The sequence below is a fragment of the Robertmurraya sp. GLU-23 genome (assembly GCF_052983275.1).
Window position 1 is genome coordinate 115,343 of sequence record NZ_JBRKCV010000006.1, and the last position, 115,343, is coordinate 230,685.

At 37.9% G+C, this 115,343-nt stretch carries 107 protein-coding genes, 4 pseudogenes and 2 riboswitches (2 of these 113 running past the window's edge); of the genes and pseudogenes, 88 read left to right on the forward strand and 23 right to left on the reverse strand.

Annotated elements, in window-relative coordinates:
* The 3 genes in view from ACVBAX_RS12095 to xylF are tightly spaced (at most 25 nt apart) and all read left to right on the forward strand, a layout consistent with a single transcriptional unit that may run on beyond the window.
* Positions 1-53: the final stretch of a sensor histidine kinase gene (locus ACVBAX_RS12095; protein ID WP_447117251.1), read on the forward strand. The gene continues 1,390 nt to the left of window position 1, outside the view; only the last 53 of its 1,443 coding nucleotides appear in the window; the start codon falls outside the window, past its left edge; its stop codon occupies positions 51-53.
* Positions 50-1,585, forward strand: coding sequence for a response regulator (locus tag ACVBAX_RS12100; RefSeq protein ID WP_447117252.1), 1,536 nt, complete (start codon positions 50-52; stop codon positions 1,583-1,585). The genes ACVBAX_RS12095 and ACVBAX_RS12100 overlap by 4 nt, the downstream gene beginning before the upstream one ends.
* A gap of 25 nt (positions 1,586-1,610) precedes the next feature.
* Complete coding sequence (xylF, locus tag ACVBAX_RS12105) at positions 1,611-2,702, forward strand: D-xylose ABC transporter substrate-binding protein (protein WP_447117253.1); 1,092 nt, start codon at positions 1,611-1,613, stop codon at positions 2,700-2,702.
* Positions 2,703-2,760: 58 nt separating this feature from the next.
* Here the strand turns inward: xylF and ACVBAX_RS12110 are convergent, their stop codons facing one another.
* The 4 genes from ACVBAX_RS12110 to ACVBAX_RS12125 all read right to left on the reverse strand — a co-directional run bounded on the left by ACVBAX_RS12110 (position 2,761) and on the right by ACVBAX_RS12125 (position 6,248).
* Positions 2,761-3,621: an RNA polymerase sigma-70 factor gene (locus ACVBAX_RS12110; protein ID WP_447117254.1), complete on the reverse strand. Its 861-nt coding sequence runs from the start codon at positions 3,619-3,621 to the stop codon at positions 2,761-2,763.
* Between the two features lie 4 nt (positions 3,622-3,625).
* Positions 3,626-4,906: a phytoene desaturase family protein gene (locus ACVBAX_RS12115; protein ID WP_447117255.1), complete on the reverse strand. Its 1,281-nt coding sequence runs from the start codon at positions 4,904-4,906 to the stop codon at positions 3,626-3,628.
* Between the two features lie 101 nt (positions 4,907-5,007).
* Positions 5,008-5,526, reverse strand: coding sequence for a hypothetical protein (locus ACVBAX_RS12120; RefSeq protein ID WP_447117256.1), 519 nt, complete (start codon positions 5,524-5,526; stop codon positions 5,008-5,010).
* Between the two features lie 17 nt (positions 5,527-5,543).
* Positions 5,544-6,248 (reverse strand): DUF421 domain-containing protein, encoded by a 705-nt coding sequence (locus tag ACVBAX_RS12125; protein WP_447117360.1) that lies wholly within the window; start codon positions 6,246-6,248, stop codon positions 5,544-5,546.
* A 149-nt stretch (positions 6,249-6,397) separates the two neighbouring features.
* On the opposite strand from ACVBAX_RS12125, the pseudogene ACVBAX_RS12130 reads away from it, so the two are divergent.
* The 12 genes and pseudogenes from ACVBAX_RS12130 to ACVBAX_RS12185 form a co-directional block, all read left to right on the forward strand.
* Positions 6,398-6,763, forward strand: a pseudogene (locus ACVBAX_RS12130) (FprA family A-type flavoprotein); the annotation flags it as partial.
* A 17-nt stretch (positions 6,764-6,780) separates the two neighbouring features.
* Positions 6,781-6,963: an FAD-dependent oxidoreductase gene (locus ACVBAX_RS12135; RefSeq protein ID WP_447117257.1), complete on the forward strand. Its 183-nt coding sequence runs from the start codon at positions 6,781-6,783 to the stop codon at positions 6,961-6,963.
* Positions 6,960-7,574 (forward strand): FAD-dependent oxidoreductase, encoded by a 615-nt coding sequence (locus ACVBAX_RS12140; protein WP_447117258.1) that lies wholly within the window; start codon positions 6,960-6,962, stop codon positions 7,572-7,574. Before ACVBAX_RS12135 ends, ACVBAX_RS12140 begins: the two co-directional genes overlap by 4 nt.
* Positions 7,575-7,593: 19 nt before the next feature.
* Positions 7,594-7,758, forward strand: a complete 165-nt coding sequence (gene rd / locus ACVBAX_RS12145) for a rubredoxin (protein ID WP_447117259.1) — start codon at positions 7,594-7,596, stop codon at positions 7,756-7,758.
* 116 nt (positions 7,759-7,874) lie between these two features.
* On the forward strand, positions 7,875-8,588 hold the full coding sequence (locus tag ACVBAX_RS12150; RefSeq protein ID WP_447117260.1) for a Crp/Fnr family transcriptional regulator: 714 nt from the start codon (positions 7,875-7,877) through the stop codon (positions 8,586-8,588).
* Positions 8,589-8,757: 169 nt separating this feature from the next.
* A complete protein-coding gene (locus ACVBAX_RS12155) occupies positions 8,758-9,705 on the forward strand; it encodes an HD-GYP domain-containing protein (RefSeq protein ID WP_447117261.1) in 948 nt (315 codons plus the stop codon).
* 167 nt (positions 9,706-9,872) lie between these two features.
* Positions 9,873-9,949: riboswitch (glycine riboswitch) on the forward strand.
* Positions 9,950-10,100: 151 nt separating this feature from the next.
* Positions 10,101-11,447 (forward strand): amino acid permease, encoded by a 1,347-nt coding sequence (locus ACVBAX_RS12160; protein ID WP_447117262.1) that lies wholly within the window; start codon positions 10,101-10,103, stop codon positions 11,445-11,447.
* Positions 11,448-11,563: 116 nt separating this feature from the next.
* A complete protein-coding gene (locus ACVBAX_RS12165) occupies positions 11,564-12,694 on the forward strand; it encodes a GerAB/ArcD/ProY family transporter (protein WP_447117264.1) in 1,131 nt (376 codons plus the stop codon).
* Positions 12,657-14,117, forward strand: coding sequence for a spore germination protein (locus ACVBAX_RS12170; RefSeq protein WP_447117265.1), 1,461 nt, complete (start codon positions 12,657-12,659; stop codon positions 14,115-14,117). The genes ACVBAX_RS12165 and ACVBAX_RS12170 overlap by 38 nt, the downstream gene beginning before the upstream one ends.
* Complete coding sequence (locus ACVBAX_RS12175; protein ID WP_447117266.1) at positions 14,114-15,274, forward strand: Ger(x)C family spore germination protein; 1,161 nt, start codon at positions 14,114-14,116, stop codon at positions 15,272-15,274. The genes ACVBAX_RS12170 and ACVBAX_RS12175 overlap by 4 nt, the downstream gene beginning before the upstream one ends.
* A gap of 133 nt (positions 15,275-15,407) precedes the next feature.
* The gene (locus tag ACVBAX_RS12180) at positions 15,408-16,586 is read left to right on the forward strand and encodes an SLC45 family MFS transporter (protein WP_447117267.1); all 1,179 of its coding nucleotides are present in this window, start codon (positions 15,408-15,410) and stop codon (positions 16,584-16,586) included.
* Positions 16,587-16,856: 270 nt separating this feature from the next.
* Positions 16,857-18,083 carry an L-lactate MFS transporter gene (locus tag ACVBAX_RS12185; RefSeq protein WP_447117269.1) on the forward strand — a complete coding sequence of 409 codons (1,227 nt, stop codon included), beginning with the start codon at positions 16,857-16,859 and terminating at the stop codon, positions 18,081-18,083.
* Positions 18,084-18,132: 49 nt separating this feature from the next.
* Here ACVBAX_RS12185 and ACVBAX_RS12190 read toward each other — a convergent pair whose 3' ends face one another.
* Positions 18,133-18,735, reverse strand: a complete 603-nt coding sequence (locus ACVBAX_RS12190; protein WP_447117270.1) for a YesL family protein — start codon at positions 18,733-18,735, stop codon at positions 18,133-18,135.
* Between the two features lie 108 nt (positions 18,736-18,843).
* Here ACVBAX_RS12190 and ACVBAX_RS12195 point away from each other — a divergent pair, with 108 nt between their 5' ends.
* The 3 genes and pseudogenes from ACVBAX_RS12195 to ACVBAX_RS12205 form a co-directional block, all read left to right on the forward strand.
* Positions 18,844-19,536, forward strand: a complete 693-nt coding sequence (locus ACVBAX_RS12195; protein ID WP_447117271.1) for an HAD family hydrolase — start codon at positions 18,844-18,846, stop codon at positions 19,534-19,536.
* Between the two features lie 40 nt (positions 19,537-19,576).
* The gene (locus ACVBAX_RS12200) at positions 19,577-19,705 is read left to right on the forward strand and encodes a hypothetical protein (protein WP_447117272.1); all 129 of its coding nucleotides are present in this window, start codon (positions 19,577-19,579) and stop codon (positions 19,703-19,705) included.
* A gap of 10 nt (positions 19,706-19,715) precedes the next feature.
* A pseudogene (locus ACVBAX_RS12205) lies at positions 19,716-19,862 on the forward strand (alpha-galactosidase); the annotation flags it as partial.
* Between the two features lie 442 nt (positions 19,863-20,304).
* Here ACVBAX_RS12205 and ACVBAX_RS12210 read toward each other — a convergent pair.
* Positions 20,305-21,402, reverse strand: a complete 1,098-nt coding sequence (locus ACVBAX_RS12210) for a substrate-binding domain-containing protein (protein ID WP_447117361.1) — start codon at positions 21,400-21,402, stop codon at positions 20,305-20,307.
* A gap of 515 nt (positions 21,403-21,917) precedes the next feature.
* On the opposite strand from ACVBAX_RS12210, the gene ACVBAX_RS12215 reads away from it, so the two are divergent.
* The 18 genes from ACVBAX_RS12215 (at position 21,918) to ACVBAX_RS12300 (ending at position 45,767) form a co-directional block, all read left to right on the forward strand.
* A complete protein-coding gene (locus tag ACVBAX_RS12215; protein ID WP_447117362.1) occupies positions 21,918-23,240 on the forward strand; it encodes an ABC transporter substrate-binding protein in 1,323 nt (440 codons plus the stop codon).
* Between the two features lie 147 nt (positions 23,241-23,387).
* Positions 23,388-24,278, forward strand: coding sequence for a carbohydrate ABC transporter permease (locus ACVBAX_RS12220; RefSeq protein ID WP_066054332.1), 891 nt, complete (start codon positions 23,388-23,390; stop codon positions 24,276-24,278).
* 85 nt (positions 24,279-24,363) lie between these two features.
* Positions 24,364-25,206, forward strand: coding sequence for a carbohydrate ABC transporter permease (locus ACVBAX_RS12225; RefSeq protein WP_430776441.1), 843 nt, complete (start codon positions 24,364-24,366; stop codon positions 25,204-25,206).
* Between the two features lie 144 nt (positions 25,207-25,350).
* Positions 25,351-26,817 (forward strand): family 43 glycosylhydrolase, encoded by a 1,467-nt coding sequence (locus ACVBAX_RS12230; RefSeq protein WP_447117273.1) that lies wholly within the window; start codon positions 25,351-25,353, stop codon positions 26,815-26,817.
* Between the two features lie 6 nt (positions 26,818-26,823).
* Positions 26,824-28,116 carry a family 43 glycosylhydrolase gene (locus ACVBAX_RS12235; protein ID WP_447117363.1) on the forward strand — a complete coding sequence of 431 codons (1,293 nt, stop codon included), beginning with the start codon at positions 26,824-26,826 and terminating at the stop codon, positions 28,114-28,116.
* Positions 28,117-28,134: 18 nt separating this feature from the next.
* On the forward strand, positions 28,135-30,384 hold the full coding sequence (locus ACVBAX_RS12240) for a beta-L-arabinofuranosidase domain-containing protein (RefSeq protein ID WP_447117274.1): 2,250 nt from the start codon (positions 28,135-28,137) through the stop codon (positions 30,382-30,384).
* Between the two features lie 307 nt (positions 30,385-30,691).
* Positions 30,692-32,386 (forward strand): ribulokinase, encoded by a 1,695-nt coding sequence (gene araB, locus ACVBAX_RS12245; RefSeq protein ID WP_447117275.1) that lies wholly within the window; start codon positions 30,692-30,694, stop codon positions 32,384-32,386.
* Positions 32,380-33,075 (forward strand): L-ribulose-5-phosphate 4-epimerase, encoded by a 696-nt coding sequence (araD, locus tag ACVBAX_RS12250; protein ID WP_447117276.1) that lies wholly within the window; start codon positions 32,380-32,382, stop codon positions 33,073-33,075. Before araB ends, araD begins: the two co-directional genes overlap by 7 nt.
* A gap of 71 nt (positions 33,076-33,146) precedes the next feature.
* The gene (gene araA / locus ACVBAX_RS12255) at positions 33,147-34,625 is read left to right on the forward strand and encodes an L-arabinose isomerase (protein WP_447117277.1); all 1,479 of its coding nucleotides are present in this window, start codon (positions 33,147-33,149) and stop codon (positions 34,623-34,625) included.
* Between the two features lie 78 nt (positions 34,626-34,703).
* Positions 34,704-36,191, forward strand: a complete 1,488-nt coding sequence (locus ACVBAX_RS12260) for an alpha-N-arabinofuranosidase (RefSeq protein WP_447117278.1) — start codon at positions 34,704-34,706, stop codon at positions 36,189-36,191.
* Between the two features lie 13 nt (positions 36,192-36,204).
* On the forward strand, positions 36,205-36,477 hold the full coding sequence (locus ACVBAX_RS12265) for a DUF6171 family protein (protein ID WP_430776362.1): 273 nt from the start codon (positions 36,205-36,207) through the stop codon (positions 36,475-36,477).
* A gap of 61 nt (positions 36,478-36,538) precedes the next feature.
* Positions 36,539-38,053, forward strand: coding sequence for an arabinosylfuranosidase ArfA (arfA, locus tag ACVBAX_RS12270; RefSeq protein ID WP_447117279.1), 1,515 nt, complete (start codon positions 36,539-36,541; stop codon positions 38,051-38,053).
* 70 nt (positions 38,054-38,123) lie between these two features.
* Positions 38,124-39,167, forward strand: a complete 1,044-nt coding sequence (locus tag ACVBAX_RS12275) for an aldose epimerase family protein (protein ID WP_447117280.1) — start codon at positions 38,124-38,126, stop codon at positions 39,165-39,167.
* A gap of 29 nt (positions 39,168-39,196) precedes the next feature.
* Positions 39,197-40,420 (forward strand): sn-glycerol-1-phosphate dehydrogenase, encoded by a 1,224-nt coding sequence (locus ACVBAX_RS12280; RefSeq protein WP_447117281.1) that lies wholly within the window; start codon positions 39,197-39,199, stop codon positions 40,418-40,420.
* A gap of 18 nt (positions 40,421-40,438) precedes the next feature.
* On the forward strand, positions 40,439-41,389 hold the full coding sequence (locus ACVBAX_RS12285) for a glycoside hydrolase family 43 protein (protein ID WP_447117282.1): 951 nt from the start codon (positions 40,439-40,441) through the stop codon (positions 41,387-41,389).
* An 18-nt stretch (positions 41,390-41,407) separates the two neighbouring features.
* A complete protein-coding gene (locus tag ACVBAX_RS12290; RefSeq protein ID WP_447117283.1) occupies positions 41,408-42,358 on the forward strand; it encodes a glycoside hydrolase family 43 protein in 951 nt (316 codons plus the stop codon).
* An 87-nt stretch (positions 42,359-42,445) separates the two neighbouring features.
* Entirely contained in the window at positions 42,446-43,819 is a 1,374-nt protein-coding gene (locus ACVBAX_RS12295; RefSeq protein ID WP_447117284.1) for an MATE family efflux transporter, read from the forward strand.
* 130 nt (positions 43,820-43,949) lie between these two features.
* Positions 43,950-45,767, forward strand: a complete 1,818-nt coding sequence (locus ACVBAX_RS12300; RefSeq protein WP_447117285.1) for a LysM peptidoglycan-binding domain-containing protein — start codon at positions 43,950-43,952, stop codon at positions 45,765-45,767.
* A gap of 59 nt (positions 45,768-45,826) precedes the next feature.
* On the opposite strand, the gene ACVBAX_RS12305 is transcribed toward ACVBAX_RS12300, so the two are convergent.
* Together ACVBAX_RS12305 and ACVBAX_RS12310 are read right to left on the reverse strand one after the other, a co-directional pair.
* On the reverse strand, positions 45,827-46,579 hold the full coding sequence (locus ACVBAX_RS12305) for a LysM peptidoglycan-binding domain-containing protein (protein ID WP_447117286.1): 753 nt from the start codon (positions 46,577-46,579) through the stop codon (positions 45,827-45,829).
* A 258-nt stretch (positions 46,580-46,837) separates the two neighbouring features.
* Positions 46,838-47,827, reverse strand: a complete 990-nt coding sequence (locus ACVBAX_RS12310; protein ID WP_447117287.1) for a DUF3231 family protein — start codon at positions 47,825-47,827, stop codon at positions 46,838-46,840.
* Between the two features lie 491 nt (positions 47,828-48,318).
* On the opposite strand from ACVBAX_RS12310, the pseudogene ACVBAX_RS12315 reads away from it, so the two are divergent.
* From ACVBAX_RS12315 to ACVBAX_RS12335, 5 genes and pseudogenes are all read left to right on the forward strand, one after another.
* Positions 48,319-48,639: pseudogene (locus tag ACVBAX_RS12315) on the forward strand (GNAT family N-acetyltransferase); the annotation flags it as partial.
* 365 nt (positions 48,640-49,004) lie between these two features.
* Positions 49,005-49,559, forward strand: coding sequence for a sigma-70 family RNA polymerase sigma factor (locus tag ACVBAX_RS12320; protein WP_447117288.1), 555 nt, complete (start codon positions 49,005-49,007; stop codon positions 49,557-49,559).
* A gap of 3 nt (positions 49,560-49,562) precedes the next feature.
* Positions 49,563-49,997, forward strand: a complete 435-nt coding sequence (locus ACVBAX_RS12325; protein ID WP_063255096.1) for a PadR family transcriptional regulator — start codon at positions 49,563-49,565, stop codon at positions 49,995-49,997.
* Positions 49,994-51,325, forward strand: coding sequence for an FtsW/RodA/SpoVE family cell cycle protein (locus ACVBAX_RS12330; RefSeq protein WP_447117289.1), 1,332 nt, complete (start codon positions 49,994-49,996; stop codon positions 51,323-51,325). The genes ACVBAX_RS12325 and ACVBAX_RS12330 overlap by 4 nt, the downstream gene beginning before the upstream one ends.
* 207 nt (positions 51,326-51,532) lie before the next feature.
* Positions 51,533-51,823 carry an NUDIX domain-containing protein gene (locus tag ACVBAX_RS12335; protein ID WP_447117290.1) on the forward strand — a complete coding sequence of 97 codons (291 nt, stop codon included), beginning with the start codon at positions 51,533-51,535 and terminating at the stop codon, positions 51,821-51,823.
* A 184-nt stretch (positions 51,824-52,007) separates the two neighbouring features.
* On the opposite strand, the gene ACVBAX_RS12340 is transcribed toward ACVBAX_RS12335, so the two are convergent.
* Positions 52,008-52,502 carry a L,D-transpeptidase family protein gene (locus ACVBAX_RS12340; RefSeq protein ID WP_447117364.1) on the reverse strand — a complete coding sequence of 165 codons (495 nt, stop codon included), beginning with the start codon at positions 52,500-52,502 and terminating at the stop codon, positions 52,008-52,010.
* A 519-nt stretch (positions 52,503-53,021) separates the two neighbouring features.
* On the opposite strand from ACVBAX_RS12340, the gene ACVBAX_RS12345 reads away from it, so the two are divergent.
* The 9 genes from ACVBAX_RS12345 to ACVBAX_RS12385 all read left to right on the forward strand — a co-directional run bounded on the left by ACVBAX_RS12345 (position 53,022) and on the right by ACVBAX_RS12385 (position 63,444).
* Positions 53,022-54,608 (forward strand): acyl CoA:acetate/3-ketoacid CoA transferase, encoded by a 1,587-nt coding sequence (locus ACVBAX_RS12345; RefSeq protein WP_447117291.1) that lies wholly within the window; start codon positions 53,022-53,024, stop codon positions 54,606-54,608.
* Positions 54,609-54,633: 25 nt separating this feature from the next.
* A complete protein-coding gene (locus tag ACVBAX_RS12350; RefSeq protein ID WP_430775875.1) occupies positions 54,634-55,875 on the forward strand; it encodes an L-lactate MFS transporter in 1,242 nt (413 codons plus the stop codon).
* Positions 55,876-55,907: 32 nt separating this feature from the next.
* Positions 55,908-56,867 (forward strand): DUF561 domain-containing protein, encoded by a 960-nt coding sequence (locus ACVBAX_RS12355; protein ID WP_447117292.1) that lies wholly within the window; start codon positions 55,908-55,910, stop codon positions 56,865-56,867.
* A 144-nt stretch (positions 56,868-57,011) separates the two neighbouring features.
* The gene (locus ACVBAX_RS12360) at positions 57,012-58,400 is read left to right on the forward strand and encodes a sigma-54 interaction domain-containing protein (protein ID WP_447117365.1); all 1,389 of its coding nucleotides are present in this window, start codon (positions 57,012-57,014) and stop codon (positions 58,398-58,400) included.
* 169 nt (positions 58,401-58,569) lie between these two features.
* Complete coding sequence (locus ACVBAX_RS12365; protein ID WP_447117293.1) at positions 58,570-59,505, forward strand: phosphodiester glycosidase family protein; 936 nt, start codon at positions 58,570-58,572, stop codon at positions 59,503-59,505.
* A 14-nt stretch (positions 59,506-59,519) separates the two neighbouring features.
* Complete coding sequence (locus tag ACVBAX_RS12370) at positions 59,520-60,530, forward strand: glycosyltransferase (protein ID WP_447117294.1); 1,011 nt, start codon at positions 59,520-59,522, stop codon at positions 60,528-60,530.
* 127 nt (positions 60,531-60,657) lie between these two features.
* Positions 60,658-61,590, forward strand: coding sequence for an exonuclease domain-containing protein (locus ACVBAX_RS12375; RefSeq protein ID WP_447117295.1), 933 nt, complete (start codon positions 60,658-60,660; stop codon positions 61,588-61,590).
* 250 nt (positions 61,591-61,840) lie between these two features.
* Positions 61,841-62,791 (forward strand): TRM11 family SAM-dependent methyltransferase, encoded by a 951-nt coding sequence (locus ACVBAX_RS12380; protein ID WP_447117296.1) that lies wholly within the window; start codon positions 61,841-61,843, stop codon positions 62,789-62,791.
* 170 nt (positions 62,792-62,961) lie between these two features.
* Positions 62,962-63,444: a hypothetical protein gene (locus ACVBAX_RS12385; protein WP_447117297.1), complete on the forward strand. Its 483-nt coding sequence runs from the start codon at positions 62,962-62,964 to the stop codon at positions 63,442-63,444.
* A 47-nt stretch (positions 63,445-63,491) separates the two neighbouring features.
* On the opposite strand, the gene ACVBAX_RS12390 is transcribed toward ACVBAX_RS12385, so the two are convergent.
* Positions 63,492-63,911 carry a hypothetical protein gene (locus ACVBAX_RS12390; RefSeq protein ID WP_447117298.1) on the reverse strand — a complete coding sequence of 140 codons (420 nt, stop codon included), beginning with the start codon at positions 63,909-63,911 and terminating at the stop codon, positions 63,492-63,494.
* Between the two features lie 193 nt (positions 63,912-64,104).
* Between ACVBAX_RS12390 and ACVBAX_RS12395 the strand changes: the two genes are divergently transcribed.
* Together ACVBAX_RS12395 and ACVBAX_RS12400 are read left to right on the forward strand one after the other, a co-directional pair.
* Complete coding sequence (locus ACVBAX_RS12395) at positions 64,105-64,863, forward strand: AAA family ATPase (protein ID WP_447117299.1); 759 nt, start codon at positions 64,105-64,107, stop codon at positions 64,861-64,863.
* 64 nt (positions 64,864-64,927) lie between these two features.
* Entirely contained in the window at positions 64,928-65,143 is a 216-nt protein-coding gene (locus tag ACVBAX_RS12400) for a hypothetical protein (protein ID WP_447117300.1), read from the forward strand.
* A gap of 155 nt (positions 65,144-65,298) precedes the next feature.
* On the opposite strand, the gene ACVBAX_RS12405 is transcribed toward ACVBAX_RS12400, so the two are convergent.
* On the reverse strand, positions 65,299-65,481 hold the full coding sequence (locus ACVBAX_RS12405) for a YolD-like family protein (protein WP_430775885.1): 183 nt from the start codon (positions 65,479-65,481) through the stop codon (positions 65,299-65,301).
* 142 nt (positions 65,482-65,623) lie between these two features.
* On the opposite strand from ACVBAX_RS12405, the gene ACVBAX_RS12410 reads away from it, so the two are divergent.
* From ACVBAX_RS12410 to ACVBAX_RS12425, 4 genes are all read left to right on the forward strand, one after another.
* A complete protein-coding gene (locus ACVBAX_RS12410) occupies positions 65,624-66,175 on the forward strand; it encodes an N-acetyltransferase family protein (protein ID WP_447117301.1) in 552 nt (183 codons plus the stop codon).
* A 29-nt stretch (positions 66,176-66,204) separates the two neighbouring features.
* Complete coding sequence (locus tag ACVBAX_RS12415; RefSeq protein ID WP_447117302.1) at positions 66,205-66,825, forward strand: LysE family translocator; 621 nt, start codon at positions 66,205-66,207, stop codon at positions 66,823-66,825.
* 64 nt (positions 66,826-66,889) lie between these two features.
* Positions 66,890-67,252, forward strand: a complete 363-nt coding sequence (locus ACVBAX_RS12420) for a group I truncated hemoglobin (RefSeq protein ID WP_430775888.1) — start codon at positions 66,890-66,892, stop codon at positions 67,250-67,252.
* A 142-nt stretch (positions 67,253-67,394) separates the two neighbouring features.
* Positions 67,395-67,850 (forward strand): GNAT family N-acetyltransferase, encoded by a 456-nt coding sequence (locus ACVBAX_RS12425; protein WP_447117303.1) that lies wholly within the window; start codon positions 67,395-67,397, stop codon positions 67,848-67,850.
* Positions 67,851-67,929: 79 nt separating this feature from the next.
* Here ACVBAX_RS12425 and ACVBAX_RS12430 read toward each other — a convergent pair whose 3' ends face one another.
* Positions 67,930-68,508, reverse strand: coding sequence for a CBO0543 family protein (locus ACVBAX_RS12430; RefSeq protein WP_447117304.1), 579 nt, complete (start codon positions 68,506-68,508; stop codon positions 67,930-67,932).
* A gap of 196 nt (positions 68,509-68,704) precedes the next feature.
* Between ACVBAX_RS12430 and ACVBAX_RS12435 the strand changes: the two genes are divergently transcribed.
* The 18 genes from ACVBAX_RS12435 (at position 68,705) to ACVBAX_RS12520 (ending at position 87,205) form a co-directional block, all read left to right on the forward strand.
* On the forward strand, positions 68,705-71,356 hold the full coding sequence (locus ACVBAX_RS12435) for a putative bifunctional diguanylate cyclase/phosphodiesterase (RefSeq protein WP_447117305.1): 2,652 nt from the start codon (positions 68,705-68,707) through the stop codon (positions 71,354-71,356).
* Positions 71,357-71,582: 226 nt separating this feature from the next.
* Positions 71,583-72,602 (forward strand): BMP family protein, encoded by a 1,020-nt coding sequence (locus ACVBAX_RS12440; protein WP_447117306.1) that lies wholly within the window; start codon positions 71,583-71,585, stop codon positions 72,600-72,602.
* 62 nt (positions 72,603-72,664) lie between these two features.
* Positions 72,665-74,173, forward strand: coding sequence for an ABC transporter ATP-binding protein (locus ACVBAX_RS12445; protein WP_447117308.1), 1,509 nt, complete (start codon positions 72,665-72,667; stop codon positions 74,171-74,173).
* Positions 74,170-75,246, forward strand: coding sequence for an ABC transporter permease (locus tag ACVBAX_RS12450; RefSeq protein WP_447117309.1), 1,077 nt, complete (start codon positions 74,170-74,172; stop codon positions 75,244-75,246). Before ACVBAX_RS12445 ends, ACVBAX_RS12450 begins: the two co-directional genes overlap by 4 nt.
* The gene (locus ACVBAX_RS12455; RefSeq protein WP_447117310.1) at positions 75,233-76,150 is read left to right on the forward strand and encodes an ABC transporter permease; all 918 of its coding nucleotides are present in this window, start codon (positions 75,233-75,235) and stop codon (positions 76,148-76,150) included. Before ACVBAX_RS12450 ends, ACVBAX_RS12455 begins: the two co-directional genes overlap by 14 nt.
* Positions 76,151-76,167: 17 nt before the next feature.
* The gene (locus tag ACVBAX_RS12460; RefSeq protein WP_447117311.1) at positions 76,168-76,833 is read left to right on the forward strand and encodes a sulfite oxidase-like oxidoreductase; all 666 of its coding nucleotides are present in this window, start codon (positions 76,168-76,170) and stop codon (positions 76,831-76,833) included.
* Positions 76,826-77,554 carry a nucleoside phosphorylase gene (locus ACVBAX_RS12465; RefSeq protein WP_447117312.1) on the forward strand — a complete coding sequence of 243 codons (729 nt, stop codon included), beginning with the start codon at positions 76,826-76,828 and terminating at the stop codon, positions 77,552-77,554. Before ACVBAX_RS12460 ends, ACVBAX_RS12465 begins: the two co-directional genes overlap by 8 nt.
* A 147-nt stretch (positions 77,555-77,701) precedes the next feature.
* Complete coding sequence (locus ACVBAX_RS12470; protein ID WP_447117313.1) at positions 77,702-78,010, forward strand: hypothetical protein; 309 nt, start codon at positions 77,702-77,704, stop codon at positions 78,008-78,010.
* Between the two features lie 119 nt (positions 78,011-78,129).
* Positions 78,130-78,987 (forward strand): glycoside hydrolase domain-containing protein, encoded by an 858-nt coding sequence (locus ACVBAX_RS12475; RefSeq protein ID WP_447117314.1) that lies wholly within the window; start codon positions 78,130-78,132, stop codon positions 78,985-78,987.
* A gap of 195 nt (positions 78,988-79,182) precedes the next feature.
* Complete coding sequence (locus tag ACVBAX_RS12480; protein WP_447117315.1) at positions 79,183-80,355, forward strand: M20 family metallopeptidase; 1,173 nt, start codon at positions 79,183-79,185, stop codon at positions 80,353-80,355.
* A gap of 169 nt (positions 80,356-80,524) precedes the next feature.
* Entirely contained in the window at positions 80,525-81,292 is a 768-nt protein-coding gene (locus ACVBAX_RS12485; RefSeq protein ID WP_430775902.1) for a transporter substrate-binding domain-containing protein, read from the forward strand.
* Between the two features lie 36 nt (positions 81,293-81,328).
* The gene (locus ACVBAX_RS12490; protein WP_119706937.1) at positions 81,329-81,988 is read left to right on the forward strand and encodes an amino acid ABC transporter permease; all 660 of its coding nucleotides are present in this window, start codon (positions 81,329-81,331) and stop codon (positions 81,986-81,988) included.
* Positions 81,981-82,703 carry an amino acid ABC transporter ATP-binding protein gene (locus ACVBAX_RS12495; RefSeq protein WP_447117316.1) on the forward strand — a complete coding sequence of 241 codons (723 nt, stop codon included), beginning with the start codon at positions 81,981-81,983 and terminating at the stop codon, positions 82,701-82,703. Before ACVBAX_RS12490 ends, ACVBAX_RS12495 begins: the two co-directional genes overlap by 8 nt.
* Positions 82,704-82,879: 176 nt before the next feature.
* Positions 82,880-83,710, forward strand: a complete 831-nt coding sequence (gene kduI / locus ACVBAX_RS12500; RefSeq protein ID WP_447117317.1) for a 5-dehydro-4-deoxy-D-glucuronate isomerase — start codon at positions 82,880-82,882, stop codon at positions 83,708-83,710.
* A 39-nt stretch (positions 83,711-83,749) separates the two neighbouring features.
* A complete protein-coding gene (gene kduD / locus ACVBAX_RS12505) occupies positions 83,750-84,526 on the forward strand; it encodes a 2-dehydro-3-deoxy-D-gluconate 5-dehydrogenase KduD (RefSeq protein WP_447117318.1) in 777 nt (258 codons plus the stop codon).
* 25 nt (positions 84,527-84,551) lie between these two features.
* Positions 84,552-84,998, forward strand: a complete 447-nt coding sequence (locus ACVBAX_RS12510; RefSeq protein ID WP_447117319.1) for a YhcH/YjgK/YiaL family protein — start codon at positions 84,552-84,554, stop codon at positions 84,996-84,998.
* A gap of 197 nt (positions 84,999-85,195) precedes the next feature.
* Entirely contained in the window at positions 85,196-86,188 is a 993-nt protein-coding gene (gene kdgT / locus ACVBAX_RS12515) for a 2-keto-3-deoxygluconate transporter (protein ID WP_447117320.1), read from the forward strand.
* A gap of 63 nt (positions 86,189-86,251) precedes the next feature.
* Positions 86,252-87,205 carry a sugar kinase gene (locus ACVBAX_RS12520; RefSeq protein WP_447117321.1) on the forward strand — a complete coding sequence of 318 codons (954 nt, stop codon included), beginning with the start codon at positions 86,252-86,254 and terminating at the stop codon, positions 87,203-87,205.
* 37 nt (positions 87,206-87,242) lie between these two features.
* Here ACVBAX_RS12520 and ACVBAX_RS12525 read toward each other — a convergent pair whose 3' ends face one another.
* Positions 87,243-88,007: an IclR family transcriptional regulator gene (locus ACVBAX_RS12525; RefSeq protein WP_447117322.1), complete on the reverse strand. Its 765-nt coding sequence runs from the start codon at positions 88,005-88,007 to the stop codon at positions 87,243-87,245.
* Positions 88,008-88,166: 159 nt separating this feature from the next.
* Between ACVBAX_RS12525 and ACVBAX_RS12530 the strand changes: the two genes are divergently transcribed.
* Positions 88,167-88,838, forward strand: coding sequence for a bifunctional 4-hydroxy-2-oxoglutarate aldolase/2-dehydro-3-deoxy-phosphogluconate aldolase (locus tag ACVBAX_RS12530; protein WP_447117323.1), 672 nt, complete (start codon positions 88,167-88,169; stop codon positions 88,836-88,838).
* A 149-nt stretch (positions 88,839-88,987) separates the two neighbouring features.
* A complete protein-coding gene (gene mmuM, locus ACVBAX_RS12535; protein ID WP_447117324.1) occupies positions 88,988-89,926 on the forward strand; it encodes a homocysteine S-methyltransferase in 939 nt (312 codons plus the stop codon).
* A gap of 1,388 nt (positions 89,927-91,314) precedes the next feature.
* Here the strand turns inward: mmuM and ACVBAX_RS12540 are convergent.
* The 6 genes from ACVBAX_RS12540 to ACVBAX_RS12565 form a co-directional block, all read right to left on the reverse strand.
* Complete coding sequence (locus tag ACVBAX_RS12540; RefSeq protein WP_447117325.1) at positions 91,315-91,638, reverse strand: FlxA-like family protein; 324 nt, start codon at positions 91,636-91,638, stop codon at positions 91,315-91,317.
* Positions 91,639-91,660: 22 nt separating this feature from the next.
* On the reverse strand, positions 91,661-93,016 hold the full coding sequence (locus ACVBAX_RS12545) for a cadherin-like beta sandwich domain-containing protein (RefSeq protein ID WP_447117326.1): 1,356 nt from the start codon (positions 93,014-93,016) through the stop codon (positions 91,661-91,663).
* 67 nt (positions 93,017-93,083) lie between these two features.
* On the reverse strand, positions 93,084-94,253 hold the full coding sequence (locus ACVBAX_RS12550) for an ABC transporter permease (protein WP_447117327.1): 1,170 nt from the start codon (positions 94,251-94,253) through the stop codon (positions 93,084-93,086).
* Complete coding sequence (locus ACVBAX_RS12555; protein ID WP_447117328.1) at positions 94,201-94,941, reverse strand: ABC transporter ATP-binding protein; 741 nt, start codon at positions 94,939-94,941, stop codon at positions 94,201-94,203. The genes ACVBAX_RS12550 and ACVBAX_RS12555 overlap by 53 nt, the downstream gene beginning before the upstream one ends.
* Position 94,942: 1 nt before the next feature.
* Positions 94,943-95,914: an efflux RND transporter periplasmic adaptor subunit gene (locus ACVBAX_RS12560; RefSeq protein ID WP_447117329.1), complete on the reverse strand. Its 972-nt coding sequence runs from the start codon at positions 95,912-95,914 to the stop codon at positions 94,943-94,945.
* Between the two features lie 112 nt (positions 95,915-96,026).
* A complete protein-coding gene (locus ACVBAX_RS12565) occupies positions 96,027-96,533 on the reverse strand; it encodes a CBO0543 family protein (protein ID WP_447117330.1) in 507 nt (168 codons plus the stop codon).
* 663 nt (positions 96,534-97,196) lie between these two features.
* Here ACVBAX_RS12565 and thrS point away from each other — a divergent pair.
* From thrS to ACVBAX_RS12600, 7 genes are all read left to right on the forward strand, one after another.
* Positions 97,197-99,113 carry a threonine--tRNA ligase gene (thrS, locus tag ACVBAX_RS12570; protein ID WP_447117331.1) on the forward strand — a complete coding sequence of 639 codons (1,917 nt, stop codon included), beginning with the start codon at positions 97,197-97,199 and terminating at the stop codon, positions 99,111-99,113.
* Between the two features lie 256 nt (positions 99,114-99,369).
* Positions 99,370-100,470: an ATP-binding protein gene (locus ACVBAX_RS12575; RefSeq protein WP_447117332.1), complete on the forward strand. Its 1,101-nt coding sequence runs from the start codon at positions 99,370-99,372 to the stop codon at positions 100,468-100,470.
* A gap of 234 nt (positions 100,471-100,704) precedes the next feature.
* Complete coding sequence (locus ACVBAX_RS12580; protein ID WP_447117333.1) at positions 100,705-101,394, forward strand: Na-translocating system protein MpsC family protein; 690 nt, start codon at positions 100,705-100,707, stop codon at positions 101,392-101,394.
* 117 nt (positions 101,395-101,511) lie between these two features.
* A complete protein-coding gene (locus tag ACVBAX_RS12585) occupies positions 101,512-102,231 on the forward strand; it encodes a Na-translocating system protein MpsC family protein (RefSeq protein ID WP_447117334.1) in 720 nt (239 codons plus the stop codon).
* Between the two features lie 66 nt (positions 102,232-102,297).
* On the forward strand, positions 102,298-102,675 hold the full coding sequence (locus ACVBAX_RS12590; protein ID WP_447117335.1) for a hypothetical protein: 378 nt from the start codon (positions 102,298-102,300) through the stop codon (positions 102,673-102,675).
* A 96-nt stretch (positions 102,676-102,771) separates the two neighbouring features.
* Positions 102,772-103,347 carry a TetR/AcrR family transcriptional regulator gene (locus tag ACVBAX_RS12595; RefSeq protein WP_447117336.1) on the forward strand — a complete coding sequence of 192 codons (576 nt, stop codon included), beginning with the start codon at positions 102,772-102,774 and terminating at the stop codon, positions 103,345-103,347.
* A 109-nt stretch (positions 103,348-103,456) separates the two neighbouring features.
* The gene (locus tag ACVBAX_RS12600) at positions 103,457-105,565 is read left to right on the forward strand and encodes an MMPL family transporter (protein ID WP_447117337.1); all 2,109 of its coding nucleotides are present in this window, start codon (positions 103,457-103,459) and stop codon (positions 105,563-105,565) included.
* Between the two features lie 39 nt (positions 105,566-105,604).
* On the opposite strand, the gene ACVBAX_RS12605 is transcribed toward ACVBAX_RS12600, so the two are convergent.
* The 3 genes and pseudogenes from ACVBAX_RS12605 to ACVBAX_RS12615 all read right to left on the reverse strand — a co-directional run bounded on the left by ACVBAX_RS12605 (position 105,605) and on the right by ACVBAX_RS12615 (position 110,802).
* A complete protein-coding gene (locus ACVBAX_RS12605) occupies positions 105,605-108,631 on the reverse strand; it encodes an efflux RND transporter permease subunit (RefSeq protein ID WP_447117338.1) in 3,027 nt (1,008 codons plus the stop codon).
* Positions 108,632-109,197: 566 nt separating this feature from the next.
* Positions 109,198-110,189, reverse strand: a pseudogene (bioB, locus tag ACVBAX_RS12610) (biotin synthase BioB).
* Between the two features lie 22 nt (positions 110,190-110,211).
* Positions 110,212-110,802 carry a biotin transporter BioY gene (locus ACVBAX_RS12615; protein ID WP_447117339.1) on the reverse strand — a complete coding sequence of 197 codons (591 nt, stop codon included), beginning with the start codon at positions 110,800-110,802 and terminating at the stop codon, positions 110,212-110,214.
* Between the two features lie 223 nt (positions 110,803-111,025).
* Between ACVBAX_RS12615 and ACVBAX_RS12620 the strand changes: the two genes are divergently transcribed.
* On the forward strand, positions 111,026-111,301 hold the full coding sequence (locus tag ACVBAX_RS12620) for a hypothetical protein (RefSeq protein WP_447117340.1): 276 nt from the start codon (positions 111,026-111,028) through the stop codon (positions 111,299-111,301).
* Between the two features lie 46 nt (positions 111,302-111,347).
* Here the strand turns inward: ACVBAX_RS12620 and ACVBAX_RS12625 are convergent, their stop codons facing one another.
* On the reverse strand, positions 111,348-112,109 hold the full coding sequence (locus ACVBAX_RS12625; RefSeq protein ID WP_447117341.1) for a class I SAM-dependent methyltransferase: 762 nt from the start codon (positions 112,107-112,109) through the stop codon (positions 111,348-111,350).
* Between the two features lie 167 nt (positions 112,110-112,276).
* Between ACVBAX_RS12625 and lepB the strand changes: the two genes are divergently transcribed.
* The 4 genes from lepB to ACVBAX_RS12645 all read left to right on the forward strand — a co-directional run.
* Positions 112,277-112,822 (forward strand): signal peptidase I, encoded by a 546-nt coding sequence (gene lepB, locus ACVBAX_RS12630; protein ID WP_447117342.1) that lies wholly within the window; start codon positions 112,277-112,279, stop codon positions 112,820-112,822.
* Positions 112,823-113,008: 186 nt separating this feature from the next.
* A riboswitch (guanidine-I (ykkC/yxkD leader) is annotated at positions 113,009-113,118 on the forward strand.
* A gap of 68 nt (positions 113,119-113,186) precedes the next feature.
* Entirely contained in the window at positions 113,187-114,197 is a 1,011-nt protein-coding gene (locus tag ACVBAX_RS12635) for an ABC transporter substrate-binding protein (protein WP_447117343.1), read from the forward strand.
* 23 nt (positions 114,198-114,220) lie between these two features.
* A complete protein-coding gene (locus tag ACVBAX_RS12640; protein WP_447117344.1) occupies positions 114,221-115,036 on the forward strand; it encodes an ABC transporter permease in 816 nt (271 codons plus the stop codon).
* Positions 115,037-115,343, forward strand: the 5' end (the start) of a protein-coding gene (locus tag ACVBAX_RS12645; protein WP_447117345.1) for an ABC transporter ATP-binding protein. The gene runs 488 nt beyond the window's last position; the window shows 307 of its 795 coding nt (coding positions 1-307); the start codon lies at positions 115,037-115,039; its stop codon lies off the right edge, out of view.

A 115,343-nucleotide genomic window follows, 5' to 3' on the forward strand; every position in this document is an offset into this window, starting at 1 on the left:
ATGGGACGAAGGTTGTATTATATATTAAAAAGGAAGGAGTGAATAAAGGATGATCAAGCTCCTAATCGTAGATGACGAACAAATAGAAAGGGAAGGCATGCAGGCAATCTTAGAAAAAACCTACCCTGAACATGTAATCAAACAAGCGAAAAATGGAAAAATGGCTGTTCAAATGGCTTCGGAGTTTCAACCTGATGTGATATTTATGGATATCAAAATGCCCGGAATGAACGGACTTGAGGCAGTCGAACAGATCAGTGCGAATCATCCGCATATCAAATTTATTATGGTGACAGCGTACGATACTTTTGATTATATGCGTCACGCCATTAAACTTGGAGTGAAGGATTATTTGCTAAAGCCGAGCAAAGCAAGTGATATTGTAGTAACAGTAGGCAAGGTTCTCAAACAGATTGATGAAGAACGAAAAACTCTTGCATTAAGTCAGTATCAGCAAAGTGCACTACAAAAAACACTAACTCTCGTTGAAACGGATGTGGTAACACAATTATTGTTTGATCATGTCCATGAAGTTCATGTAGATATGCTCGTGGAGATGCTTGATATTCCATCGACAAATGAAATGTTTGTGATGCTTGTGGTCCTTCCTACAGGGTCAGAGCATGTATATTCCAAAGTGAAAGAGAAAGTTAGACAAACAAAGAGTGGATGGGTAGGAGCGCTCTACGGGAGCCAGCTTCCAATTATTGTTTTCAGGCAGCCAGAGAAATCCTACCGTTCTCAAGCTACATCACTTGCAAGAGAGATACTTTCCCTTTCTCAAGCACAGCAAGGAACAGGATGGTTTATCGGTGTTGGTGAGGTGTGTTACTCACTAGATCACATAAGGCAATCGTATCAAGATGCACTTGTTGCAACGATGGATACAACTTTACCAATTAAGTACCGTTTCTATAAGGATCTATCAGTTTTAGGAGATTCAAGTAATGGACAGCTTGCTCCACACCAGAAAAAAGAATTTTTTGATCAAATTCGCCTTGGTAACTGGGATTATATCCGACTGAACGTGTTGAATATATTACAAGTATACGAGAATGACGGGATAGAGTTGGTAAAAACGCAACAACGGATGTTGGAGGTACTATGGATCGTATCTCGCGTATTGAGTGAAATGGGACTAGAAACGGATAGCCCGCTATATTCTTCTCAAGCTACTGACTACCGTGAACTAAGATTAGAAACGATACAAATGCTAAATCGGATGCGGCAATCATATGTGAATCATTATGAAAAATTAGAATCAGATACGATTCAACAAATCAAACAATACATTATAGATCACTCGCACGAGGATATATCATTAGATACACTAGCAAAGAAAGTAGGGCTCAGCCCCATATATATCAGTAAGATGTTTAAAGAAAAGCTTGGAATTAACTATATCGACTTTTTAACGGAGTGTAGAATTGAGAAAGCAAAGAAATTAATGTGTGATCCTGAGAAGAGTATAAAGGAAATTACCTTTGAAGTTGGTTATCATGACCCCAATTACTTCAGTAAGGTGTTTAAAAAAATGGTTGCGGTTTCACCAAATAAATACCGAAAAACGCTTCTTGGTATTTAGTTTAGTCGGATAGGAGAGAGAGCAAATGGATCGGGGATTTTCAAATGCTAGATTGATTATGTTCACACTCACGCTACTCTTTTTTACATCTGCTTGCGAGAATGCACCTGAAACGAGAGCATCGACAGACTCTTCTGCAGTTGAAAAAAACAATTCTCCTGGTCAATCATCCGAGGAGGAAAAGATTAAAATTGGATTTTCTATGGATACATTAGAAGAAGAACGGTGGTTAAGAGATCGAGAACTTTTTAAAGAAGCAGTTGAAAATTTAGGTGCAGAAGTAGAAATCATGGCTGCGAATGAAGATGATGCCAAGCAAATTTTACAAGCAGAGACATTAATCAGCCAAGGAGTTGACCTTTTAGTTGTTGTGCCTAACAATGCAGAAGCAACCGCAGCTATCGTGAATAAAGCACATCTAGCAGGAATTAAGGTGATTTCCTATGACAGGCTTGTAAAAAATGCGGATATTGACATGTACATTTCCTTTGACAATGAACAAGTGGGGGAGCTTCAAGCAAAGGCAATTATAAAATTGGTGCCAAAAGGGAGATATGTATTAATAGGAGGTGCGAGTACAGATTATAATGCTCATTTGTTGAAAAAAGGGGTGTTTAACGTACTACAGCCGTACATAGACAAAGGAGACATTACAATTGTGTATGATCAATGGACCGAGAATTGGACTCCGACAAATGCTTATAAGAACATGGAAGCAGCTTTAAAAGCTAGTAATAATCAAATTGATGCAGTCATTGCTGCCAATGACGCAACAGCAGGTGGTGCGATTGAAGCTCTCGAAGCCCATGGACTAGCAGGGAAAATACCTGTAAGTGGGCAAGATGCGGAGCTTGCAGCTGCTCAGCGAATTGTGAATGGAACGCAACACTTAACTGTGTACAAACCGTTGAACATGCTAGCAGAGAAGGCCGCTGAACTAGCGGTTAAGCTGGCAAAAGGAGAAAGCATAGTTGCTGATAGAAAGATTAACAATGGGAAGATTGAAGTTCCATCTGTTTTATTAGCTCCTATTGCTGTGAATAAGAATAACCTGGACGAAACAATAATAAAAGATGGTTTTCATTCTAGGGAAGACGTTTATACACAAGATGAGTAAATGATAAATGCCCTGCTTTGAAAAAAGCAGGGCATTGGTTTTTTAACACTCTAACTAATTATTTCAATGGAAGCTTGTCGGGGTTCATAATAATAAATATTTCTTCAATTAAGTCGTCGCATATATAGAAACTGATAATACTATGAATTTGATTTTTACTATAGTTTATGATTGCGGGTTGACCGTTGACATTATTCAATTCAGATGAAAAGTCCTCTGGAACCATTCTAATAATGCCAAATAATAGCGTGAGCACGTTAGATTGTGAAGAGATGGGACGTACTGCAGCTTTGACCTTTCCTCCACCATCGGAATAAAGTGTGACATTCTTTGAAAGTAGCTTTAATAATGTATCCATGTTTTGCATCTGAAACGCTTGAATAAACCGATTGATGATGGACTGGTTTTTCTCGTAATCTAAGCTTTCTCCCTCAACACTTGCAATCTTTTGTTTTGCTCGACTGAAAACTTTTCGGCAGTTTTCTTCTTTCTTATCAATGATGTGGGCAATCTCGCTATACGAGAAATCAAAAACTTCTCTTAATAAAAGAATGGCTCGCTCGTTTGGTGATAAATGTTCCATCATCCGTAAGTAAGCTATGCTCAATCCTTCTTTTTGTAATAATACTTCAGCAGGATCTAGAGCCATTGATTGCAATAACAATGGCTCTGGATTCCATGGTCCGATATATGTTTCTCGTTTGTACTTTGATGACTTTAATACATCAAGGCTGTGATTCGTCATGATTTTACAAAGATAGGCTTTTTTGTTATCGATCTTTTCACCGTCTATTTGATATGCTTTTAAAAAGGTTTCTTGGACGATATCTTCTGCATCAGCTACTGATCCTAACATACGATACCCTATAGAAAATAATAACGGTTTCAATTGTTTATACTCTTCATTACTGATCTGCAAGAAATCACCTCTTCTCTTTTTTGATAATTTCCTCTGCTGCTTGTTTCCCGCTACACGCTGCCCCCTCAGACAAGATATAATGCGGAGAGGCCCAATCTCCTGCTATATATAATCCAGGGATGTCAGTTTCAGAACGTTGGAAATATTTTTCGTGTCCAACTTGGGGAAGACGTTGATTTACAGTGATATTTGGAAGAAAACGACTTGTAACACAATAGTCTTTCCATCCCGGCTGTATCGTTTCTAAAAATTGTTCAAGCTGGTTTCTGACCTTTATCGAATCAATGGAATCATCTGGGTGATAGTACTTAAACACATGAACGATCGAGTGTTTACGATTCACAGAGAGGGAGGCTACATTTGAATGTACGGAATAATAAAGGGAATGATTCATGTCTAAAGCAAATAATTTCTGAGGGTGTGGGAGTTGAGATAAAGAAATATCTAAACTTGCACCTTTAACAGGTATTAGTTGGGATAAAGGATTATTTACTTTTACATACTCGGTTTCACCTAATAGTTTGGTGAGTTGAAGTGGTCCAGTTGAACTAATTACATATTTACAGAAAACTTCCTCGTTATTTGAAAGGATAACTTTGAAATTACGATGCTCGGCTGGTATAACTTTTTTTACAGTAGAATGAGTTTCAATCTGCACACCTGCTATGACTGCTTTATTGTGGAGTTGGTCGATAATTGTTTGCCAACCGTCATGTAAATAGAGTACTCCGCCCAAGGAAGTCTTAATGTGAGTCACGACTACTTTTGCGCTAACTTTTTCAGGACAATGACAGTAAGTTGAAAGCCTACCAATTACATATAGAAGGGATTTGACGTTTATTGATTGAACAGCTTTCTCCACCCATTGTTGATAGGTTTGGTCAGCTAACGCTTGTGTATCGACTTGTTGAATTTTTGATAAAATCAACATCCATTCTATCCGTTCCTTCCAATTAAGTAGACTTGTTGTAAGAAGGCCCCATGGATTAAAAGGAGCTAGATATTCTTTAGAGTTTTGAGTTACTATTCCTCCTAGCTTAGGTGAACCTCCTTCCAGTTTTATATCTAACTCTTCGAGAATGACTGCTGCTTTTCCTTTTTTATAAAGGGCATGAGGTCCCAAATTAAAAAAATCTTGTTTTATTTTCTCTGTTTGGGCTCTCCCCCCAACCTTGTTTCCCTTTTCAAGGATTAAGATAGATAAATCACTTTTTGCTAAATAATTTGCTGCTACATACCCCGCTAATCCTCCACCAATAATAACAACATCCCAAATTTGTGTCATATCAAAAACCTCCTTGTTATCATTTCATCAATCATGACGAGGAGGAGAGAATTTTGTGACATAAATAAATAAGCGTCGTTATTTATAGACGCTTACTCCAGTCAATTAAGATACAAAGTGATTTTTTGTTCAGAAGGGTTCTTTTTCCGCTTTGCAAGTAGCTTTTCTAAATAGTAGATTAGAATGATAAATACGGACATAATGCTGAAATACTGCAAGATGACTTCTAATGCGCTCGTGCTGCCTATTTCTCCTCTTCCCTCGAATCCACCTCTTGCTAACCGATCACCTTGTCCTGAAAATGCACCACCAGAAGCAGTCCCACGTTCAAACTGACTAGCCTCCCCTGATGATCCACCATCTGGAGGAGCAGGTCTACCGCTTTCACCAGAAAAGTCTCCGCTTGGAGGAGTTCCGCGTTCGAATTGACCTTTCTCCATTACTGGCATTTCGGAAGAAGAAGTAAATACACTAGCAACTCCTTTTAGATTCGTGAGAAAGTTTGTTGAGTAGATTTCATAGCTTCCAAACACCAGGAGTGCCACTGTTGCCACCTTTACAACAAGTCCTAAGCCTTTTTTGTAAGATTTAAACTTAACGATTTTTTCTAATACACTCATTACCCATTTCCAGCTTTTTATTTGTATAAGAATATCTTCATATTCTCCTTGTTATCAATGGTTGCAAGTAGAACATCATTTACCCTGGTTTGATAGGCACTTTCTAACTTCGAGGTGATCCATTCTTTACTTTTCCCGATTTCCTTTAATTCTTCAGTTAGTATGGTACCTTCCTTAATGATGGTCCTAGGGTGTTCGTAAGGCTCTGTTTTTATTCCTAACGTTGAAGGGGTAACTGGTTGGTATTTAGGATCCAAGAAATAAGATATTTGACCATCAGCTTCCCAAGTAGCTAGGACTACTTTCTTCACATCATCAACTTGTCCTTCGCGCAATTCTTCAAGTAAAACATCAAGGGATATTCTCGCCTTTTTCAACCCTTCATACAAGATTTCCCCATCTTTTACAATCGTAACGGGAGAGTTATTCACTAGTTTTCTAAACCATGGCCATTTCAGAATCATAAATATACCAGAAATATATAAAACCATTAATACAGCCGTTGTAATCATTGATCCTTTTAGTCCAAGATGTTGATCGGATAACGGATGGGCAATAATATTTCCAACTACTAAAGCCATAACAAAATCAAGTAGCCGTAATTGGGATATGGATCGTTGAGTCAATAATCTAGCTACAATCAATAGAAAAATAAAACCTACAATCGCTCGAAGAATCCACTCCATGCTAGTAAGAGTTTCTTGACTTTGGTAAAAATCCATCATGTAGAACACATCCTTTATTCCGATAACTAAAGGTTAGTTTACCTATGAGGTGATAGAAATAATCTTCAATCGTATGAAATAGTTTCAAATTGTGATTCAAATCCTCATTTTTATTTTTTGAGAGTTGTATGATGAGTTCAGTTGATAAAAGTGACATTCTTGAAAGTATTAAAGAAGCAGATGCTGTATTTATTGGTAGTTCAACAAAGTATGCAGATATGATTGGAAATCTTGAAGAGGTGCTCAAGGACTTAAAGGAAATGAATCTTGAAGGGAAAATCGCCACTGCCTTTGGTTCTTACGGATGGAGTGGAGAAGCGATTGAAGTGATTCAAGACTACTTACATGAAACCAATATGAATGTACAAAGTACATCTCACGTCATAAAAACAACAGGGATGACACATGTGGAGTTTCCTGTAAGAGTAAGATTTTCACCAAATGAGGAACAATTGAAAAAAATCGAACATTCAACAACATTTGTTGCTGATTTGCTCTTAAGCGCGATTTAAGAAAGGTAGGTGAAGAAATGATGAAACATTATTGCATTATTGGAACAGGTGTGGCAGCTGTGAATGCAGCTAAGGCAATAAGAGATATTGATAAAGAGGCCCAAATCTCCTTATTTGGAGCAGAAAAGTCACTTCCATATAACAGAATTAAATTATCAAAAGAATTATTCTCGGACTTAAGGGTGTGGATATTTACTTGAACGCCTCTATTAAAGAGATTGTAGGTGACGATAAAGTAAATGGAATCGTCTTGGATGATCAGTTGATTTCCTGTGACAGTGTCATTTACTCCATCGGTGTCGTTCCTAATCTTGACTTAGTAGAAGATACAGTTATTCAATCCAATAGGGGAATCATCGTAAATGAAAAGATGGAAACAAACATAGAGGATGTGTATGCAGCCGGTGATGTGACCGAGCTGAATGGTGAAGTAGAAGGCCTTTGGGGCCGGGCAATGGATCAAGGAAAAGTGGCGGGGAAAAATATGGCAGCGGTTCATGAAGTGTATGAGAAAACAACGCCATTTACTGTATTTAATGCCTTTAATATGTCTTTGTTTTCCATAGGAATGGTGGATGAGGGTCTATGTGATACAACCATCATGGATGAAGATGAAGATGAAAAATATACGAGGATATTTATTAAAGATGAGAAAATAGTAGGTGTAATTTCTCTTGAGGGTATTGTAGCTTCCACACCTTATAAAATGGCGATTGAAAAGAAGATATCCCTGAATGGAATATCATTAGAAACTGTTTCGGTGAAGGAACTGATGAGTTTTGTAAAAGAAAAGCTGTTACAACCAGCTTAACACCAAGGAGGAAATGAGAATGAAAAAATATATATGCTTACCATGTGGATATATTTACGATCCAGCAATAGGAGATCCTGATGAATATGTCGAACCAGGAACACCGTTTGAAGAGCTGCCAGAAGATTGGGTATGTCCCGTATGTGGGGAAGATACAGATCAATTTGCAGAGGTAGAGGAATAAGAATGGATCGCAGCTAAATTTTAGCTGTGATCTTTTTTCATACTAGTGATTTAAAACACAAATATATCAAATGACGTATGATATATTTTTAGAAATAAAAAAATTAGGTGATGCTTATGAAGGAAGCTAACTGTAGTCATAATAAAATGCTGGTACCTTGTACGAAAAAGGTACCAATCTTTGGGGCTTTATCAGAAGAAGAAATCTTAAAAGTCGCCAAAATGGCCAAGCATACACGGTTCAAAAAGGGACAGTTGCTTTTACAAGAAGGAGAGAAATCTGATCGATTATTTATTGTGAACAAAGGGCAAGTCAAAGTGTCAAAGTTCACCATTGATGGAAAAGAACAGATTTTATATATATTAACAAGCGGCGAGTTTTTTGGAGAGTTACACCTTTTTAATAATGAAGAAGTGAATAATTTTAGCGTTTATGCCATTTCAGACACGGAGATTTGTGTCATTACAAAAGATGATATTGACATAATCATGGAAGCAAATCCGGAAATCTCTATAAAATTATTAAAAGCTTTGACAAAGAGATTAGCACATACAGAAACGCTCGTGCAAAACTTAGCAACCAAGGATCCTGAAGTGAGGATTGCCCATATGATTCTAGAATTTTGTCAAAAGTTTGGAACAAAGAAAAGTGACGGAATTCTTATAGAACTCCCGATAACAAGAGAAGAAGTGGCAAGCTATGTAGGGGTAACACGAGAAACAATTAGTCGTAAATTTAGTAAGTTCGAGAGTCTGGGTTTAATTTCTCAACAAGGAAATAAAAAACTATTAGTAAAAGACAATCTAACCTTCAGAGAATATATACAATAATTACAAAGGCGCAAAAAGGCCATCCCCCATTTCTTTGAAAATATCATACAACTGTTAATCTTTTAAAAAAATGCACCTTAGAGGCATTTTTAATTTTTTTAAGGTTTTCTTAAGGTTTTTCTTTAATAATTACTGAAGTTTGAGTGAAGTAATTAGGAGAAGGTGTATTATGAAATCTAGGTGGTCGGTTTGGTTAGAAAGAACAGATATTTACCGTTGGTTATTTGGTGCAACGGTTATCCTTTATTTTTTTAGTGGTGACTATATAAATAATCGAGATATTTTCATGTTATTTACTTTAATTATACTCTGTCTTTCCTCATTTTCATTTCGAAAAGTGTGGATACAAGTTTTCACTAGTGGGATTATTTCATTTATAGGGGCTTACCATGTACCCGATTTCAATATTCAGTTAACTATTCTTCAATGGATTTGGTACTTTGTCATGGCCACGTTTATCATGATTCTTATTGAAAAATATATCGCTGAAAAGAGAAATATGATTGATCTTATCACTTCTTTAGCCAATACATTAGATTCGAGAGATAAATATACAGCTTTCCATTCGAATAATGTTGCGAATTATTCAAAAGCGATCGCGGAAGAGTTAAAACTTAAGCAAACCGTTTGCAAGAATATTTATATCGGTGGATTGCTTCATGATATAGGGAAAATTGGTATTTCAGAAAATGTACTTAATAAATCTTCAAAATTAACCACGGACGAATTTATACATATTAAAGAGCATCCGTCTATTGGTTATGAACTCGTGAAACATATTAAACCGTTTGAGAAGAGTGGGGTATTAAATATGATTTTATACCATCATGAACGCTATGACGGTAAGGGATATCCAAATGGGTTAAAGGGAGAGGAAATCCCATTAGAAGCCCGTATTATGGCAGTTGCAGATGCATTTGATGCAATGACCTCACATCGTGTGTATCGTGAAGCACGGAGGTTAGAATATACGTTACATGAGCTGCAAAAAGAAAGAGGAAAACAATTTGATCCTGTTGTAGTAGATGCCTTTTTAAAAAGGATTGGGAGAACAAATATGAGTCTATATCCAAGCAAACAATCAGAAGGATCACCTTTTCAAAAAGTAGGTTCATAATGAAGTTTGATCATCATATCACAAAAATATTCTTGACCAACTAAAAGAATACTGATAAAATTACAAATTATTGTACGATAATAGCTTAGGAGTTTGTTGAAAAACAAATCTAGGCTATAAATTAAATATATAAGCAAGCTATGAATGTTATGGGTCAAACTATAACAGGAGCGGCTTCTGGAGAGATCGCGTACTGCGACGCCGAAGGGTTCACAATCTCAGGCAAAAGGACAGAAGAGTATAGATACTATTTGGTATGAATGTAAGTTCTATTTGTCATTTAACCATGTGTATTTGTTATTCTGACGTTTTTAGAGATTGGGGGAACCCCAGTCTCTTTTTTTATGGCTATTATTCTTACAATAATGATTAGAGAGAAAACGGAGGAATTTCAAGTGGCACAGCATGAGTTAAAAAGGGAACTGAAAAATCGTCATGTACAGTTAATCGCAATTGGCGGAACGATTGGTACTGGCTTATTTTTAGGTTCAGGAAAAGCAATTTCATTAGCAGGTCCCTCTATCATCTTAGCTTATTTAATTGTGGGGATAGCAACCTTTTTTGTTATGAGAGCATTAGGGGAGCTGTTGTTATCAAATGCAGGTTATCAATCGTTTACTGATTTTGCGGTAGATTATATCGGACCGTGGGCAGGCTTTGTAACAGGGTGGACGTACTGGTTCTGCTGGATAATGACGGCTATGGCCGATGTTATTGCAGTTGGAATGTATGTGCAGTATTGGTTTGATATCCCACAATGGGTACCAGCATTCATCTGTTTAATTATTTTATTAGGGTTGAATCTATTAACAGTAAAGCTTTTTGGAGAATTAGAATTTTGGTTTGCCATTATTAAAGTTGTAACCATTCTGGCTTTAATAGTTATTGGGGTTGTTTTACTAGTTATTGGATTTAAAACAGAGGCAGGAACGGTTTCTGTACAAAATTTATGGCAACACGGAGGATTTTTCCCGAATGGAATTAGCGGCTTTTTGTTTTCTTTCCAAATGGTCGTATTTGCTTTTGTTGGAGTAGAGTTGGTTGGTGTATCAGCTGCAGAAACAGCTGATCCAAAGAAAAATATTCCTTCAGCCATTAACAAAATTCCTTTAAGAATTCTGTTCTTTTATGTGGGTGCATTAATTGTTCTGCTTAGTATAAATCCATGGAATCAGTTGAATGCAGATACAAGTCCCTTTGTTAAGACCTTTACTTTAGTAGGTATTCCCGTTGCGGCCGGAATTATTAACTTTGTTGTATTAACTTCTGCTGCATCTGCGAGTAATAGTGGATTATTCTCTACAAGCCGTATTATGTATAACTTAGGGCGTCAAAACGGTGGAACGGGTATGCTTGCAAAATTAAACAAAAATGCAGTTCCAAGTAATGCATTACTTATTTCAACGGTCATTGTTTCTATAGGAACTTTACTTAGTAAATTGATCCCCGAGCAAGCCTTTGGAATTGTGACGACCATTAGTGCGATTTGTTTCATTTGGGTGTGGAGCATTATATTAATCTCTCATATTAGATATAAAAAAACTCGTCCAGATTTACACCAAAAATCAATATTCAAAGCTCCTCTAACACCATTTATTAACTATGTCGTACTAACTCTTTTTGCGTTTATTTTACTAGTGATGCTTATTTCAGAATCTACTCGTTCAGCATTAATGTTGACCCCATTATGGTTTGTTCTATTATTTGTTTTGTATTTCTTTAAAAGTAAGAGATCGGTGTAATAGTAAGACACTTTGTCGATAGACAAGGTGTTTTTTATTTTTATTCAACTGTTTACAACATAAAAAACTGAAGCTTAGGTGATTTTAATAATAAAACTGCCAAATAGGAGAAATACATGCAAAGCCTAGTGAAGATATTACTACCAAGACAATTATTTCTATTACTAATCCTATCAACTGGTTTGCTTAACCATGTCTTACTCATTCCGAATTTATTGACAGCTGCCGGGAGGGATAGTTGGTTAAGTGTGATTGTTGCGTACCCGATAGCCATGAGTTTCCTTTGGTTAATTTACTACATCGTAAAAAATAGCCCAAATGAGGGGTTTTTTCATATGGTCCGACACCGATTTGGACCCATTTTTTATTATTTATTACTAGCTCCTGTTTTTTTATTTTTACTTATTAGCTCGTATGTAACCTTTAGAGACTTGATGATCTGGTTAAGTGCCTATTTTCTAGCTGAAGCACCTATCATGATGATCAATATCGTACTAATTATTGTATGCTGCATCGTTACACTATCTGGTATAAAAACCATGGCTATAGCAAGTGGATTATTGTTACCTATTGTGGTAATGCTAGGATTCTTTATTGCATTTACCAATACGAGCTTTAAGGACCCAACCCTTCTATTCCCTGTATTAACAGATGGATATATTCCTTTGTTTAGAGGAACAATCTATGTTCTTGCGGGACTATTAGAACTATATATTGTGGTTTTGTTACAACCTTTCTCACAAGAACCCATTACATTTAAACAACTACTGATATTAATGACCGTATTAACGGGATTGATTTTTGGTCCACTCTCAGCCTCTATTATGGAATTTGGTGTAGTTGAGTCAGTGAACTTTCGCTATCCAGCCTATGAACAGTGGAGAGTATTGAATATTGGTGAATATATAGCAAATCTGGACTTCTTTGCTCTGTACCAATGGTTAAGTGGTGCACTTATAAGAATTGGATTATTTATGTACCTCTTAGGGCATTCTTTATCACGAAAAAGGCGTGAGTATCGACTGAATCCCAAGCTTGTAGGTATGATGTATCTCTTCTTATTAGGAGTTACTTTGATAAAGGTTGAATCATTCACTTTCTATCAAATCATTTATGAATATGTCCTACCAATAACCCTAGCTTTTTTTCTACTACAGATTTTACTGTCAGCTTTTATTATTTTTGTCTTAAAGAAGAGGGATAAACGACATGAGAAGGAAAATGAACTCGGATCCAGTTCTTCATAAACCATCAAAGGATAAAACTAGCCTCATCACAGAGAAGTTGAAAAAAAGTGAAGATCTATTATGTAAGGAACATGGTCAAGACGCTGAGAAGTTTAAGTTTATCTTTTTTGAATCGTTAGTTGATAATCAATATTTAGATCAATATATATTACCAAGAATAAGCGGTCACGAGAAAGGCGTAGTGAAAGCAAAATTAATTTCCTTGTTTCAGGCGGAAAATGTGACTGATAAATCAACTGATGATTTGTTACAACTTCTATTTGAAGGATATGTGCTATTTGATTTTCAAAGTGAGTTATTAAGTATTCAAGCGGGCGATTTTCCAAAAAGACAGCCTGAGGAATCGGCGCTTGAAACCTCCATTAGAGGACCAAAGGATGGTTTTGTTGAGGATTTAAAGACAAACATTTCACTAGTTCGTCGGAGACTTAATACGTCTTCTTTATGTGTCGAAAAATATACAATGGGTACAAGAAGCAATACCAAAGTAGTTCTAATGTATATAGAAGATATTATAGACAAAAGGGTACTTGAAGAAGTTCATACCCGACTAGATAAGATAGAGATTGATGTATTGACGAGTATTTACGATTTGGAGTCATTGATTCGTGATCGACCGTATTCGGTTCTCCCAAGTATGGACTATACAGGCCGGCCAGACTTTATCGTTCAGGCTTTGATCCAAGGTCGATTTGCTCTTTTAGTAGAAGGAAATCCAACTGTCTCCATTGCTCCAACCAACCTATTATTACAAACGAAATCCCCTGAAGACCATTATATTAGCTATACGTTTGTAACGATGGAAAGAATCATGAGAATGTTAGGAGTAACGGTGTCAGGGTTTTTACCAGGAGTTTGGATTGCTTTTTCAGCTTTTAATATTGAGCAGATTCCGTATTTACTTGTTGCAACGATTTCTGTTTCACGTTTTGGATTGCCTTTGTCAGCACCAATTGAAATGTTTGTTATTTTATTTTTGTTTGAGTTATTTAATGAAGCAGGAGTAAGGTTGCCGCGAGCAATCGGACAAACGGTAGCAGTCCTTGGGGGCTTAATTGTTGGAGATGCAGCCATCAGAGCAGGCTTAACTTCTCCCACGATGCTGGTTGTTGCTGCGATTACATATATTTCGTCTTTTACCTTAGTGAATCAATCGTTAAGTTCAGCCATTACGATCATAAGGTTTGGGGTACTTATTTTAAGTACTTTTTTTGGATTATTTGGTGTCATTTCTGGCTATATATTAACCGTTATTTATTTATCAACCATTTCTTCATTTGGTACTCCTTATCTAGGAGCGTTAGCACCTATATCATTCAGTGAGGTGATTAAGTCCTTTTTAAAAGCACCTACTCAGTATTACAAAACAAGAACTTCCTCCACGAGTCCTAATGACAGAACAAGAGGTGGAGATCAATCATGAGGAGAGCTTGGTCTATCTGCATAATAAGCTGTCTAGTGCTAACAGGCTGTACTGGCTTAAAAAATATTCAAGACTTAACCTATATTGTAGCCATTGGACTTGATTATAACGAGGAAACAAAGGAGTATACGGCCTATTTACAAGGGTTGAATTTTGCAAGTGTGGCAAAGCAGGAAGGGGGAAAACCTATTGAACCGATCCCTATTTTTGTGGCATCGGCTAAAGGTGAAACCCTCAACTTGGCAGTGAGCAATCTTTATAAAATGTCTGAACCTCCCTTGTTTTTTGGGCATGTAAAGTCACTCATACTTTCTCAAGCAATTGTTGAAAACAAATTTAATGAGGTAATTGAAGAAATTGGTCGAAATCGATCCTTGAGGCCAACACTTCGGATTATTACTACATCAGAGGATATGCTAGATCTTCTAAATATAAAGGCCTTGTTTAATTATCCTGCTGTGTACACTGTACTTTATAAGAAAAATCAATACGAATTAGCACAAAATGAGATTAGACCGACGATGTTAATGTTTTTCTTAAGAGAGTTTCATGAGCCTATGGGAATGGCCAAAATTCCTACTGTGAGTATTGATAAAGAAAGTTGGAAGGCGGATGAACCTTATCCTATCTTATACTTTGATGGGTATTCAGTATTTCAACAACAAAAGTACATTCAAACCATTCCCTTTAAAGATGCTGTTTATATTAATTGGTTAAGAGAAAAGCACGTGGCAATGAATCAAAAAGTAGAATTGGATGGAAGTTTAATTGCTGTAGTAAAGTTATCTACTCCTAAGGTTCAGGTTAATTATGAAGATAATCTTAGTGCGCCGGTGTTCTCTTTGAACATCTCAGTAGAAGCGGATCTATTAGAAAAATTAAAAGAGGTTCCTATTAAGAAGGTAAAAGAAATTATTCAGAAAGATATCGAAACGAAAGTAAGAGAGCTTTATGTTAATGGAATTGAAAAGAGGATAGATGTTCTTAATCTAGGAGAAAAATGGTACAGAGCAAACCCAAAGAAATATAAAGAACTAGAAACAACAAACCGCTTTTATTTAGAAAAAAACTCGTTAAAAAATGTAAAAGTTTCTGTTAAGATTCTTCATTATAATGGTTATAAATATGAAAAACGAGTCCATGAGGATTTTGAGTAATGTGAGGCACTTTGTCAAAGAGACAAGGTGTTTTCTTTTTTAATATATAAATGTTGAACAAGCAATTGTTCATAAAACTCAACATAGGATAATAGCATTATGTTCTCTAAAAAGAAATGGTTGGTGGAACACGATGAAAAAGACATGGCTGTTAGGCTTTGGATTTTTTAGTATCAGCATCGGATGGTCACTGTATAACGGATTTGTACCATTTTTCCTTGACAATTATTTATCGAGCACCGCACTGATTGGTTTTTTAATGACCATTGATAACTATATTGCTCTATTTTTACAGCCTTATATTGGGCAACGTAGTGATCGAACGAATACAACCTATGGCAGACGAATGCCTTACTTGCTTGTGGGAATACCTCTAGCTGCTTTATTTTTTGCACTTATCCCTTTTCACAATAGCCTTATGACATTAATAATTTGCATGTTGTGCATGAACTTGTCTATGGCTCTCTTTAGATCCCCGACCATTGCACTTATGCCGGATATCACACCAGAATCCCAGCGTACCAAAGCAAATGGAATTATTAATTTTATGGGTGGAGTCGGTGCGATATTGGCGTTTAGTCTGGGCTCCTATTTGTTTAGTTTAAATGAATCAACTCCTTTTTTAGCTGTTTCCGTGATTTTTTTGGTGGCTTTATGGGTTTTGTACAAAAATATTATAGAAAAACGGGATGCCCTATTCTATTCAGTTACATCCGCACCGAAGCTAAGTTATAAAGATGAGTTAAATCGGCCAACGGTCATTTTATCAGCTGCAATCTTTTTCTGGTTTATTGCGATACAAGGAATGGAGGCCTTATTTACTTTATACGGAGTAAATGAACTAGGATTAACTAAAAGCGCTTCTGCCTTTTCATTAGCTTTCTTTTCATTAAGCTTTGTCTTGTCGGCCATTCCTTCGGGGTTGCTAGGTGCTAGGTATGGAAAGAAAAGGATCATTATATTAGGGATCATCGGTTTAATTTTTGTGTTTCTTTTGTTAACTACTGTTCAAACCGTTCTATTTCTTCGTATCCTTTTATTAGCTGGTGGAGTTTTTTGGGCATGTATTAATATTAATGCCTATCCATATATTGTCTCGACAGGTAGCGAACATAGTTATGGAACTAGAACTGGTTTGTACTATTTAATTTCTTCACTGTCGGCCATTATTTCACCACCAACATTGGGGGTCTTTATTGATCTCTTTGGTTTTGGAATATTGTTTTATGCTGCTGCGGGAAGTATGTTTGTTGCGTTTGTTTGTATGTTGAAGGTGAAGAAGCCGGATGAAGAGATAAATTTTGAAGAATAAGAGCTTTTGGAAAGGTCGAGTGTCTTAAAATAATTTTTCTTGACCGATCATAAACAGACACTTATAATTAGTAAAAATCATGATAGCTCTTTTTAATGTCAATGAGACAAGGGGAAGGGAAATCATTTCAACTGTAATTATTAAATTTGTTTGGTTGCTTATGTAAACACAGTGTTTGTGAGTATAGAAGAGACCAGCGAGGATGGGTTCCCATCACCGCTGGTCTCTTTTTTTAATGGGTAGTTTTCTAAACTTAAGGAGGTTTTCTATTTGAATCGTTGGTTAGTGGTGTTGGGGGCTGTTCTTATTCAAATTAATTTAGGGGCGGTGTATGCTTGGAGTCTTTTTAATCAGCCGCTGATTGATAAATTTGGTTGGGCTAGGGAAGATGTAGTTGTTACTTTTTCAATAACGATAGCTGTTTTTGCATTTGCAACGATTTTTGCTGGTAGGCTACAAGACCAAATTGGACCTAGGTGGGTCGCGACGATTGGAGGTTTGCTGCTCGGAATTGGATTGATGCTATCGAGCCAAGCAACTTCACTTTTACAGCTCTATTTCTTCTATGGAGTTATTGGTGGAATTGGGATTGGAATGACCTACGTTTGTCCACTATCCGCATGTGTAAAGTGGTTTCCTGATAAAAGAGGATTTATAAGCGGTGTAGCTGTCGCAGGATTTGGACTAGGTGGACTTATATACAAACCGTTGATTGGGTATCTCATTGAATTATCAGGAGTTTCTTCAACCTTTTTGTATTTAGGAATCATTTATTTATTGTTAGTTATGGTTGGGGCACAGTTATTGAAAAATCCAACGGAAGAGCAAGTATTAAAGTATCAACCTAAACAACTAACATCTAATAGCAAGGTAAAAACAATTGTAGATACGAGCAATCAATTTACACCAAAACAAATGCTTCGTACTCAACAGTTTTATTTATTATGGTTCATGTTTTTATTTGGTAGTGTTTCCGGTTTAATGGTGATTAGTTTTGCGGTCGACATCGGCGTGGATATGGCAAATCTAGAACTTGAACAAGCAGGAAATGCAGTTATGGTGATTGCTCTGTTTAATGCTGCTGGGCGCATTGTATGGGGGAAACTATCCGATCGCTTTGGGCGGAAACCTACATTAATCACCATCTATGCCTTAACAGCCGTGATGATGTTTTATATGAGTACAGGAATGATGAACTATCCTCTGTTTTTAATGGCTGTTTCTTTAGTAGGGTTTTGCTTCGGTGGTTTTCTTGCTCTGTTCCCATCCGTTACCGCAGACTATTTTGGTGTACGAAACATGGGGAGTAACTATGGCTTTATGTATCAAGCCTATGGGTTATCTGCGTTTGTTGGACCGATTGTGGTGAAGTCCCTTCCATTTACCTCTGCCTTTTTACTAGCTGGTTGTATCTGCATTGTGGCAATCATTTTGGCTAGGGTGGTTGAAGTACCAAAGCTAAATACTGGGGAAAGGCTACGTGAAAGAGAAGCATAATATAAAAAACCGAGTACATTCGTAAAAGTACTCGGTTATTTTTTTTACATCATAAGGTCTTGACCTGTTCTTCCACTTTTTGAAATACACGATGACAAAGATAGCTGATACAAAAAGCACACACACAATAGATGAATAAAAAGGTAATTTGCCAAAAATAAAGGATCATCCCTGTAGCTACAATACATAGCAAGGACAAAAACGTGGTAAAGAAGAATCGTAGTGAAAAGAAAAATGAGTTTTTTACGATATTGATTGTTTTCATTCGGTAGTGAGACATCATTGGAAATATATAAATAGTTGTTAGTAAAAATATAAATCCAATCAATAAAAAGATAGAATAGAAGATAGGTTGTAAAGACCCGAGGCTATTCATCAAGGTAAAGTCTAAAAATAATAGACCGGAGAGCACTAACCAAATCAACCCAAGCACAAAGCTTTGTTTGAAGTTTTCTTTGAAAAATTTCATATACGAACGAAAGACACTGTAGTCCTTATGGATAATCCATTGTCGAGTAACACAGTACATCGCAACGGTCGCAGGGAAAATGGTGATAACAGGAAGACAAAATAAAAGCCATAAAATATTAAGTTGAAAAAAAGCGGTTACAATTTCTAGCAATCTAAAAAAAGCATTGTTTTCGTATTTCATTTTTTTCACCAAGTTTCTTATTTTCTAGGATTATCATAAAAATAGCATATTCTTACCGATAAAAAAAGCTGGAATTTCTGTCTTGTATGACGAGAGGAGAAGATTTTGATGATTAAAGCTCTATTTTTTGATTTGGACGATACCTTACACGACGCGCAATATCCTTTTGAAAAAACGGTAGAAGAACTGCTTCCGGAAGTAGCTTCAAAATTGAATATGAATGCATTATATATAAAGTTTAGAGAGGCTAGTGATTGGTTGTGGAAGGACTATGTGACAGGGAACATGTCTCTAGTCGAGCTGCGAACAAAGAGGATGATCTTGGCTTTAAAAAGTATGGATATAACGATTGATTCTGAAACAGCTCGGCTGTTTCAAAACCAATACGAGAATAATCAGAGTCAGCTTAAGATGTTCCCGGAGGTACCGAATCTGTTGGAAGAAATTAAAAAGAAAGGGATCACCGTAGGAATGATCACAAATGGTCCAGTTGAGCATCAGCACAGTAAAATTTCTTCTTTAGGGCTGAAAAGTCATATTCCAATTGATCTCATTTTTGTATCTGATGGAGTAGGGGTAGCTAAGCCTAATCCAGATATCTTTCATCATGTGAGAAAGCATGTAAATCTATTGCCTCATGAATTATTATACGTAGGGGATTCATGGGAGAATGATATTGTTGGCTCATCGAAAGCGGGCTGGCAATCTTTTTGGTTTAACCATCGGAAAAGAGAGCCGGAAACCAACCATAAGCCTTTAGCAGTTATCCACAATCTAGCAAACATTTTGGATTATGTTTAAAGGGTTATAAACAAAAAACTTGTGGGTAAGGTGTTTATAGATGAGTAATGAAGTGTATGGATTTCGTTTTCTGGATACTTTCCAAAGTTCGTTTTATCAGTTATTTGCTGTTGGCCACCAAAAGGTATATGAGAAAAGTTATGATTGGGATGGGTTAAGACGTAAGTAATGAAACGGCAACTGTGAAGACAACTCTTGACCTAGTAGGAGTTACTGGGGTGAAGCAGGCACGTGAACTGTGGACTGGTCAGGACCTAGGAGAGATAACGGATCGTATGGAACAGGTGCTTCCGCCACATGGAGCGGTGTTGGTGAAGTTATATTAACAGGATGAATTCTTTTGCGGAAAAACGAAATGAAAAACGTCAGGATGAAGTGAATTTTATCGGATTTAGGGTTTTTCTTAGTTGTTTGGACTAGATATTTGGATTTTTCAATCGGAATATAGCGGTTGGGTAGGAGTTAGGTAGGCTTTATTTGCAATTGTAGAGATTTATTTGCGATTCTAGAAATATATTTGCGATTCTCGAGATTTATTTGCTATTTGAAAATTATATTTGCGATTCCTGAGATTTATTTGCTATTTGAAAATTATATTTGCGATTCCTGAGATTTATTTGCTATTTGAAAATTATATTTGCGATTCCCGAGATTTATTTGCGATTCCCAAGTCATTCTTGCGATTCCCCAATCACACAATTCTAATAACACACCAACCCAATAACAAAAAAAACGAACCCTGCCAATCACGCAGGGTTCGTATCTCATCTAAATCAGACTAGTCTTTTTCAACTCCATGGTCGAACTTCGCACGACAAGTTCAGGTTCATACACCTTCGATTGAGGTACTTCTTTCTTTTCCACTGCTGATACAATCCATTTTGCTGCTTCAATCCCCATGTCCATTTTCGGATGGGTGACGGTGGTTAATTTTACTTCTGTTGCTTCTGCTAGGAATGAGTCATCGTATCCTACAATAGATACATCTTCTGGTACTTTTAAATCGAGTTTACGGAGAACATCTAACACACTTACCGCCAGCTGGTCATTGTAGCACACAATGGCGGTTGGTTTTTCGTCCTTTGAGAAAAACTCTTCAATTTGTTTCAACGTTTTGCTATTCACATCTTCTGTCGAATAGGTAATGACCATTTCAGGGAAAAACGTAACACCGTGCTCTCGAAATGCTCGAATAAATCCTTGCATCCGATGAACCCCTTGTAGGTCATCTGTTTTGAACAAACCGATAATCTTTTCATGTCCCAATTTTATTAAGTGTTCTGTCGCGATAAAACCTCCATGCTCGTCATTCATGATGATATGAGGAGGCATCAGCTGAGAATAAAATTGGTTGATCATTAAATAAGGAATATTGTTTTGTTCGAGTTCAAGATAGTAGTTAATGTTTGGATTATAGTTACTACTCTTTGTTGGTTCAACAATAAGTCCATCAACATTTCTGCCTAACATGGTTTGTAAACATTGTCTTTCTTTTTCCACATCATTATTCGTACAAGATAAAGTTAACGTATATCCTTGTGTTGTCAGATAGGATTCAATTCCTCTAATAATAGATGGGAAGATATAATCAGAAATATAGGTAGTTATAACCCCAATATTTTTTCCTTTTATTACAGAAGAGGAAGATTGACTCTGTTGTTTCGATTGCTTAGGATTATGCGAACAAAAGGTACCAGCACCTTGTTCTCTGTAAAGTAATCCTTCATGAACCAGATCACCCACCGCTTGTCGCACCGTATGTCTACTAACCCCAAATATCTGCACAAGTTCATTTTCGGAGTAAATTTTTTCGCCAGGATTTACCTTCCCTGTTTCGATCCACTCCACGATCTTTTCCTTAACCATGTTGTATTTAGTTTTTTGTTGTGCCACTGAGGTATCACCGCTTTCTATTCGATGTACATAATTTGAAATAACTTATACGTACAACATATATCTAATAATACCATAGTATCAAATAAAATGGAAAAAAACTATTCCGTACAAGTATATTTTATAAATAAATACGAACACGTACGGACATACTAAATATTTTTTGAAAAATCACATTGACATGTACGAACAGGTATATTACTATTTTAATTGTAGAGAATACGCTTTCAAAGAAAAATTTTCTTAAGGGTCAATTGTTTTTACTTGGAAACTACTAAATTATTAGGAGGAATTTATATGTGATTCCCTAACATGTACGTACATATAAAAAAGACTATTATTAAATCAGAGAATAAGCTATTATTTTTTTAAAAGTAAAGTGATTACGCTTTCAATTAGTTTTTCTAGATTTCATTCTTTTATAACTACAATAGGTTGAAGATGGAGGGATTAACTTGTTTAAATCATCTAAAAAATTTGGTGTAATAATGCTTCTAGCAATAATGGTGATTGGTGCAATCCTTAGTGGGTGCTCAGGTGGTGAAAAAGCTAGCAGTGATGGCAAGGTTGAGCTTACTTTTATGTTTAGGGGGAATCCTCAAGAACTAGAAGCTTATAAAGCTACTGTAAAGAGATATGAAGAAGCAAACAAAGATGTAAAAGTTACAATGGTTCAAACAGCTCCTGATCAGTATGATACAAAGCTAAAATCAGCAATCGCAGGACGTAAGATTCCAGATGTTTTCTTCTATAACCCAGCTCAAGTAAAAGCGTATGTAAACTCTGGAGTACTATTAGATATTACGGAACAAGTTGAAGGGTCAACTGACGTGAAAATTGATGACATTTGGGAAGCTGGGATTAATAAGTACCGTTTTGATGGTGAAACGTTAGGGCAAGGTGCAATCTATGGATTACCAAAAGATTTAGGACCTTTCGCTCTTGGTTACAACAAGACGATGTTTGAAGAAGCGGGAATTCCACTTCCTGATAAAGACAAGCCATACACTTGGGATGAATTCATTGATGTTGCTAAGCAGTTAACAAAAGATAATGATGGCGACGGCAAAATGGATCAGTATGGAACTGGATTTAACGTAAACTGGGCATTACAACCATTTGTTTGGAGTAACGGTGCAGATTGGATTAACGAAGATGGAACAAAGGTTACAATCGACGATCCTAAGTTTATCGAAGCATTACAATTCTTTGTAGACCAACAAAACAAACACCAAATTACTCCTTCTATTGGTGATGCACAAACATTAGATACGTACCAAAGATGGTTAAAGGGTCAATTAGCATTTTTCCCAGTTGGACCATGGGATATGGCTGCTTTTAAAGAGCAATTAAAGTTTGAGTATGATTTACTTCCTTGGCCTGCAGGTTCTACGGGTGAATCTTCTGCTTGGGTTGGATCTTTAGGAATTGGTGTTGGTGCAACAACGAAGCATGCAAAAGAAGCAGCTGAACTAGCGATGTACTTATCTGCTGACCAAGAAGGACAACAAGCATTAGTTGATGCACAAGTTCAATTACCGAATAGTGTAGAAGTTGCTGATGCATGGGCTGCTGACACATCGATTAAACCTGACAATAAGCAAGAGTTCTTAGATATCATTAATGACTACGGTCGTGGATTCCCAGCTGAAAAAACTTACACAGCTGAATGGTATGATGAGTTCTTCAAAAATATTCAACCAGTGTTAGATGGTAAGACAACTGTTGAAGACTACGTAAAAGAAGCACAACCGAAAATGCAAAAACTATTAGATGCAGCAATTGAACAAGAAAAACAAGCAAGTAAGTAATAACACTTCGTTGAAAGATTAACCATGTGTAAATGATGCTAGATTCTTAGAATCATAAGATAGCATCATTTGCATCTTTTAATAAAATGTTACTTGTACCAAAAGAAGGCGTGTGTATTCATGCTTTTGTTGAAAGGGTGAGGAAATATGAAAGCGACATCCAAGCTGTATCGCACAGAACAAAGATATGCCTATTTGTTTATTGCAGCACCAGTTTTAGGATTCCTCATTTTTGCAATGGTTCCTCTTATTTATTCAATGTACGGAGCCTTTACGAATTGGAATGGTCTAGGACAAATGGAGTTTATCGGCTTTGAAAACTTCATTAATTTATTTAAAGACGAGTATTTTTACAAGTCGATGTATAACACCTTCTTTATGATGCTAGGTATTCCAATTGGAATCGTGTTAGCTCTTTTACTGGCTCTAGCTCTAAATAGAGGAATCTTTGGTACAAATACCTTCCGCGTACTTTACTATATTCCGGTCATTTCCTCCATTGCAGCCGTTTCTATTCTTTGGCAATGGGCGTATAACGGAGATTATGGTTTAGTTAACCAATTTTTAGATCTTATTGGGATTGAGGGTCCGAACTGGTTGCAAAATACAGCTACTGTGAAACCAGCGTTAATAATAATGGCTGTGTGGAAAGGATTAGGATATACGATGTTGCTTTACTTAGCAGCACTACAAAGTGTACCTAAAACCTTCTATGAAGCTGCGAAATTGGATGGAGCAAATGCTTTTCAAGCCTTTTGGCATATCACGCTTCCGATGGTAAAACCAGTAACATTCTTTATTATCGTTACAAATATTATTGGTGGAGCGCAAATCTTCACTGAGATTAACGTTATGACACCTACTGGTGGTCCTGAGTATAGTTCAGCATCAGTTGTTTTCTACATTTGGCAAAAAGCATTTGGTAACTTCCAATTAGGTTATGCATCTGCAATGGCCTTGGTATTAGGACTCTTCATCTTTATTATTACCCTAATCCAATTTAAGATGAACGAAAAATCTTCCTTCGATTTGGATTAACGCTAGGATAATAAAAAAGACTAATAGAAAGGGGCTTTTAACAATGGAAGTTGCAGTTGTAAAAAAAGAAGTGCAAGCTGAACCAATGTCTGAAAAAAAGAAAGATAAAATTACCAATATATTTGTTTTTGTCTTCCTGAGTTTTGGAGCGATTTTCATGGTGGCTCCACTCTTATGGATGTTCTCCACATCACTAAAGTCAAAAGAAGACGTGTTTGCTTTACCGCCTGTATGGATTCCGAAAGATATCTCTTTTACTAAGTATCTTGAAATTTGGGATATGGGGCCACTTTTATCGGGGATTGGTAACAGTTTAATTGTGGCTTTGTCAGTAACAATTATTGGTACCTTTACTTCGAGTTTAGCCGCTTTTGCATTTGCAAAGCTGAAGTTTAATGGGAAAAATAAGATCTTTATTATGCTTTTTGCATCGGTTATGATTCCTTATCCGGTGCTCATGATTCCACAGTTTATTATGTTTTCAAGTATCGGTTGGGTAGATAGTTTATTACCGTTGATCGTACCTGGTCTTTTTGGGAATTTATTCATGATTTTCTTCTTACGACAATACTTGAATAGCGTTCCCAATTCCATTATTGAAGCAGCGAAAATTGATGGATGCTCGTATTTCCAAATCTTTTATAAGATTATCTTTCCATTAATTAAACCAGCGGTTGCTGCTCAATTAATTCTATGGTTTATGGGGATCTGGAATGACTATTTAGGTCCGATTCTTTACTTGAATTCACCAGAGAAACAAACCTTGCAGTTAGTAATTGCAAACTTTAACGCATCATATGCGATCCAAAGTGATTATCCATTAATCATGGCAGCATCAGTGGTTGCTTTGTTACCGATGTTAATCGTATTTATTATCTTCCAGAAGCAGATTATCGAATCGATTGCTATTTCTGGTGTAAAAGGTTGATACATTGATTCAAAAAATGCAAATCAAAATACCGGGAATATTTTGATTGAAAAATTAAATACAAAAAAATGGGAAGGCACTTATCGAGGGATACAACGGATAAGTGCATTTTTTTACATATTTTATTTGTTGGGAGCCACAACAGTGAACAAACAAAAGAGAATTTATCTAGCAATAGGTATAGCTATGTTACTAATGTTTGCCCTATTGATTACGCCTAGAATCATGAAACCAAATACAAATGATCTATCGGGGCTAAGTCTTCCCTCTCCACCTTCAGAAAAGGTTATTCCTAAAGTAATGAATGACATCATTTACAAAGAAGAGGAGTGGACGACAAATTTCACCCACGACGGGGCCATTATCAAAAATGGGGATTGGTATTATGTGTACTCGACGGATTACATGGTCGGTGGACCACCGACACCAGGTATTCAAATACGTAAGTCGAAGGATCTGATTCACTGGGAGTTTGTCGGCCGAGTGTTTGATCAAGTTTCAAGTGATGCGTGGGAATGGACTGGCGGGACGACGTATTGGGCGCCAAATGTGGTTGAAATGAATGATAAGTTCTACTTGTACTATTCCGTCTCCTCAGTTGGAAAGCGAACCTCGTATATCGGTTTAGCGACAAGTGACTCTTTAGAGGGGCCTTGGAAGGATGAAGGAGCTGTATTTAAAACGCAGGAAGGTGATGAGTACACGGTAAATGCCATTGATCCGGATATCACGTTTGATACAGAAGGGCAGTCTTGGATGGTTTATGGGTCATATTTTGGGGGCATTTTTATCACAAAAATTGATTCGCAAACAGGGAGATTAGTAGATCCAACAGAAGAAGGAACATTAATTGCCCAACGGAAAAGTATGAGCTATGGAATTGAAGCTCCGGAAATCATCTATAACCCAGACACAGAATATTACTATTTAACCGTCTCGTATGAATGGTTGGAGGATACGTATAACGTAAGAACCGCCCGCTCAAAGAATATTACAGGACCTTATCTAGATTTCAATGAAAACGATATGGTTGATCCGTCAGATGATTCCTTTAATACCGGTAATAAAATCGTTAGCTCGTATGCTTTTGAAAAAGATAGCGGCTGGCTTGGGACCGGTCATAATGGCTTGCTTGAGGATAATGGAGATTACTACTTAATCCACCAAGCGAGAGCAGGTGAGGAAATATACTGGTCTCATTTACATGTGAGAAAAATCGTATGGACTGAGGATGGTTGGCCGGTTGTATCTCCAGAGAGATATGCGGGTGAAAAGGAACAGAAAATAGAAGAAAAACACATTATTGGGGATTGGGAGGAAATTCTTCTCCCGCGGTATGACGACACCGTGCAAACTTCCCAGAAATTAACCCTCCTTGCAAATGGAAAGATAGACGATGAAAGCGGAAAAAGTAGTTGGAAGCTATCTAGTGACAACACACTTAAACTAGTTATCTATGATCCTGGGGTTGCTCCTACTGACTATTGGGAGTATAGCTTAAAAGTACTTCCTGGTTGGGACTGGGAAAATTGGAATGAAACTCTTGTGTTTACTGGGATGAATGAAGAAGGAACGGCCATTTGGGGGAAAAAACAAATTAAAGGAGAGTAAAATGTGATGAAATTTCCTAAAGAACCAATCAATTATAAGTTATATGATGAATCGATTATCCACCAGGAAAGTAAGTGGAATATCAACAATGCTCATGATCCAGCCAGCTTTATGGATGGAGATACCTATTATGTATTTTCTACGGATGCGAAGTATGGTGGACCTCCAACTGGTGGGATCCAAATACGGAAATCAAAGGACTTAATTGAGTGGGAATTTGTTGGTCATGCATTTGATGAGATTCCGAGTGACGCATCCGATTGGACAGGAGCGAAAGGGCTCTGGGCACCGGAAGTAGCCAAGTTCGGTGACACCTACTATCTGTACTATGCCGCTTCACAATTCGGAAAAACACAGTCGTTTATTGGTGTTGCAACAAGTCATAGTATTGAAGGTCCATGGCAGGACCAAGGGGAGGTAGTGAAATCGCAGCAGGATGTACCCGGACCAAATGCGATTGATCCGAATATTACTTTTGACCGTGACGGAAATCCATGGTTAGTCTATGGAAGCTTCTTTGGAGGGTTATATGTTTTCCCTATTGACCCGGCAACAGGAAAAAAACGCGTTGGAAGTGAAGAAATCCTAGTTGCTAAAAGGCATACCAGTGTAGAGGCTGCAATTGAAGGACCTTATATTGTGTATCATCCTGAATTTGATCAATATTACTTATTCGTTTCCTATGATTCCTTATTTAAGAATTATCATATTCGCGTGGGGAGGTCTCATTCCATAGAGGGTCCTTATCTTGACTATGATGGGAATGAAATGACCAATTTAGAACTTCCACCAAACGAAGTGGGAATGAAGATATTAGGTGGATATAAATTTGGCGATAAGGAAGGCTGGATAGCACCGGGACATAATTCGGTTTTGCAAGATGGCAATGATTATTATATCGTTCATCACGCAAGAGGAGAGAAGGATCCTCATTGGCATTACTTACATGTAAGAAAGATCGTATGGACTGAGGATGGTTGGCCACTCGTTTCTCCTGAAAGATATGCGGGTGAAGAGGAACAGCCAGTTGATCCAAGTCTGATGAATGGGAAATGGGAATATATTTGGATGGATAAAAATGAACATGAACTGATTCCTTCACGTTCTATTACTCTTCCTGCTAATTGTGAAGGGGGATGGGAGTATAAAAAAGACAATACTTTTAAAGTTCATTTGGATGAAAAGCATTGTGAGATTATCGTATTACCAGCTTGGGATTGGGAGAATTGGAATCCAACACTGGTCTTTACAGGTAAAGACCAACACGGAAATGTTGTCATTGGAAAAAAAGTAGAGTAGTAGATGGGAGTGGAGGTAATGGAAGTAAATGCATTTAAGTTAAATTGTGTCAAAGTGACTGGTGGACCTCTTAAAGCCGCAATGGATTTAAATAAGGAGTACTTACTGCAACTTGAACCTGACCGGTTATTATCCCGTTTTAGAGAGTATGCTGGCTTAGAGCCAAAGGCTAAGAATTACGAGGGCTGGGAAGCGCAAGGGATATCAGGGCATACTCTTGGACACTATTTGTCTGGTTGTGCCATGATGTTTGCTTCTACAGAAGATAAGAGATTTTTAGAGCGTGTGAATTATATAGTAGAAGAGTTAGAGGAATGTCAAATGTCGAATGGCAATGGCTATGTGGGAGGTGTGCCGCGTGGAAGAGAGCTATTTGAGGAAATAAAATCAGGTGATATTCGCTCACAAGGTTTTGATTTAAACGGTGGCTGGGTTCCTTTATATTCGATTCATAAAGTATTTGCAGGATTAAAAGATGCCTATCACTTAGCGAATAATCAAAAGGCACTACAAGTGGAAGAGAAGTTAGGCTTGTGGTTAGTAGACGTTTTTTCTGATTTAACACATGAGCAAATACAAGCCGTTTTACATTGTGAATTTGGTGGGATGTCAGAGGTGTTAGCGGACTTAGCTGTTGATACAGGAGATGATCGTTTTTGGAGCTTGTCTGAGCAATTTCATCATGAAGAAGTACTTAATCCTCTCGCGAATGGCTTGGATCAGTTAGCTGGTAGGCATGCTAATACACAAATTCCTAAAATAGTAGGGGCTGCTAGGCAGTACGAGGTCTCACAAAATGAATCGTATCGCAAAATTGCAGAGTTTTTCTGGGAGCAAGTGACCAACCACCATTCCTATGTGATCGGTGGAAATAGTATGAACGAACATTTTGGAGAGCCAGGCAAGTTAAATGATCGACTTGGTGCTTTTACGTGTGAAACTTGTAATTCCTATAACATGCTTAAACTTACGAAACATCTTTTTCAATGGAATCCTTTGGCGATTCAGGGGGATTTTTATGAGCGGGTTTTATACAATCATATACTAGCTTCACAGCATCCGACAGAAGGAACGGTTACGTATTTTGTCTCTCTCGATATGGGCGGTCACAAAGTGTATAATTCGAAATTTAATGATTTCACTTGTTGTGTTGGGTCAGGGATGGAAAATCACTCAAGTTACGGGAACAATATTTATTTTTATAGAGAAAATTCATTATTCATTAATCAGTACGTTCCATCGAAACTTGATTGGAAGGAGATGGGGGTCACTCTTCAGCAGTCGACTGATTATCCTGAAAATGGGAAGGTGACTATAACAATCGATAGTGAGGATTCGAAGGATTTCGCTCTTTCCGTTCGTTATCCGTATTGGGCAGAACAAGGACTGTGTGTCTATGTTAACGGGGAAATATACCTTCATAACAATGAGCCATCAAGTTTTGTTACCATTACACGAACTTGGCAACAAGGAGACACCATTGATTTAGTTATGCCCATGACCTTGCGAGTAGAAAAAATGAACGATAACCCGAATCGAATTGCCTTTATGAGTGGTCCTCTTGTGTTGGCAGGGGATCTAGGTCCGATTAATGAGGAAGGACAATCGAAAGATTTGCTGTTTACACCTGTGCTTGTGACCGATCATCCTACAATCACGAATTATTTACATCCAGACACTGAAAAAAATCATCAGTATGGTATGAAAGAAATTGGTTATCCACGAAATGTAGAACTGTATCCTTTTTATTTAATGCATGACCGTAGTACAACCGTATATTGGGATGTTTTTTCGTTGAAGGAGTGGGAGAAGACGGAACACGCTTATAAAACCTCTCTTGAAAAAGAACGTGAGCTTCAGCAAAAAACCGTTGATTTTTTTCAGCCAGGTGAGATGCAGCCAGAACGAGACCATGATTTCGAGGGCGAACATGTTGGATTAGGAGTAGAGTCGAATCGTAAGTACAGAGATACATGGCCAAGTGGTTATTTTTCCTTCTCATTAATGGTAGATTCCGAATCAACACAAGCATTAGTTGTTATGTATACAAAAGAAATAGAAACCAAGAAATCTTTTGATTTAAGTATAGATGGGCATCTGTTGAAAGATGGATTATTAGAATTAGAGGAAATGAACAAGTTTGTACTTGTACGGTATGAAATTCCTCTTTCGATAACAGAGAACAAGACAAGTGTGCGTATACAATTTAAGGCACATGAGGGCTGTAAAGTACCGAAAGTATTTGCTGTGCGTATGATAAAGAACTGATTTTTAAACAATTATGTCGAAGAAACTTAAATATTTTTTTATAAATACCATTGAAAAAATAAGGATAGGTGGTACAATCAAGTTAAAGGTTATGCGTACAAGTTGGAGAAAAAAGAATAAAAATAGTCAACTTGTAAGGTTGATTGTAAAGGATTACATATTTGGTCTCTGATTTCTTGTACGCACAACGTTATATTATAAAAGAAAAAATTACATTTTAATCCGATGATGGATATGTAAAAACAAATCTCGGATCATCTTTTTATCTTAATGTAAACGCATTCTTTCTAAGGGCAGGGTGATGTAAATGGGTAAGTATTCAATCGGTGTTGATTATGGAACACAGTCGGGAAGAGCGGTACTTGTCGAGATTGGAACAGGTAAGGAAGTAGCAACAGCTGTCAAACCTTATACGCATGGTGTGATGGATGAATTTTTACCAGATGGAACCACGAAGTTAGAGCACGATTGGGCACTTCAGCATCCAACAGATTATTTAGAAGTGTTACAGATTACGATTCCAGAAGTATTAGAGAAAGCTCAAGTTTCACCTGAAGATGTAGTTGGTTTGGGAATAGACTTTACCGCTTGTACGGTATTACCAATTGATGAATTTGGAACACCGTTATGCTTAAAGCCAGAATATCGTGCAAACCCACATAGTTATGTGAAGCTATGGAAACATCATGCGGCACAGGATGAAGCAAATCGTTTGAATGAAATGGCGGAACAACGTGGTGAGGCGTTCCTAAAGCGTTATGGTGGAAAGATTTCCTCTGAATGGATGATTCCAAAGGTATGGCAAATTTTAAATGAAGCACCAGATATATATGAAGCGGCCGATCAAATTCTAGAAGCAACAGACTGGGTCATTTACCAGTTAACAGGTGAAATTAACCGTAATAGTTGTACGGCTGGATATAAAGCGATCTGGCATAAGCAAGAAGGGTATCCGTCGAAGGATTTCTTTAAAGCACTAGATCCTCGGTTAGAAAATGTAGTGGAAGAAAAGTTATCTACTAAAATAGTTCCAATTGGAGCTAAGGCGGGAGAAATTACGGAAGCTGCAGCAAAGCTTACAGGATTAAAGCCTGGCACGGCTGTAGCAGTTGCAAACGTAGATGCACACGTGGCCGTGCCAGCTGTAGGAATCACGGAAGCTGGCAAACTATTAATGATCATGGGAACGTCAACTTGTCATATTTTACTAGGAGAAGAAGAAAAAATTGTCCCAGGTATGTGTGGGGTAGTTGAGGATGGTGTTTTGCCTGGGTTTATGGGATATGAAGCTGGTCAATCTTGTGTGGGTGACCATTTTGAGTGGTTTACAGAAAACTGTGTACCTGAAAGCTATCAGGATGAGGCAAAAGCAAAAGGAGTAAATATCCACCAGCTGCTAACAGAAAAGGCTAGCCAGCTGAAAGTGGGTCAAAGTGGACTACTTGCTCTAGATTGGTGGAATGGAAATCGTTCAACTCTTGTTGATGCTGACTTAACAGGTGTTCTATTAGGAGCAACCCTTCTAACAAAGCCTGAAGAAATCTACCGTGCGTTAATTGAAGCAACAGCGTATGGAACTAGAATGATCGTGGAGACATTTAGAGAAAATGGTGTACCAGTGAATGAAGTATATGCTGCTGGTGGAATTGCTGAGAAAAACTCATTGATGATGCAAATTTATTCTGATGTGTTAAATATGGATATTAAAATCTCTGCATCCTCTCAGACACCTGCACTTGGTTCAGCGATGTTTGGAGCTGTTGCAGCTGGAAATGAGCGTGGCGGTTACGACACCATTACTGATGCTGCGAAGGAAATGGGAAGTGTGAAGGATGAGTATTACCAACCAAAGCTTGAGAATGCAGCTGTTTATAATATGTTATACAGCGAGTATGCTCGCCTTTATGACTACTTTGGCCGTGGCGAGAATAATGTCATGAAGACATTAAAAAAACTTAAGAATGCTAGTTCCTCAGAAATGAAGGAGGAAACCGTATGCTAGAACAACTGAAGCAAGAGGTGTTACAGGCCAATCTAGATCTTCCTAAGCACGACTTAGTGACATTTACATGGGGAAATGTGAGTGGAATTGATCGAGATGAAAATCTAGTGGTCATTAAACCAAGTGGTATACCGTACGAGGAGTTAAAAGTAGAAGATCTTGTAGTCGTTGATCTAGAAGGAACTATCGTGGAAGGAAATTTACGACCTTCTTCAGATACTCCAACTCATCTTGCACTGTATCGCGCGTTTCCTTCCATTGGGGGAATTGTTCATACTCACTCCCCTTGGGCAACAAGTTGGGCTCAAGCAGGACGTTCTATCCCGGCATTAGGAACAACACATGCAGATTACTTTTACGGAGAAATTCCATGTACAAGAGAGATGACAAAAGAAGAAATTGATCGTGCTTACGAGTTGGAAACTGGAAATGTGATCATCGAGACCTTCGCAGTCGGAGGAATCGATCCAGTAGCCATTCCAGGGGTACTCGTAGCAAACCATGCACCGTTTAGCTGGGGGAAGGATGCACACCAAGCGGTACATAATGCAGTGGTTCTTGAGGAAGTGGCAAAAATGGCACTGCAAGCGTATCAATTAAATCCAGGTGTTCGTCCAATTGCCCAAGCGATACTCGATAAACACTATTTACGAAAGCATGGTGCAAAGGCATATTACGGACAAAAATAACATTACTTGTACGTATAACTTGTTTGTTTCTATGATTCTACCAATACATTTTCTATTTAGGGGGATTTACCTTGTTAACGACAAAAGCTTATGAATTTTGGTTTATAACAGGAAGCCAATTATTGTACGGAGAAGAAGTATTAAAAGCAGTGGAGAGTAACTCACGTGCAATTGTAGAAGGATTGGATGCAGATGCTCCTTACAAACTAGTATTTAAATCCGTTGTTAAAGATGCAGATGCTATCCGTAAAGTAATGCTAGAAGCAAATGCGGACGATAATTGTGCAGGGATTATCACTTGGATGCACACATTCTCTCCCTCAAAAATGTGGATTGCAGGGTTGTCAGCACTACAAAAGCCATTCCTACATCTTGCAACACAGTTTAACCGCGACATCCCTTGGGATTCAATTGATATGGATTTCATGAACTTAAACCAATCAGCACATGGTGACCGTGAGCATGGATTTATTACAAGTAGATTAAATGTTAAGCGTAAGGTTGTTGTAGGCCACTGGGAAAACCAAGAGGTAAAAGAACGCGTAGGAAGCTGGATGAGAACGGCTGTAGCTCATTCAGAAAGCCAAATCCTAAAGGTGGCCCGTTTCGGTGACAATATGCGTCAGGTAGCAGTCACAGAGGGTGACAAGGTTGAGGCGCAAATTAAATTTGGTTGGACGGTGAATGGATATGGTGTAGGTGACCTTGTTCAACGAATGAATGATGTTTCTGAACAAGAACTTGACCAGCTAATGGCTGAATATGAAGAAAAATATACAATCGTTCCAGAGGGATTAACGGATGGGCCCGTTAGAGAATCTATTCGTTACCAAGCTAGAATTGAACTTGGAATGAAGGCATTCTTAGAAGAAGGTGGTTATTCAGCATTCACGACTACTTTTGAAGATCTTCATGGTATGCGTCAGCTACCAGGCTTAGCTGTTCAACGATTAATGGAACAAGGTTATGGCTTTGCTGGAGAAGGAGATTGGAAAACAGCTGCATTGGTACGTTTAATGAAGATTATTGCTGGTAATGAGCAAACGTCATTCATGGAAGATTACACATACCACTTTGAGCCAGGAAATGAAATGGTCCTTGGTGCGCATATGCTAGAAGTTTGCCCAACGATTTCTGCTACACGTCCAAAGATCGAAGTTCATCCACTAGGTATTGGTGGGAAGGAAAATCCTGCAAGAATCGTGTTTGATGGAATGGGAGGATCTGCATTAAATGCTTCAATCATTGATTTAGGACATCGTTTCCGTCTTCTTGTAAATGAAGTAGATGCTGTACAACCAGAAGAGGAAATGCCAAATCTTCCAGTTGCACGCGTACTTTGGAAGACTCAACCTTCTCTAAGTCAAGCAGTAGAAAACTGGATTCAAGCAGGTGGAGCCCACCATACTTGCTACTCTTACAAAGTAACAACAGAACAATTAAGAGACTTTGCTGAGCTAACAGGAATTGAAATAGTTGTTATTAATAACGATACAAAAACAAACGACTTTAACAATGAACTACGCTGGAACGAAGTTATTTATCGATAATAAATATCTAGGTGGGGCTATTAGAAATAATAGCCCCAAATGTCCAAATCAAGGAATGTTTATCTGGAGGTAAAAATAATGAGTAATCGTGTAATCGTTAATGCAGACGTGTCCAAAGGGAAAATTAATAAAAATATCTATGGCCATTTTGCTGAGCATCTTGGCAGATGTATATATGAAGGAATTTGGGTAGGAGAAGATTCTTCGATTCCCAATACAAAAGGAATTCGGAACGATGTATTAGCAGCGCTTAAGCAATTAAAGGTTCCGGTTCTTCGCTGGCCAGGTGGTTGCTTTGCTGATGAATACCACTGGAAAGACGGGATTGGTCCTAAGGAAGACCGGAAGCGTATGGTGAACACGCATTGGGGTGGAGTGGTCGAAAACAATCACTTCGGTACGCACGAATTTATGCTTCTTTGTGAATTACTAGATTGTGAGCCTTACATTTGTGGAAACGTGGGTAGCGGAACCGTTCAAGAAATGTCCGAGTGGGTTGAGTATATGACATTTGAAGGCGAATCACCAATGGCAAACTGGCGTCGTGAAAATGGAAGAGATGAGCCTTGGAACATGAAGTATTTTGGTGTCGGCAATGAAAACTGGGGCTGTGGCGGTAACATGCGACCAGAATACTATGCGGATCTGTATCGTCGTTATCAAACGTACGTCCGAAACTATGGCCAAAACAAAATTTATAAAATTGCTGGTGGTGCCAACGTAGATGACTACAATTGGACCGAAGTATTAATGAAAAATGCTCATTGGTTAATGGACGGCTTAAGTCTTCACTATTACACCATTCCTGGTGACTTTTGGCTAGGAAAGGGATCAGCTACTGATTTCCCTGAAGATGAGTGGTTCATTACGATGAAAAAAGCTCTTCACATGAACACATTAATTTCAAAGCATAGCACCATTATGGATAAGTACGATCCTGATAAGCGGATTGGCATGATCATTGATGAGTGGGGAACTTGGTTTGATGTTGAACCAGGAACAAATCCAGGCTTCTTATATCAGCAAAATACGATTCGTGATGCATTAGTGGCTGGCTTGCATTTTAATATCTTCCATGAACATAACGATCGTGTTCAAATGACGAATATTGCTCAAACCGTAAACGTATTACAAGCCATGATTTTAACGGAAGGGGAAAAGATGATTCTTACTCCAACATATCATGTATTTGATATGTACAAAGTTCACCAAGATGCTGAGCGTATCGCTGTAGATTCAACATTTGGTGAGTATGAGTACAACGGAGAAAAGCTTCCACAAGTAACCGCTTCTGCTTCTAAAAATGCAGAGGGAACCATTCATGTGAGCTTATGTAATATTGATCATCAAAACGAATCTGTTCTAGAACTTGACCTTCGTGGAGTGAATGCTGGAACTTCAAAGGTAAAAGGCACTATTTTAACGGCAACAGGCATGAACGCTCACAATACCTTTGAGCAACCTGAAGTGGTGAAACCAGTAGAATTTACAAGCTTTACAGTGGAAAACAACAAGTTATCTATCAAGTTACCTCCAATGAGTGTGGTTACTTTATCCGTAGAATAGGCGGGTGGAAGGTATGAACGGGAAAAGCTTATGTAAAGGCTGCGTAGAAAGCGTGATTGTCACTGAAGAAGTGATAGAGGAACTGATAAAAGAAATGGAAGAACAGCCTAGCCTAATCGTTTCTGAAGAAGTCTATCAAGAGCGATTAACAGTTTGTGAAGGCTGTTCATCATTGCAATATGGAACTACTTGTGCTCATAGCGGATGTATTGTCCGCTATCGAGCTAAGTTTAAAAACAAAAGCTGTCCTTCTGCTGGGAAGCCAAAATGGGAAAAAGTAAGCTAAATAGATTAGGAGAGCATACAAAACCCGATACTCTGTATGGAATCAGAAAGGAATAGATCACATGAAAAATCAGGCGAAAATGATTTTAGAAAAAGACTTTAAAATCTCTGAAATTGACAATCGAATTTATGGATCTTTTATTGAGCATCTAGGACGTGCGGTGTACGGGGGCATCTATGAACCAAGTCATCCTACTGCTGATGAACATGGATTTCGGCACGATGTAATCGACATGGTGAAGGAGTTGCAAGTCCCTCTTGTCCGTTATCCAGGTGGAAACTTTGTTTCCGGATATAACTGGGAGGATGGCGTTGGTCCAGTAGAACAACGTCCAAGAAGATTAGATCTAGCTTGGCGTACAACGGAGACTAATGAAATGGGAACAAACGAATTTATGCAGTGGGCAAAACTAGTGAACGCAGAAGTAAATATGGCGGTAAACCTTGGGACACGTGGAATTGATGCGGCAAGAAATTTAGTAGAATATTGTAATCACCCAGGTGGTTCTTATTATAGTGATCTCAGAATCTCTCACGGTTATAAAGAGGCTCATAAAATTAAGACGTGGTGCCTAGGAAACGAAATGGATGGCCCGTGGCAAATTGGACATAAGACAGCAGCTGAGTACGGACGTCTTGCCCAAGAAACGGCGAAAGCAATGAAGTGGGTAGACCCAACGATTGAGCTAGTGGCATGTGGAAGCTCTCATCGTAAAATGCCAACTTTTGCTGATTGGGAAGCGACTGTTCTTGATTTCACCTATGACCATGTAGAGTTTATCTCTCTTCACCAATACTATGGTAACCGTGATAATGATATTTCTAATTACTTAGCATTGTCATTAGAAATGGACGACTTTATTCGTTCAGTCATTTCGATTGCAGACTATATTAAAGCGAAGAAACATAGCAAGAAGAAAATTCACTTGGCGTTTGATGAGTGGAATGTATGGTATCACAGCAACGAGGCAGATAAACAAATAGAACCATGGAGTATTGCACCTCCGCAACTTGAAGATATTTATAATTTTGAAGATGCCCTTCTAGTAGGCTGTATGTTAATTACGATGTTAAAGCATGCAGACCGATTAAAAATTGCTTGTTTGGCTCAGTTAGTCAATGTTATTGCTCCAATTATGACAGAAAGCAACGGAGTAGCGTGGAAACAAACCATCTTCTATCCATATATGCACACATCTGTATATGGTCGAGGTGTAGCCTTAAACCCTATCATTTCAAGTTCAAAATATGATAGTAAAGATTTCACAGATGTACCATTCCTTGAGTCAACAGCAGTGTATAATGAAGAAAATGAAACATTAACGATTTTTGCAGTCAACCGTCACCTTGAAGAAGGACTAGATTTAGAAGTAGATATCCGTAACTTTGAGGGCTACGAAGTGATTGAGCATATCGTATTAGAGAATGATGACATCAAACAGACGAACTCAGCACAGGGGACACCTGTTGCTCCGCGCTCTAATGGAAATGCAAAACATGAGAACGGTGGAGTGAAAGCGCTATTACCGAAGTTATCTTGGAATGTCATCCGTCTAGCAAAGCAAAAACAAGCGTGAGTTCCCATATCATCCTTGTGGTGATATAGAATCATTTATATTCATCGTTTTTAGGAAAGGTTGGACGAAAATGAAGGTCAATCAGGAATACTTTGGACAAATCAATGGAACAACCGTTGATACATACACACTTGTAAATGATGGAGGAATGAGCGTCAGCTGTATTACTTTAGGATGTATTATCACTCATATCATCACTCCCGATCGAAATGGAGTGATGGAAAACGTAGTGATTGGTTATGACTCCATCGATGAATATCTATCAGACTCGTATTATTTAGGAGCAGTTATTGGTAGATTTGCTGGACGCATAGCAGGAGCTTCCTTTGAATTAGACGGCAAAACCTTTTCCTTAGCCAAAAATAATAATGGGAACCATCTTCATGGAGGAACTAAGGGTTTTGACAAGGTCATATGGGATGCTGAGATCCTTGAAAGGGAAGAAGAAATAGGGGTACAGTTCTCCTACCTAAGTCCGGATGGAGAAGAAGGGTACCCAGGCAATCTGAAGCTAACCGTTACCTACTTGTTAAACAATAATAATGAATTGACGATTAGCTATGAAGCGGTATCTGACAAGAAGACCATTTTAAACCTGACTAACCATTCCTATTTTAATTTAAGTGGGAATTTAAAACGTGATACATTGGATCACTCTCTATATATAAAAAGTAGTAAATACCTTGAATTAAACGATGAACTTCTTCCGATCCAGACAGCAGATGTGAAGAATTCCCCGTTTGATTTTACAGCTGGACGTGTCATACGAGAAGGAGCAGAATCCTACCATCCGCAAAATAAACTAGCTGGTGAAGGGTATGACCATCCATTTTTATTAGACTCACGTCATGATGAAGAAATTGTACTAAAGGATGAAGAAAGTGGTCGAAAGTTAACGATTGAAACAGATGAAGTGGCTGTGGTTTTGTATTCTGGTACCCAAATCAAAGCAGAAGGGGAGATCCGAGGTGTTTCCGCTCGAAAGTATCTTGGCCTTTGCTTAGAAACTCAAGGGTTACCTGATGCTATTCATCATCCAGAGTTTCCTAGCTGTGTGATTGAGAAGGACCAGCCGTTTACATCTACTACTACCTATATGTTCGGTACGATTTAAAAAGCAATAGGAAAAGGAGGAGTACCAAAGTGGAGAATTATATAGCAGACGTTATGACTTTAAGCCAACAATGTGACTGTGGAAATCATCATAATGTGATTCCAATTGAAGCGATAAAGATTGGAAATGAAGCTCTGAAAGAGGCCGCTCAATTTATCCAAAGAAAAGCTTATCAAAAAGTGGTCATTGTGGCAGATGCACAAACGTATAAGGCTGGAGTCGAAAAGTTCGCTGAACACTTAAAAGAAAAGAATATTCCTTTTTCAGTAACGATTTTAAAACCCGACGAAAATAATGATGTCGTTGCCGATGAAAAATGCCTTGTTCAGGCGTTACTTGACATTCCGACAGAAGCTGATGTTCTCATCGCTTTCGGGGCGGGAACGATTCATGACATCACACGTTTTTGTGCGACAAAGCTAAAAATTCCGTTTATCTCCGTACCATCTGCTCCTTCAGTTGATGGGTTCACGTCATTAGGTGCTCCTCTCATCGTTCGCGGAGTAAAAACGACCTTTCAGATGAGTTCGCCTATTGCAGTTTTTGCTGATTTAACGATTCTACAGTCTGCTCCAAGAGAAATGATTGCAGCAGGGTTTGGCGATATGATGGCTAAATATACTTCTCTAGCTGACTGGAAACTTGGTCACATAGCGGTTGGGGAACCATATTGCCCTCTATCGGCCCAAATCACTAGAGATGCCCTAGAGAATTGTGTGGAACATGCCGAGGAAATTGAAGCGGGAGGTCAGTTGGGTGTTCGGATTTTAATTGAGGCGCTTATCAAGTCTGGATTAGCGATGCTTTTATTTGGGCAATCTCACCCAGCTTCTGGTGGAGAGCATCATCTATCTCACTACTGGGAAATGGAGTTTTTAAAACTAGGCCGTCCTGCCGTTCTTCATGGAGCAAAGGTATCTGTTGCTACATTACTATTAGCTGATATTTATAAACGCAAGTTTCTAGAGCTTATTACCGAAGAAAAGAAAATGGAGAATTTAGATGATCCATTCATAGTTAAAAATATCCAAGAGCATCTTCCAGTGATCCGATCTATTTATGAAGAAATCCCTCAGACAGAGAGGCTTCGGGAGATATTAGAAAAGTTAAATGGTGCCGTTTCTCCCGTAGAGCTTGGAATCAGTGAAGAGTTAGTGAATAGAAGCTTACAAGAAGCACACCACCTCCGTAACCGCTTTACAGCATTGAAATTTTTGAATGAAGTGGCAAAAGTGAGTCCTCAATCTGTTTAATAAGGAAAGGTGAAGACCATGCAAAAGGTAGAAACATTAAACAATCCAATATTGTTACAACGAGCAGACCCATGGGTGTATAAGCACACAGACGGCTATTATTATTTCACTGCTTCTGTTCCTGAATTTGATTTAATTGAGTTAAGAAGGGCAGAAACCATCCAAGAACTAGGAGAAGCAGAACCGGTTGTTGCTTGGCGAAAATACGAATCAGGACCAATGAGTGCAAATATTTGGGCGCCGGAGCTTCATTACATTGATGGAAAATGGTATATCTACTTTGCTGCGGCACGAGCAGATGATATTTTTGACCACCGCATGTATGTCCTTGAAAATGATTCAGCGAATCCTTTAGAGGGTGAGTGGGTAGAAAAAGGCCAAGTGAAAACCGATTGGGAATCCTTTTCTCTTGATGCAACCACCTTCGAACATAAAGGGGTGAGATACTATGTATGGGCACAACGCGATCCAAACATTGTAGGAAACTCTAACCTATATATAGCCAAAATGGTGAGCCCTTGGGAAATTGAAGGTCCTCAAGTGATGATTACACAACCAGAATATGACTGGGAAACCATCGGATTTTTAGTGAATGAGGGGGCAGCTGTATTAAAGAGAAACGGTAAGATTTTTATATCTTACTCAGCGAGCAAAACCGATTTCAATTATTGCATGGGTCTTTTAATGGCAGATGAGGATAGTGATTTGCTCGACACTAATTCTTGGAAAAAAACGGATAAGCCCGTTTTCCAAACAAGTGAAGAAAATGGTCAGTATGGGCCAGGTCATAATAGCTTTACCGTATCCGAAGATGGTACAGAGGATATTCTGATTTACCATGCTCGTAACTACAAAGAAATTGAAGGTGATCCACTGTGGGATCATAATCGCCATACACGTGCGCAGGTATTTACATGGAATGAAGATGGAACACCAAATTTTGGCGTACCTGTAAGGGATGCGAAATAGAAGAAATCGGAGGAGTCCATGATGGTGAAAACAGAAGATAAAAATCTAATTTTAGAACAAAGAGCCGATCCTTGGATCTACAAGCATACTGATGGATATTATTATTTTACCGCATCTGTCCCTGAATACGATCACATTGAGGTTCGTCGTTCAAAGACATTACATGGAATTGCAGAGGCAGAACCAGTTGTAGCATGGAGAAAGCATGAGACTGGGCCAATGAGTTCATTAATATGGGCACCGGAGCTTCATTTTATTAACGGAAACTGGTATATCTACTTTGCAGCTGCTAAGTCAAAAGAAATTATCAACGGTTTGTTTGATCACCGTGTGTTTGTTATTGAAAATAAGTCTACTAACCCATTAGAAGGTACATGGGAGGAAAAAGGACAAATTAAAACCGATTGGGAATCCTTTGCATTAGATGCGACATCCTTTGAGCATCATGGGCAGCAATACTTAGTTTGGGCACAGAAAGATCCTAATATAAGAGGAAACTCTAATCTGTATATCGCTCCTTTAGAAAATCCTTGGACCATCAAAAGTCCTCAGGTGATGATCACCAAACCAGAGTTTGACTGGGAAACGATTGGCTTTTGGGTGAACGAAGGTGCTGCTGTGATTAAAAGAAATGGTCGTGTGTTCATTTCTTATTCAGGAAGTGCAACAGATGAAAACTACTGCATGGGGTTGATTTCAGCAGATGAAACTAGTGATCTATTAGATCCTAACTCCTGGACGAAATCGGATAAGCCCGTATTTCAAACGAACCGTGAAGCGGGACAATATGGTCCAGGGCATAATAGCTTTACGGTTTCAGAAGATGGATCGGGGGATATTCTTGTTTATCATGCACGAACATATACAGAGATTGTGGGAGATCCATTGTACGATCCGAATCGACATACACGAGCTCAAGTGTTTACGTGGAAAGAAGATGGGACTCCATATTTTGGAAAACCGGAGTGATCTTTATAAGGATATAAGGAAGAAATTCATATCAACCTTTGATATGGATTTTTTCTTTGACCTAAAATTACAGAAGAAGGGTTAACTATGGGAAAAACAAGATCATCAAATGAACCACATAAACTCACCTTACGAGCCATCACTTGGCCGATTTTTATTGAATTATTTTTACAGACGATCATGGGAAGTACAGACACCATCATGCTTGCCCATATTTCAGATGATGCGGTAGCAGCAGTGGGTGTAGCGAATCAATTAGTTTTCTTTGCGATTTTAATTTTTGCCTTTACTTCAACAGGAACAGCGGTTCTGATATCCCAGTACTTAGGGGCAGGAATGAGGTTAGAGGCAAAGGAGACCGCGGGTATTTCTATTACGATTAATTTATTTATCGGTCTTGTGGTAAGTGCGCTGATGTTTATTTTCCAAGGGCCACTGCTCGACCTCTTCAAGCTCGAAGAACACTTAGCATCTATTGGTCATTCTTACCTTTCTATCGTAGGTGCCACTTTGTTCTTACAAGCCTTGCTTGTCACCGTGTCGTCTATTTTACGAGCTTATGGGTTTACGAGAGATGCGATGTTTGTATCTCTAATCATGAATATCATCCATTTAATCGGAAATGCATTAGTAATTTACGGTTTGTTCGGCCTGCCTGTATTTGGGGTTGAGGGAGTAGCAATCTCAACTGCGATAAGTAGAGCGATTGCGCTAGTTATTGCTCTTTATCTGATGTATAAAAGACTTCCAATCAAAGTCGAGCTTCACGATTATATCCATTTTGACATATCAAAGGTCAAAAAGATTCTGCGAATAGGGGTACCTGCCGCCAGCGAGCAGTTATGCTATAACACCAGTCAAATGGCGATTACCGCTATTACTGCCTTAATGGGAGCTGTGGCTTTAACGACTCGAGTCTACACCTGGAACATTATGACGTTCATCTTGTTGTTCGGACTCGCAATGGGACAAGGAACTCAAATCTTAATCGGTTATCGTGTGGGTGCCGGTGACTTTGACGGAGCGTATCGCCAACTTCTTAAAAGCTTAAAATCTAGCTTTATAATCACCATCTTGATTGCGATCTTTGTTGCGGTGTTCCGAGTTCCGTTAATGAGCATCTTTACAGATAACATGGAGATTATTCATGTTGGTAGTCAACTGTTGTTGCTTTGTTTAATCCTTGAACCGGGAAGAACGTTTAATCTATTAGTGGTCAATGCACTTCGGGCCACCGGCGATGCGACTTTCTCCGTAAAAATGGGAGTTCTGTCCATGTGGGTAATCGGTGTACCCGTCGCATATGTCCTTGGCATCCACTTCGGATTAGGGCTCTATGGGGTCTGGATCGCCTTTATTGTTGACGAGTGGCTGAGAGGAATTGTGATGTATTTTAGATGGAGAAGCAGAGTGTGGGAGAAAAAGGTGCTTGTTGTGAAGGAAGAAGTGGCTAGTTTATAAGTATCGTAGAACTCAGGAATCCCTGGGTTCTTTTTTATAAAATCTTCTCTACCTAGATAAGATGAATCTTTGCGTCTATTCATGAATAGCATATAGGCAGATAAAGCATTCGTTTAATGGAGGAGTGTTTATGCAACTTTTTTACACGGTCCGCCCTGGGGATACACTTTTTCAAATTGCTAGTCGATGGAAGCTTTCCTACGAATCTCTTGCTGCCGCTAATAATATACAGCCACCCTATACGATTTATGTTGGTCAGCAACTATCAGTGCCACCGGGAGTGAATAGAGTTCGGGTAAAATCAGGTGATACCATTTTTAACATAGCTCAAACATTTGGTGTGCCCCAATCTGTTATTATTCAAGCAAATCAGATTCAGCCGCCCTATACGATTCAAGTGGGGCAATTGCTAACGGTACCTCCCGGAAATCCATTCTATGTCGTTCAGCCTGGAGATACATTGTTTCAAATTGCAAACAAATACAACGTCACCACAAGGGGACAAAGTAACTATGAGCTGATACGACAGGTCAACCAACTTCCAAACTACAATCTTGCACCAGGAATGCGATTAAAAATTCCTTATGCTCCACCTGGGGATCTTGGTATGATTGGGTATACTTCTAATCGTGGTGGTAGCTACGACCTTTGGGTGTATAATCTCAGGAACGGGCAAAATATTCAGCTTACTAATGGATTAGGAGAATCCTATACTACTCCATTTTGGTCACCGGATAGTACCAAGATTGCTTTTGTAGGAAAAAATGGTGTCTTGTTCATCCTCGATGCAGGGGATGGGAGCACCTCTAGTATTGACCAATTCACTGAAGGAGAAGGGATCATCTTAGATTGGTCACCAGACAGTCAAAGGCTTGCTTATGTTAAAAATAATCAAATCATCTTATATCGAGTGTCTACCCATCAGGTTCAACGAATAGAAGCAGTAAATGCGACCGATGTTCAGTGGTTTCCAAATGGGCGCGAGCTCCTTTATCAAGCTCCTGATGAATTGGGTGTTAGTCAGCTTTATCTTATGGCTACGGATGGTACCAACAAACAGCAAATGACTGAAAACACGGGTGGAAGATTAAACAATGTTCGCTTATCTCCGAATGGTTTATATGCCTTATACACGAGTCCGGGTGTGAGTATTTCTATTATCTATACGATCGAACTTTCAAGTGGACAGATTTTCGAGGTGAAGGGAGGCCCGCTTGCGAAAAATTATTATCCCGTATGGTCATCAGATTCCTCGACAATTGCTTATAGTGCGACAGCCTTTGAAGATGTAGGCTATTTCTCATTGATTCGTACCACAGGTAGGAAAGGAGAAAATGACCGGACGGTAGCCATATCGTCTTGTTACGCAACCCCTGTTACTTGGTCGCCAGAATCACCAAAATTAGCTTATCTATCCGGGTGTAATGGAGAAGGAATAGGGAGAGAAATGTGGGTGCTAGATTTACGCCATCCCGTTCCGATAAAGATTGTGGACGGAGGACAAATTACCTCCTTACAATGGTCACCTGTTCCCATTTCATCTTTGAAAAAGACATTTACAAGTGATCGCTTTAACATCCAATTTCAATACCCGGCACACTGGAAGCAGGAGAGTGATGAAAGATATGAAGGTCCTGATGGATTTTTTCAAGTAGCAGCCATATCTTCCGATGAACCCATTCACACCGTCTGTCAAAATGAAGCCTTCCACCAACTACTTCCATACGGTACCAAACCACTTATCCTACAGACAAACATACAAACTCAGGAGGCTTGCTATATCTTTCCGTCAGAAGATCAATCCCCTGAAATGAGAGGGCAAGCAGCACTGATTGTCCGATATCCAGAACCGATTCAAATCGGAGACACCTTCTATAATTATTTCATTCTATGGGCAGACCAAAATCATTTATATGAAATTAGCTCGACACTTACTTTTTTACGATAGTGATAGACTGTATAATCAAAAAATCCTCATCTTTATACCAGATGAGGATTTATTGATTTCTAGTTTAAAATTGTGACTTTTATTTGTTTTACTCCAAAATTGATTGCATCCTGTTGAGAAGGAATAAAGACATCAATTTTATGTCCTTTTATGGCCCCGCCGGTATCTCCGGCGATAGCTTCACCGTATCCTTCCACATAAACCTTACTACCAAGTGGAATAATGGTAGGATCCACTGAAATGATTTTTGCATTTGGATTTTCTTTTAGATTAATTCCAGTAGCGGTAATACCAGAACATCCCTCACATGAAGCTGTATAGGCAGTAGCTTCCATAATTAATTCCTTTGAAGTTGCTGTGTTTGTTGATGGAGCACTTGCTGTGGAGGTACTTTCCTTTGACTCTTGTGCTTCAGGCTCCACTGAATTTTCAGTTATAGCCGTCTTAGAAGTATTAATATCTTCATAGATTAATAGGTTTAATCCCGGATGAATAAGGTCACTATGTAATTGGTTCCATTCTTTCATTTGTGAAACTGTTACTTGATGTTCTAAGGCTATGTCCCATAAAGTGTCCCCTTGCTTAACAGTATACTTTTTATGTTGAGCAAGGGTTAGAACATCACCAGGGTGAATAAGGTCAGTAGTAAGATCATTCAACGTTTTAATATTTTCTACAGTTGTATTATTCACACGTGATAGATTCCAAAGGGTATCCCCTTTCTTTACCGTAATCGTAGAAGCTTGTACATTTGCACTTATCGATACTGTGAGTACAGTAACTGCTACACCTGAAATGATTTTTTTAAGCATCTATTACCCTCCATGTTCTTTGGTTACTAATTTTAAATTATCGTAACATATATTTTTCTGAGAAAAAGAACAGGGAGGTGTTAATTCGATTACGGCTATGGCATTTCTATTACAATAATATTTCTAATATTAAGAAATTTATAGAACATAGTTGAAGGAGGGTGCATAAGGCAGGTGGAATGGTTAAGAGATGCTGTACCATAGTACAACACCTAATTTTGCCGTTTCACTTTTTTGAAACCGTATACCATAGCTTTTTCAATCGGAATCAGGTTGTTTTTCTAACCATCCATGTTTAACCATAATGTTGTAAGAAAAAGCACCAGCCTCCATTGCATGAGTAAATACTTTAGAATAGTTTACGATTATATCCGTTCTGAAGCTGGAACCTAACGATGCACCATAATAAGTAAGAGCCGCATTAACTAAAAACCCTGCGTGAAACATAATCAATTTATCAGAAAATGGGCTTACAGTAGAATCAGTAATCTCAGTATCCCACTTCTCAGGGATTGGCAAATGATCCTGTTGTAAGATTGCGTCAAAGCTTTTAGCATCTTTCCCTGCTAATTTAACGTTTTTTAACATAAAATTTCGAACGTCTTCACGGACAGCCACCTGACTAAAAGCCAAACTTAAAGAGCTGATAAATCCAGTTTTCGTTGAATTAAAGAAAAGGGTGCTGATTTCCGAACTATTTAGTGGTCTTTTGTCTCCGATTAAATTAGAAATGAATCCTGGTGAATCCATAAACTGCACCCCATGAGGCGAAGGGATGGGAGGGACACTTGTATATTTTGGCTGATTTATTGCTAATTTCATTATTTTTTGGAACAATTCCTTAGATGAAACCGTACAATCAAAAAAATAATTTTGAATGTCTTGCCGCTCCACGTTTGTAATAGCAAGGCTATATGCGGTTAACCCATGTATGGTCATAATATAGGAGTAAAAAAGTAAAAACTGGTCAGAAAACAAACGAGGGGCATTAACATTCACATCATTTTCTGTAAATCCAAGTGGGATTTGGAAATTAGCACTCTTTAAGAATTCAGTGATTTTCGTAATATGTCCTTGAGCTAACTGTAATGCGTTTTCCAATATGGGTTTAATCTCTTTGTCTTCAACAATATTAAGAAAATATTTGTAAACACAGATAGCCATACTATCACCCAAATATTGTAGCCAAAGAGCAGATACCTCTGCAGCAGTTAATGTGTTTGCTTTTGATTTGCCGAAGACACCCAAAGAAAATACCTCCAATGTTCCATTTGCTTTTCTGAGATTAATTTATGGCGGGTAATAAGTATACATTTATATTTGATGATTGCAGCTTTAATTTTTTTCATTTTTGACTCGTAAGGCGTATTAAAAAAAGGTAGGGCTAATTCCCAAGTTTTTGGTTTATCTTATTAATTTTACGAATAATCGTAAGAGCAAATAAAAAAAGGGATCCAGTGAAAACACTTGTAAGAATTCCAGCTCCAATACCCATCTTTATAATTATATCGAGCTTCTTTTTGGTAGATGAAAACAATGATAATACCTCTTTCCTTTTTATGTTGGTATTAAGATTTTTACCAATCAGGGATTTATTATGTAAGTGGAGAGATTATTTCCTACACATTAATATCAAATTGTGAATTAATTCACTTAAGTAAAAGGAGCAGTTTTATTGAAGAAGGATTTCTAATTAAAATGAAGAATATAAATCCAGAGAGTTGCGAAAACAACTCTTTTTAAGTGAGGGAAGGCTTATCCAATGGCTAGTAGAAAATAATGAAGAAACTATAGCTTGTGGTGCAGTAATTTTTTATGATTTCCCACCTAGCTATACCAATAAGAATGGGAAAAAGGCATACATTGCAAATATGTACACTAACGAAAATTATCGCGGTCAAGGAATAGCAAAAAATCTACTATCTAAATTGGTTGAAGATGTAAAATTATCTAGTATATCAAAAATATGGCTTGCGGCATCAGAAAAGGGAAGTCCTGTGTATAAGAAGTTTGGATTTAAAGAAGCTGATGAATATTTAGAATTAAATATTACTAAATAATCCTTAGAAATATACTTTAATTAATTGAGGAATGCCTAAAAAGCATTTCTCTTTCTTGTTCTACAAAAGGGGCAGGATAGTTAAAAAAGGGGTAGCGTCAGGAAAACGCAGATTTACGCCGATAAGTAATTCTGAATTTAGGAACTGTTGTACTTGCAGTTCCTTCTGAGAAGTAAGGTATTATTAATCGAATAAGTAGTATTATAAGCCATCTAACCTATATACAACATTCTGGAACAATCCTATAAGAGGTTGGTCCTTTTTCCATTTATACCTTAGATTATAGAAGGTCATAAAAATCCAATGTTTTTTCAAACCAAATGAAGGTTAGCTACGTCTATTATATGTGAGAGGGTGATAACAAGATGAATGGACTAAAACAACTGGCGGTGACAGATGAAAGTATGTTGCTTGAGCGAGCGGAAATAATTGATCAATTAATGCAAGAATATAGCGATGATATCCTGCATCTCGTATATACATATGTTAAAAATCGAACGACAGCAGAAGATTTAACGCAGGAGATATTTTTAAAATGTTATGAAAATTTAAATCAGTTTAATTATCAGGCAACACTAAAAACATGGGTATATCGTATTGCTAGTAATCATTGTAAGGACTACTTAAGAAGCTGGCATTATCGCAAAATAACGCTTAGCGATAAAATTTTGGATTATATACCTTCGAAATCAAAACAGGTTGAAGAAGAGATTATCGCGAATAGTGAAGAAAACAGCTTAACAAATGCTGTCATGAATTTACCTTTAAAGTACAGAGAAGTAGTATTTCTGCATTATTATGAAGAACTATCTTTAGCCGAAATAAGTAAGATTACGACAGTAAATATAAATACAATAAAAACTAGATTAAAGCGTGCAAAAGAATTATTAAAAGACAAGATGATCGAGGGGGAGGTTTAGGAGATGAATGATCCATTTACTAACCTGAAGAGTTCGATGAAAAAATCAATTTTCAAGGATTTTTCTTTTTCCAATGAAAGAAAAAATGCGGTGAAAGAATCCATTCGTATGAGACAATCTCAATCACAATTTCATTCTTGGAAGATAGAAACCATCATAGCTATATTAGAATCGGTTCAGCATGAATCAAAGGATGGCTACAATATTTCTACCCAACTTTTTCAAAAAAATGAACGTACTTTCCAAAAAAATGAAGGGCAGCTTTATTCACTTTTACATCTACTAGAAAATAAAGAAATTCTTACTTCAAAATGGATAAACAAAAAGAAATATTACTCCTTAAATTCCAAAGGGGAAAAATACTTAGCTACCTATAAACAAGATAAATCAAAACAAGAGTTATCCCTTAAACACTTACTAGAGGAGGCGTCCTTATGAGTTCTCCCAAATTTGAAGAATTTTTAAGTAAAGTAACGTCCAAAGTGAAATCTAAGGAAGCCCACAACATGATAAAAAAAGAGCTTATTCATCATCTGCAAGAGTTAAGTCAATCTTACAAAAAGAGAGGGTATTCTAAAGAGGATGCAGAGGAAAAGGCGATTCAAGAAATGGGAAATCCATTTACCATTGGGGAGAGATTAAATCCCCTACATAAGCCGAAAATGGATTGGGTTCTAATTGTTTTATTTGTTCTTTTTGCTGGTATTAGTTTTCTCCCGTTAGTTGATGGGATTCCTGAATTTTCCCTATCAGGTACCTATTTTATGGGGAGACAGGCGATTTGGTACACCCTGGCTATTCTTGTAATCATTGGATTCCTTTTCTTTGATTACCAAAAATTAAAGAACGGATGGATATACTTTTATGCGATAGGCCTATTGATCCATATATATCTTCATCTTTTTGGAATTATGACCAACGGAGCAAAGAAGTGGGTTTCCCTCGCAGGCCTGACGGTCGATGGAACCATGATGAGCTTATTTTTCTTTTTTCTTGCTTGGGCTGGTATTTTTAACAAAATAAATGAGTTTCGTAGTTGGAAAAAACAAGGTTTACTTTTTGTTTTATTTTGGATTCCCATCTCGCTCTACATGATGGTGCCAGACTTTATGGTTAGTATGATTTACTTCTTCTGCATACTTGGGATGTTTGCTTTCGCTCGAATCCATAAGAAATTAGCTGTAAATCTGACCCTAACAAATCTATTGGCTGGTATTATGTTCATTATTATGTTCTACATGACCTCACGTCAAAGTTATTTGTTAACTAGATTATCTGCTTTTATAAACCCTACTGCCGATTTAAATGGAGCAGGATATATGTATAAGGCGGTTAGGAATGTCCTTTCAGAAGCGGGATGGTTTGGTAACGGACTTTCCAACGAGTTGAATTTTCAATTGTTACCAGAAGCACATACAGATTTTGCTTTTCCCTTCCTCGTCTATTCTCTTGGTTGGGCTTTCGGATTCGTTCTATGTTTGATCCTACTGATATTTATTTCAAGGATCTCAAAAAATGCGTTCAAAACAAAGGATCTCTATGGGAGATTGATCGTAATAGGTGGTGCTACATTGTTTGCGGTTCCTACTACCTGGAACATCTTGATGAGCTTTGGAGTCGTGCCTATAATGGGGGTTTCTCTGCCTTTTATTAGTTATGGAGGCAGTGCGATACTCTTTTACGCTGCTGTTTTAGGACTCATTTTAAATGTTTATCGAAGAAAAGATCTTGTAGAACCCACGATTGCAGATGAAATTAAAAGTTAAGTCGAACATGTTAATTGCTGATAAAAATGGCGGCAGCTAAAGTAATAGTTGTCGCCCTTCCCTTATTGAACTATCGGGTGCGTTAATAGGTAGCAGACCATTTATATTGGTTGGTTCAACAATTGTAGTGATGAATGAGAAAAAAGAGATTTATTTCAACACCGTTCTGATTCAAAAGAATGGGGTTTGCCAGGTGGAGTAATGGAAATGGGTGAAACATTAGAGCAAACTGCTGAACGTGAACTTTGTGAAGAAACAGGGTTAAAAGCAAACAGTTTTAAGTTTATTGATATTTTGTCTGGAAGTAATCTTTATTATAAATATCCTAACGGTGATGAAGTCTATAACGTAATCTGTGTCTACTTAGCACAAGAAACAAATGGTGAGTTAGCTATGAATGATGGTGAGAGTTTGGATTTAAGATATTTCTCCATCAATGAATTACCGTTCCAGCTTGATGAAAGAGCAAAGATAATTATAGATAAACATTTTATTTAAGATAAGTTTTTTCGTTGTAGTCTTTTATAGTTGATAGCCCTCTTATTTTTCAAAACCAAGAAGTTTGTGAACTATTTTACTTAAAGTATAGGAGGCTTTAGTAAAACAAAAAAGGACATTACATACTCATATAACTAGTATGTAATGTCCTTTTTCATATTTTTTGGTACATCTTTCCTCAAAGTTATGGATGAATAGTTACCGCAGTTCCGTTTGGGACCATCCTCGCTAATTCTTCTACATCTCTATTGTACATGCGAATGCAGCCTTTTGAGACGGCCTTTCCAATCGAGCTGGGATCATTCGTCCCATGAATGCCATAACTTTGCTTGGATAAGCTCATCCACATCGTCCCGAACGGTCCTCCGGGATTAGGTGCCTTATTTAAAATAATATAATTTCCTACCGGTGTTTCAAATAACATTCTTCCTACCGCAATAGGGTATTGTTTTTGAAACGTACCATTTCTAAATAATCGTAGATTGCGACTATTTATACTCACATCAATTCGATAAGGACTGCTCTCTGGCGAAGGAACGTCTGGAATATTGATGGATTGTCCGGGATAAATGAGGTTTGGATTTATTGATGGATTTGCACTGAGAATGGTTGCAAGTGGGGTACGATAATCCTTTGCAATTTGATTAAGGGTTTCACCTGCTTTAACTGTATGAATCAGCGGGAACACCTCCTAAGGACTTTTTAATACATTCTATGTTAGGGGGTGAAAGTGATTCGTATATTTAAGTTTGTTTTTCAGCTGTAGCATAAATGCAAATCTAGAAGAAAACTAATTCATAAAAAATTATTTTTATATGTTAATCCGTTTTCTTCGCTTCTCTATATACAAAATATGTAAAATTTTGCATTGTAAATATACCGAGACTGAGCCCACTTGTTGTTTTATTGCAAAATAACCAAAAGCCATTTATAACAAGCAACGTATTTTTCATTAAGCGTACTATTTATTGAATCCTCTTTTTTAAAATCATCAAATCTCATATGTGCATATTTATAAATTCGCAAATTAACCACAGTTTTTTAGCAGATTTCTCAAGGTTTTGGAACCCTTGACGAGGAGGTGTACCTGTCATAGGATGTAAGTGAAATGATTCACAAACTCTTATCGGAGCTTATAAACGTTAGACAAATTTTTTTATATAACATTGTGAAATGATTCACATAAGGAGGAAGCGAAATGTCAAAAGTAATTACGGCTTCAAAAGCAGCAGAGCTTATTAAGGATGGAGACACAGTGGCAGCAAGTGGTTTTGGTCTTTCATGTTGGCCGGAGGAAATGGGGATCTCCATTGAAGAACGTTTTTTACAAAGTGGTCACCCGAAAAATTTAACAGTCATGCATGCTAGTGCGGTAGGAAATCGACGTGAAAAGGGGATGAGTCACCTTGGCTACGAAGGGCTAGTAAAACGTTGGATTGGTGGAATTGCGATTGCCTCTCCTGGAATGGCGAAATTAATTGAAGAAGATAAATGTGAAGCCTACAACCTTCCTCAAGGGGTCATTACTCAGCTTTATAGAGAAATTGCAGCGAAGCGTCCCGGAGTAATCACAAAAGTTGGAATGGGAACTTTTGTTGATCCACGAGTAGAAGGTGGAAAAATGTCACCTTCCACAAAAGAAGAGATTGTAAAAGTAATAGAGATTGAAGGGGATGAATGGTTATATTATAAATCCTTCCCGATCCAAGTGGGATTAATACGTGGAACGGTTGCAGATGAAAATGGGAATTTAACGCTTGAAAAAGAAGGCCTTCATATGGAAGTACTTCCAATCGCTCAGGCTGTTCGTAACTCAGGAGGAATCGTCATTGCCCAAGTAGAGGCGGTTGCGAAAAATGGCACACTCAACCCTAAGGATATAAAAGTTCCTGGTATTCTCGTTGATTATATTGTGGTTTCAAAACCAGAAAATCATTTCCAGACAGAAAACACTTATTATAACCCAGCTTTCTCTGGTCATATTAAAGTACCTGTAGAAAGTATGGAGACTCTTCCATTAGATGAACGAAAAATCATTGCTCGCCGCTCGGCAGCAGAACTTGTACCAAATACGATCTTAAATCTTGGCGTAGGAATCCCGGTTTGTGTCTCAACGGTAGCAGCTGAAGAGGGAGTGAGTGAACAGCTCATTCTTACAACGGAGGCAGGTTCGGTTGGGGGTGTACCTGCTGGATTAAAGGATTTTGGGCATGCGTATAACTCTGAAGCGATCGTTGATCATGACGCTCAATTTGATTTTTATGATGGAGGCGGAATTGATTTATCTGTTCTTGGGTTAGCTCAAACAGATGAATTTGGAAACGTCAATGTGAGTAAATTTGGAACACGAGTAGCCGGTTGTGGAGGATTTATCAATATATCACAAGCTGCAAAGAAACTAGTATTTGCCGGTACCTTTACGGCTGGTGGTCTTCAGATAGCTGTAAAGGACGGAAAGCTAGAAATCCTTCAAGAAGGAAAGGCAAAAAAATTCATTAAAAAGGTTCAGCAAATCACCTTCAGTGGAGCTTATGCAACTGAGGTGAATCAGTCAGTTGTGTATGTGACAGAGCGCGCGGTATTTGAACTTCAAGAAGGAAAAATGACATTAACAGAAATTGCACCAGGCGTAGATTTACAAACACATATTTTAGATCAAATGGATTTTGAACCAGTCATCTCACCAAACCTAAAAGAAATGGACTCAAAAATGTTTGAGGAAAACTGGGGCAAATTAAAAAGCATTATTGAAGAAAAAACAAAGCCAGAATTAGAGCTAGTTTAATAATAAAAGAGCGGAGGAAATATCAATGAATAAAGAGCTTAATCGTTGGACGATATTAGTTGTTTCTACAATCATTAACATTTGCGTCGGGGCTATATACGCTTTCAGTATTTTTGCTTTGCCATTAACGAACGTATTTCAAGCTTCCATGGGAGAAATCATGATGGCTTTTACCATCAATGCTGCCATTTCACCGATTCCGATGATTCTAGGAGGAAAACTCGTTGATAAGGGTGGAGCAAAGCTCGCCATTCTAATAGGGGGATCGATGTTTGGTGCAGGATTCATATTATCCGGATTTGCTACGGCTCCTTGGATGTTATACATCACGTACGGAGTAATTACAGGAGTTGGGCAAGGAATTGTGTACTCAGCGACAATTGGTAATACGGTGAAGCTTTTCCCAGATAAAAGAGGTCTTGGAACAGGTATTGTAACAGCTGGGTATGGTGGTGGAACGATTATTCTTGCACCGGTAGCCAATGCTTTAATTACTGCTAATGGGGTGCAATCAGCCCTTATTACTTTGGGGTTTGCGTTTTTAGTGATTATTTTAGGGTGCAGTACACTCTTTAAAGCTTGCCCAGTTGGTTATACTCCACAAGGCTGGACACCTCCAGTTGCCGCAGGAAATAAGGGCGGGGTAAACATCAATTGGAATGAAATGATTAAAAAGCCAATCTTTTATGTGATTGCTGGTATGTTTTTAATCGGTGCTTTATCAGGCATGATGGTAACATCAAATGCATCTGTCATCGGACAAACAATGTTTGGATTATCAGCAGCAACAGCAGCATTATTTGTAAGTCTTTATTCTCTTAGTAACTGTATGGGCCGTATTTTCTGGGGAGCTGTTTCTGATAAAGTTGGACGCATTAATTGTTTAATGATCATCTATTTGGTGATTGCTGTCATGATGTTCACAATTGCGAAGTCTACTTCTGTTGGTGGATTTGCGGTTGCTATCATCGGGATCGGCTTATGCTTTGGCGGAACAATGGGAATTTTCCCATCTATCGTTGGAGAAAAGTTCGGAATGAAATTCTACGGAGTCAATTATGGTGTGACATTCATTGGTTATTCAGGTGCAGCCTTCTTTGGTCCAAGAATAGCAAATACGGTTGCCGCAGCGAATGATGGAATGTTTACCAACGCATTCTATATCGCTCTAGTAATCTCGTTAGTTGGTTTTGGTTTAACCTTTGTGTTTAAAGCTTTAGAAAATAAAAAACAATCCAATACTCCTGATCATACTCAGGTTGCTTAAATAAGATTAATAACCATAAGGAGGAAAAACAAATGTCTATTACAAAACTATTAGGTATTAAATATCCAATTTTTCAAGGTGGAATGGCACAAATTGCCCTTTCTCCATTAGTAGGAGCAGTTTCAAATGCTGGTGGACTAGGGATAATCGGTTCAGGTGGATTTTCAGCAGATAAGCTTCGTGAAGAGATTAGAAAGACAAAAGAAATCACTAACAATCCATTTGCAGTTAATTTAATGCTCATGATGCATAATATCCCAGAATTAATTGAAGTTATTATTGAAGAAGGTGTAAAAATTGTAACAACGGGTGCAGGTACTCCAGCACCATACATGGAAACGTTCAAAAAGAATGGAATTATTGTTATTCCAGTTGTTCCATCCGTTAAAATCGCTAAGAAAATGGAAGCACTAGGTGTGGATGCAATTGTAGCTGAAGGAACTGAAGCTGGGGGACATGTTGGTGAAACGACAACGATGGCTCTGTTACCACAAGTAGTCAGTGCTGTTTCCATTCCTGTTATAGGTGCAGGAGGAATTGGTGATGGACGCGGTGTGGCAGCTGCGTTTGCTTTAGGTGCTCAAGGGGTTCAAGTGGGTACACGCTTCTTAGCGACTGTCGAATGTCCAACACATGAGAACTTCAAGCTTGCTGTCATTCATGCGGATGACACGAGCACCACGGTTACTGGGCGTAGCTTAGGTGGCCCTGTAAGAAGTATAAAAAATAGCATGATCAACGAATTCTTAAGGCTAGAAAGAGAAAATGCTTCACGTGATGAATTAGAAAAGCTATCTTTAGGTTCATTACGTAAGTCTGTTTTTGAGGGAGACACTGATCAAGGTTCTGTTATGGCTGGACAAATTTGCGGCCTTTGTAATGAAATAACTACTGTAGAAGAAATGATTACTAGCATGTTTAAAGAAGCTCAAGAGGTTTTAAGTAACCTCGGGAAAATCACTGTTTTTGAACAAGAGTTAGTCTTAAATTAATACAAAGAAAAAGCCAAATAGGGTGGATATCTTATTTGGCTATTTTTTTGGAAAAGACTGTTGTCATAATATGTACACTGTTATCTTTCAGTGTTTCCCATATATAATGAAAGAAAAAACATGAGGAGATTGATATTTACGATTATGAAAAATCATACGTCAAGAAAGCCCAAAAAACCTTTTGTTGATAAAAATATCAATGATCAACCCTCAACTTTATTTGTGACAGACGGAAAAGGAAATATTTTAATATCTAACGAATTTACTGCGTTAACCATTGGCATAACTTTAGAAGAGTTATTAAAATCAAATGTTAATGACTTAGTAAAATCGGGTTACTACAATCGTTCCATTACGATGGAAGCAATTGAGATGAAACAAAAAGTCAGTAAGATTGTAAGCACAAACAGAGGGTTTAATGTGAAGTCTATGGCCATTCCTATCCTCGATAAGGATGGCGAGGTCCAGCTGGTTGTGACAACTTCTGTTAAATACAATGGGAAATTGCCGGTTATTGAGATTAACCACAACATTCCAAATGATTTCGGTCCCAATGTATACGATTTGTTTAAAGTAGAAAAAGAACCAGGGATTGTTGCAGAAAGCATAGCCATGAAGCAAATCATCAAGGTTTGTAATAAAATTGCGACTTATGATAGCAAAGTATTAATCTACGGTGAATCTGGCACAGGAAAAGAAGTAGTTGCAAAGTATATTCATAGAAAGAGTGATCGATCAGCTGGCCCATTTGTAACGATTAACTGTGCAACCATCCCACCCTCCTTATTTGAATATGAATTATTTGGGTATGAAAAAGGAGCTTATTCAGGAGTAATTGAAGAGAAAAAAGGCATGATTGAGGAGGCAAATGATGGCTATTTATTTTTAGATGAAATTGCTGAAATGCCGTTGGATATGCAAGCAAAATTATTAAGAGTCATTGAAAATAATGAGCTGAGAAGAGTAGGCGGAATGAGCAATGTGCCAATTAATTGCCGGATTATCACTGCCACCAATAGAGATCTTTGGCAAATAGTGAAAAAAGGTCATTTTCGAGAAGATCTATATTATCGCATCAATGTTGTCCCGATTCATATTCCACCTCTTAGACATCGAAAACTAGATATTGTCGGGTTAATCTCTTATTTTATTGAACAAATTAATCAAAGCTATGGAAAAAAATTCACTCTAAGTGCAGATCAATTCGAAAAGTTAATGAAAATGGAATGGCCAGGAAATGCCAGGGAATTACGAAATTACGTTGAGCGATTGGTTGTTACTGAGAATGTGGAAATTAAACCCCTGCTAGAAGATAAGGTATCGGATGGATTCACACTAGACCATTTCATTAATTTAAATATTGAGAAATTCTCTAACTTGAAGGATTTTACGGCAATAATAGAAGGAAGATGTATAAGCCATGTCATGGACATGTGCAATGGAAATGGAACGGAAGCAGCTAAAAAGCTTGGTGTCGATCGGTCCGTTATTTATCGAAAATTAAAGAAAATGGAACAAGTACTTAAAGAATAGTAAGTAGATTTATAGGGGAGAAGGCTCATTCAGTAAACAACTGAATGGGCTTTTTTTATTACCATTTGTTTCTCCGTTTCTTCCTCTTTTGGACATAGTTCCGCCATATTTGCTGACTATAATTTGTCTAGATAAAGCTTTAGGAGAAACAAAGGAGGGTGTCTTCACCTTGAAAAAAAGAAAACTTATAGTAAACATCTCACTAGTTATTGCCAGTGTTGCACTGATTCTATATTTATTAGCTGACCGCTACCTGATTGAGCATGTTGAGGTAGAAAATGCACTTGTCAGTTCCGAAACAACAAACTCAACAACCACATCTAGTGAAACTACTACAACCGTGGACGAGACCTATGAAGCGGATGATTTAAGTTATACCAGCGATACAAAGTCGATTGAAATTGAGAAAGTAGTGACTGGTTCAGGAAGTGATCAGGTTGTGTATTATGTAGCCGATGTTCAATTAACCGATTCAAGTAGTTTGAAGTCAGCATTTGCCAATAACCAATTTGGAAATAACATAGTCCAAGTAACTTCCGAAATTGCAAGTAATAATAACGCCATTTTTGCGATTAACGGGGATTATTATGGATTTCGTGAAGATGGGATAACGATCCGGAATGGACAAATTTTTAGAGATAATCCAGCACGTACGGGGGTGGCTTTTTATGAGGATGGATCCATGAAAATCTATGAAGAGACAGAAACTTCTGCAGAGGAATTAATTGCTGAAGGAGTCACACAAACCTTCTCTTTTGGGCCTGCTCTCGTTGAAAATTCAGTGGCCATTGAAGATTTTGGAGATGTGAGCATTGATAAGAATTTTGGAAATCGTTCGATTGAGGACTCCAACCCGAGAACAGGGGTAGGTATCTTATCTGAAAATCATTATGTGTTTGTCGTCGTGGATGGCAGAAGTGAAGGATATTCAAAGGGATTAACCTTAGGTGAGTTTGCTCAAGTGTTTGAAGACTTAGGCGCTACGGAAGCCTATAACCTGGACGGTGGTGGTTCGTCAACCATGTACTTTATGGGAGAAGTCATTAATAATCCTCGAGGTAAAGGGGAGGAACGTGAAGTAAGTGATATTATCTATATCCAGTAAGAGAGGTGAATTCTATGATTATAGTTATTCCTGCTTATGAACCAAATGAGAAAATGCTTCAGTTGATAGAAGAAGTTCAACAAAGCAGTAGCTATCGGGTACTTATTGTGAATGACGGGAGTTCGGTGGAGTGTGAAGGTATTTTTGAACAGGCAGCACAAAGAGGGTGCATGGTTTTAACCCATGAGACAAACCAAGGGAAGGGAGCCGCACTGAAAACAGCCTTTACCCATATTTACACGCACTATCCAAATGAAGATGGGGTAGTGTGTGCCGATTGCGATGGCCAGCATCGTTGGGAAGATATTCAGCGTGTTGCGCAAGAGTTAGCTGATCAGCCTCAAACCATTGTATTAGGGTCTAGGGAATTTGTAGGCGAAGTTCCACTAAAGAGTTTAATAGGAAATAAAGTAACAAGAACCATCTTCTCATTTGTAGCTGGATATAAAATAAACGATACCCAGACGGGTCTAAGAGGATTCTCTGTTGACATGCTTCCATGGCTAATTGGTATTAAGGGGAAAAGGTATGAATATGAGATGAACCAATTGCTAGAGGCGAAATCTGCTGGTTATCGCATTTCTAGTTTGCCCATTCAAACCGTCTATGAAAATAACAATAAAGGAAGTCATTTTCGCCCTATTCTTGATTCCATCCGAATCTACCTTCCTATATTCAAATTTAGTCTATCTTCGGTTTCTTGTGGAGTAATTGATTTTATCTGTTTCTTCTTGTTACATTATCTCTCGAATAATTTGTTAGTCTCTGTAATTGGTGCGAGAGTAATCAGTTCCTTTATCAATTATGTAATCAACAAAAACATCGTTTTTAATAGAAAAAAACAATCGCATTTAAAGCCGATACTTAAGTACTATAGCTTGGCTGGATTCATATTAATCAGTAACTATTTGATGATTTCTTTATTTAACGACACTGGTAATTTCTCACTTTTTACAAGTAAAAGCTTTACCGAAGGAATTCTGTTTATGGTTAGCTATTATGTACAGAAGAAGTTTATCTTTTAAAAGTCCTTTCATGAGGGCTTTTTTCTATTCAATTTTTTAGAAGGAAATCATTTAGGGTAGAGGAAATGCTACTGACACTGTAAAATTGTTGGTAGTGAAAATGGATACTAAGGAGGTTATTTTTAAGATGGATTTTATTGCGATAGATTTTGAAATTGCGAACAATAGGATGAGTAGCGCTTGTTCATTAGGAATGGTCTTTGTTAAGGATAATCAAATTGTCGATGAGAAATATTTCTTAATCCAACCTCCAACCTTAACATTTCTCGAGGAAACAACAAAAATCCATGGTTTGACCTTAGAGGATGTAAAGAATGAAAGAAAGTTCCATGAGATTTGGGAGGAGATTAAACATCATTTCGAAGGAGCGACTATTATTGCTCATAATGCTCAATTTGATATGAGTGTTCTCCACTGCTGTTTGATGGAATATGCTCTTGAAATCCCTGAGTTTGAATTTATTTGCAGCATTCCTCTGAGTGCGAAGGCTTGCAGGGAAAAGGTAGGGAATTCATTAGTAGAAAGGTTAAGTCATTTCGATATCATCTTAGAAAATCATCACAATGCCTTGTACGATGCAAGAGCATGCGCGGAATTAGTTACCACTTGTGTAACAGTAAGAAATAAAAAATCACTTCAATCGTATTGTAAAACTTATCGTAGTATTCCAATTAAGAAGTTCTCCGAGCTAAAACCACAAACGTACTTTAAACAGAAAAAGCAGAAAAAGTCTTTTAAAAAAGTGGTGATCTCAGAGATTTCTGCCAATGTTCAAACCTTTAATGAAGAGCATCCTTTTTTCGGAAAGAATATTGTTTTTACTGGAGAATTAAAGCTTGATCGTAAGGATGCGATGCAAAAAGTAGTGAATGCAGGTGGAACGATTAAGAGTGGAGTAAGCGGAAAAACCCATTATTTAATCGTCGGTAAGCAGGACCAAACGATCGTGGGTTCAAGTGGAATTAGCACCAAAGAAGAAAAGGCATATGCTTTAATTGAAAAAGGCACGGCGATAAAAGTAATTGGTGAGGAAGAGTTTGTGGAATTATTGGGGAGTTAAGGGAACCGCAAGTAAATCGGTTGGTTCGCAAATAAATTTGTAGAATCGCAATTTAATTTTTAATTTAGAAGAAGTACCTCTTAGTTTTAACCGAAGAATGGCAATTAATAGCTCATTTTGAACACAACCAGGGTCAAAACTAGGCTACTTTCTATAGAAAATCCAGGACTTTCCCACTCTAAAATAAACATCTTCTGAATAAAGGTGTATACTAGATGAGTTATTTAGTTTTTTAGAGGGGAATGAGCTCATGAATAATACAAACGAGATAAAGCAGAAATACCTTTACAATTATTCATGTCAAGAAGATGAAGTGGAGCTCTGTGCCTTAGAGATGCGTTCTTTTTTTGGACAGGACTCTGACGATTATATAATAGAAAGTAATATTAAAATAGATCCAAGCAGAAGCCCGTTTATTCGGGATCGAATAGATATCATATTTGAAGGCAGTGAATTGGAAGAGATTATTACAAAGGTGAAAAGTTTAACTCCATTAACGGAAACCTATCGGGTCATTTTTTTGAAGACTTTTTCATTAGGAAAAGTAGGCTTTGAAGAGCGTAGAAGAGTGGAAAGGGAAGTAGCTCTTCATGTGCCAGGAGAGCCGGATCTAAAGCATCCTGACATCTCGTTCGGAATTGTAGAAGTTAATGGAAAATGGGTATTTGGTTATTATCATAAGGGTGAAGCTGTCTGGTTACAGCACCAAACAAAACCGCATGGCTATTCTACTGCTTTAAGTACTCGTGTCGCTAGAGCTGTCGCTAATATTGCCGTACCGCACCCAGCAGGGAAAAAAGCGATCGACCCATGCTGCGGCATAGGTACTGTACTCGTCGAGGCTTTATCGATGGGGATCGATATTGTTGGGAGCGATGTGAATCCCCTGATTCTTCCTGGAACACGTGAAAATATTGCCCACTTTGGGTACCACTGTGAAGTTCTATTTAAGGATATTCGAAAGGTAACGGGAAGCTATGATGTGGCAATTATTGATATGCCCTATAATCTTTGCTCCGTTATCTCTCCACAAGAACAGCTTGAATTGCTTCAAAGTGCCTATTCGTTTGCTGAAAGAATCGTGATTGTCACCATTGAACCAATTGATTCAATTATAGAAAAAGCAGGGTTTCATATTGTGGACCGATGTATCGTGCGAAAAGGAACATTTACAAGACAGGTAATTGTCGGGGAAAAATAAAAGAGGGAAAAGGTTGTCACTATAAATAAGGTGACAGCCTTTTTATTTGGAAAACATTCGATTACTTCAGATTATAGATGGGCAGAATGTTAAGCAACCGTCACTGTGTTTAGACAATTAAAATGTCGGAGAACATAATAATAGTAAATGTAACGAGAAGGGGAATTTAGATGGATTCAATTCTTAAATCGATGGATATTGGTGCAAAAGGTCTTTGGTGGCCAATCACACTTGCCATTATCTTATTATTATTTGTGTTTATTATGCCGAAGAAGGAAATTAGCTGGCGTGGTATTTATGTCACTATAGGAGTAATCGGTTTGGCTACATGGGTAGCTGATAATATTTTTGCTGGTTTTTTGGATCTAGTTGATTTTGGTCATCCCAGATATTCTGGAATTGGTGAGTTACTAACTTACAGCTTTGTTCCTTCATCCCTCGCTGTGATTTTTTTGAATTATTTGAATAAAGAAAATAAATGGAAATTGGTGATTATATTTACCATCCTATCTTTTATAATTGAATGGTCAGTGGCCAAGGTTGGATATATGAAGCTCACCCATTGGAATCATCTCTATAGCATTCCAATCTTTTTTTTAGTCTACAGTTATTTCTTACCGCTACACGCAAGAATAATAAGAAAATGTGAATAATTATAGAGGCAGTATAGAGAAATGAACTGCCTTTTTTCATGCAGATATTACGTGTTCTGTTTCTCCCTTTCTTTAACAATATCTTGAATAATCTCAATATGGACGGCTGCCCATGCATTTTCTCGAAAATGAACAATGACACTTATCGTAAGGGTTACCATATAGAAAATACCAAAAAGAAGAAAAAGAAAACTTCCTTCCTTGAAAAGAAATTCCTGTAATTGTTTTGAAAAAAGAAAAAAGAACCAAGGTATGCTAGTAACGAAAATAGGAATGATTCCAGAACCCTGTTTTTCTTTGGTCATACGGTAGTAGATTAACTGTAAAGTTGCTGTTTCAATGGTTTGATAGAACGCCCGAATTTCTTCAATCTCTAACAGTTCTCTCACTTGCCCTAATGGCTTATCATGTTTATAAACTTTGATTAGTTTCATGTACAGTTTATGAGCATCGCCCCGAAAAGACACCTATATCACCCGTCATAAAAATATTTGAAACAATTCTTCACTTAATAACATAAAATTCCCAGAAAGAGAGTCTTTATTCAAATAACTCCTTATTGCCTCTTCATATTGATAATAATGTCTATTTTTACAAATATATAATAGTTTTGATGGTAAAATAAGGATAGTAGATAATCTTAGAAAAGGGGAAGGTTGGATGTTGTTAAACCGTGATACCCAATACATTCGAGAGGCGTATTTAAAAAAAGAACAGATTTTTTCATATGATGAATTTCCTCTAAATTTACCTATCATCCGGAATTTTCAGGATGTAATCTTTCATCCGAATGTTACTTATATCATTGGTGAAAATGGAATGGGAAAATCAACTTTGCTTGAGGCCATTGCCATTGCCTTAGGATTTAATCCAGAGGGCGGGACTTTAAACTTTAATTTTTCAAGTTATGATTCACACTCAAATCTGGACAAATACTTGCGAGTTGTGAAGGGGGTTCATAAGGCAAAGGATCATTTTTTCTTCCGAGCAGAAACCTTCTATAATGTGGCCACCAACATAGAGGAATTAGACAAAGAACCTTCTTCAGCTCCAAGAATTATTGATTCCTTTGGCGGTAAATCCCTTCACGAACAATCACATGGCGAATCATTTTTCGCCGCATTCACTGAACGTTTCCGAGGGAACGGTTTATATATCCTTGACGAGCCGGAAGCAGCTTTATCACCTCTAAGGCAACTCTCCATGTTATCGAGAATCAATGAGCTAATTAAAGAAGGATCTCAATTTATTATATCAACACATTCGCCTATATTAATGGCTTATCCCGATTCAAAAATCATTCAATTGACCAAAGAGGGGATGGATGAAGTGAAATTGGAAGAAACCTATCATTATTCGATTATGAAACAGTTTTTTGAAGATAGGCAGCGGTTGCTTCACCATCTTTTTAATGAGTGAAACTTATTTGATACATAAACGTATATTTTACTAAGCCATTAATAAAAAGTAAGGGGGTATATAAATGTTGATAGTATATAGCTTCATATTCTTTTTATTATTTATCGTTTTCATTCTTATTCTTGGGTTAAGAGGTACCAATAGACCAACACGCCGGTCGAATTCCTACAGTAACAGTTTCTTTACCAGTCATTCTGGATCGAGTTCTAATGATTATTACTCAAGCGATTGCAATAGCGGCAGTGACAGTGGTGGTGGATCCTGCGGTGGAGGAGATTAAATTAAACTGATGCGTTTAACCTTAGGTTACGCATTTTTTATAACATTTGGATAAAGTGATTGGTCATTTAACAGAAAAAGACAGTAGGAGGAGAGGAAGGATTAACCTTCCACTACTTTTAATTTCTTATAAAGGAGATCGTTTCGTAGTGGAAATTAATAAATATGCCTGATACCTGATAATTGAATAGTAAATGGTTTGTGAGTTTCATCTTTAAGCAACAGGGACTGTTTGATTAGATCGAGCTTGTAAACACGTCCTTTAATAGTTTTTAAGGAACCATTAGAATAATAATCAATTGAAATTAACTTATTTACTGATAGATTTTTTAAAAACATAGTAACTCCTCCTTTGAAATTTCCTTACATGAGTCATTATATAAGATCCTTTTTAACACGAAGTTAATAACATATTAAGAATATATTAAATAGAAACCAATTAATGGAAGTGGATTGTAAAAATACAGGAGTGAAAGAAATCGTGATCATAAACAACGAAGAATACCAGGTAAATGGACTAAGTTATACGATTAGGTCAGCGGTTGAAAGAGATGCTGAGACTTTATCTGAACTAAGGTTGCAGATTGATGGAGAAACAGAATTTATGGATCGTGAAAAAGGAGAAGGATTCATAGATATTGCTGGTTTTGAGCAGTTAATAAAAAGTGATTCAGAGAATAGTAGAAACATATTTCTAGTGGCTGTGGTAGATGGTCGTATTGTCGGATATTCCAGATGTGAAGGTTCTAATTTAAAGAGATTATCACACAAGGTAGAGTTTGGTATTTGTGTATTGAAAGACTTTTGGGGTTATGGAATTGGAAGGAACTTATTAAAAGAATCTATAACTTGGGCTGATTTCAATGGAGTGAAGAAAATGAATTTACATGTATTAGAAATAAATAAGAAAGCCATTCAACTATATGAAAAGTTTGGATTTACAGTAGAAGGAGTATTAAAGAATGACAAGCTTCTATCAGATGGGAAATATTATAACACCCTTGTGATGGGGAGATGGAATAGTACAAATTAGCGCTGAGAAAAAGAATAGGAGTATTTAAGATGCTAACATTTATTTTTGTAGTTTTGTTGTTATTTTTAATTCCAGGTCCAGCAGTCTTTTTGACGATAACTCAAACGATAAAAGGTGGAAAGAAGAGCGGAATTGTGACGGGACTAGGAATTGCAGTCGGGGATTTTCTTCATACATTAGCTGCAGTACTAGGTCTTTCCGCAATTTTGATGACCTCTTCATTTGCCTTTGAAATAGTAAAGTATTTGGGTTCTGCTTACTTAGTGTATTTAGGAATTCGTGCCATTATTGAAAAAGCTCAAAAAGTGGAACCAATTGATAAAAGAGAAAGTAATTCAAATCCTAATATTTCTTTTCGTCAGGCGATGTTAATCGAGTTGCTGAATCCAAAAACATCTCTATTTTTCTTGGCATTCCTGCCTCAATTTGTAAAGAGTGGGGATACTCCTGTTGCAATTCAGTTGTTAGTCCTTGGCTTAACGTTTGTGTTAATGAGTATCACTTATACAACTAGTTTAGTGTTAGTAACCAGTACAATCGGTAATAAGCTTTTTGCAAAGACGAAGAAAAGTGCAAAATGGATGGGGAAAGTGGTTGGGTTAGTGTATATCGGCTTAGGGATTAAACTGGCGCTACAAACTCAGAAATAATGAGGATGAATAGTTTGTAAAAACTGTGGAAAATACCTCTGTTGGAATATAAAGGAGGATAACCATGGAACAAACACTTTATGAAAAAGTTGGCGGAGAAGAGGCAATTGCAAAAGTTGTAGATTATTTTTATTCTGAATTAGTTCTTAAAGATGATTCCGTTAATCACTTTTTTCAGGACATTGATATGGAAAAACAGCGTCGCCATCAAACTAAATTTATTAGCTTTGCTTTAGGTGGTCCAAATCAATATTCAGGACAATCAATGGCCAAAGCCCATGAAGGGATGAATTTGCAACCAGCTCATTTTGATGCGATTGCGAAGCATCTCCACGATGCGCTTGCTCATTTTGGCGTTAGCGAAGCAGACATCGATACGGCTTTAACAAAAGTAGCATCGCTTAGAGATGACATTATTTATAAATGATTAGCTGCCAATTGGTAGCTTTTTTGTTTCTAATCTATAAAAAAATATATGAAAAAACTGGATTTGTATCTTAAACTAGGATCCGGATTATGTTTTAATGTTGGTAATGGAGAAATATAACAAGTGTTAAGGAGTGAGTGTGATGGATATTAGACTGGATGATTTAAAAGGTTCAGAGATAGCAGAGTTAATAGGTGATCATCTGCACAGCATGACATTACATTCTCCACCAGAAAGTATACATGCGCTTGATGTAGAAAAATTGAGACAACCTGATATTACGTTTTGGAGTGCTTGGGAAGGGACAGAGTTGCTTGGCTGTGCAGCGCTGAAAGAGCTTGATCCTCAACATGGGGAAGTGAAGTCAATGAAAACCTCTCCCCAACATTTGAGAAAAGGGGTAGCAAAGCAGTTGCTTGAGCATCTAATGAAAGAAGCAAAGTACCGTGGTTATAAAAGAATCAGTTTAGAAACAGGGTCAATGGAGGCGTTTGAAGCCGCTAAAAGATTGTATGACAAGTATGGGTTTACGTATTGTGAACCATTTGCTGATTACAAAGAAGATCCAAATAGTGTTTTTATGACGAAGGAATTGTAAGATGAGTTAAGGAAATGATAATCGCTTAATCCAAGAAAAGATTTCAAACAAATCCCTCCTTACTAAAGGCGGGATTTGTTTATGGTTTGCTTTCAAGTTTTTTAAATCGTTTTAAAATGACCCAACAAATTAGACCTAGTAGCCAATAGATAGGAAAAGAATAAATATGTTTCCATGTTAATTCTTTGTAAATATGTAACCACTCCATAAAGGGTTCTGCCACAAAAGCAAGAAAGGCAGAAAGGATTCCCGTTGAGATGAGGAACGGTTTAAAGTGATTTCCCCACCTTTGATACAAATACATAAACGGGACGATTACGACCCCTACATCATAAGGATAGTATTGTGGGTACAAGTAAGGGGTAAGCCGAACTGGGTATACCCAAACAAGTGCGCTGCTGCCAATGGAATCTAGGATAATTGCCGTAATACCATAAAACAACCCAAAAGCAGTAATTTCCGTAATTCTTTTTGTATCAATCGTTTTCCACCAAACAATAGGTGATAAAATACTTAAAAAAACGAGCAGCCACCAGTCAAAGGTTAAGTAGTTATGGTCCCGCCAATATACGCGAAGGGTTTCATAAAACTCTTTCTCAGCCTCTATGACTTGATCCAATGAAACGGTATACAGTAGAAAATCAAAAATGAAAGACAATGAGTTCACCACACTTAGTCATATACCTACAGTCTATCCAAATTTATGATAAATCTCCTGCATTTTTAAGGTAAATATTTTATTGGTAAATATTTCTCGCGAAATGCTTGAAAAATCTAAATAGCTAGCCTACAACTGAACTTCTATTAAGAGTATAATAAAAGACAGGACTATACGCCTAGAGGAGTGGCAGATCATGAAGGCGAAACATCAGAAAACAATTGGCGTTTACATTTTCATATACATACTTTTGTACTATTTTGTCGTCATATTCGGAGATCCTAGTATTCGCTTAACAGTAGTAATGAGAAATATTATTTCTACGGTTGGACCATTCATTTCTAGTATATGGTTGTGGTCTAGATTCTTAAAAAGTGATGGAAAAAGAGAATATTTTTGGTTTTTTCTTTCTCTTGGAACGTTTAGCTACTTCATAGCAGAAATATTGTGGATGTATTATGAGAGCTTCTTGTTTGTGAATGTTCCATATCCAGGGTCGCCTGATATCTTTTATATGCTTCAAATTATGTTTTATTTAATTGCATTAGGTTATTACTTTTATCAGGTAAAAACCATTCATCGGTTAATGCGATGGATGTTTGAAGTACTTATTCTTATGATATCTGCTTCCACACTCAGCTATCATTTCATTATGAAAAGCTTAATTGTGAACTCAGAGATCACAGGAGCCTACCTATTTGTTTCACTTGGATACCCGATTGGGGACCTAATTTTATTATTTAGTGCACTGATACTATATTTTGATTCAAATGATTTTGGTAAAAGAAATGCGTTATTTTATATTTTGGTTGGACTAGTTTTTCAAGTATTTGCAGATTCTGGATACATATATTTAACGCTAAGAGAAAAATATGAGACAGGCACCTTGCTTGATCCATTATTTACTCTAGCACTATTACTAGTCGGATTTTCTAGTTTCTATATGAAACCAGTTAATAAACAGCAATCGGATGCAGTTCGCCCTTCAAAGGTTGGGTTATGGAAATTAATTATTTTGTATACTTCCTTAATGGTACTTTTATTATTTTTCTATAAAATCGAAGGAATTGAACTCACTCCGTTTACATTGAGTACAACGTTTATCATTTTTCTTATCATTGTTCGACTAGTATTTATCTTAGTGGAAAACAACCGATTACTATTGAAATATGACCAAAACAATAAAGAGTTACTACTTAGTACAGAACGATATATGTCTCTTTTTAAATATCATCCAGATGCAGTATTCTCCCTTCATTTGAATGGAACCTTTCAAAGTGCAAATGCCTCTTGTGCACACTTAGTTGGAATGGAAACGGTTCAGCTAATTGGAAAATCATTTTATCAGTTCATTAGTCCGAGTGACCTTGATCGGGTGGCCACCCATTTTTCAAATACAGAAGAAGAACCACAAGTGTTCGAAGTTACTTTAATCAGTCAGAATGAAAGGGCTTATTCTGTAGTCATTACCCTTGTGCCAATTGTGATTAACGGGAGGATTGAAGGAATTTATGGAATTGGGAAAGATATTACAGATGTAAAGGCAAGTATAGATAAGATTAATTATATGGCGTATCATGATTTGTTAACAGGGTTGCCTAACAGAGCTTTGTTTGAGAGCGTCTTAGATGCAGAAATCAAAGATGGTATGACAGATAATAGTATGTTAGCGGTTATGTATGTTGATTTAGATCGGTTTAAAAATATAAATGATACACTTGGTCATGATGCAGGTGATGAGTTACTTGTAGATATGGCTAAGCGTCTTTCGGATTGTGTTGGTGATCAAGCAATAATAGCCAGGCAAGGTGGCGATGAATTCACGCTACTATTTAATCATATTGTAGATCGGGATCATGTTGTTACATTGGCGGAGTCTGTTTGTCGTGTATTAAGTGAGCCATATTCGATAAGAAACTATGAATTCTTATCCACTCCTAGTATAGGGATTTCAATCTTCGAACCTGGGAATTCAGAAACGGCTATTTCTCTTATGAAAAAAGCAGACTTAGCTATGTATAAAGCTAAAAACAATGGAAGAAATCAATTCAGAATTTTTGAACCAAAAATGGAAGAAGACTCAAGAAGCACGTTTGTATTAGGAAGTGATCTTAGTAAGGCTGTTCATAATAATGAATTGGTTTTACACTACCAGCCACAATATGATACGGAAAAAAATCGAATGTACGGTGTAGAAGCACTTATTCGTTGGCAGCATCCTACATTTGGATTATTATATCCCGGTGATTTTATTTCAATTGCAGAAGATACTGATCTAATTATCCCTATTGGAGAATGGATATTGAGAGAAACTTGTGAACAAGGAAAGCTATGGGGAGAGCAATTAAGAATTTCAGTAAATATTTCTCCGAAGCAATTCCAGTCCGCGCAACTTATTGAAACCATTAAGCGTGTTTTAGAAGAAACAAAACTTAGGCCAGATCTTCTCAATATCGAGATCACTGAGGCAGTGGCAATGAGTAATATGAATGAAACGTTAAAAAAACTTAAAGCAATTAGAATGTTAGGTGTGAATCTATCCATTGATGATTTTGGGACAGGTTATTCTTCTCTCTCCTATCTTCCGAAGTTACCAATTACAGAATTAAAGATTCCCAGAGAGTTTCTAACCGAAATGGAACATCATGCAGCATATAAGGCCATAATTCAAAGCATTATTGCCTTAGGAAAACGGTTGAAGGTAGAAGTGATTGCAGAAGGGGTAGAAACGCAAAAACAAAAGGAAATGCTAGAGAAAATGAAGTGTCATATGATGCAAGGTTATCATTTTAGTAAACCAGTTCCTGTAGATGAGATTGAGAAGATGTTGAAAGTTAGGATGGAATAATAGGTAAATAAAAGAACACCTTTATGATTGTCAAAGACACATCTACAAAGGTGTTTTTTAATTGTTAAAAACTGTCTGAAAATTAAATATATGGATAAAACACGAACATTAATTTTAAAAAATAAATAAATGTTCGATATTTGGGTTGTTATTTTATTTGTAATTTGGTAGATTATTATCAGGTATTAAACATGCATATGATGAAAACACACATAGGGGGAACGTCATGAAAAAGTTATTTTCCGTATTGATTTTAGGATTGATTCTACTAGTTGCAGGCTGTGGTGGAACAGAAGAATCAGAGAATAATAGTAGTTCAACAAGCGAAGAAAAGAAAAAGATTGCCTTAGTACTTCCTGAAAAAATGGGTGTGAATCCTTTCTTCCAACAAATGGATGAAGGGGCGAAAGAAGCGGCTGAGGAATTTGGAGTGGAATTAAAGACGATTGAATCAACTGATCACTCAGCTATTGAAGAAAATCTTCGTGTAGCAGTTGCTGAAGGCTATGACCTTATTATTACGTCTTCTTTTGAATCAGAAGATGCTCTTAAAAAGGTAGCGGCAGAAAATCCAGATCGTCAATTTGCGATCATTGATACAGTGGTAGATTTACCTAATGTTCAAAGTGTTAATTTCCGTGAACATGAAGCGGCTTATCTTTTAGGAGCAGCTGCTGGACTTTCAACAAAGACGGACAAAGTTGGCATGGTAGTGGCAATGGATATTCCATTAATGAAAAAATGGACAGTCGCATTTGAACAAGGGCTTAAGGAAACAAACCCTGAAGCTGAGTTCCTAGTGAACTATGTGGGCAGCTTCTCAGATCCTGCTAAAGCTAAGGAATTAGCGTTGCTTCAAGCTTCAAAAGGAGCAGATTTCGTAGCTGGTGCTTCAGCAGTTGGTGATTTAGGAGTATTTGAAGCAGCAAAGGAACAAGGTTTCTTCACATCAGGTCAAGATATTGATCGTACTGAAGTAGATCCTGAGCATGTCGTACTTTCTCAGCTTAAAGGTACGGATGCAGCAGCTTATGAAACGGTAAAAGCTTTTGCTAATGGTAGCTTTGAACCTGGAGTGGTTGAGTATGGTCTTAAGGAAAAAGGTGTTGGCTTAACATATGTGACACACGAAAGCAATACACCACTACATTCTTTTGTTGGTCAAGAAGCTATTGATCAAGTAAAAGCACTTTATGATGAGATCATTGCAGGTAATAAAGTGATTGAAAATCCATTAAGTGAGTAAACTGAAAAAATCAAACCGACTGCAAATTGTAGTCGGTTTCCATTTTTACAGGGGGGAAAACAATGACTTATCGCTTAGAGATGAAGGAAATGACCAAAAAATATGGCGATTTCCTTGCGAATGATGCTATCTCCATTCAATTAAAAAAGGGAGAAGTTCTTGCGATTGTTGGTGAAAATGGTGCTGGTAAAACAACGCTTATGAGGATGCTTTATGGGTTAGAACAGCCAACGAGTGGAGAAATTAAGCTGAATGGCAAACAAGTCCAATTTTATGGGCCTCAAGATGCGATTGTACAAGGAATAGGAATGGTTCATCAGCATTTTATGTTATTTAGTGATTTTACAGTTACCGAGAACATTGTAATTGGGCATGAACCCATTAAGAATGGATTTTTTAATAGAAAAATGGCAGCTGAACAGGTTCAAAAGTTGAGTGATCAATATAAGATTCAAGTGAATCCTAATAAAAAAGCGGGAGATTGTTCAGTAGGAGAACAGCAACGGATTGAAATTTTGAAAGTGCTATATCAGGGTGCGGAAATTATCATTCTTGATGAGCCGACAGCTGTGTTAACTCCTTTTGAAGTGGAGGAGCTATTAAAAACGATTCGCTTCTTAGCCGATCAAGGAAAAAGTATCATTCTTATCACTCATAAGTTACCAGAAGTTATGAAAGTAGCCGATCATGTGACAGTGTTACGAAATGGACGTGTCACAGGGAATGTGAAAAAGGTGGACACATCTATTGATCAACTGGCTACGATGATGGTAGGTCGAGAGCTCCAACAGCTTTCGGAGCGTAATCAATTAAATGGAGAGCCCCTGCTAGAACTTGAAGCGATATCGATAAAAGGGAAAAGTTCAAAACCGATATTGGATCAGCTTTCATTAACGGTTCACCGCGGAGAAATCGTTGGGATTGCGGGAGTATCTGGTAATGGACAATCAGAGCTTATTCAAGCGATTTCGGGCTTAACATCGGTTGACCAGGGAAATATTCGTTTAGCTGGCACCCATCTAGTTGGTAAATCTGTAGCCTTTAGAAGAAGAGAGGGGCTCGCACATATACCAGAGGATCGTTTTTTATGGGGAGCTGCAAAGGAAGCGACGATTGAAGAAACCGGTGTGATGGGATATTACCATAAAAAAGCCTTTAACAAGTATTCTTTTCTTTTAAAAAGGTCGTTCCGAGAGGTTGTAAAGACTTGGATTGACCGATTCGAGATAAAGGTTAAATCGCTAGATGACAAGTCAGGGAACCTTTCTGGTGGAAACCTACAAAAACTAATTGTCGCACGAGAGCTTGGATTTGAAACCGATTTTCTCATTGCAGCTGAACCTACTCGTGGTGTTGATATTGGTGCCATGGAATATATCCATGAGGCAATACTTGAAAAGCGTAACCGTGGGGATGGAATTTTATTGGTCTCTTCGGAGCTTTCGGAAATTTTATTACTATCAGACCGGGTTGCGGTCATGTTTGAAGGGAAAATCGTTGATGTTCTTGATAGAAAAGATGCAACAGAAGAACGTCTGAGTGTACTTATGGCAGGAGGAAAAGAAGAATGAATCTTCAACGAAAAATACAACAACTGCTTAAGCCTTTATATCAACCAATGATAGCGGTCCTCATTGGACTGTTAACCGGAGCGCTTGCCATAGCACTTGTTGGACAATCTATTCTCGATACGTACAAAGTCATGTGGGATGGAGCATTTGGTAACTTCTACTTCCTAACAGCCACTCTTGCTCGAGCTACCCCTATCATATTGATAGGTTTGGGATTAGCTCTCGCCTTTCGTGCAGGTGTGTTTAATATGGGGGCAGAAGGTCAGATGGTATTAGGGGCCGTGTGCGCGGCGCTTGCAGCACTTTATGTACCAGGTGCTGGAATCGTTAAAGTGCTTGCTGCGTTTTTTGCTGGCTTTATAGCTGGTGGATTATGGTCATTGTTAGCCGGTTGGATGGAAGTGAAATATAAAGTACAGCTATTGATTTCTACCCTTCTTTTAAATTATGTTGCTGTCTTGTTCGCAGGTTATTTGGTAGCGGAACCTTTTCAAGATAAGTCAGGTTCTGCTGCCCTAGCGCAAACGCCTATGATTGATCAAGCAGTCTGGCTTCCAAAACTGTTTGCTGGAATGAGCGTGCATATGGGGTTTGTAATTGCCGTTATTGGTGCAGTCATTTTATATGTGGTTCTCCAATTTACTTCTTCTGGATATGAAGTGAGAATGCTCGGGAAGAACCCCTTCTTTGCTGAATACGGCGGTATTAATAAACAGAAGGTTCTCCTTTTTAGCATGTTTTTTAGCGGAGGGATTGCTGGGTTAGCAGGAACAGTTGAGGTTTTGGGATCTCAGTATCGATATGTAGAGGGAGCACTTACCGTCCCAGGCTATGCATGGACAGGTTTAATGGCAGCACTGTTAGCCAACTCCAATCCATTAGGTACAGCAGTAGCAGCGATTTTACTGGCAGCCTTACAAACGGGTGCGATGGGGATGGAACGTAACACAGAAGTACCTTTGGAAATTGCTAGTGTCATTCAAGGTGTTCTTATTTTATTCGTTACGGCAAAGTTCACCTTGAGCTGGTGGAAAGTTAAAAAGAAAGCGGGTGACGTGAATGGAGCTGTTTGATTATTCCCTATTTGCTTCTGCTATCCGTATGGTTAGCCCCATTCTTTTGGCTGCGTTAGGAGGAGCGTTATGCGCTCGAGTCGGTATCTTTAATGTGGGTCTGGAGGGCTTAATTCTAGCGGGTGCCTTCTCCGCAATCGTTGGTAACTATTATAGTGGAAGTGTGATTGTAGCCGTCTTAACCGGGGCCTTTGGTGGTGTATTAGTCTCATTATTATTTGGATTAGCGACTATCAAGTTTAAAGCTAATGCAATTGTAGCCGGTATTGCAATCAACTTTCTTGTTTTAGGATTAACTACTTTTGGCCTCCGAGCCATTTTTCAAGTAAAAGGAGCCTTTTATGATAAAGACATGAATGGACTTCCGAAGTGGGACCTTCCACTTATTGAAAATATTCCTGTAATTGGAAATCTTCTATCAGGTCACTCGCCACTCGTGTATACTGCCTTTATTGCAGCGATACTATTATATGTTTTCTTGTTTAAAACGGTCGTTGGGTTCCGTATCTTAGCAGTTGGAAAAAATGAAGCAGCGGCGAGAAGCTTAGGATTAAAAGTTACCGTGCTTCAGTATGGAGCCATTGTGGCCAGTGGAGTTTTGTGTGGTCTTGCAGGAGCCCAGCTTTCGCTTGGTCAAGTTACGATGTTTACTGAGGGAATGACGGCAGGAAGAGGATTTATTGCGTTAGTAGCGATGATGCTTGGTGGGTCACATCCCATTGGCATGATTGGTTCGAGTTTATTGTTTGGTCTCATGGATGCGTTGAGTATCAGGCTACAAGGGTTTTCTATGCCTACTCAATTCACGGCCATGCTGCCATACGTGATCACGATTATCGCGATGTTCTTTTTAAAGGATCGTGGCTTAGAATCTCAAGCATCAGGTCAGCAAAGCTCTAGATAGGAACAGGAGTGAAACAAATGTTAAACAAAGCAGATAGAATTAAACGAACAAGAGTACCAGTAGCCGATCCCAAGCATGCGAAGCGGCTTCCACCTGGACAAGCGTTAACGGAGCGTTTTCCGATTTTGCATGAAGGAGACGTACCTGTTTACGATTTGGAAGAGTGGGACTTAAAGGTTTTTGGTGAGGTAGATAAAGAGGTTGTACTCACCTATAAGCAAATAAAAGAAATGCCTGAAACAACCGTGACCGTCGATATTCATTGTGTTACTCGCTGGTCTAGATTTGATAATCAATTCACGGGAGTAAAGTTCAGTGATTTCTTAAAGGCATTAGAGATCACTCCTAAAAGTAAATACGTGATGCTTCATGCAGACCATGATTATACAGCAAATATAGCATTGGCTGATTTGTTACATGACGACGTTCTTCTTGCTCATTCGTTTGAAGGAGAGCCATTAACAGATAAGCATGGGTGGCCATTAAGGCTTGTGGTCCCTCATCTCTATTTTTGGAAGAGTGTGAAATGGATTAGAGGAATTGAGTTCATTGACGAAAATAAACCGGGATTTTGGGAACAAAATGGATTCCATCTGAATGGAGACCCTTTTAAAGAGGAACGTTTTTCAGGAGAGGACCTTCCAATTCCGGAGGATGAATGGGAGCGAAAAGACTTTGACTAACTTTCTGCCAAACCTTAAATTAGCATCTGATTGTTTACCAGAGCGGGTCATTGTTTGTGGAGATCAAGCACGGGCGAAAATCATTGCAGAATTAATGGACAATCCAACCAAATTGGGTGAGAACCGTGAATACCATAGTTATTCAGGTAGCTGGAAAGGAACAAAAGTAGCAGTGGTTAGTCACGGAGTAGGAGCACCGGGGGCAGCTGTCTGCTTTGAGGAGTTAATCATGGGTGGTGCACAAACAATCATTCGTGTTGGGACGGCTGGTTCTTATCAAAAAGATGTGCAGCCTGGCAGTCTAGTCATTAGTACAGCTGCTGTAAGCTGTGATGGACTAACAAAACAACTCGTTCCTCCTGGGTTTCCAGCTGTTGCTGATCGGAGCATTGTGGAGGCATTAACAAAAGCAGCCTCACCTAATGTGGAAGAGCTATTGGTAAAAGAAGGTATGACACTTACTCTTGATGCGTTTTATTCTGGTGTTATTGAATTCCCGCATCAATTATATAAAAAAGCTGGAGTTGTCGCGGTTGAAATGGAAAACTCAGCTCTTTTTGTTATCTCGTCCTTGAAGGGAATTAAATCGGGAGCTATTTTAGCGATTGATGGCTTTGCAGATGCGGAACTTCGAGAAGAGTATAATCCTCATAATGAGGTAGTCGGTAGAGCAGTGAATGCAGGAATGAAAGTGGCTTTAGACGCTATTATACAAGTGTAATTCAACTAGCGTATGTTGAAGAGGAAATGACCTTCACTTATAGAGTGGAGGTCATTTTTTTAGGCTCGTACACTTTCTAGAATCAGGTTTAATCTCTGACCTCTCGCGGGTATGAAGTCTTTAATACTCGCAGCGGGAGGGATTATAGTGGAAGTACTCAACTGGATTGGGTTACTTATTATCCTTTTAGTAGGGTGGATGATTTGGTCAAAACTGACTTGGAAAACCATCATGGTCGGTTCAGACATTCGTACAGAAGAAGCCATTAAAGATAAATATCGACTATATAAATCTGAAAATATACGTTGCCGGTTGAAAAAAGAGGTGCAGACCCCTATTGTTACTGGAGTAAATCCAGTGGTAACCAATCATGTGGATCCACATACGAGCTCATCCATTCTTAAGCTACTGGTTCATCGAAGAGATATTTATAAAGTCAACCAATTGAAGTCTTAGTATAAATTCAAAGTCACAATGAAGTGCTCCTGAATACCCTTATTGTTTTTCTAAGGTTCAGTTCCGCCCAAACGGTTTTTCCCTTACTTGAATAGGTTGTTGTCAAGGGGGTGAATCATTTGAAATGGGGGAATTTCTTGCTCATCTTCATTAGTGCGTTAGTTTTATTACTGATTCCAATCTTCTATTTTCAATCTGATTCAAATGAATCCAGTCAAAATCAAAATGAGGCTACTACCGTAAGTACAAAAGAGCAACAAAATAATAATAAGGAAGAAAATGAAAATAACGAAGATGGAAATGAAAAAGCTAACACAACTATTGATCCAAACGCTGATTTTTGGGGAGTCGATTCCGCATCATATACGACAGAAGAGCTATACGCTTGTGTAAATGAAAATTTCGGAAAACCTTCTGTTTGGGGTAGATATCTAGGAACGATTGATGGCGTTTCTAGTGGGTTAACAATAGAGGAAGTAGAATATTTGCATTCAAATGGAGTAAAAATCCTTCTTATCAATAATCAATTTAACAATGCAACTGGTTATGAAAACGGGGTAGAGCAAGCGAATATTGGAATCTCTTTGGCTGGAGAGTTAAATGTGCCAGAGGGAGTAGCTATATTTGCAGATATTGAACCAAATTATCCTGTCGATTCGGCCTTTATTCAAGGCTGGTTTGATACGATGATGAACTCTCCTTATGAACCAGGAATCTATGGTGTATTCTCTCCGGAGAGTGCATTAGTTGATGCGTACCAAGCTTCAATAAACGAAAATCAAGAGATACAAAATAAGGTCATTCTGTGGACGGCCTATCCTCATATAGATGTTACCACTCAAGCAAATGCACCAGAAAATGCGGCTGAGGCTCCTGAAGGTTCTTTGCTGTATGGTTGGCAGTATGGGATTGATGCAGCAACATGTAATATAGATACAAACCTTTTTAAAGGCAGTTTATTCGATTTTCTTTGGTAATTATACGAATCAAAAACCCTCTTTCCTTAAAGGAAAGAGGGTTTTTTGTATATTTAATAATATTAACTAATAAATATGCTGGAATTTCGAAGTAATATATATTATATTAGAAAAATAGTAAAAAAGTTGAATAAATATTTAACGCTATGTAATTTTATAAATATATCTCTATCAACATATAAAGGAGTGTTACTAATGAACAATCAATTAAAACAACATTTAGAAACGATACAAAATAAGCTATGGGATATGAGCGATTCCATTTACCACGAGCCTGAGTTAGGTGATCAAGAATATAAATCTATGGAAAAACTGGTCGCGTTTTTAAAGGAGCATCATTTCGCAGTGGAAACAGGAATTGTCGGTCGGGTGACTTCCTTTAAAGCGGTATACGACAGTAAAAAAGAAGGACCTACGATCGCCTATCTATCCGAGTATGATGCACTTCCTGGAGTAGGACATGGATGTGGCCATAATATGATAGGAACAATGAGTGCAGGTGCTGGCGTTTTGCTAAGCAAATTGGTTGATGAGATAGGTGGACGAGTGGTTGTCCTTGGAACTCCTGCTGAAGAAACGAATGGAGCAAAGGTTCCCATGGCGGAGCAAGGGATTTTTGATGATATTGATGTGGCAATGATATTGCACCCAGCTGATGAATCCTATGAAAGTGGGGATTCCTTGGCAATGGATGCGATTCAATTTGCATACTCAGGTCAGTCAAGCCATGCGGCCGCATCTCCTGAGAAAGGAATCAATGCTCTTGATGCAGTGATTCAGCTCTTTAATGGTATTAATGCCCTTCGTCAGCATGTGACATCAGATGTTCGGATTCATGGAATTATTAAAGAAGGGGGCATTGCTGCTAACATCGTTCCTGATTATGCAGTTGCCCAATTTTATGTACGTGCGAATAACCGTAGCTATCTAGATGAAGTCGTTCAGAAAGTGAAAAATATTGCCCATGGTGCGGCATTAGTAACAGGGGCAACAGTTGAAATTACCAACTATGAACTTAGTTACGACAACATGCTAACCAATCAAACGCTATCCGAAATTTTTACAGAAAACCTACTTGCTACAGGGGTGGAAAAGGTATTAAAAGCAAAGGACTCATATGGATCCATTGATATGGGCAATGTAAGTCATGTTGTCCCTGCTATTCATCCGTATATTGGACTTGATTCACCGGGTCTGGTTGCTCATACAAAAGAATTTGCAGATATCACCATTACTGAGAATTCTCATCAAATCTTAAGTAAAGGGGCACTTGCGCTTGCCTCAACTGGTTATGAATTACTTACGAATAAAGAAATCTTTGAAAAAGTGGTAAATGAATTCTTAGAAATGAAAAGAATGAATGGATAATCGTATTGATTTGTTAAAATAATAAAATTATAAATACAGTTCGAAGAATAATCTGAATATTTTTATATTAGAAAAGCTACTTTTCAAAATTATATGCATGTGTTATTATTCACTCAGATGAATAATTATTCGTATACATCATATAAACGTTATATTAGGAGGAAACAACATGAAAAAGTTCGGTTTACTTATTACTTTAATTTTAACGTTAGCATTGGCAGCATGTGGCCAAAATAATGAATCTGGTAACGGCGAAGCAGGAGAGGACAAAAAGGTATTAACGATGGGAACCTCTGCAGATTTCGCTCCATTTGAATCTCGTAACACATCTGGAGAAGTAGAAGGCTTCGATATTGATTTAGCTAAATACATTGCAGATGAATTAGGCTATGAGCTGAAAATTGAGGATATGAAATTTGATGGACTAATTGGAGCACTACAAGCAAATCGTGTAGATCTAGTATTATCGGGAATGTCTGCTACAGAGAAGCGCGCTCAGAACGTTGATTTTTCTACTCAATATCATCACTCAGGTGAAATGTTTATCACATTAAAAGACTCTGAAGTGACATCCCTTGAGCAGTTAGAAGGAAAAACGCTTGGAGTTCAGTTAGGTACAATTCAAGAAGAGGGTGCTCGTAAACTTCAGGAAACAGTTGATTTTGAAATCAAGGCTGTTGACAACGCAACCATCTTGATTCAAGAATTGCAATCGAACCGTATTGATGTAGCATACTTGGATAAGGCAGTAGCTACAGGATATATTAATGAGCAAGGATTAGCAGGATTTGATGATCCTACTTCGAGCTCACCAGGAATGGCGGTTGCTTTTCCAAAGGGCAGTGAACTAGTTGACGAAGTAAATCAAGTCCTAAAGGAAATGGAAGAGAACGGGAAGCTAGACGAATTAAAAGTGAAATGGTTATCAGAAGAATAGGCTTAGCCAGAAAAATATTAAAGTGAGGTGTAAGGCATGAATTTGGATTTTAGCCAAATTGTGCCTTATATTCCTTTTATCTTAGAAGGAATATGGGTTACATTACAGTTTGTCATTATATCAATTATATTTGGTTTTATTTTAGGAACGGTCTTAGCATTATGTAAAATTTCAAAAATAAAAGCATTAAACTGGTTTGGGGATGCATACACATCCATTTTCCGTGGAACACCATTAATTTTGCAGTTAATGATCATTTATTTTGCGATTCCACAATTAACGGGCTATGATATTTCTCCATTTTTATCAGCTATCCTTGCATTTGGACTAAATTCCTCTGCCTATGTATCGGAAATAATCCGTGCGGGAATTCAAGCAGTTGATAAGGGACAAACAGAGGCTGCTCAAGCTCTTGGAGTACCTTATCGATTGATGATGAAGGACATTATTTTGCCACAGGCTTTAAAAAATATATTACCTGCACTTATGAATGAATTTATTACATTAACGAAGGAATCCGCTATTGTCTCAACTATTGGTTATTTAGATCTGATGCGCCGAGCTCAAGTAGTCGGAGCGGATATTTATCGAAACTTTGAACCTTTAATTTTTGTAGGAGTCATTTATTGGCTACTGGTTATGGTATTAACGATCATTGGGAAAGTTGTTGAAAGGAGGTTGAAGTTCAGTGATTAAAGTGGAAAACCTCTATAAGCAATTCGGTGATAATGAAGTACTAAAGGGTATCACGACTAATATTAATAGTGGTGAAGTTGTTTCAATTATTGGACCATCTGGGTCTGGCAAATCAACTTTCCTTCGCTGTATCAACTTATTAGAAGTGCCAACGAAGGGGATCATATCGATAGATGGTCAAAGTATTACAGATAAAAATACAAATATACTGAAGGTTCGTCAACAAATTGGAATGGTTTTTCAGCATTTTAACTTGTTCCCACATTTAAATGTTCTTGATAACTTAACGTACGCTCCAATCAAAGTAAAAGGAGAAACGCGACAAGTAGCGGAAGAAAAGGCTCGTAATTTGCTCGCGAAAGTGGGACTTACAGAAAAGGAAAAAGCATTTCCTAGTAACCTTTCAGGTGGACAAAAACAGCGTGTTGCGATTGCTCGTGCTCTAGCGATGGAGCCGAACTTAATGCTGTTTGATGAGCCAACCTCCGCACTTGATCCTGAAATGGTTAAGGAAGTACTGAATGTAATGAAGGACCTAGCAAAATCAGGTATGACGATGGCGATCGTTACTCATGAAATGGGATTTGCACGTGAAGTGGCTGACAGAGTATTATTCCTTGATGGTGGAGTATTGCTTGAAGACGCAAGTCCGGCTGAGTTTTTTAGTAATCCAAAAACAGCGAGAGCGAAAGATTTCTTAGAGAAGGTATTATAAAATATAGTTGTGTTAAGGGCTATCCAAATGGATGGCTCTTTTTATTTTTTATTAGATGTAAAAAATGTTCATATTTTTGCCAAATTATAGTTGGCATTTTATGTGTGAAAACGCTATAATTAATTTATGGAACAATATACCACGATGTGGAACGACTAATAAAGGAGATGTAATTTATGGAAATTAGATATTCGACACACCCAGATCATGCCAAAACATTTACTACTGAAGACCTTAGAAAGCATTATCTTGTTGAAGACTTATTTGTGCCTGGTGAGATCAAGCTTACCTACTCAATGGAAGACCGTGTTATTATCGGTGGAATTACCCCAACAAATGAAGCGATTTCTTTAGGTGGCTACGATGAAATTAAGGCTAACTATTTTTTAGAAAGAAGAGAAGTGGGAATCTTTAACGTTGGAGGTAACGGAAAAATTACTGTCGACGGAGAAGCTTATGAGATGGAAAATAAAGACTGCTTGTATGTGGGATTAGGGAAAAAGGAACTTCTTTTTACAAGTGAATCAGCTGAAAATCCAGCAAAGTATTATTTATTCTCAGCATCGGCTCACAAGGAGTATCCTGTGCAGCATGTTTCATTTAATTCCATTGAAGGTGATCGTTTGGGAGCTCTTGAAAGTGCGAACGATCGTGTGATTCGTAGAATGATCCACAATGAGGGAATCCAAAGCTGTCAAGTGGTAATGGGGATGACTCAGTTAAATACAGGCAGTGTATGGAACTCGATGCCAACTCATACTCATGATCGCAGGATGGAAACCTATCTGTATATCGATTTAGATGAAAATGCTAGAATGTTCCACTTTATGGGGGAGCCAACTGAAACAAGACATATCGTGATGAAAAATGAACAAGCGGTAATCTCTCCGCCGTGGAGCATCCATTGTGGTGCTGCAACAAGTAATTATACTTTCATTTGGGCAATGGCTGGCGAAAATAAGACCTATAACGATATGGACCAAGTGACTATGGATCAACTAAAGTAATTTAAAACTAAAAATACTGAAATAGGAGTGTAATAAAATATGAGTTTACAAGATTTTTCATTAGACTTTTTTAGCCTACAAAATAAGGTAGCTATCGTAACTGGTGGAAATACTGGTCTTGGCCAAGGGTATGCGGTTGCACTAGCAAAATCTGGAGCAGATTTATTTATTGTTACGCATGATACAAATTGGGATGAAACGAGAGCGTTCATCGAAGAGACAGGAAGAAAGGTTCATTTCCACCAGGCAGATCTAACAAATAGAGACTCCTTAAAGAAAGTAGTAGAGGATTGTCTAAATGTGTACGGCAAGATAGATGTTTTAGTAAATAATGCGGGAACCATTAGACGTGCTCCTTTACTAGAGTACAAGCAAGAAGATTGGGATGCCGTAATGGACATTAACCTAAACGCTGTCTACTTTTTAAGCCAAGAAGTGGCAAAAGTAATGGTTGAGCAAAAGAGCGGAAAGATCATTAACATTTGCTCTATGCTTTCGTTCCAAGGTGGGAAGTTTGTTCCTCCGTATACTGCTAGTAAGCATGCGGTTGCGGGAGTTACGAAAGCGTTTGCTAATGAACTGGGACAATATAATGTTCAGATTAATGCGATTGCACCAGGTTACATTGCAACAGCTAATACAGCACCTATTCGTGCAGACGAACAGCGAAATGCGGAAATTCTTTCACGCATACCAGCCGGACGTTGGGCGGATCCTTCCGATCTAATGGGGGTTGTTGTGTTTTTATCAAGTAGAGCTTCAGATTATATGAATGGATCAATCATTGCGATTGATGGTGGTTGGTTAGCACGTTAATAAAACTCAGAAAGGAAAGATTAGGGTGATTACAGGAAAGTTAGAAGATATCAGAGAAAAGGCTGTTTTAGATGAGAAGGTTTTATCAAAGTTAGAATTCCTAAAAGGTGACTTTTCACAATATACAGCCGGGCGTTATGAAGTGGATAATCACTCGTTCTTCTTCTTAAACGAATACGAAACAAAAGAGGAAGAAAGCTGTTTTTGGGAAGCGCATAGGAAATATTTAGATATCCATTATATTTTAGAAGGAAAAGAGAAAATTGCGGTTGACCATATAGGACGCCAGCAAGTGAAGGAAGAATACGATGCAGAGAAGGATGCCATCTTTTTTAAAGGTGTTGTCCTCTCTGGAATCACAATGAATCCTGGAGATGTGATGATTTGCTTTCCTGAAGATTCACATATGACAGGCTTAATTGCTCAAGAAAAACAAAAGGTGAGAAAAGTAGTGCTTAAAGTGGAGTTATAGGGACAGACACAGAAGAATATGGGATGAAACGTTAAGGCGGCCAAAGGTTGGCAGACCTAAGGAATAAGCCACCTCTAACATTTCGAATTGTTTTTTGAAACTTAAAGATAGCATAAAATTGACAATTATACAATCATCTCAAGTTCTTTTGCGTGAAATTTACCTATATAAAAATAAGAAGGGTAAGGTAATGCAAAATGAAAATCATGAAGTCAATGGAAAAGATCCCTGGCGAATTAATGCTTGTTCCACTATTTTTAGGTGCAATCATACACACACTTGCACCAACCTCAGGAGAATATTTCGGGTCGTTCACTAATGGATTAATGACGGGAACCGTTCCTATTTTAGCGGTATGGTTTTTCTGTATGGGTGCAGGCATCAATATAAAAGCAACAGGTACAGTATTAAGAAAGTCTGGAACACTTGTATTAACGAAAATTGCAGTGGCGTGGGTTGTTGCCATTATTGCTTCCATGTTCATGCCAGATGGCGGAATTCAAACAGGATTATTTGCAGGTTTCTCAGTCCTTGCTTTAATTGCCGCCATGGATATGACAAACGGTGGACTATATGCTTCAATCATGCAACAGTACGGAACGAAAGAAGAAGCTGGAGCATTTGTATTAATGTCACTTGAATCTGGTCCATTAGTAACAATGTTGATTCTTGGTTCAACGGGTTTAGCAGCATTTGAACCACATGTGTTCGTAGGAGCAGTTCTACCTTTCTTAGTCGGTTTTGTACTTGGAAATTTAGATAGTGATTTAAAAGATTTCTTTAGCAAAGCTACTCATACCATGATTCCGTTTTTCGGATTTGCACTAGGAAACACAATTGATTTAACGGTCATTGCAAAAACAGGTCTTGCCGGTATTATCCTAGGTGTACTTGTAATCATTGTAACTGGTATTCCGTTGATTTTAGCAGATAAGTATATTGGTGGAGGAAATGGTACGGCGGGACTAGCTGCATCAAGTACAGCAGGCGCGGCTGTTGCAAATCCTATGATAATTGCCAATATGAAGCCGGAATTTATGGATGTTGCTCAATCAGCAACTGCTTTAGTAGCGGCATCCGTAATTGTCACATCCATTCTAGTACCAATATTAACAGCCTATTGGTCTAAATATATGAAAAAGAAAAACAAAGGCAATGTAAAAGAAGATATCAACGCAACTGCTGTCTAAAAGTAGCTAAAGAGAGGCATATCACAGTATGTCTCTCTTTAAGTAAAGGGGAGAAGGGGAAGTATGAGTAAAATCATTACAATCGGTGAACCGATGGCTCTCTTCGTAGCAGAGCAAAGAGGTTCTTTAGAAGAAGTGAACCGATTTAGTCGGTTTGTTGCAGGGGCAGAGGTGAATTTTTCGATCGGAATGTCCCGATTAGGTCATGAGGTTACCTACATTACCCAACTTGGGAAAGATCCTTTTGGTAAAAATATAGAGAAGTTCCTTCAACAAAATGGGATCGATACAACCTATGTTAACTATGAATCAAAATATGTAACAGGTATGCAATGGAAGCAGAAAGTGGAAGTGGGAGACCCAGAAGTATTCTCTGCAAGGAAAAACTCTGCGGCATCTCATATGAGTATAGAAACAATTAAGAATGTAAGCTGGGACGGATATGATCATATCCATCTAACTGGTATACCACCAGCATTATCGGAAGACTGCAGAGCGGCTGTCTATGAGTTATTGAGAGTGGCGCGAGAGAAAGGAGTTCAAATTTCTTTTGACCCGAATTTACGTCCAGGACTGTGGCCAGACCAAAAAGAAATGGTGAGGATTATTAATGATTTAGCGTGTCTGGCTGATATTGTTCTACCTGGCATTGCAGAAGGAAGGCTATTAACAGGCTGTGAAGATGAGGCTGAGATTGCACAGTTTTATCATGCTGCTGGAGTGAAAACGGTAGTTATTAAATTAGGAGCAAAGGGAGCTTTCACAAGTTCTGAAGGGAAGCAGTTTTATACAGAGGGTTTCCCGGTAGAAAAAGTCGTTGATACGGTTGGCGCTGGTGACGGTTTTGCCGTTGGTGTAGTGAGTGCTTTGTTAGAAGAGCAAAAAATAGAGGATGCAGTGGTACGTGGAACAGCAATTGGAGCTTTAGCGGTTATGTCTCCAGGTGACAATGATGGGCTACCTGATCGAGCGGAACTAAGCTTATTTATGGAAACGAAAAGAATAAACATAAAGTGAAAAATTTCCTTCCCAGTCAGGGAAGGAAATGGCTTTATCAAGAACCTATATAACCTAGATTTCTAGAAATATCTAAGCTAGTCTGTCTCATCTTATCTATTAATGTATCGTTTATTTTATCCATCGTCACACGATTGCTAGGACCAGAAATACTAAAACTAGCAATAATCTTGCCTGTATGATTGTAGATCGGTGCGGCGATACATCGTATTCCTTCTTCGTTTTCTATATTATCCAAGGCGTATTTTTGTTTTTTTATCTTATTTATTTCGTCTCGAAGTCCTTCTGGGGTTGTGATGGTTGATTCTGTCTTAGGGATAAAATTCACCTTTGAAATTAATTCTTCAAAATGGTCCGACTCCATACCTGAATATAAGATTTTCCCGACAGCAGTGCAATACATTGGCGCACGGTTTCCTACACGTGAGAACATTCGAATGGTTTGATTGCTTTCAATTTTATCAATATAGACAATTTCACCACGGTCTTCGATGCATAAATGGACGGTTTCATTTACATCATGGGAAAGCCTTTCTAGGTAAGGTTTTGCCGTATTCACAATGTCATTATTATTTAAAATATTTCTTGAGAGAAATAGTACTTGAAATCCTAATTTATACTTGTCGGATTCCGAATCTTTTACGACATAGTTCATATTGGATAATGTTGCTAAAAGCCTGTGGACGGTGCTTTTTGATAGACCAACTTGTTCAGATAAACGGGCAATTTGTATTCCATCTGGATAATCTGAAAGCTTATTCAAAATAGTTAAGGCTCTTTCAAGTGATTGGACGTTGGACACAGTCGGTTACCTCTTTCAATGGGATTTATATATGTAGAATGAATAGAACTTTTTATTTAAAAATTTAAAACGCCGTTCTACTATATGATACGGCAGCGTGAGAGTTTTGTAAATTTAATAAAAAATGTTTCATAAAAAATATAAAAAGTGGGGATTCACATGAATAAAATCAATGTTCTATCAAAGGTTTCAGAGTGTGGAGTAGTGGCGGTAGTGAGAGCAGAGACGAAGGAAGTAGCAGTAACAATCTCTAAAGCATGTATTCGAGGTGGTATTAAGGGGATAGAAGTCACTTTCACTGTAAAAGGTGCCGATGAAGTAATTAAAGAGTTAACATCTTTATATAATCAGCAAAATGATGTTGTAATCGGAGCTGGCACAGTACTTGACTCAACTACTGCTAGAATAGCCATCCTTGCAGGGGCACAGTTCGTAGTCAGTCCTTCCTTCGATGAAGAAACCGCAAAAATATGTAATCTCTATCAAGTCCCTTATATGCCAGGTTGTATGACAATCACTGAGATGAAGCGAGCTCTTGAATCTGGTGTTGATATTGTAAAACTATTCCCAGGGAACAATTTTGGCCCTGATTTTGTTAAGGGAGTAAAAGCACCACTTCCACAAGTGAACATCATGCCAACAGGTGGTGTTAGTCTTGAAAATGTGGACCAATGGATTAAAAACGGCTGTGTAGCAGTCGGAGTAGGAGGAAATCTATTAGCACCAGCTAAGACGGGAGATTATGACCTTATTACGGAGTATGCAAAACAGTATGTGGAAAAAGTTAGAGCTGCACGTGGGGAAGATGTGTTAGAAGTAAAAACACTATAAAGATTAACAAAGGGTATTCAAAGTAACAGTAGTTACCATCTGAATACCCTTTGTTTTGTTAAATTCTAAATATTCTTGACAATAGTTTTGTAGATTGGTAAGGTTGAAAAAAATTCTATCCAGTGTTGAGATGGAAGGAGTCATATACGTTGAAACAAACAAACCCAATTGACGCTATTTTACAAGAGCATTCACTTATTATAGTAGATGGAGCAATGGCTACCGAACTTGAATCCCAAGGATGCAATTTGGATGATCCTCTATGGTCAGCAAGTGTGTTACTAGAGAATTCGCAGATGATTTATCAAGTGCATTTAGACTATTTTCGGGCAGGTGCAGATTGTGCGATCACTGCAAGTTATCAAGCAACTGTAGACGGATTTGCTAAACGTGGTTTACATGAGGAAGAAGCTTTGGAATTGATAAAAAAGACAGTTGTGCTCGCGAAGAGTGCAAGAGATGACTTTTGGCAAGAAAATCCACAATCTGATAGACCTAAACCATTAGTAGCTGCCTCTGTTGGTCCATATGGTGCGTTCTTAGCAGATGGCTCAGAGTATGTTGGAAACTATGGAGTGAGCGATCATGTCCTTAGAGATTTTCACCGTCAAAGAATGATGGTACTGATTGAAGCAGGAGCTGATATTTTGGCATTTGAAACCATTCCTTCCCTTCAAGAAGCGAAAGTATTAATTTCTTTATTGAAGGAGTTTCCTGGAACTTATGCCTGGCTATCCTTCTCCTTGAAGGACGAAAGGTCAATAAGTGAAGGTACATTGTTACAAGAATGTGCTAAACTGGCAAATGAATGTGAACAGATTGCTGCGGTTGGCTTCAACTGTGCTCCATTAGATTATGTTACAGGAGCCATTAGCAATCTTAAAAGCTACACAGACAATCCTATCATTGTTTATCCAAACTCTGGAGAAACGTATGATCCCGAGACAAAAACTTGGCACGGTCAAGAATCATGCCATACGCTCGAGTCGAAATCAAAAGAGTGGTACGAAGCTGGGGCTCGATTAATTGGAGGATGTTGCAGAACATCACCAAGAGATATTAAAGCTGTAGCGGGGAAATGGCGCTAATTTCCGAGGAAATATCAAAAACTTCGTGGGGATTTCCCATAATTCGCTAAAAATTTATACATCCATACTGCAAAAAACGCAAAAGGGTTCGTATTCGGGTGCATACGTATAAAATGACACAGAAAATAGCGTGCGAATTTTGACTCACGCTATTTTCTTTTTTAGTTTAATTGGCATTCGAAAGGACATACTTATTAACAATGATAATACTTGTTTGTACAGTTAAAATATGTTTTCAATATTAATTTCAAATAGAATCATTGTAAATGCATTAAACCACTTAAACTTAAAGCATCGGGTGCGGTTTCCAAAGGTAAATTTCATCAAGTCCAGTCCGAATAGCCACTGGATTCGGACCCCGCTAGGTAATATCATGGAAGTCCAGTCCGAATAGCTGCTGGATTCGGACCCTCCAAGGTAATATCATGGAAGTCCAGTCCGAATAGCCACTGGATTCGGACATCCCAAGGTAATATCATAGAACTCCAGTCCGAATAGCCACTGGATTCGGACCCCGCTAGGTAATATCATGGAAGTCCAGTTGAATAGCCACTGGATTCGGACCCCCCAAGGTAAAATCATGGAAGTCCAGTCCGAATAGCCGTTGGATTCGGACATCCCAAGGTAATATCATGGAAATCAGTCCGAATAGCCACTGAATTCGGACATCCCAAGGTAAAATCATGGAAATCCAGTCCGAATAGCTGCTGGATTCGGACATCCCGAGGTAAAATCATGGAAGTCCAGTCCGAATAGCCACTGGATTCGGACATCCCAAGGTAATATCATGGAAGTCCAGTCCGAATAGCCACTGGATTCGGACATTCCAAGGCAAAATCATGGAAATCCAGTCCGAATAGCTGCTGGATTCGGACATCCCGAGGTAAAATCATGGAAGTCCAGTCCGAATAGCCACTGGATTCGGACATCCCAAGGTAATATCATGGAAGTCCAGTCCGAATAGCTGCTGGATTCGGACCCTCCAAGGTAATATCATGGAAGTCCAGTCCGAATAGCCTCTGGATTCGGACCCCGCTAGGTAATATCATGGAAGTCCAGTCCGAATAGCCACTGGATTCGGACCCCGCTAGGTAATATCATGGAAGTCCAGTCCGAATAGCTGCTGGATTCGGACCCTCCAAGGTAATATCATGGAAGTCCAGTCCGAATAGCCACTGGATTCGGACATCCCAAGGTAATATCATGGAAGTCCAGTCCGAATAGCCACTGGATTCGGACCCCGCTAGGTAATATCATGGAAATCCAGTCCGAATAGCCACTGAATTCGGACCCCCCAAGGTAATTTCATAGAACTCCAGTCCGAATAGCCACTGGATTCGGACCCCCCAAGGTAATTTCTTAGAAATCCAGTCCGAATAGCTTATGAACTACAGCCCTTGACTTAATAACCGTGCTTCCTCGCTGATCTCAACTGTATCCTCTAGTGGCTTTCTAGCAGAAGATGTTTGTTGAGCATTAGAGTTAGAATTAGTTCCTTGTAATCTTTGAATTTCTGTTTCGATTTGCTGGATTTGTTTTTCAAGCTGTTGTACCTCTTTTTGCTTTTTGTCCTCGTCTTCTTTAGATGCTTTTACTTTTTCCATTTGGTTTTGAAGTTGTTGCTTTTGCTTTTCTAATGCTGAAATAGAAGTGCTTGATTGATTCGTAGAATTATATGCTGTAGAACCTAATGCAATGGAAGATATTTGCATAATTTAGTACACTCTCCTAAAATTAAAAATTAAATAACGATTTTACCCAGTCCCAAAATGACCCCGTACTGTCTGATGATTGATCAGACGTTTGCATTGCTTGCCTATTTTGTCCTCGTTGATTTCCTGACACGTTTGACTGAGTACCTGAAGAATTGGTGGTACTCGATACAGAAGCTTCGGTAGTTTCATCAGTATTAGAGGTTTCAGTAGTTTCAACTTCTTCGATGTCTTTATCAAAAACTAATACATATGTTTTACGGTCATCTTCGTTTGTAACGGAAACGGAGATCGCAGTTTTTGCTTGATCCGGTAGAGTCACTGTCGTACTCGTACTTCCTTCGATTTCAACCTCAGCATCACTTTCATCAGCTGTAGCCGCTATCGTAACACTAGTTATGTCTGTACCTACAGCAATATGATATGTGTAGGTATCTGAATCAAAGGTTTTATTCCAAGTCCCTGATGAAACCGTTAATGCTGATAAATTAGCAGTAGTTGGAGTTTCAGCTTGTGCACCTGTACTGCTTGATGAAACCCCCTGAACAGTTGAAGATGTACGACTAGATCCAGACCCGGTTTGTGCAGTTGAAATAAGATTGGTAACAGTCGGTTGCTCCTTAGTTGTTGTTGTTTGACTGGTACTGGTTTTTGTATTGTCGGTTATATTCGTATCAGTAGGGCTGTTTTCCATTGCCGCTCTTGTGATCGTAACAGTATACGTAGACTGAGTACCATTTTCTGCTGTGATAACGAATGACACGGTGGTTTTACCTACTGGAAGTTCTATGGTATGGCCTTTTTGTTGATTCACAGCAATCCCTTCCACATTAACAGTGGATGTGTCGACTGAGGTTTCAGGTTTTATAGTTATTGAACTTATGGAATTTTCTACAGCAACTGAATAACTTGTGATAGAAGGTGAAAAATCTAGACTTCCACTAGAAAGAGTAAGATTAGATAGATTGCTATTTTCATTTAATGCTCGAAAAATGGTTAGTGTATATGTAGTTACTTCACTACCATTTGTGAGCGTTATGGTAAAAATATTTTCACCTGTATTAAGTGAATAGATCAACTGCTCTTTACTTGTAACTTCCTCTCCATTAACCGTTAAAATTGTGCCATCGATTTCAGTGTCCAGAAGCAAACTCATGCTATTTATATCATTTGATACAGTTGCTGTGTATGTGGTAACATCATTCGAAAACGTCTGATCAAGCTCAAACTCGAGTATTTCGAGTGCTGATAATTGTGTTGTGCTTTCAGTTGTTATGTTTTCCTCCGCACTAGCGTGATGAATAGGGGAAGAAGAAAAAGTGGCAAAGGTAATCAAGGATCCAACAATCGCTACGTTTAGCCCTTTTTTTATAAGCATATTGCACCTCATTTCGTAGTTTTTCTTAAAATATCATCTGGCCATGATCAACATGACCAGTGATAAGTTATTCCTGGCGAAGCGCTTGAATCGGATTTAGTTTTGATGCTTTGTTAGCAGGGAACACTCCAAAAACAACGCCAATTAATAAGGAAAATAGGAAAGCAAGTAATGTAACGGATGGGGAGTAAGAAATGGTGATACTAGAGAATAACTCCATTAGTTTTGAAACTCCTAATCCAATTACAACACCGAACAAACCTCCGAGTGTACTTAAAACAACGGCCTCTATTAAGAATTGCAATAATATCGATTTACGATTGGCACCAATGGCCTTTCGTATTCCAATTTCTTTCGTTCGCTCAGAAACGGAAACAAGCATGATGTTCATAATTCCGATTCCGCCTACAAGCAAGGAGATGCTTGCTATGCCACCAAGCATAAGGGTCATTGTATCGGAAACAGAGGTCATCGTCTCCATTAAATCCTCTTGGCTTGATACAGAATAATAGTCGCTTGAATTCGGGAAAAGGGTTGTCATCACACCTTGTACCTGGAACATGGCGCGATTCACATAATCTTCACTCTCTGCTTGAAAGTAGACAGTTCCAATTGCTGTACTCTGTGTTATTCTCTGGGTGGTTGAAAGGGGGGCAATCATAACATTATCCCCACTTGTACCGAGAGAGGTACCAACAGACTCAAGAACTCCCACTACTTGGAAGGATACACCTTCAATTTGTACACTCTGTCCAACTGCGTTTTCATATGGAAATAAGGTTTCGGCAGTTGTTGATCCAAGTACGACCACCTTCTGTCGAAGTTCATCATCCATATCGGTAATGAAACGACCTTGACTAAGTGTTAAATTTCTAACGGATAAGTAAGAAGAGGTGGTACCAGTTATGGATACTTGTGAAGTGTTTTCCTGATTTTTTGCATTTATACGCCCGGTAACAACAGGGGCCACCTCTGAAATACCGTTCAATTCCTGGAATTCTAGAATTTGATCGTCCTTCAATTGGACAGATTCCGTATCATTCACACTCAAGGTAATCAGGTTCGTCCCCAAGCTTCCGATTTCATCCGTAACAGACTGTGAGGAGCCTTGTCCGACTCCGACAAGAGTGATAACTGAGGCAACTCCTATAATAATTCCTAACATTGTTAAGATGGCTCGGATTTTATTGCTCTTGATACTCTTGAGTGCCATTTTGATAGATTCGACTAGGTTCAAACCAATCACCTCCATTTTCGTAAAGCTGTCCATCGTGAATTCGAACGATGCGATTGGTTTCCTTTGCAACCTCTAAGTCATGGGTGATTATGACAATCGTCTGTCCGCGTTTGTTTAACTCTTTTAACATCTCTAATAACTCTTTACTAGTTTTGCTGTCAAGTGCACCTGTAGGCTCGTCTGCAAGAAGTACAGGAGGATCTCCTGCTAAGGCTCTTGCTATGGCAACCCTTTGCTGCTGCCCGCCTGAAAGCTGTGTTGGCATATGATGGATTCGTTCACCTAGGCCCACTCTTTCTAGACTATTAATGGCTTTTTCTCTACGCTCCTTTACACTTAATCCTCGATATACAAGAGGGAGTTCGACATTTTCAAGAGCCGTTAATTTATTTAATAAATTAAAATTCTGAAAAATAAACCCGATTTTGACATTTCTTATGGCTGCAAGCTCATGATCCTTCATGATATTCACCTTTTTTCCATCAAGCAAATATTCACCTGAATCTGGTTTATCTAAGCAACCGATCATATTCATAAAGGTAGATTTTCCTGAACCAGATGGGCCGATGATAGAAAGGAAGTCCCCTTCATTAATTTGAAGGGAGACCTCTTGTAATGCTTTGACCGTTTCGCCGCCTAGTTCGTATGATTTGGACATTTGATTGATTTCAATGATTGGTTTATTCATATTACTCGCCGCCTCTTCCTGCTCTATCAGTAGGAGGTGTGCCCATTCCACCATCACTTGGGAAGCCGCTTGCTCCGCCAGTTCCAGAGAAGTCTCTCATTGCCCCTCGATCGGTAGCTGAGTCACTGCCCGAAGAAATGGTGATAGATAATTGGATAATTTGACCTTCCTCAAGTCCGGAAACAATCTCAATATTTTGGTCATCATTAATACCGGTTTCGACAACTTGTTGGGTAGTGACAGCTTCTTCACTTTCACTTGTCTCAGACTCTTGAATCGTTACAAATTTTTCATTACCATTAATTTTTACAGCTTCAATCGGAACATAAAGAACATTTTGTTTGCTTTCAGTTGTGATCGTTACTTCCGTTGACATTCCAATTAAAAGATCTTTTGGATCATCAAACTGGACTGTAACCTCAAAGCTTGAAACGCCATTTGTAGAAGTTCCTTCTTTAGACACCTTTGTAACCGTACCGGTAAATGTCTCATCAGGATAGGCACTTGCGGTGATCTTTGCTACTTGTCCTGCTTTAATACTTGCGATATCTAACTCATCTACCGTGATCACCGTTTGAAGAGTTACATAATCGGTCACATGTGCAACAACATGTCCGTTCTGTAGGTTGTCTCCAGCTTGCACATCAAGAGTGGTAACCGTTCCGGCATGTGGGGCAGTAATCGGATCGCTTCCATCCGTAAAAGTAACTAACTCCGTTCCTTCTTCGACGACATCATTTTCACTAACAAGAACCTCATCCACCTCTCCAACAGAGGCTGCAGTTACGTCGCTGCTATTAATGGAAGCAACGGTGCCAGAACCACTAACTTGTACCTCAATATTTCCTCTTTGTACGGTTGAAGTCATGACTTGTGCTTCCGCCGTAGCAACGGTTTGGTTGCTTTTATAAAACCAAAAGCCCCCTCCAGCTAACAGAATCACAACAACTCCAATAAACATCCATTTCTTCAAACCTTTTACCTCCTCAGTATGAAAACATAGTTATGAGATCATTATTACGAGGAAACCTTAAAAAATCCTTAAAGATTTTGAAAAGGAGATAAAATTACCAGAGTAAAGGTGATTATTTGAGTGGAATTTGAAAATACCACAACATAAAGCTAATAATACCCGTCGATAACAAATAGGTTAAAATTGGGCGTGAATAATGTAATCGAATCATGCTATACATGACCGAATAAAAGAGGAGATCCATCCAATAGTAATAATTGTTATGTAAAAGGAGTCTGTCAAATTTATAGAAAATATATTCGATTGCCATGGAAGAGATAACCCATTGGCCAATATACCAGATTTGTCTAAACAATGGCTTTGCAAATGGATAGAATGATAAGTACAAAAGTGTAATCGCAGGCAAAGTAATAAACGTATATAAAAGATCAATAATGGTGTGTGACATCAGGAAGAAATCCGGCTTATATTCCCACAGCAATTTATCATGACAAAAGAAGTTATATAGTAAATTACTTGTGATCACATAAAAAATGGTGTGATTGTATTTCATCCATTCTCGCCAATTGCCGAACCGATAGGCAAGCAAGAATACTAGGGTAATCAATAGTAAGTGCATAGCTGTCTCCCTACAAGTGGAAATGTTTGATTTGACATTATTTTTCCAATTGATTGAGAAAATATGTTAAAAAGTGTTGACGAAAGGGGAATTATTCTATATATTATCTAATTAATTACAATTCTTTTTGCGATGAAAAGGACATGAATGCTACTGTACGGTTAACAGAGAGGGAAGACAAAGGCTGGAATCTTCCTAACGCAGCTGTCGCATTTACCGCCTTGGAGCTGTATTGGTGAAGTCATAGTATTCAATACCGTAGCTGCTACGATACAGCATAATGAAGCCATCTCTCTTTTTAAGAGATGGGAAGTTGGGTGGAACCACGAGATAAACACACTCGTCCCTTGTTAGAGGGATAGGTGTGTTTTTTTGCTTTTTAAATAAATAATTCATGCAATGAAAAGGACATGAGTGAGACTGAACGGTTAACAGAGAGGGAAGACAAGGCTGGAATCTTCCTAACGCAGCTGTCGCATTTACCACCTTGGAGCAGTATTGGTGAAATACAGTAATCAATACCGTAGCTGCTACGATACAGCAAAACGAAGCCATCTCTCTTAATTTTAGAGGTGGGAAGTTGGGTGGAACCACGAGACAAACACACTCGTCCCTTGTTAGAGGGACAGGTGTGTTTTTTTATTTATAAAGGAGGCCACAACAATGGAAGTAAATATTCAATTCCCTGATGGAAGCATAAAAAGATATCAAGCAGGTGTAACTTTAGAGGAAATCGCTCAGGGAATAAGTCCAAGTTTGCGCAAGAAAGTGATTGCAGGAATGGTGAACGGAATAATGTTTGATCTGAAAAGAGGAATCCATCACAATGCAAGTGTTCAATTGCTTGAAAGAAATTCAGAAGAGGGTATTAAGATTATGAGACACTCAACTGCCCATGTGTTAGCTCAAGCCATTAAACGGTTGTACAGTCATGTGCATTTATCTATCGGTCCAGTGATTGAAAATGGATTTTACTATGATGTGGATGTCCCAGAAAGCATTACAGTAAAAGACTTAGGAAAAATTGAAAAAGAAATGAAAAAAATCGTTGCTGAAAATCTATCTATTGAAAGGGAAGAGTGGTCAAGAGAGAAAGCGAAGCAAGTTTTTGCAAAAGACCCTTATAAGCTTGAATTGCTTGACGCCATTCCATCTGAAGAAAAAATAACTGTATATCGCCAAGGTGAGTTCTATGATTTATGTCGAGGACCGCATGTACCGTCCACTGGATATGTAAGAGAGTTTAAATTAACTCATGTATCAGGAGCATACTTTCGAGGGGATAGCAAGAATAAAATGTTACAAAGGGTGTACGGAGTTGCTTTCACTTCAAAGGAGGATCTCGAGGGATATTTCCATTTTTTAGAAGAGGCTGCTAAGCGAAATCATCGGAAGCTAGGAAGTGAGCTTGAACTGTTCATGTTTTCCGAAGAGGCACCTGGAATGCCATTTTATTTAACAAATGGACAATTGATTCGAAATGAACTGGAAACATTTTTAAGGAAGATTCAAAATTCTTTTGACTATAAAGAGGTTCGAACTCCTATTATGATGAATCAACGATTATGGGAGCAATCTGGTCATTGGGATCACTATAAAGACAATATGTATTTCTCAGAAGTGGATGAACAAAGCTTTGCTTTAAAGCCGATGAATTGTCCTGGACATATGCTGATATTTAAGGATAAACTTCGTTCGTATCGAGACCTTCCGATTCGAATGGCAGAGTTTGGTCAAGTGCACCGGCACGAATTTAGTGGTGCACTAAATGGGCTGTTACGAGTAAGAAGCTTTTGCCAAGATGATGCACATATCTTTGTAACACCCGAGCAAATAGAAAATGAAATTTCTTCTGCTCTACAACTAATTGACTATGTATATAAAGTATTTGGATTTGATTATAGCATTGAGTTATCAACAAGACCGGAAGATTACATGGGGGAAGAGGCGTTATGGGAACGAGCAGAAAGGTCTTTAAAAAATGTTTTAAATAAACTTGATCTGCCTTTTCAAGTTAATGAAGGGGACGGTGCATTTTATGGGCCTAAGATTGATATCCACATAAAGGATTCTTTAAAAAGGAGCCATCAGTGTGCAACAGTTCAGCTCGATTTTCAAATGCCGGAAAAGTTTGATCTATCCTATATTGATGAACAAAACAAAAAGGTCCGACCTGTTGTTATTCACCGAGCTGTATTTGGTTCGATTGACCGCTTCCTAGGTATATTAATTGAGCATTTTGGCGGAGCCTTTCCTGCATGGTTAGCGCCAGTTCAAGTCAAGGTGATCCCCGTTTCGAATGATGTGCACAGAGAATATGCGATGAAATTAAAACAGCTACTAAAAAAAGATGAAGTTCGAGTAGAGGTTGATCTTCGCGATGAAAAGCTAGGCTATAAAATAAGAGAAGCGCAATTGAAAAAGATTCCTTATGTGTTAGTAGTAGGTGATCGTGAACAGGAAAAACATTCGGTTAGCGTGAGACAGTATGGTTCAGAGAATGTGATGGATATGGATTTTGAACAATTTATTAAAATCCTTCGAGAGATGATTGATGAAAGGAATTTATTAACAGACTGAATAACTTTAAGAAAAAACTGAAAACAAATTGTAAAATGGAAGAGAATAGTATAGTATTTATGTTGGATACAGGGATTAACGCCTTGATCTATTGAATGATACATGCAGGAAAATAATAATGTAGGTTAACGGACTCTAGATAATTACGCTAGATTTTATAGCCACCATAAGCAATAGGAATCTCTCCTATTGTTTATGGTGGCTTTTTATATGTGGTTTACAAATAAATATACACGAAAGGAGAGTATCCTGCCCAATGGCTAAAATTGGAGATGAAACTAAAAGCATTCTATTGAAGGAATTCATAGATATCAATATAAATAAAGGCTTTTCTATCCTCTCAAAGAGCAAGGATACCTTTTTGGTCATCTGCTCTTTAGGAAATATTGAATATGCCAGCCAGCCTTGTGAAGAACTTTTTGGTTATTCAACCAATCAATTGCAGCGGCTAGGATTAAAAGACCTATTCGATACAGAGGTATTAAATGAAGGTCACTCTTTTTATGAAGGTAAATTACAGGGGAAACGTATGACCTTTGAATCAAGGGTAAGGGGGAAGGGCAATAAGACTAATGATGTAAAGGTCACTCTCATGCCGATTTACTTGAATGATCATTGGATAGGATCATATATCATTTTCGATCAGTCGATCAACTATAAAGATAGTAACGATGTTATCGACCAATTAACTCAATTGTCAGAAAAACGTGCAACTGCTGGTCACTTAGCAGCTGGCATTGCCCATGAGATTCGTAATCCTATAACAGCTATTAAGGGATTTCTTCAGCTATTAAAGGATGAACATGAAGGAAATGAAATTTATTATGGAGTGATTAATTCTGAGATCGAAAGAATAGAACTGATTCTAAGAGAGTTGATGGTTCTAGCAAAGCCAAATAAGCAAAAGTATGAAAAGGTGAATATTCAGTTACTACTTGATCAAGTACTGACCCTCATGGAACCACAAGCACTGTTAAACAATATTCAGCTACAGAGAAATTTTTATTTTGATCATGCCTGCCTTTTAGGTGACAACAATCAATTAAAACAGGTATTTATTAATTTTATAAAAAACTCTATAGAGGCAATGCAAGATGGCGGAACTATTACCATCGAAGGTAGAATATTAACTGACATGAGCATCGAGGTGTCAATTGTAGATGAAGGATGTGGTATGCCGAAAGAAGTTCTTGATCGGGTAGGAGAGCTTTTTTTTACTACCAAAGAGAATGGAACTGGATTAGGGATGCTTGTCAGTCAACAGATAATAAAGGAGCATAAAGGTTCCATTCGCATTAAGAGTGACTCCAAAGGAACATGTATTAAAGTCCAATTTAAGTCTAGAATGGATATATAGAATTTCAAATTTAATCTTGTTAACTGATGTGAGAAATGATATGATACTCTTTGTCTAATGTCTTGCAGTCATTAGTTTTTAAGCAATTATTTATACATAACAATTTTGTTTATTTTATATCACTATATCTGTTGATTGGTAAATGGTAGAAACTATTATATAGTCGTCTTAACCGTGGCCTAACTTCTTTTTCCTGAGAAGTTAGGCCTTTTTATTTATGTAAGGGGGATTTGAATGCTGGCTACGCAAGATGATTTGCATACACTCAGTAGTACATATAGCAAGCTTCTTAAAAGAGGATTTGGGAAAGGACCAGAAACCTGTTTCACTGTTTTTAAGGGGAATAAGCTATACGTGTATATACGGAATTTTATGACACCTGCTGAAGAAATTCTTTATAATGATCACCAAAATAATTTAATTACAGAGTTTCGAACCTCTGTCATTCAATCACTTTCCGACGAGCTTTTACAAGAATCGTTTAGGTTATTAGGGGTACCATTTCATTCATTTTATCAAGATTGGAATTATGATACGAATTCAGGAATGCTGCTTCTCGTTTCTAATTCTGGAAACTTTGATATAAAAACAGAGGAAAAGGGTAATGATGGAGTGTACAAAGTAATTCGAAAAATCGGTACTCATTTCCATAAAACCCCAGTCGCTTTGCGGACCTTCTCTTCCCCTACTAATAGCTATGCGGTTGAAGCAAAAGGGGTGTTGCTACCACTTGAAAACTTCATTTATGAAAGAGGACAAATGGACCTGTTGCTTACCCAAGCTAGAAACGTTAAAAATGGTTATATGACACATAAGAACATAATTGAAGAAGCATTGAATCGCTCCATTGAAGATATTTTTATGATGTGGGATTATGTGGAGAATAAAAATTATCTAATTTTTATTTTTGGTAGAATATATTAACTATTACAAAGAAAGAAGTGGAAACTAGTATCCGCTTCTTTTTTTGTTTTAAGTGAAAAGATAAAATAAAAAAGCTCTGGGCAACCTAATTCTACCTAAACAATTTAAGAGCTAAATATGAAAGTGAGGTTTACGGATATGTCTACTGCACCCCTTCATGAAAAACTCATGAACATAAGTAGTTTAACCAGCAAGATGTTACGAAAAAATTTTGGGCGTGGTCCTGATTCTTGTTTTGCCTTTGCAAACGGTCCGTTTCTTGTTTTATACATAAGAGGGTTTCTTTCTCCTATGGAAACCGTTTTACTTGAAAATGGAAATATAGACAATATAGATATGTCTCGTACAATAGTTATGGGGAAAATTTTGAATCAATTGAAGGGAATACTCGAAGTTGATTTTGAGGATGATGTAAAGTCAAGCTATCACGATTGGAATTATAAACAAAATACCGGTATGATCACGATTGAATTTGAGAGTAATGTAAAAGGGGTGGTTATAACAAGTGAAGAAACACCAATCCTTAAAGATTTAATTAATGAGGTAAATCGAATAAGCATGATCGTCCAGAAGAAACCGGAAAAGACTGAAGCATTTGCTATTACGCCTAAAGTATATTTGGTAAGAAGAGAAGGGATTTTGGTTGAAATTGAAAAATCATTAATTGAAAAAGGGTATGAGCAAACCCTGATTGTTACAAAAGATGAATTAGAAAAATCATTTTTGCATCATAATGGACATTTTGAAGAAATTTTTAGCCGGCCGGTTGAGGACATTCTTGTAGATTGGGATTTACATAAAGACAATAGCATCATATGTTTTATACTAAAAAATTGACTAATGTTTAAAACCAATTTCATTCGTTCATAAAGATAGTAGTATATTCTCCAAAGAGGTGTCTTTATGATCGAGTTTCTGCAAGAGCTTTTCCATTCCAATAATCAATTAGTGACTTTTATCATGGGTGTAGTCTTTATATTTATAATCGTTTCAATCGTTCGATCGGTATTTCGAATAGTACTTCCATTTGTTGTCATCGGGTTAGTCATGGTTGTTTTTCTTGGACATTCTCCTGATGATGTGATGAATAAAGGGAAGCAGTTTATTGCTCAAGGCTCAAATTTGATTCAAGACCTTATCCCTTTTATTCAGTCAGGTGAAGGGGAAGAGGATGGTGAACTTTCGGAAACACCTCCAGGCTTTGCTCCATTTTCTGAGGAAGATGAAAACAGTGAGATATTTAAAAATGATAAAAATGACCCTGAGATAAATAAGTTTTAATTTGTGGTTATCGATGCCTCGTAAACTGTCCACAAAGAAAGAAATCCTTTTTTCCACCATAAGGTTTCATTATAATTAGTGAAGAGGTGAAAGCTTATGGCACGTGAACGGAAATTTTCTAATGAAGAACTGTTTCAGTTGGTAAAGAAAATGCTTCTTCAACATGGATATGAAGGATTCCACTTTGGCCTGTTAGCAGAGCAACTGGATGTTTCAAGAGGAGCCTTATATAAATATTACGTAAACAAAGATGAGTTAATTACGGATTTTATGCTGTATGAGATGCAGTTATTTATTGGAGAATTAGCTCAAGTAGAAAATCAGGGAGACTTTGAAGCCCAGTTTGATTTCTTAATGAAGCTTATTTTTGATAAAGCAGAAGTTCATCAACTTATTACGGTTGTCCAACAAATGGGATCTAGTTCAAATGAAAAAGCAAAAGAAAGAAAAGAACAGTTAGAAAAGCTTCCTCTAGAAATGTATCGCTATCTGCAAAACTTTATTTCATTTGGGAAAAGGGAAGGCAAACTTAAGGAACATATTCCAGATAGTGTCATGCTCGGATTGATATTTCAATCCATCACCATTCCTAATCATTTTGGTTTACCAAAGTCGGTTTGGGTGGATTCGATAAAGGAAATCATTAGTAAAGGAATGTTTGCACATTCATAATTGACACAACTGTCACTTACGTTTGATAATAAGGGTGGCAATTGTGTTTTTTATTTTTATTCATAGTGACACTTGTGTCACTATAAATGTTAACTAAGGGGAGAAAAGCATGAAATCCATTCTCAAGAGAATTACTGACCAAGTTTCTACTAGAAAAGGAACATGGGTTACGTTAGGTGTTTGGGTCATAGTAACAGTCCTTCTTGCCATACTTGCACCGAGTGCGAAAGAATACGAATCATCCAATATTACTTCATTGCCTAGTGATGCAAAGTCAGTTATTGCTCAAAATAAACTTGATCAATATTTTAAAGACAATGACGGAATTCCGGCAATTCTTGTTTTTCAATCAAGCGACGATAAAGCAGTGAATGTATCTGAATTAGAGGCGTTTATCAAGGATGTTGAAAAGGTAGAGGGAGTTAAGGAAATCGTTCCAATAACTACTTTGCCCCCACAAGCCACTGAAAGCTTCTTTTCGGAAGATAAAAGCACTGTTATCCTGCCGGTTACTTTTGAGGCTGACTTTGAAGCGAAAGAGATGCGGGCCTCACAAGAAAAGATGATAGAGATTGCTGAGGAATCTACGGATTTAACGTTAACGATAACAGGACCTGCTGGTATTGCTGTAGACGCTCTTGATTTGTTCTCGCGAGCAGATGTTGTGCTCCTTTTATCAACTGTAGGCCTTATCCTTGTATTGTTAATAGTCATCTACCGTTCACCTCTGCTGGCTTTCATTCCACTTCTTGCTGCCGCATTTGTCTATGAAGTGGTGAATCAAGTGCTTGGTCTAATGGGGAAAGCGGGTTTACTAATTAATAACCAAACATTTTCGATCATGACGATTTTATTATTTGCAGCAGTCATTGATTACTCATTATTTGTCTTCTCTCGCTATCGAGAGGAATTAAAAACGTACGATAGTAAACATGAAGCCATGAAAGAAGCAATGAGGGAGACGGGATTACCAGTTTTCTTCTCTGGTGGTACAGTGCTTGCGGCAATGTTGGTATTGTTCTTCGCGGAATTTGGGGATTACCGAAATTTCGCCCCAATTTTTGCAACGGCAATGCTAATTATCATGATTGCTTCTGTTACATTAGTTCCCGCCCTTTTTACACTATTCGGAAGAAAATCGTTCTGGCCTAAGATTCCTAAAGTGGGGGAGGAATCTGTTAAAACAAATTCTTTCTGGAGTAAAATCGGTCGAAGTGTAGTGAAGAAGCCAGTTGTTTCAACTGTAGCAATTGGGATTATTTTAACGGTATCGGCTTTAAATATGTTCAATCTGAAGTACGAGTTTGATACGATGAAGAGCTTTCCAGAGGATATGCCATCTAGGATAGGGTATGAAATTTTAGTAGAAAAGTTTGAAAAGGGAGATTTAGCTCCAACGACTGTTCTGTTAGAAGCTTCTGAAGAAGTCACGATGGAGCAACAGAACGCAATCATGAAAGAGCTGCAAAAACAACCCCTTGTAAGTAGTGTTCGTCCAAGTGGTGTAACAGAAGACCAAAAAGTTGTTCAATTTACGCTTACTTATACAGAAAGTCCATATGATAGTGAAACGATGGATGCATTGGAGAAAACGAGAGACCATTCGCAGCAAATTGTAAAGGATGCAGGTCTTGAGGGTGAGCTTTACTTCGCTGGAGAAACAGCCAATCGAATTGATGATCGAGCAACGAATAACAGAGATCTCATTGTAATTGTTCTGTTAGAGTCCATTCTCATCTTTGCTATGCTTATTGTAATGACAAAGTCGTTCAAGTTACCTTTATATATGATGGGGACCATTTTATTATCCTTTCTAGCAGCTGTTGGATTAGGCATGTTCCTGACAAACCTATTTTTTGATATTGATACAGTTAGTAACCGAGTGCCACTCTACTCTTTTGTCTTTTTAGTAGCGTTAGGAATTGATTATAATATCATTCTTATTTCAAGGTTTATGGAAGAAAGAAAAATTCACCCTGTTAAGAAAGCCGTTGAAATTGCGGTAGCCAATACTGGTGGTGTTATCTCTTCGGCAGGAATCATTTTAGCTGCTACCTTTGCGGTGTTAATGACTCAACCGATTCAATTATTATTTGTATTTGGCTTTATTGTTGCGGTCGGGATTTTATTAGACACCTTCTTAATTCGAGGAATTTTATTACCCGCTTTGCTTGTTTTGTTTGAAAAAGATTCGTCTAAGCAAAAAGGTCAGCAATAAGGAAAGAGCCAGTCACAAGTACGGTGACTGGCTTTGTTTTTATACTTCCATACTTTGTTCGTTTGCTAATTGAGTTCGTTGTTTCTTAGACTTTTTAAAATGTAAAAGCTCATAAATCACCGGTATGACCACAAGAGTCAGTAGGGTTGCTGCTGCTAATCCACCAATAACAACAACAGCTAAGCTCTGTGACACAAGGGCACCTGTTTCTGCTTTTTTAAACAGAAGTGGGAGCATGGCACAAATGGTTGCAATAGCAGTCATTAAAATCGGTCGCATTCTCGTTGCAGTTGCTTCCACAATTGCTTCTCGAATAATCATTTTTTGTTCGTTTTGTTTAATACGGTCTAACAATACAATCGCATTCGTGACGACGATACCAATCAGCATAAGGGCACCCAAGAGAGCCGTAACATCAACAGGAATGCGGCTAATCACTAATCCAAGCACTGCACCAATCGCTGCAAGTGGAAGGGAGAATAGTATAGCGATAGGAGCTCTTACTGTTTTGAATGTAATCACCATGATTAAGAAAACAGCTCCGATGGAAACAATCATGGTCATAAATAAATCAGAGAAGTCATTCGCTTGTTGAACACTAGCTCCTCCAACAAAAACCTCTACATCATCAGGTAGATTGATTCCACCATCTCCCTGAACACCAAATATAGCTTCATTCATTTCTTTTGAGATGTCTGAAATGCGTGCAGAATCAATATTTGCTGTTACTCGAACATATTGGTCCCCATTTTTATGGAAGACACTCGTTGATTCTTCATTTTTCGTAATCGAAGCAACCTCAGAAACAGGGACTAAACCCGTTTGAGTCATAACAGGGATATTGTTAATCTCATCAGTTGTAACTGGAGATAGCATGGGTTCCAGTAATACAGTTGTGTCTTGTTCTTCTAGTTGTATCATTCCAATTGGCATAGCATTCAGCATGGCTGCTAAGTTTTGAGCGGTTTGTTCAGAGTTTACTTTACTAGAGTCCACTTCAAGTGAAAAGACGGTTTTCTTTTCTTCGAAATTAGTGGAAACTTTTTCAACACCATCAATTCCCGAAATTTCATCCTTCACTTTTAAAGCTGTTTCTTCTAGATTATCTAAGGAATCACCCATCACATCGATCGTGATTTGGGAAGATGAGCCAGACATCATTGAACTAGCTGAAACCGTAAGCTCGGCATCGCTATAATTGTCTTTTTCCCCTTCAATCAGTTTGATCATGTGATCTGTATCGTTTTTATCTTTAAGAATAATAGAAAAGCTTGTTGCTGTTGGTGATTTTACATCCCCGTATTGAGCAGCTTCAGCTGAATTCCCCATTTGAGTAAAATTGTGTTCAACCTCTTCTTGTTTAAGAATGAACTCCTCCAGTTTAAGGGAGCCTTCCTTTACCTCTTCAATAGGGGTATTATTCGGGTACGTTAAATTGGCCACAATGAAGTCGGAGCTAGAGTTATCAATGGCACCTTTCGGAAGCGTTACGTAGGTCACAATCGAGCCTGCAAAAACAAATAGTGCTAGGAGAAGGACTGCCCATTTATGATTGAGTGACCACGTGACAAACCTAATGAATTTCACCGATGGCTTATGTTCAGGTAGCTTTGTATTTTTCAAAAGTCCAGCGCTCATGAGTGGGACAACCGTTAAGGCTACGACTAATGAAGCGAGCAGGGAATAGGTAATCGTTAATGCAAATGGTAGCATAATATCCTGAAGTGACCCACTTACAAGACCGATGGGTAGAAATACTGCCACGGTTGTTAAGGTTGATGATGTGATGGCAGTTCCTACTTCTTTTGTTGCCTCTATTACTAAAGGTACTGAGAATTTTTCCTTTTGCATTTTGCGGAAAATATTTTCAATAACTACGATACTATCGTCTACTAAACGACCAACTGCTACTGCCACTCCCCCTAGAGTTAGAACATTAAGTGTTATTCCTGAGCGTGAAAGGAGGAATAAGGTAAAGGCTAGGGACAATGGGATAGACACAATGGTAATAAAAGTCGAGCGAATGTTCCTTAGGAAAAGCATAATAACAATCGTTGCAAACAATGCTCCAAGTAACACTTCCTTCATCATGGTGTGAACAGAGTTTTCAACCATATCCGTTAAGTCTAAAACCACTGTTGTCTCTGATTGGCTAAACTTCTCGTTCAGTTCCTTGATTGATTCATCAAGCTCTTTACTGATAGATACGGCATTAGATGCACTATCCTTTGTCACTATTAGGAAAAGACCATCTTCCCCATTAATGTGATTCAATGTATCATTAGGTTCCTGTTTATCAACCGTTGCGATATCCTTTAAACTAACCCCTGGAGATACTTGTAGATTTTTTAGTTCATCGAGACTATCGATACTGCCTATCACTTTAATATTACTGGATTTACCATCTATTGTTTGCTCACCGACAGCCATTGAAGAATTCTGTCCTTGTAACAAAGTCATGATGGTTTGAAATGGGATCTGTGTTTGTGCAAGTTTTGCGTTATCTATTTTCACAGATACATAGGAATTCGCTTCGCCCATAGTTTGTATATTAGCAATACCGTCAATATCCTTTAAAACTGGAACAATTTCTTTTTTAGCAAATTCTACATTTTCAGCCGTTAATCCGTCTTCAAACGTGATTGAAATCTGTGAGATCGGAATCATATTCGTATTTAGTTGAATGATATTTGGTTTTGACACGTTTGGCGGTAGGGTAAGTGTGCTTAGTGCATCCTGTACCTCTAGCTTCGCATCCTTCATATTGGTTTTGGAGTCGTAATAGATATCAAGCTTTGAATATCCGTCTCCTGTAGTAGAAAAGATATTTGTTTTTCCTTTTACTCCTTCAAGTACCGTTTCCATTGGATTCGTCACTTGCTTTTCCATTGTGTCAGAGTCTGTTCCTTGACCGAGCACAACAACTGAAACTTGTGGCTGGTCAGCTGCAGGAAAGAATTCCATAGGTAATGTTGTGTAGCTTAGGATCCCTAAACCGAGGACCAAGATCGTAAGAATGGATACAGCAGCTTTGTTACGAAAGGCCCACCTTGTAAAAATAGACATTGTAAAATTTCCCCTCTCATGGTAAAAACTAATAATAATCACAAGAAGAATCATAACATAATTTGTTCATGACTAAGAACAGTCTCTAGACCGATACCCTAATACTTACAAAGACTTAATAAAAGGGTTTTCATGAAGTTAATGAAAATTTATTGTTAAGATTGTTCGTTTTATTGAATTCTATAGAATCAGTTATAACTGAAATCAATTTTCACTGTGTATGAGAATAAGCGGAAAAATTCCGGCTAAATTGGGAAATACTCATATTTCCTTAAAAATTAGGGGAGTTTTTCCGTTTATATTATCCAAATCGTTTAATTTGGTCATATTTTGAGCATTTATTCGGAATATCTCCGCTTATTTCCGCTTCTTAGGCTTCCCCTATATACATTAACAGGAAATTCTCCGCCTATGACCTCTCATGCCTACCCGACATCAATACGGTGAAGGCAGAAATGTTGCAAACTTCTTAATGAGCAAAATTCGTAATTCTCAATCCGAAGAATTAGTAATTAAAGCAAAAAGAGCAAGGGTATAAGCCCTTGCTCTACTTTTGTTTTGCCTTTTTATGCTGTCGTTTCTTCCTTAGCAAATTCAATTTCAAATCCGAGGTCTTCTAGCATTTTGTGATCTGCCGTTGTTTCTTGTCCAGCGGTTGTTAAATAATCACCCACAAAAATAGAATTAGCAGGGAACAATCCGAGAGGCTGAAGACTTCGAAGATTAACTTCTCGGCCGCCAGAAATCCGAATTTCCTTCGATGGATTAATAAAGCGCATTAAGCATAGAACTTTTAAGCAATAACGTGGATTTAACTCATTTACTCCTTGAAGGGGTGTACCATCAATGGCATGAAGGAAATTAACAGGGATAGAATCAGCATCCAAGACTTTTAGGCTTCTTGCCATGTCAATCACATCTTGTTTCGTTTCCTTCATTCCAATAATGACTCCAGAGCACGGAGAGATGCCTGCGTTCTTTACTAGCTCGACTGTGTTTACTCGGTCTTCATATGTATGGGAGGTAGTAATGGATTCATGGTGACTCGCTGACGTATTAATATTATGATTGTATCTGTCGACTCCCGATTCCTTTAATCGTTTAGCCTGTAGTGGGTTAAGTAGACCCAGACAAGCACAAACCTTAAGACCGTATTTTTCCTTTATTCCTCGACGGCTGAAGTAACAATATCCACTTCTTTTTCGCTTGGACCTCTGCCACTTGCAACAATACAGTACGTGCCAGCGTTTAGTTGATAGGCACGTTCAGCACCTTGCAGAATCGTATCTTTGTCCATCATTCGATATTTTTGGATAGGTGCGCTTGAGATGCTGGACTGGGCACAGTAACCACAATTTTCTGGGCATAGTCCTGATTTGGTGTTGATGATCATGTTAAGCTTTACTTTGTTGCCGTAATAATGACTTCGTATTACATAAGCTGCTTGAAGGATTTCAAGCAGCTCATTATCAGGACAGATAAGGATACTTAACGCCTCATCATTCGTGGGCTCGTGGCCATTTAATACATCAAGAGCAAGTTTTTTCCAGTTATTCACCATGTATCCTCACTTTCCGCTATTAAGCAGTTCTTTTTAAATGTTTGAAGCTACCCTTTGATAAAACTGTTTTTTCTAGTCTAAAAGCAAGAATTGCAGCTAGTACTGTAAGAATAATATCTTTTGGCATTGGGACAACCATCCATGACCATGCCATTTGGTAAGTAAAACCTTCAGGGGCTGCAGCCCAAAGTTTGTATGCCGCGTACATCCAATTTGTTCCTAATACATAATTAATAACAAGTCCGACCATAGCAGCTGTGATGAAGGCAGAAAGTGATCGATTCTTTTCTGCAATTTTTCCTACTACAAAAACAGTAATAACATATGAAACGATAAATCCAAAAGTTGGACTCAAGAGAGTGGAAAAACCAGCTCCAAATCTAGCGAAAACTGGAACGCCAACTAATCCAACAAGGGCATAAACCGTCATGGAAATCGTCCCTAAACGACTACCAAGAATCAAACCTGCTAAAATAGCAAAAAAAGTTTGTAGTGTAATTGGAACTCCTCCTACCACCAAAAATGGCACAAAAGAGGTAATGTTTGCGCCTACTGCCATTAATGCAACAAACATCGCTGCTAATGTAAGATCAATTGTTTTTAATTTCATAAAAATTTCCCCTTTATTTTTTTTATATAAATAAAGAATAAATTTTCAGAGTGTTTATTGTCAACTGAATATTTTTTAGGTTAACAAAAAAATCATACCTTTAGAAAAACGAGGGTCAAAAAAGCTCAAAAAATTGTCATATTCCTTTCGATAAAACATGTTTCTTTTTCCTCATAACCGTAGTAAAATACGCTTATAAAATGGAAGGGAAGAGACGAGAAAGATGAAGTTTCCTAAAGATGTAATACTTGATTCTGTTGTTGAGCGAAAAAACCACGAAGCCTATGGATTAGAATTTGTCCAAGAACTTGGAAATGATGATGCTGGTTACTCAGAAATGGTCGTTATCATTTTTAAATATAAAGATAAATACTACAGTGTAGACATTCATCATGTGAATGGTGAGAATAACTACGATCATTGGGATAATGAGGTTGACTGCCCTGAAGTCATTCGTAAGGAAGCTATACAATATTATTGGGAAGAAGTTAAACAATAAAACAGTGAAAAGGCATCAAGATGGACTCTCATCTTGATGCCTTTTATTATTCCTTGACTGCGATGACACGAATTCTTTTATAATCAACAATCCATTGGTTATCTTGAAATAATTTTGGTTTTAGTTGATGTTCTATCCTTTTGATGATTTCCTCTTGCTCCTGTTCATCTAATCCACGAAAAAAACTCAGTGCGAACATACTTATCCAGTTTTTTAAACCGTTCGGCCCTTCTAGGGGAGTGGGTCTATCATAATGTTGGGCAAAAGTAACTCTAAAACCGACCTCTTCCATTAATGATGAGTATTCACCAATACTAGGATAATACCATGGTGAATCCGTTATATCTCTCCCTAATTGATGGCTAATTTCATCAATGATGGATTGTACATTCCCTTTACCACCAAATTCTGCTATGAATCTTCCGCCTTGTTTTATGCTTTTGTAAATACATTCTAAAGCTTGCTTAGGTTTTGTTACCCAATGAAGAGTAGCGTTAGAAAAAACAGCATCAAATTCATTTGTGTAAGGTAGTTGTGTTGCATCTTGGACGAAAAATGGTATTTCAGGATATTTTTCTAATGCTTGTGTAATCATATTGTTTGATTTATCTACCCCTATCACGTGAACCCCTTGATCAAATAACCTTTTCGCCAAATCACCGGTTCCACATCCTAAATCAAGAATTCGCTCTCCTTTGAGGGGGGCTAATACTTCAATGAGACTATTCCCGTATTTCGATACGAATGAGTGATTTTTATCGTATAAATTCGCATTCCATTGATCTGTTTGATGTGAAACGTTCTCCATACTCAACTCTCCCTTGTTTGAATTATCAAAATTTTAACATATTTAAGCAAATAAGAAATAGTTTCCAACTGGAATATGTTATGGTATTAGATAAGCGGTCGAAATAAGGGGAAATTAAATAACATTAAGCAGTTATGTAATCATTCAAATGAAGGAGGAAAATCGATGTGAGTGATGCTACAAAAAAGGAAGTTTATTCTTGGTTTAAATCTATTGTGTTTGCATTTATTGTTGCTTTTATTTGTCGTCACTTCCTATTCTCACCAGCGATTGTTTATGGGGAATCTATGTTACCAACCTTTCAAGAACATGATCGGCTGTTGGTAAGTAAAGTATCGGATATTCAACGTTTTGACCTAATAGTATTTAATGCACCTGATTCAGATGAACGGTATATTAAAAGGGTAATTGGCTTGCCTGGAGATCAAGTAGAAGTGAAAGATGATACACTCTATATCAATGGAAAACCGATGGAAGAACCGTACTTAGAGGATATAAAAAAAGATCTAGTATTAAATAAATTAACTGGAGACTTTACACTTGAGGAGTTAACAGGGAAATCAGTTGTACCTGATGGAGCGTTATTTGTTATGGGAGATAACCGGCTACATAGTAAGGATAGTCGATTCTTTGGCCCAATCCCTGTATCTTCATTGATTGGAGAAGTAAAGGTACAGATTTATCCATTAAGAAAAATAGGAATGCCAGAATAACTACTTTAGGAATAGTATACACTCATGAAGCACTTCGAAATATGGAAGTGCTTTTTTTATGTGAAAATAAAAACCCTGTTAGAAAATGTAACACGTGTGTTGGGGGAACATCTTAATCCATATATACTGAAACCAACTTAGAACATCAAAATTACATAAAGGCTCTCTAAGCAGTGTCAGTGAGAGCAAAAAGCTGTCTAGGGTTCCGTTGATATGATGTCGTATCAAGTCTGGTCCGAGAGAGAGCGTATAGAAATTTTTTTCTATATACACGGAAGGATAAAAGCCTGGGAGATTCATTCTCTCATTCTTTTATCCTTCTTTTATTTTTTCAAGAACAAAATTTAACAATGAGGTGAAGAGAATGAGAAAAATGAAACATGTATTTTTAGCAGTCGTATTGGTTGGAGCAATGTTCTTAACTGCTTGTGGAAGTTCAACAAAAGAAACCTCTGGAAGTGAATCCAGTGGCAGTACCGTAAAAATTGGTTTTAGTGCTCTACCTAGCTGGTACTTATGGCATCTTGTGGATCAAAAGGGATTCTTTAAAAAATATGGCGTTGATGTTGAATTGGTCTATTTTCCAGTCTATGCTGACTCCTTATCGGCCTTAAATACAGGAAAAATTGATGGAAATACTCAAGCGTTGTTAGATGCAATTCCCCCTTTAGATAAAGGAATTGATTTAAAAACCATTTTTATTACGGATAATTCAATCGGTGGTGATGGAATCGTTGCCACAAATGATATTCAATCGGTTGAAGATTTAAAAGGAAGATCTGTTGGTACTGAACTAGGAACGATTGAACACTTCTTCTTACTTACTGCTCTTGAAGATGCAGGTATGACGGAGTCTGATGTGAAATTCACAAACCTGACTGTACCTGATGCAGGAAATGCTTTCCTATCTGGAAATATTGATGCAGCTGGGCTTTGGGAGCCATTCTTAAGCAAAGCCGTTGCCAAGGAAGGCACACATAAATTGGTTACTTCTGCTGATTATCCTGGGTTAGTATCTGATGTGTTTGTTGTTCGAGAAGAGGTTACAAAAGAGAAGAAAGAAGAGTTACAAAAGATTGTAAACGCTTGGTTTGAAGCGGTTGCCTACTTGGAAAAGAACCCGGAAGAATCCATTGACATTATTGCCAAAGAAGCTGGTATTACTAGTGAAGAGTTAACAGAAGGATTTAAAGGATTCAAAATGTTTACCCCTGAAGATAATCTTGCTTCCTTCAAAGAAGGAAATAGTTACGATTCATTCTACTATACAGCAGAAAAAAATGCAGAGTTCTTAAAGAGACAGGACTATGTGGATGAAATACCTGACTTCTCCAATTTTGTTGATTCGTCCTTTGTTGAAAATGTTTCAAAATAATAAGAATAGAAGGGGTGAGTGAAATGAATCTACCAAAAAATAGAACCATAAGAAGCTTAACTTCTATACGTGAAGAGGTACCAAAAAAATGGTATTTGTTTGGAGTATGTATCACCTTTCTATTACTTTTCCTTTTCTGGGGTGGTATTAGGTTTATTAACATCGTTGACGAAGTTTTCCTTCCAACCCCAAATGGAGTGGTACTTTCGTTAGCACAATCTTTTGGAAGCGCAGAGTTTTGGGAGCATATTGGAATAAGTGTGTATCGTGTATTTATGGGATTTTTACTGGCTTGTTTGATTGGTATTCCACTTGGGATATTGGCTGGAACCTTTAAATTCGCAGAATCATTTATTTTACCAATGTCAGAGTTTATCCGTTATATGCCTGCAGCCGCCTTTATTCCTCTAATTATGGTATGGGCTGGAATTGGGGAAACAGCCAAAATTTTGGTTATCTTTATTGGTTGTTTCTTTCAGCTTATCTTGATGGTGGCTGATGATACGAATCGTATTAGCAAAGATTTGCTTTACGCATCTTATACTCTTGGTGCGAACCGAAAGCAGGTGATTTTTAAAGTCATTATCCCTGCGTTACTGCCAAAACTCATGACAACTCTACGTTTGATTATGGGGTGGGCTTGGACATATTTAGTTGTTGCTGAGCTGGTGGCAGCGAATAATGGACTTGGCTATTTCATTATGAAGGCACAGAGATTCTTAGATACAGAGTCTATCTTTGTAGGGATTATTGTCATTGGACTATTAGGGCTGATTATTGATAGAGCATTTGCGATCGCGAATAAAAAGTTATTTCCTTGGGTGGAAGGTGGGAATTAAATGGTGACTATTGTACAGCCAAAAGTAGTAGTTGATCCGGTTGACATTGAAATTGAAATCAGTGGATTATCAAAAATCTACGAAACGAAAAACAGCACGTTCCAAGCTTTGGAGGATGTTTCTTTATATGTGAAAAATGAGGAGTTTGTTTCCATTTTGGGACCATCTGGCTGTGGGAAATCAACCATTCTTCGTATATTAGCTGGTCTAGAAGAAGCAACTTCTGGATCAGTTAAAGTAGCCGGTGAGGAAGTACAAGGTCCAAGCGTCAAGAGAGGGATGGTTTTCCAATCTTATACTCTTTTTC

Bases quoted from the DNA above. Each gene is read 5' to 3' on its own strand.
- ACVBAX_RS12100 (WP_447117252.1), top strand. From the start codon at position 50: ATGATCAAGCTCCTAATCGTAGATGACGAACAAATAGAAAGGGAAGGC.
- xylF (WP_447117253.1), top strand. From the start codon at position 1,611: ATGGATCGGGGATTTTCAAATGCTAGATTGATTATGTTCACACTCACG.
- ACVBAX_RS12115 (WP_447117255.1), bottom strand. From the start codon at position 4,906: ATGACACAAATTTGGGATGTTGTTATTATTGGTGGAGGATTAGCGGGG.
- ACVBAX_RS12120 (WP_447117256.1), bottom strand. From the start codon at position 5,526: ATGAGTGTATTAGAAAAAATCGTTAAGTTTAAATCTTACAAAAAAGGC.
- ACVBAX_RS12125 (WP_447117360.1), bottom strand. From the start codon at position 6,248: ATGGATTTTTACCAAAGTCAAGAAACTCTTACTAGCATGGAGTGGATT.
- ACVBAX_RS12135 (WP_447117257.1), top strand. From the start codon at position 6,781: ATGATGAAACATTATTGCATTATTGGAACAGGTGTGGCAGCTGTGAAT.
- rd (WP_447117259.1), top strand. From the start codon at position 7,594: ATGAAAAAATATATATGCTTACCATGTGGATATATTTACGATCCAGCA.
- ACVBAX_RS12150 (WP_447117260.1), top strand. From the start codon at position 7,875: ATGAAGGAAGCTAACTGTAGTCATAATAAAATGCTGGTACCTTGTACG.
- ACVBAX_RS12155 (WP_447117261.1), top strand. From the start codon at position 8,758: ATGAAATCTAGGTGGTCGGTTTGGTTAGAAAGAACAGATATTTACCGT.
- ACVBAX_RS12165 (WP_447117264.1), top strand. From the start codon at position 11,564: ATGCAAAGCCTAGTGAAGATATTACTACCAAGACAATTATTTCTATTA.
- ACVBAX_RS12170 (WP_447117265.1), top strand. From the start codon at position 12,657: ATGAGAAGGAAAATGAACTCGGATCCAGTTCTTCATAAACCATCAAAG.
- ACVBAX_RS12175 (WP_447117266.1), top strand. From the start codon at position 14,114: ATGAGGAGAGCTTGGTCTATCTGCATAATAAGCTGTCTAGTGCTAACA.
- ACVBAX_RS12180 (WP_447117267.1), top strand. From the start codon at position 15,408: ATGAAAAAGACATGGCTGTTAGGCTTTGGATTTTTTAGTATCAGCATC.
- ACVBAX_RS12190 (WP_447117270.1), bottom strand. From the start codon at position 18,735: ATGAAATACGAAAACAATGCTTTTTTTAGATTGCTAGAAATTGTAACC.
- ACVBAX_RS12195 (WP_447117271.1), top strand. From the start codon at position 18,844: ATGATTAAAGCTCTATTTTTTGATTTGGACGATACCTTACACGACGCG.
- ACVBAX_RS12200 (WP_447117272.1), top strand. From the start codon at position 19,577: ATGAGTAATGAAGTGTATGGATTTCGTTTTCTGGATACTTTCCAAAGT.
- ACVBAX_RS12210 (WP_447117361.1), bottom strand. From the start codon at position 21,402: ATGGTTAAGGAAAAGATCGTGGAGTGGATCGAAACAGGGAAGGTAAAT.
- ACVBAX_RS12215 (WP_447117362.1), top strand. From the start codon at position 21,918: ATGCTTCTAGCAATAATGGTGATTGGTGCAATCCTTAGTGGGTGCTCA.
- ACVBAX_RS12220 (WP_066054332.1), top strand. From the start codon at position 23,388: ATGAAAGCGACATCCAAGCTGTATCGCACAGAACAAAGATATGCCTAT.
- ACVBAX_RS12225 (WP_430776441.1), top strand. From the start codon at position 24,364: ATGTCTGAAAAAAAGAAAGATAAAATTACCAATATATTTGTTTTTGTC.
- ACVBAX_RS12235 (WP_447117363.1), top strand. From the start codon at position 26,824: ATGAAATTTCCTAAAGAACCAATCAATTATAAGTTATATGATGAATCG.
- ACVBAX_RS12240 (WP_447117274.1), top strand. From the start codon at position 28,135: ATGGAAGTAAATGCATTTAAGTTAAATTGTGTCAAAGTGACTGGTGGA.
- araB (WP_447117275.1), top strand. From the start codon at position 30,692: ATGGGTAAGTATTCAATCGGTGTTGATTATGGAACACAGTCGGGAAGA.
- araD (WP_447117276.1), top strand. From the start codon at position 32,380: ATGCTAGAACAACTGAAGCAAGAGGTGTTACAGGCCAATCTAGATCTT.
- ACVBAX_RS12260 (WP_447117278.1), top strand. From the start codon at position 34,704: ATGAGTAATCGTGTAATCGTTAATGCAGACGTGTCCAAAGGGAAAATT.
- ACVBAX_RS12265 (WP_430776362.1), top strand. From the start codon at position 36,205: ATGAACGGGAAAAGCTTATGTAAAGGCTGCGTAGAAAGCGTGATTGTC.
- arfA (WP_447117279.1), top strand. From the start codon at position 36,539: ATGAAAAATCAGGCGAAAATGATTTTAGAAAAAGACTTTAAAATCTCT.
- ACVBAX_RS12275 (WP_447117280.1), top strand. From the start codon at position 38,124: ATGAAGGTCAATCAGGAATACTTTGGACAAATCAATGGAACAACCGTT.
- ACVBAX_RS12285 (WP_447117282.1), top strand. From the start codon at position 40,439: ATGCAAAAGGTAGAAACATTAAACAATCCAATATTGTTACAACGAGCA.
- ACVBAX_RS12290 (WP_447117283.1), top strand. From the start codon at position 41,408: ATGATGGTGAAAACAGAAGATAAAAATCTAATTTTAGAACAAAGAGCC.
- ACVBAX_RS12295 (WP_447117284.1), top strand. From the start codon at position 42,446: ATGGGAAAAACAAGATCATCAAATGAACCACATAAACTCACCTTACGA.
- ACVBAX_RS12300 (WP_447117285.1), top strand. From the start codon at position 43,950: ATGCAACTTTTTTACACGGTCCGCCCTGGGGATACACTTTTTCAAATT.
- ACVBAX_RS12305 (WP_447117286.1), bottom strand. From the start codon at position 46,579: ATGCTTAAAAAAATCATTTCAGGTGTAGCAGTTACTGTACTCACAGTA.
- ACVBAX_RS12320 (WP_447117288.1), top strand. From the start codon at position 49,005: ATGAATGGACTAAAACAACTGGCGGTGACAGATGAAAGTATGTTGCTT.
- ACVBAX_RS12325 (WP_063255096.1), top strand. From the start codon at position 49,563: ATGAATGATCCATTTACTAACCTGAAGAGTTCGATGAAAAAATCAATT.
- ACVBAX_RS12330 (WP_447117289.1), top strand. From the start codon at position 49,994: ATGAGTTCTCCCAAATTTGAAGAATTTTTAAGTAAAGTAACGTCCAAA.
- ACVBAX_RS12335 (WP_447117290.1), top strand. From the start codon at position 51,533: ATGGGTGAAACATTAGAGCAAACTGCTGAACGTGAACTTTGTGAAGAA.
- ACVBAX_RS12345 (WP_447117291.1), top strand. From the start codon at position 53,022: ATGTCAAAAGTAATTACGGCTTCAAAAGCAGCAGAGCTTATTAAGGAT.
- ACVBAX_RS12350 (WP_430775875.1), top strand. From the start codon at position 54,634: ATGAATAAAGAGCTTAATCGTTGGACGATATTAGTTGTTTCTACAATC.
- ACVBAX_RS12355 (WP_447117292.1), top strand. From the start codon at position 55,908: ATGTCTATTACAAAACTATTAGGTATTAAATATCCAATTTTTCAAGGT.
- ACVBAX_RS12360 (WP_447117365.1), top strand. From the start codon at position 57,012: ATGAAAAATCATACGTCAAGAAAGCCCAAAAAACCTTTTGTTGATAAA.
- ACVBAX_RS12370 (WP_447117294.1), top strand. From the start codon at position 59,520: ATGATTATAGTTATTCCTGCTTATGAACCAAATGAGAAAATGCTTCAG.
- ACVBAX_RS12375 (WP_447117295.1), top strand. From the start codon at position 60,658: ATGGATTTTATTGCGATAGATTTTGAAATTGCGAACAATAGGATGAGT.
- ACVBAX_RS12380 (WP_447117296.1), top strand. From the start codon at position 61,841: ATGAATAATACAAACGAGATAAAGCAGAAATACCTTTACAATTATTCA.
- ACVBAX_RS12385 (WP_447117297.1), top strand. From the start codon at position 62,962: ATGGATTCAATTCTTAAATCGATGGATATTGGTGCAAAAGGTCTTTGG.
- ACVBAX_RS12395 (WP_447117299.1), top strand. From the start codon at position 64,105: ATGTTGTTAAACCGTGATACCCAATACATTCGAGAGGCGTATTTAAAA.
- ACVBAX_RS12400 (WP_447117300.1), top strand. From the start codon at position 64,928: ATGTTGATAGTATATAGCTTCATATTCTTTTTATTATTTATCGTTTTC.
- ACVBAX_RS12405 (WP_430775885.1), bottom strand. From the start codon at position 65,481: ATGTTTTTAAAAAATCTATCAGTAAATAAGTTAATTTCAATTGATTAT.
- ACVBAX_RS12415 (WP_447117302.1), top strand. From the start codon at position 66,205: ATGCTAACATTTATTTTTGTAGTTTTGTTGTTATTTTTAATTCCAGGT.
- ACVBAX_RS12420 (WP_430775888.1), top strand. From the start codon at position 66,890: ATGGAACAAACACTTTATGAAAAAGTTGGCGGAGAAGAGGCAATTGCA.
- ACVBAX_RS12425 (WP_447117303.1), top strand. From the start codon at position 67,395: ATGGATATTAGACTGGATGATTTAAAAGGTTCAGAGATAGCAGAGTTA.
- ACVBAX_RS12435 (WP_447117305.1), top strand. From the start codon at position 68,705: ATGAAGGCGAAACATCAGAAAACAATTGGCGTTTACATTTTCATATAC.
- ACVBAX_RS12440 (WP_447117306.1), top strand. From the start codon at position 71,583: ATGAAAAAGTTATTTTCCGTATTGATTTTAGGATTGATTCTACTAGTT.
- ACVBAX_RS12445 (WP_447117308.1), top strand. From the start codon at position 72,665: ATGACTTATCGCTTAGAGATGAAGGAAATGACCAAAAAATATGGCGAT.
- ACVBAX_RS12450 (WP_447117309.1), top strand. From the start codon at position 74,170: ATGAATCTTCAACGAAAAATACAACAACTGCTTAAGCCTTTATATCAA.
- ACVBAX_RS12455 (WP_447117310.1), top strand. From the start codon at position 75,233: ATGGAGCTGTTTGATTATTCCCTATTTGCTTCTGCTATCCGTATGGTT.
- ACVBAX_RS12460 (WP_447117311.1), top strand. From the start codon at position 76,168: ATGTTAAACAAAGCAGATAGAATTAAACGAACAAGAGTACCAGTAGCC.
- ACVBAX_RS12480 (WP_447117315.1), top strand. From the start codon at position 79,183: ATGAACAATCAATTAAAACAACATTTAGAAACGATACAAAATAAGCTA.
- ACVBAX_RS12485 (WP_430775902.1), top strand. From the start codon at position 80,525: ATGAAAAAGTTCGGTTTACTTATTACTTTAATTTTAACGTTAGCATTG.
- ACVBAX_RS12490 (WP_119706937.1), top strand. From the start codon at position 81,329: ATGAATTTGGATTTTAGCCAAATTGTGCCTTATATTCCTTTTATCTTA.
- kduI (WP_447117317.1), top strand. From the start codon at position 82,880: ATGGAAATTAGATATTCGACACACCCAGATCATGCCAAAACATTTACT.
- kduD (WP_447117318.1), top strand. From the start codon at position 83,750: ATGAGTTTACAAGATTTTTCATTAGACTTTTTTAGCCTACAAAATAAG.
- kdgT (WP_447117320.1), top strand. From the start codon at position 85,196: ATGAAAATCATGAAGTCAATGGAAAAGATCCCTGGCGAATTAATGCTT.
- ACVBAX_RS12520 (WP_447117321.1), top strand. From the start codon at position 86,252: ATGAGTAAAATCATTACAATCGGTGAACCGATGGCTCTCTTCGTAGCA.
- ACVBAX_RS12530 (WP_447117323.1), top strand. From the start codon at position 88,167: ATGAATAAAATCAATGTTCTATCAAAGGTTTCAGAGTGTGGAGTAGTG.
- ACVBAX_RS12540 (WP_447117325.1), bottom strand. From the start codon at position 91,638: ATGCAAATATCTTCCATTGCATTAGGTTCTACAGCATATAATTCTACG.
- ACVBAX_RS12545 (WP_447117326.1), bottom strand. From the start codon at position 93,016: ATGCTTATAAAAAAAGGGCTAAACGTAGCGATTGTTGGATCCTTGATT.
- ACVBAX_RS12555 (WP_447117328.1), bottom strand. From the start codon at position 94,941: ATGAATAAACCAATCATTGAAATCAATCAAATGTCCAAATCATACGAA.
- ACVBAX_RS12565 (WP_447117330.1), bottom strand. From the start codon at position 96,533: ATGCACTTACTATTGATTACCCTAGTATTCTTGCTTGCCTATCGGTTC.
- thrS (WP_447117331.1), top strand. From the start codon at position 97,197: ATGGAAGTAAATATTCAATTCCCTGATGGAAGCATAAAAAGATATCAA.
- ACVBAX_RS12575 (WP_447117332.1), top strand. From the start codon at position 99,370: ATGGCTAAAATTGGAGATGAAACTAAAAGCATTCTATTGAAGGAATTC.
- ACVBAX_RS12580 (WP_447117333.1), top strand. From the start codon at position 100,705: ATGCTGGCTACGCAAGATGATTTGCATACACTCAGTAGTACATATAGC.
- ACVBAX_RS12585 (WP_447117334.1), top strand. From the start codon at position 101,512: ATGAAAGTGAGGTTTACGGATATGTCTACTGCACCCCTTCATGAAAAA.
- ACVBAX_RS12590 (WP_447117335.1), top strand. From the start codon at position 102,298: ATGATCGAGTTTCTGCAAGAGCTTTTCCATTCCAATAATCAATTAGTG.
- ACVBAX_RS12595 (WP_447117336.1), top strand. From the start codon at position 102,772: ATGGCACGTGAACGGAAATTTTCTAATGAAGAACTGTTTCAGTTGGTA.
- ACVBAX_RS12600 (WP_447117337.1), top strand. From the start codon at position 103,457: ATGAAATCCATTCTCAAGAGAATTACTGACCAAGTTTCTACTAGAAAA.
- ACVBAX_RS12605 (WP_447117338.1), bottom strand. From the start codon at position 108,631: ATGTCTATTTTTACAAGGTGGGCCTTTCGTAACAAAGCTGCTGTATCC.
- ACVBAX_RS12615 (WP_447117339.1), bottom strand. From the start codon at position 110,802: ATGAAATTAAAAACAATTGATCTTACATTAGCAGCGATGTTTGTTGCA.
- ACVBAX_RS12620 (WP_447117340.1), top strand. From the start codon at position 111,026: ATGAAGTTTCCTAAAGATGTAATACTTGATTCTGTTGTTGAGCGAAAA.
- ACVBAX_RS12625 (WP_447117341.1), bottom strand. From the start codon at position 112,109: ATGGAGAACGTTTCACATCAAACAGATCAATGGAATGCGAATTTATAC.
- ACVBAX_RS12635 (WP_447117343.1), top strand. From the start codon at position 113,187: ATGAGAAAAATGAAACATGTATTTTTAGCAGTCGTATTGGTTGGAGCA.
- ACVBAX_RS12640 (WP_447117344.1), top strand. From the start codon at position 114,221: ATGAATCTACCAAAAAATAGAACCATAAGAAGCTTAACTTCTATACGT.